General features: G+C 69.9%; 105 protein-coding genes and 1 other RNA gene (1 of these 106 cut by a window edge). 48 read left to right on the top strand and 58 right to left on the bottom strand.

The annotated features are described in order from the left end of the window. Positions 1-711: 711 nt before the first annotated feature. Positions 712-2,589: a glutamine--fructose-6-phosphate transaminase (isomerizing) gene (gene glmS / locus KBC94_RS18490; RefSeq protein ID WP_294373283.1), complete on the bottom strand. Its 1,878-nt coding sequence runs from the start codon at positions 2,587-2,589 to the stop codon at positions 712-714. A 158-nt stretch (positions 2,590-2,747) separates the two neighbouring features. Between glmS and KBC94_RS18495 the strand changes: the two genes are divergently transcribed. After that, positions 2,748-3,218, top strand: coding sequence for an Lrp/AsnC family transcriptional regulator (locus KBC94_RS18495; protein ID WP_294373285.1), 471 nt, complete (start codon positions 2,748-2,750; stop codon positions 3,216-3,218). A 156-nt stretch (positions 3,219-3,374) separates the two neighbouring features. Here KBC94_RS18495 and glmU read toward each other — a convergent pair whose 3' ends face one another. After that, a complete protein-coding gene (gene glmU / locus KBC94_RS18500) occupies positions 3,375-4,808 on the bottom strand; it encodes a bifunctional UDP-N-acetylglucosamine diphosphorylase/glucosamine-1-phosphate N-acetyltransferase GlmU (RefSeq protein WP_294373287.1) in 1,434 nt (477 codons plus the stop codon). An 85-nt stretch (positions 4,809-4,893) separates the two neighbouring features. Between glmU and KBC94_RS18505 the strand changes: the two genes are divergently transcribed. Next, complete coding sequence (locus KBC94_RS18505) at positions 4,894-5,748, top strand: DUF6279 family lipoprotein (protein WP_294373291.1); 855 nt, start codon at positions 4,894-4,896, stop codon at positions 5,746-5,748. Positions 5,749-5,760: 12 nt separating this feature from the next. Here the strand turns inward: KBC94_RS18505 and KBC94_RS18510 are convergent, their stop codons facing one another. After that, positions 5,761-6,510 (bottom strand): Crp/Fnr family transcriptional regulator, encoded by a 750-nt coding sequence (locus KBC94_RS18510; protein ID WP_294373293.1) that lies wholly within the window; start codon positions 6,508-6,510, stop codon positions 5,761-5,763. A gap of 108 nt (positions 6,511-6,618) precedes the next feature. Here KBC94_RS18510 and KBC94_RS18515 point away from each other — a divergent pair, with 108 nt between their 5' ends. Next, positions 6,619-7,026, top strand: coding sequence for a BLUF domain-containing protein (locus KBC94_RS18515; protein ID WP_294373295.1), 408 nt, complete (start codon positions 6,619-6,621; stop codon positions 7,024-7,026). A 165-nt stretch (positions 7,027-7,191) separates the two neighbouring features. Here KBC94_RS18515 and KBC94_RS18520 read toward each other — a convergent pair whose 3' ends face one another. Beyond that, positions 7,192-7,506 carry a DUF2917 domain-containing protein gene (locus KBC94_RS18520; RefSeq protein ID WP_294373297.1) on the bottom strand — a complete coding sequence of 105 codons (315 nt, stop codon included), beginning with the start codon at positions 7,504-7,506 and terminating at the stop codon, positions 7,192-7,194. 159 nt (positions 7,507-7,665) lie between these two features. Between KBC94_RS18520 and KBC94_RS18525 the strand changes: the two genes are divergently transcribed. After that, on the top strand, positions 7,666-8,649 hold the full coding sequence (locus tag KBC94_RS18525; protein WP_294373299.1) for a LysR substrate-binding domain-containing protein: 984 nt from the start codon (positions 7,666-7,668) through the stop codon (positions 8,647-8,649). A gap of 85 nt (positions 8,650-8,734) precedes the next feature. Here the strand turns inward: KBC94_RS18525 and KBC94_RS18530 are convergent, their stop codons facing one another. Further along, positions 8,735-9,352 (bottom strand): 5-formyltetrahydrofolate cyclo-ligase, encoded by a 618-nt coding sequence (locus KBC94_RS18530; protein ID WP_114801292.1) that lies wholly within the window; start codon positions 9,350-9,352, stop codon positions 8,735-8,737. Positions 9,353-9,361: 9 nt separating this feature from the next. Here KBC94_RS18530 and KBC94_RS18535 point away from each other — a divergent pair, with 9 nt between their 5' ends. The 4 genes from KBC94_RS18535 to KBC94_RS18550 all read left to right on the top strand — a co-directional run bounded on the left by KBC94_RS18535 (position 9,362) and on the right by KBC94_RS18550 (position 14,168). After that, entirely contained in the window at positions 9,362-11,359 is a 1,998-nt protein-coding gene (locus KBC94_RS18535; protein ID WP_294373303.1) for a lytic transglycosylase domain-containing protein, read from the top strand. A 23-nt stretch (positions 11,360-11,382) separates the two neighbouring features. Beyond that, entirely contained in the window at positions 11,383-11,961 is a 579-nt protein-coding gene (locus tag KBC94_RS18540) for an MgtC/SapB family protein (protein ID WP_294373305.1), read from the top strand. 176 nt (positions 11,962-12,137) lie between these two features. Beyond that, complete coding sequence (locus KBC94_RS18545) at positions 12,138-12,830, top strand: glutathione S-transferase family protein (RefSeq protein WP_294373307.1); 693 nt, start codon at positions 12,138-12,140, stop codon at positions 12,828-12,830. A gap of 87 nt (positions 12,831-12,917) precedes the next feature. Next, positions 12,918-14,168: a multifunctional CCA addition/repair protein gene (locus KBC94_RS18550; protein WP_294373308.1), complete on the top strand. Its 1,251-nt coding sequence runs from the start codon at positions 12,918-12,920 to the stop codon at positions 14,166-14,168. Here the strand turns inward: KBC94_RS18550 and KBC94_RS18555 are convergent. Next, on the bottom strand, positions 14,151-15,266 hold the full coding sequence (locus KBC94_RS18555) for a hypothetical protein (RefSeq protein WP_294373310.1): 1,116 nt from the start codon (positions 15,264-15,266) through the stop codon (positions 14,151-14,153). The two genes, KBC94_RS18550 and KBC94_RS18555, sit on opposite strands and share 18 nt — an antisense overlap. Before the next feature lie 157 nt (positions 15,267-15,423). Between KBC94_RS18555 and otsB the strand changes: the two genes are divergently transcribed. Both otsB and otsA read left to right on the top strand, forming a co-directional pair. Then, positions 15,424-16,173, top strand: coding sequence for a trehalose-phosphatase (gene otsB / locus KBC94_RS18560; RefSeq protein WP_294373312.1), 750 nt, complete (start codon positions 15,424-15,426; stop codon positions 16,171-16,173). 35 nt (positions 16,174-16,208) lie between these two features. Continuing rightward, positions 16,209-17,594, top strand: a complete 1,386-nt coding sequence (gene otsA, locus KBC94_RS18565) for an alpha,alpha-trehalose-phosphate synthase (UDP-forming) (RefSeq protein WP_294373314.1) — start codon at positions 16,209-16,211, stop codon at positions 17,592-17,594. 18 nt (positions 17,595-17,612) lie between these two features. Here otsA and KBC94_RS18570 read toward each other — a convergent pair whose 3' ends face one another. Next, positions 17,613-18,536: a LysR family transcriptional regulator gene (locus tag KBC94_RS18570; RefSeq protein WP_294373316.1), complete on the bottom strand. Its 924-nt coding sequence runs from the start codon at positions 18,534-18,536 to the stop codon at positions 17,613-17,615. A gap of 108 nt (positions 18,537-18,644) precedes the next feature. Here KBC94_RS18570 and KBC94_RS18575 point away from each other — a divergent pair, with 108 nt between their 5' ends. Further along, on the top strand, positions 18,645-19,424 hold the full coding sequence (locus KBC94_RS18575) for an SDR family oxidoreductase (RefSeq protein WP_294373318.1): 780 nt from the start codon (positions 18,645-18,647) through the stop codon (positions 19,422-19,424). Here the strand turns inward: KBC94_RS18575 and KBC94_RS18580 are convergent. Beyond that, positions 19,417-19,797 (bottom strand): hypothetical protein, encoded by a 381-nt coding sequence (locus KBC94_RS18580; RefSeq protein WP_294373320.1) that lies wholly within the window; start codon positions 19,795-19,797, stop codon positions 19,417-19,419. The two genes, KBC94_RS18575 and KBC94_RS18580, sit on opposite strands and share 8 nt — an antisense overlap. A 181-nt stretch (positions 19,798-19,978) precedes the next feature. Between KBC94_RS18580 and KBC94_RS18585 the strand changes: the two genes are divergently transcribed. Then, positions 19,979-21,439 carry a PLP-dependent aminotransferase family protein gene (locus KBC94_RS18585; RefSeq protein ID WP_294373322.1) on the top strand — a complete coding sequence of 487 codons (1,461 nt, stop codon included), beginning with the start codon at positions 19,979-19,981 and terminating at the stop codon, positions 21,437-21,439. A gap of 60 nt (positions 21,440-21,499) precedes the next feature. On the opposite strand, the gene KBC94_RS18590 is transcribed toward KBC94_RS18585, so the two are convergent. Genes KBC94_RS18590 through KBC94_RS18605 form a run of 4 tightly spaced genes read right to left on the bottom strand, consistent with a single transcriptional unit; the run spans position 21,500 to position 24,601 of the window. After that, a complete protein-coding gene (locus KBC94_RS18590; RefSeq protein WP_294373325.1) occupies positions 21,500-22,426 on the bottom strand; it encodes an ROK family protein in 927 nt (308 codons plus the stop codon). A gap of 39 nt (positions 22,427-22,465) precedes the next feature. Beyond that, positions 22,466-22,660 carry a DUF2905 domain-containing protein gene (locus tag KBC94_RS18595; protein WP_294373327.1) on the bottom strand — a complete coding sequence of 65 codons (195 nt, stop codon included), beginning with the start codon at positions 22,658-22,660 and terminating at the stop codon, positions 22,466-22,468. A 22-nt stretch (positions 22,661-22,682) separates the two neighbouring features. Next, positions 22,683-23,444 carry a histidinol-phosphatase gene (gene hisN, locus KBC94_RS18600; RefSeq protein WP_294373330.1) on the bottom strand — a complete coding sequence of 254 codons (762 nt, stop codon included), beginning with the start codon at positions 23,442-23,444 and terminating at the stop codon, positions 22,683-22,685. Positions 23,445-23,488: 44 nt separating this feature from the next. After that, positions 23,489-24,601, bottom strand: coding sequence for an SAM-dependent methyltransferase (locus KBC94_RS18605; RefSeq protein WP_294373331.1), 1,113 nt, complete (start codon positions 24,599-24,601; stop codon positions 23,489-23,491). A gap of 106 nt (positions 24,602-24,707) precedes the next feature. Here KBC94_RS18605 and KBC94_RS18610 point away from each other — a divergent pair, with 106 nt between their 5' ends. Together KBC94_RS18610 and KBC94_RS18615 are read left to right on the top strand one after the other, a co-directional pair. Continuing rightward, on the top strand, positions 24,708-25,484 hold the full coding sequence (locus tag KBC94_RS18610) for an SDR family oxidoreductase (RefSeq protein WP_294373333.1): 777 nt from the start codon (positions 24,708-24,710) through the stop codon (positions 25,482-25,484). Between the two features lie 159 nt (positions 25,485-25,643). Next, a complete protein-coding gene (locus tag KBC94_RS18615; RefSeq protein ID WP_294373335.1) occupies positions 25,644-26,030 on the top strand; it encodes a dihydroneopterin aldolase in 387 nt (128 codons plus the stop codon). A 37-nt stretch (positions 26,031-26,067) separates the two neighbouring features. On the opposite strand, the gene KBC94_RS18620 is transcribed toward KBC94_RS18615, so the two are convergent. The 3 genes from KBC94_RS18620 to KBC94_RS18630 all read right to left on the bottom strand — a co-directional run bounded on the left by KBC94_RS18620 (position 26,068) and on the right by KBC94_RS18630 (position 29,046). After that, positions 26,068-27,057 (bottom strand): tripartite tricarboxylate transporter substrate binding protein, encoded by a 990-nt coding sequence (locus tag KBC94_RS18620; RefSeq protein WP_294373337.1) that lies wholly within the window; start codon positions 27,055-27,057, stop codon positions 26,068-26,070. Between the two features lie 64 nt (positions 27,058-27,121). Beyond that, positions 27,122-27,892, bottom strand: a complete 771-nt coding sequence (locus tag KBC94_RS18625; RefSeq protein ID WP_294373339.1) for an alpha/beta hydrolase — start codon at positions 27,890-27,892, stop codon at positions 27,122-27,124. Then, complete coding sequence (locus KBC94_RS18630) at positions 27,889-29,046, bottom strand: alpha/beta fold hydrolase (RefSeq protein ID WP_294373341.1); 1,158 nt, start codon at positions 29,044-29,046, stop codon at positions 27,889-27,891. Before KBC94_RS18630 ends, KBC94_RS18625 begins: the two co-directional genes overlap by 4 nt. Before the next feature lie 111 nt (positions 29,047-29,157). Here KBC94_RS18630 and KBC94_RS18635 point away from each other — a divergent pair, with 111 nt between their 5' ends. The 11 genes from KBC94_RS18635 (at position 29,158) to mdoH (ending at position 40,645) form a co-directional block, all read left to right on the top strand. Continuing rightward, on the top strand, positions 29,158-30,090 hold the full coding sequence (locus KBC94_RS18635) for a LysR family transcriptional regulator (protein WP_294373343.1): 933 nt from the start codon (positions 29,158-29,160) through the stop codon (positions 30,088-30,090). Between the two features lie 134 nt (positions 30,091-30,224). Beyond that, a complete protein-coding gene (ttcA, locus tag KBC94_RS18640) occupies positions 30,225-31,166 on the top strand; it encodes a tRNA 2-thiocytidine(32) synthetase TtcA (protein ID WP_294373345.1) in 942 nt (313 codons plus the stop codon). Between the two features lie 102 nt (positions 31,167-31,268). Then, entirely contained in the window at positions 31,269-31,985 is a 717-nt protein-coding gene (locus tag KBC94_RS18645) for a DUF4136 domain-containing protein (RefSeq protein WP_294373347.1), read from the top strand. 62 nt (positions 31,986-32,047) lie between these two features. Further along, positions 32,048-32,695, top strand: coding sequence for a histidine phosphatase family protein (locus KBC94_RS18650; RefSeq protein WP_294373349.1), 648 nt, complete (start codon positions 32,048-32,050; stop codon positions 32,693-32,695). 42 nt (positions 32,696-32,737) lie between these two features. Next, positions 32,738-33,172, top strand: coding sequence for a hypothetical protein (locus KBC94_RS18655; protein WP_294373351.1), 435 nt, complete (start codon positions 32,738-32,740; stop codon positions 33,170-33,172). A gap of 122 nt (positions 33,173-33,294) precedes the next feature. Beyond that, positions 33,295-34,662: a tRNA (N6-isopentenyl adenosine(37)-C2)-methylthiotransferase MiaB gene (gene miaB / locus KBC94_RS18660; RefSeq protein WP_294373354.1), complete on the top strand. Its 1,368-nt coding sequence runs from the start codon at positions 33,295-33,297 to the stop codon at positions 34,660-34,662. Continuing rightward, a complete protein-coding gene (locus tag KBC94_RS18665; protein ID WP_294373357.1) occupies positions 34,662-36,089 on the top strand; it encodes an ATP-binding protein in 1,428 nt (475 codons plus the stop codon). The genes miaB and KBC94_RS18665 overlap by 1 nt, the downstream gene beginning before the upstream one ends. A 20-nt stretch (positions 36,090-36,109) precedes the next feature. After that, positions 36,110-36,781: a hypothetical protein gene (locus KBC94_RS18670; protein ID WP_294373361.1), complete on the top strand. Its 672-nt coding sequence runs from the start codon at positions 36,110-36,112 to the stop codon at positions 36,779-36,781. 41 nt (positions 36,782-36,822) lie between these two features. Next, complete coding sequence (locus tag KBC94_RS18675) at positions 36,823-38,241, top strand: sigma 54-interacting transcriptional regulator (protein WP_294373364.1); 1,419 nt, start codon at positions 36,823-36,825, stop codon at positions 38,239-38,241. Between the two features lie 181 nt (positions 38,242-38,422). Next, on the top strand, positions 38,423-38,626 hold the full coding sequence (locus tag KBC94_RS18680) for a hypothetical protein (protein ID WP_294373366.1): 204 nt from the start codon (positions 38,423-38,425) through the stop codon (positions 38,624-38,626). 9 nt (positions 38,627-38,635) lie between these two features. Further along, positions 38,636-40,645: a glucans biosynthesis glucosyltransferase MdoH gene (gene mdoH / locus KBC94_RS18685; RefSeq protein ID WP_294373369.1), complete on the top strand. Its 2,010-nt coding sequence runs from the start codon at positions 38,636-38,638 to the stop codon at positions 40,643-40,645. A gap of 178 nt (positions 40,646-40,823) precedes the next feature. Here mdoH and ffh read toward each other — a convergent pair whose 3' ends face one another. Continuing rightward, on the bottom strand, positions 40,824-42,218 hold the full coding sequence (gene ffh / locus KBC94_RS18690; RefSeq protein ID WP_294373371.1) for a signal recognition particle protein: 1,395 nt from the start codon (positions 42,216-42,218) through the stop codon (positions 40,824-40,826). Positions 42,219-42,343: 125 nt separating this feature from the next. On the opposite strand from ffh, the gene ccsA reads away from it, so the two are divergent. The 6 genes from ccsA to KBC94_RS18720 all read left to right on the top strand — a co-directional run bounded on the left by ccsA (position 42,344) and on the right by KBC94_RS18720 (position 50,492). Further along, the gene (gene ccsA, locus KBC94_RS18695) at positions 42,344-43,153 is read left to right on the top strand and encodes a cytochrome c biogenesis protein CcsA (protein ID WP_294373374.1); all 810 of its coding nucleotides are present in this window, start codon (positions 42,344-42,346) and stop codon (positions 43,151-43,153) included. Next, the gene (locus KBC94_RS18700) at positions 43,153-43,392 is read left to right on the top strand and encodes a PP0621 family protein (RefSeq protein ID WP_294373376.1); all 240 of its coding nucleotides are present in this window, start codon (positions 43,153-43,155) and stop codon (positions 43,390-43,392) included. The genes ccsA and KBC94_RS18700 overlap by 1 nt, the downstream gene beginning before the upstream one ends. Then, positions 43,389-45,086 (top strand): ATP-binding protein, encoded by a 1,698-nt coding sequence (locus KBC94_RS18705; RefSeq protein ID WP_294373379.1) that lies wholly within the window; start codon positions 43,389-43,391, stop codon positions 45,084-45,086. The genes KBC94_RS18700 and KBC94_RS18705 overlap by 4 nt, the downstream gene beginning before the upstream one ends. 4 nt (positions 45,087-45,090) lie before the next feature. Further along, entirely contained in the window at positions 45,091-46,629 is a 1,539-nt protein-coding gene (locus KBC94_RS18710; protein WP_294373381.1) for a sigma-54 dependent transcriptional regulator, read from the top strand. Beyond that, positions 46,613-47,203 carry a 1,6-anhydro-N-acetylmuramyl-L-alanine amidase AmpD gene (gene ampD / locus KBC94_RS18715; protein ID WP_294373384.1) on the top strand — a complete coding sequence of 197 codons (591 nt, stop codon included), beginning with the start codon at positions 46,613-46,615 and terminating at the stop codon, positions 47,201-47,203. The genes KBC94_RS18710 and ampD overlap by 17 nt, the downstream gene beginning before the upstream one ends. 349 nt (positions 47,204-47,552) lie before the next feature. Beyond that, complete coding sequence (locus tag KBC94_RS18720; RefSeq protein ID WP_294373388.1) at positions 47,553-50,492, top strand: ribonucleoside-diphosphate reductase subunit alpha; 2,940 nt, start codon at positions 47,553-47,555, stop codon at positions 50,490-50,492. A gap of 59 nt (positions 50,493-50,551) precedes the next feature. Here KBC94_RS18720 and KBC94_RS18725 read toward each other — a convergent pair whose 3' ends face one another. Beyond that, positions 50,552-50,803, bottom strand: a complete 252-nt coding sequence (locus KBC94_RS18725) for a hypothetical protein (protein ID WP_294373730.1) — start codon at positions 50,801-50,803, stop codon at positions 50,552-50,554. Here KBC94_RS18725 and KBC94_RS18730 point away from each other — a divergent pair. Next, positions 50,718-51,878: a ribonucleotide-diphosphate reductase subunit beta gene (locus KBC94_RS18730; protein ID WP_294373690.1), complete on the top strand. Its 1,161-nt coding sequence runs from the start codon at positions 50,718-50,720 to the stop codon at positions 51,876-51,878. The two genes, KBC94_RS18725 and KBC94_RS18730, sit on opposite strands and share 86 nt — an antisense overlap. A gap of 194 nt (positions 51,879-52,072) precedes the next feature. Continuing rightward, the gene (locus tag KBC94_RS18735; protein WP_114801318.1) at positions 52,073-52,648 is read left to right on the top strand and encodes a histone; all 576 of its coding nucleotides are present in this window, start codon (positions 52,073-52,075) and stop codon (positions 52,646-52,648) included. Between the two features lie 91 nt (positions 52,649-52,739). Here the strand turns inward: KBC94_RS18735 and KBC94_RS18740 are convergent, their stop codons facing one another. The 7 genes from KBC94_RS18740 to KBC94_RS18770 all read right to left on the bottom strand — a co-directional run bounded on the left by KBC94_RS18740 (position 52,740) and on the right by KBC94_RS18770 (position 59,354). Next, positions 52,740-53,642 (bottom strand): carbohydrate kinase family protein, encoded by a 903-nt coding sequence (locus tag KBC94_RS18740; protein ID WP_294373390.1) that lies wholly within the window; start codon positions 53,640-53,642, stop codon positions 52,740-52,742. Positions 53,643-53,710: 68 nt separating this feature from the next. Next, positions 53,711-55,144 (bottom strand): DUF3426 domain-containing protein, encoded by a 1,434-nt coding sequence (locus KBC94_RS18745; RefSeq protein WP_294373392.1) that lies wholly within the window; start codon positions 55,142-55,144, stop codon positions 53,711-53,713. Continuing rightward, entirely contained in the window at positions 55,141-56,034 is an 894-nt protein-coding gene (gene prmA, locus KBC94_RS18750) for a 50S ribosomal protein L11 methyltransferase (protein ID WP_294373396.1), read from the bottom strand. Before prmA ends, KBC94_RS18745 begins: the two co-directional genes overlap by 4 nt. Before the next feature lie 142 nt (positions 56,035-56,176). Further along, positions 56,177-57,526, bottom strand: coding sequence for an acetyl-CoA carboxylase biotin carboxylase subunit (gene accC, locus KBC94_RS18755; protein ID WP_017759071.1), 1,350 nt, complete (start codon positions 57,524-57,526; stop codon positions 56,177-56,179). Between the two features lie 126 nt (positions 57,527-57,652). Next, positions 57,653-58,120: an acetyl-CoA carboxylase biotin carboxyl carrier protein gene (gene accB / locus KBC94_RS18760; RefSeq protein WP_017759072.1), complete on the bottom strand. Its 468-nt coding sequence runs from the start codon at positions 58,118-58,120 to the stop codon at positions 57,653-57,655. A 98-nt stretch (positions 58,121-58,218) separates the two neighbouring features. Beyond that, positions 58,219-58,767 carry a TlpA disulfide reductase family protein gene (locus tag KBC94_RS18765; protein ID WP_294373400.1) on the bottom strand — a complete coding sequence of 183 codons (549 nt, stop codon included), beginning with the start codon at positions 58,765-58,767 and terminating at the stop codon, positions 58,219-58,221. Continuing rightward, positions 58,764-59,354, bottom strand: coding sequence for a hypothetical protein (locus KBC94_RS18770; RefSeq protein ID WP_017759074.1), 591 nt, complete (start codon positions 59,352-59,354; stop codon positions 58,764-58,766). Before KBC94_RS18770 ends, KBC94_RS18765 begins: the two co-directional genes overlap by 4 nt. A gap of 69 nt (positions 59,355-59,423) precedes the next feature. Here KBC94_RS18770 and mpl point away from each other — a divergent pair, with 69 nt between their 5' ends. Both mpl and KBC94_RS18780 read left to right on the top strand, forming a co-directional pair. Then, positions 59,424-60,899 carry a UDP-N-acetylmuramate:L-alanyl-gamma-D-glutamyl-meso-diaminopimelate ligase gene (gene mpl, locus KBC94_RS18775; RefSeq protein WP_294373408.1) on the top strand — a complete coding sequence of 492 codons (1,476 nt, stop codon included), beginning with the start codon at positions 59,424-59,426 and terminating at the stop codon, positions 60,897-60,899. 19 nt (positions 60,900-60,918) lie between these two features. Then, entirely contained in the window at positions 60,919-61,434 is a 516-nt protein-coding gene (locus tag KBC94_RS18780; RefSeq protein WP_294373411.1) for a cupin domain-containing protein, read from the top strand. Position 61,435: 1 nt separating this feature from the next. Here the strand turns inward: KBC94_RS18780 and KBC94_RS18785 are convergent, their stop codons facing one another. From KBC94_RS18785 to rodA, 3 genes are all read right to left on the bottom strand, one after another. Next, entirely contained in the window at positions 61,436-62,551 is a 1,116-nt protein-coding gene (locus KBC94_RS18785) for a 3-deoxy-7-phosphoheptulonate synthase (protein WP_294373413.1), read from the bottom strand. Between the two features lie 229 nt (positions 62,552-62,780). Next, the gene (tldD, locus tag KBC94_RS18790; RefSeq protein ID WP_294373415.1) at positions 62,781-64,241 is read right to left on the bottom strand and encodes a metalloprotease TldD; all 1,461 of its coding nucleotides are present in this window, start codon (positions 64,239-64,241) and stop codon (positions 62,781-62,783) included. Positions 64,242-64,435: 194 nt separating this feature from the next. Continuing rightward, positions 64,436-65,590, bottom strand: a complete 1,155-nt coding sequence (rodA, locus tag KBC94_RS18795; protein ID WP_294373420.1) for a rod shape-determining protein RodA — start codon at positions 65,588-65,590, stop codon at positions 64,436-64,438. Between the two features lie 41 nt (positions 65,591-65,631). Here rodA and KBC94_RS18800 point away from each other — a divergent pair, with 41 nt between their 5' ends. The 8 genes from KBC94_RS18800 to ruvC are packed head-to-tail and all read left to right on the top strand — an operon-like array spanning position 65,632 to position 73,184. Next, the gene (locus tag KBC94_RS18800) at positions 65,632-66,219 is read left to right on the top strand and encodes a YqiA/YcfP family alpha/beta fold hydrolase (protein ID WP_294373423.1); all 588 of its coding nucleotides are present in this window, start codon (positions 65,632-65,634) and stop codon (positions 66,217-66,219) included. A 48-nt stretch (positions 66,220-66,267) separates the two neighbouring features. Further along, a complete protein-coding gene (locus KBC94_RS18805) occupies positions 66,268-68,340 on the top strand; it encodes a ribonuclease catalytic domain-containing protein (RefSeq protein ID WP_294373428.1) in 2,073 nt (690 codons plus the stop codon). Between the two features lie 20 nt (positions 68,341-68,360). After that, positions 68,361-69,227 (top strand): energy transducer TonB, encoded by an 867-nt coding sequence (locus KBC94_RS18810; RefSeq protein ID WP_294373429.1) that lies wholly within the window; start codon positions 68,361-68,363, stop codon positions 69,225-69,227. Between the two features lie 40 nt (positions 69,228-69,267). Next, positions 69,268-70,134 carry a shikimate dehydrogenase gene (gene aroE, locus KBC94_RS18815; RefSeq protein ID WP_294373432.1) on the top strand — a complete coding sequence of 289 codons (867 nt, stop codon included), beginning with the start codon at positions 69,268-69,270 and terminating at the stop codon, positions 70,132-70,134. Further along, positions 70,134-70,877, top strand: a complete 744-nt coding sequence (mtgA, locus tag KBC94_RS18820; RefSeq protein ID WP_294373694.1) for a monofunctional biosynthetic peptidoglycan transglycosylase — start codon at positions 70,134-70,136, stop codon at positions 70,875-70,877. Before aroE ends, mtgA begins: the two co-directional genes overlap by 1 nt. A 22-nt stretch (positions 70,878-70,899) precedes the next feature. Then, entirely contained in the window at positions 70,900-71,547 is a 648-nt protein-coding gene (locus tag KBC94_RS18825) for a lysophospholipid acyltransferase family protein (protein ID WP_017761555.1), read from the top strand. A 15-nt stretch (positions 71,548-71,562) separates the two neighbouring features. After that, on the top strand, positions 71,563-72,630 hold the full coding sequence (locus KBC94_RS18830) for a phosphatidate cytidylyltransferase (protein ID WP_294373434.1): 1,068 nt from the start codon (positions 71,563-71,565) through the stop codon (positions 72,628-72,630). Between the two features lie 5 nt (positions 72,631-72,635). Further along, positions 72,636-73,184, top strand: a complete 549-nt coding sequence (gene ruvC, locus KBC94_RS18835) for a crossover junction endodeoxyribonuclease RuvC (protein ID WP_294373697.1) — start codon at positions 72,636-72,638, stop codon at positions 73,182-73,184. A 98-nt stretch (positions 73,185-73,282) separates the two neighbouring features. On the opposite strand, the gene KBC94_RS18840 is transcribed toward ruvC, so the two are convergent. Further along, on the bottom strand, positions 73,283-74,215 hold the full coding sequence (locus KBC94_RS18840) for a LysR family transcriptional regulator (RefSeq protein WP_294373436.1): 933 nt from the start codon (positions 74,213-74,215) through the stop codon (positions 73,283-73,285). A gap of 101 nt (positions 74,216-74,316) precedes the next feature. On the opposite strand from KBC94_RS18840, the gene KBC94_RS18845 reads away from it, so the two are divergent. After that, positions 74,317-75,330 (top strand): tripartite tricarboxylate transporter substrate binding protein, encoded by a 1,014-nt coding sequence (locus KBC94_RS18845; RefSeq protein WP_294373439.1) that lies wholly within the window; start codon positions 74,317-74,319, stop codon positions 75,328-75,330. Further along, complete coding sequence (locus tag KBC94_RS18850) at positions 75,327-76,388, top strand: maleylacetate reductase (protein ID WP_294373440.1); 1,062 nt, start codon at positions 75,327-75,329, stop codon at positions 76,386-76,388. Before KBC94_RS18845 ends, KBC94_RS18850 begins: the two co-directional genes overlap by 4 nt. 31 nt (positions 76,389-76,419) lie before the next feature. On the opposite strand, the gene KBC94_RS18855 is transcribed toward KBC94_RS18850, so the two are convergent. The 29 genes from KBC94_RS18855 to KBC94_RS18995 all read right to left on the bottom strand — a co-directional run bounded on the left by KBC94_RS18855 (position 76,420) and on the right by KBC94_RS18995 (position 107,938). Next, on the bottom strand, positions 76,420-76,596 hold the full coding sequence (locus KBC94_RS18855; RefSeq protein ID WP_017759907.1) for a hypothetical protein: 177 nt from the start codon (positions 76,594-76,596) through the stop codon (positions 76,420-76,422). A gap of 18 nt (positions 76,597-76,614) precedes the next feature. After that, on the bottom strand, positions 76,615-77,538 hold the full coding sequence (gene lpxC, locus KBC94_RS18860; protein ID WP_294373443.1) for a UDP-3-O-acyl-N-acetylglucosamine deacetylase: 924 nt from the start codon (positions 77,536-77,538) through the stop codon (positions 76,615-76,617). Positions 77,539-77,846: 308 nt separating this feature from the next. Next, the gene (gene ftsZ, locus KBC94_RS18865; protein ID WP_043117752.1) at positions 77,847-79,067 is read right to left on the bottom strand and encodes a cell division protein FtsZ; all 1,221 of its coding nucleotides are present in this window, start codon (positions 79,065-79,067) and stop codon (positions 77,847-77,849) included. 166 nt (positions 79,068-79,233) lie between these two features. After that, entirely contained in the window at positions 79,234-80,463 is a 1,230-nt protein-coding gene (gene ftsA / locus KBC94_RS18870) for a cell division protein FtsA (RefSeq protein WP_017759904.1), read from the bottom strand. Positions 80,464-80,519: 56 nt separating this feature from the next. Then, on the bottom strand, positions 80,520-81,320 hold the full coding sequence (locus KBC94_RS18875) for a cell division protein FtsQ/DivIB (protein ID WP_294373447.1): 801 nt from the start codon (positions 81,318-81,320) through the stop codon (positions 80,520-80,522). Between the two features lie 3 nt (positions 81,321-81,323). After that, positions 81,324-82,325 carry a D-alanine--D-alanine ligase gene (locus KBC94_RS18880; protein WP_294373450.1) on the bottom strand — a complete coding sequence of 334 codons (1,002 nt, stop codon included), beginning with the start codon at positions 82,323-82,325 and terminating at the stop codon, positions 81,324-81,326. Beyond that, complete coding sequence (gene murC / locus KBC94_RS18885; RefSeq protein ID WP_294373455.1) at positions 82,322-83,737, bottom strand: UDP-N-acetylmuramate--L-alanine ligase; 1,416 nt, start codon at positions 83,735-83,737, stop codon at positions 82,322-82,324. Before murC ends, KBC94_RS18880 begins: the two co-directional genes overlap by 4 nt. Continuing rightward, complete coding sequence (gene murG / locus KBC94_RS18890; protein ID WP_294373457.1) at positions 83,734-84,804, bottom strand: undecaprenyldiphospho-muramoylpentapeptide beta-N-acetylglucosaminyltransferase; 1,071 nt, start codon at positions 84,802-84,804, stop codon at positions 83,734-83,736. The genes murC and murG overlap by 4 nt, the downstream gene beginning before the upstream one ends. Then, entirely contained in the window at positions 84,801-86,006 is a 1,206-nt protein-coding gene (ftsW, locus tag KBC94_RS18895; RefSeq protein WP_294373700.1) for a putative lipid II flippase FtsW, read from the bottom strand. Before ftsW ends, murG begins: the two co-directional genes overlap by 4 nt. Before the next feature lie 160 nt (positions 86,007-86,166). Further along, positions 86,167-87,936: a UDP-N-acetylmuramoyl-L-alanine--D-glutamate ligase gene (gene murD, locus KBC94_RS18900; RefSeq protein ID WP_294373460.1), complete on the bottom strand. Its 1,770-nt coding sequence runs from the start codon at positions 87,934-87,936 to the stop codon at positions 86,167-86,169. A 13-nt stretch (positions 87,937-87,949) separates the two neighbouring features. Beyond that, positions 87,950-89,128 carry a phospho-N-acetylmuramoyl-pentapeptide-transferase gene (gene mraY / locus KBC94_RS18905; RefSeq protein WP_294373463.1) on the bottom strand — a complete coding sequence of 393 codons (1,179 nt, stop codon included), beginning with the start codon at positions 89,126-89,128 and terminating at the stop codon, positions 87,950-87,952. Continuing rightward, positions 89,122-90,576, bottom strand: coding sequence for a UDP-N-acetylmuramoyl-tripeptide--D-alanyl-D-alanine ligase (murF, locus tag KBC94_RS18910; RefSeq protein ID WP_294373471.1), 1,455 nt, complete (start codon positions 90,574-90,576; stop codon positions 89,122-89,124). Before murF ends, mraY begins: the two co-directional genes overlap by 7 nt. Then, complete coding sequence (locus KBC94_RS18915) at positions 90,573-92,072, bottom strand: UDP-N-acetylmuramoyl-L-alanyl-D-glutamate--2,6-diaminopimelate ligase (RefSeq protein WP_294373474.1); 1,500 nt, start codon at positions 92,070-92,072, stop codon at positions 90,573-90,575. The genes murF and KBC94_RS18915 overlap by 4 nt, the downstream gene beginning before the upstream one ends. Next, positions 92,072-93,823, bottom strand: coding sequence for a penicillin-binding protein 2 (locus KBC94_RS18920; protein WP_114801332.1), 1,752 nt, complete (start codon positions 93,821-93,823; stop codon positions 92,072-92,074). Before KBC94_RS18920 ends, KBC94_RS18915 begins: the two co-directional genes overlap by 1 nt. Continuing rightward, positions 93,820-94,164 (bottom strand): cell division protein FtsL, encoded by a 345-nt coding sequence (gene ftsL / locus KBC94_RS18925; protein WP_294373703.1) that lies wholly within the window; start codon positions 94,162-94,164, stop codon positions 93,820-93,822. Before ftsL ends, KBC94_RS18920 begins: the two co-directional genes overlap by 4 nt. Continuing rightward, positions 94,164-95,174: a 16S rRNA (cytosine(1402)-N(4))-methyltransferase RsmH gene (rsmH, locus tag KBC94_RS18930; RefSeq protein WP_294373706.1), complete on the bottom strand. Its 1,011-nt coding sequence runs from the start codon at positions 95,172-95,174 to the stop codon at positions 94,164-94,166. The genes ftsL and rsmH overlap by 1 nt, the downstream gene beginning before the upstream one ends. Before the next feature lie 5 nt (positions 95,175-95,179). Continuing rightward, complete coding sequence (gene mraZ, locus KBC94_RS18935) at positions 95,180-95,614, bottom strand: division/cell wall cluster transcriptional repressor MraZ (RefSeq protein ID WP_076510862.1); 435 nt, start codon at positions 95,612-95,614, stop codon at positions 95,180-95,182. Between the two features lie 330 nt (positions 95,615-95,944). Beyond that, on the bottom strand, positions 95,945-97,276 hold the full coding sequence (gene hslU / locus KBC94_RS18940; protein ID WP_294373478.1) for an ATP-dependent protease ATPase subunit HslU: 1,332 nt from the start codon (positions 97,274-97,276) through the stop codon (positions 95,945-95,947). A gap of 185 nt (positions 97,277-97,461) precedes the next feature. Beyond that, positions 97,462-98,007, bottom strand: coding sequence for an ATP-dependent protease subunit HslV (hslV, locus tag KBC94_RS18945; RefSeq protein WP_294373481.1), 546 nt, complete (start codon positions 98,005-98,007; stop codon positions 97,462-97,464). A 94-nt stretch (positions 98,008-98,101) separates the two neighbouring features. Next, positions 98,102-99,691, bottom strand: a complete 1,590-nt coding sequence (locus tag KBC94_RS18950; RefSeq protein ID WP_294373483.1) for a hypothetical protein — start codon at positions 99,689-99,691, stop codon at positions 98,102-98,104. 79 nt (positions 99,692-99,770) lie between these two features. Then, a complete protein-coding gene (gene dksA / locus KBC94_RS18955; RefSeq protein WP_043117155.1) occupies positions 99,771-100,388 on the bottom strand; it encodes an RNA polymerase-binding protein DksA in 618 nt (205 codons plus the stop codon). Positions 100,389-100,588: 200 nt separating this feature from the next. Beyond that, on the bottom strand, positions 100,589-101,656 hold the full coding sequence (locus KBC94_RS18960) for a GTP-binding protein (protein WP_294373487.1): 1,068 nt from the start codon (positions 101,654-101,656) through the stop codon (positions 100,589-100,591). Between the two features lie 103 nt (positions 101,657-101,759). Then, positions 101,760-102,962 (bottom strand): class I SAM-dependent methyltransferase, encoded by a 1,203-nt coding sequence (locus KBC94_RS18965; RefSeq protein ID WP_294373491.1) that lies wholly within the window; start codon positions 102,960-102,962, stop codon positions 101,760-101,762. A 60-nt stretch (positions 102,963-103,022) separates the two neighbouring features. Then, positions 103,023-103,421, bottom strand: a complete 399-nt coding sequence (locus KBC94_RS18970; RefSeq protein WP_294373494.1) for a DUF2306 domain-containing protein — start codon at positions 103,419-103,421, stop codon at positions 103,023-103,025. A gap of 32 nt (positions 103,422-103,453) precedes the next feature. Beyond that, on the bottom strand, positions 103,454-104,413 hold the full coding sequence (locus KBC94_RS18975) for a tyrosine recombinase XerC (RefSeq protein WP_294373497.1): 960 nt from the start codon (positions 104,411-104,413) through the stop codon (positions 103,454-103,456). After that, on the bottom strand, positions 104,403-104,993 hold the full coding sequence (locus tag KBC94_RS18980) for a YdcF family protein (protein WP_294373499.1): 591 nt from the start codon (positions 104,991-104,993) through the stop codon (positions 104,403-104,405). Before KBC94_RS18980 ends, KBC94_RS18975 begins: the two co-directional genes overlap by 11 nt. 32 nt (positions 104,994-105,025) lie before the next feature. After that, a complete protein-coding gene (locus KBC94_RS18985; protein ID WP_114801339.1) occupies positions 105,026-105,691 on the bottom strand; it encodes a DUF484 family protein in 666 nt (221 codons plus the stop codon). Between the two features lie 62 nt (positions 105,692-105,753). Beyond that, positions 105,754-106,632, bottom strand: coding sequence for a diaminopimelate epimerase (gene dapF / locus KBC94_RS18990; RefSeq protein WP_294373503.1), 879 nt, complete (start codon positions 106,630-106,632; stop codon positions 105,754-105,756). An 82-nt stretch (positions 106,633-106,714) separates the two neighbouring features. Next, complete coding sequence (locus KBC94_RS18995) at positions 106,715-107,938, bottom strand: amidohydrolase family protein (RefSeq protein WP_294373505.1); 1,224 nt, start codon at positions 107,936-107,938, stop codon at positions 106,715-106,717. 147 nt (positions 107,939-108,085) lie between these two features. On the opposite strand from KBC94_RS18995, the gene KBC94_RS19000 reads away from it, so the two are divergent. After that, a complete protein-coding gene (locus KBC94_RS19000) occupies positions 108,086-109,786 on the top strand; it encodes an MBL fold metallo-hydrolase (protein ID WP_294373507.1) in 1,701 nt (566 codons plus the stop codon). Further along, the gene (locus KBC94_RS19005) at positions 109,783-110,577 is read left to right on the top strand and encodes an RNA pseudouridine synthase (protein WP_294373509.1); all 795 of its coding nucleotides are present in this window, start codon (positions 109,783-109,785) and stop codon (positions 110,575-110,577) included. Before KBC94_RS19000 ends, KBC94_RS19005 begins: the two co-directional genes overlap by 4 nt. A 62-nt stretch (positions 110,578-110,639) precedes the next feature. Here the strand turns inward: KBC94_RS19005 and rnpB are convergent. Then, positions 110,640-110,958, bottom strand: an RNA gene (rnpB, locus tag KBC94_RS19010) — RNase P RNA component class A. A gap of 124 nt (positions 110,959-111,082) precedes the next feature. Here rnpB and cysK point away from each other — a divergent pair. Beyond that, on the top strand, positions 111,083-111,448 hold the 5' portion of the coding sequence (cysK, locus tag KBC94_RS19015; RefSeq protein WP_294373512.1) for a cysteine synthase A. 555 nt of this gene lie beyond the right edge of the window; the window shows 366 of its 921 coding nt (coding positions 1-366); its start codon is at positions 111,083-111,085; the stop codon falls past the right edge of the window.

The following is a 111,448-nucleotide window of genomic DNA, read 5'->3' on the forward strand; positions in this document are numbered from 1 at the left end:
TTGCGCCCTTCGAAGGTCAATCTGGCATTCTTATGGCTGTTCACTCGGAAGGTCCCTCTGGTGACTGAAGCGTGGTAACTCCAGTCTCCCAGACCCTTCCGGGTGAACAACCTATTGAGACATGACAACTAGGCGCCTGCGCTGTCCGTATAGGGATCGCGATGCGCATCGTGGTGCTCTCGCGGGGCCAGATCGGACGTAAGCGTCCCCTCACGCTACCCTGCAGTGCAGGTTGCAATACAGCAGCATGCCTGCACTTGCGAGACAGAGCACCCATCCCGATGTGGCGCGATGAGCGCATCGAGCGCACCAACGCAGGCGGCCGTCATCGTTGTCCGTTCCGATCAATGGAGAGTGGCCCCTCATGGGCCCGGCGGGAAAGTGCAAAGGTCTTGTATTGGGGCGACGCCAACACCCAAGGTTCGCCACCCCCGACGGTGCGCGTCGGGACGCGTCTCAACTCAGTCCGTGCTTATGGACGAGGCGCCACCGCTTTCGCGCCGGCTGCGTTGGGGCAGTAGCCCACGCAGTGCCCGAGCGCTTCCGGGAACGCCTGACTGAGGAGGAGCGTCCTGTCCAGAACGACCTGCAGGCGAATACGGGGAGCAGCGTGTACGGCCGCAGGAGGCGCTCGGCTGGGCCGAGGCCGTCGAAGTGTTAGCCCGAGCTATGGACGGTGCGCTCCTGATGAGAGCGTTCCGGCGTTGCCCCTCACTCCACCGTCACGCTCTTCGCCAGGTTCCGCGGCTTGTCCACATCCGTCCCCCTTGCGCAGGCCGTGTGATACGCCAGCAGCTGCAGCGGCACCACATGCAGCAGCGGTGACAGGCGACCGTAGTGCTCGGGCATGCGGATCACGTGCAGGCCTTCGCTGTTCTCGATGTGCGTGTCACCGTCGGCCAGCACGTAGAGCACGCCGCCGCGGGCGCGCACTTCCTGCAGGTTGCTCTTGAGCTTGTCCAGCAGCGCGTCGTTGGGCGCCACGGCCACCACGGGCATCTCGCTGGTGACCAGCGCCAGGGGCCCGTGCTTGAGCTCGCCGGCGGCATAGGCCTCGGCGTGGATGTAGGTCACTTCCTTGAGCTTGAGCGCGCCTTCCAGGGCAATGGGGTAGTGCAGGCCGCGGCCGAGGAAGAGCGCGTTCTCCTTGCGCGCGAAGTCCTCGGCCCAGGCCACCACCTGCGGCTCCAGTGCCAACACCGACTGCAGCGCCACGGGCAGGTGGCGCATCTCCTTGAGGTAGCGGGCTTCGTCCTCTTCGCTCAACCGGCCCTTGGACTGGGCCAGCGCCAGCGTCAGCAGGAAGAGCCCGGCCAGCTGCGTGGTGAAGGCCTTGGTCGAGGCCACCCCGATCTCCACCCCGGCGCGCGTGATGTAGGCCAGCTTGCATTCGCGCACCATGGCGCTGGTGGCCACGTTGCAGATGGTCAGGGTCTGTTCCATGCCCAGGCTGCGCGCATGGCGCAGGGCGGCCAGCGTGTCGGCCGTCTCGCCCGACTGGCTGATCGTGACCACCAGCGTGCGCGGGTTGGGCACCGAATCGCGGTAGCGGTATTCGCTGGCGATCTCCACCTGTGTCGGCACGCCGGCGATGCCCTCCAGCCAGTACTTGGCGGTGCAGCCGCTGTAGTAGCTGGTGCCGCAGGCCAGGATCAGCACCTGGTCGATCTCCTGGAACACGCGGTAGGCGCTGGCGCCGGGCTGGCCGTCCACCTCGGCGCCGTCGAAGAGCTCGGGCACGATGCCTTCGACGCCTTCCAGCGTGTCGGCGATGGCACGGGGCTGCTCGAAGATCTCCTTCTGCATGTAGTGGCGGTAGGGGCCCAGCTCGGCCGCGCCACTGTGGGCATGCACGGTGCGCACGCGGCGCTCGACGCGCTTGTGGTGGCGGTCGGCGATCCAGTACTTGCCGGGCTGAAGGTCGACCAGATCACCCTCTTCCAGGTAGACGATCTGGTCGGTCACGCCGGCCAGGGCCATGGCGTCGCTGGCCAGGAAGTTCTCGCCCTGGCCCACGCCCAGCACCAGCGGCGAGCCGGCGCGCGCGCCGACCACGCGGTGCGGCTCGTCGCGGCAGATGACGGCGATCGCATAGGCGCCATGCAGTTGGGCCACCGCGGTCTTGACGGCCTCGAACAGGTCGCCGTCGTAGGCGCTGTCGATCAGGTGGGCGATGACCTCGGTGTCGGTCTGGCTGGCGAAGACGTAGCCGCGCGTCTGCAGTTGGGTGCGCAGGCTCTCGTGGTTCTCGATGATGCCGTTGTGCACCAGCGCGATCCGCGGCGGCCGCTGGCTGTTGGGCAGCTCGCCCACGCCATGGCTGAAGTGCGGATGGGCGTTGTGCACGGCCGGCGCGCCGTGCGTGGCCCAGCGCGTGTGGGCGATGCCGGTCTGGCCCTCGATGTGCTCGGTGCTCACCTGCGTGAGCAGGTCGGCCACGCGCGAGGTGGTGCGCGCCCGCCCCAGGCCGCCGCCCGCATGCACGGCCACGCCGCAGGAGTCATAGCCGCGGTATTCCAGCCGCTGCAGGCCCTGCACCAGCAGGGGAACGATGTCGCGATGGGAGGCTGCGCCGACGATGCCGCACATGGGGAGGTCTCCAGAAAGGTGGGAGCAGCAGGCGTGCTGCCGAGGTGGGCGATGCTAGGCGAGGCAGAATGAACGTTGCTTTCGTTTTTCTTTCCTAATTGACTATTTATTCCGTTGCCTCCGATGAATGGAATAAACCCTCATTCAAGCATCAATTCATGGAATTTTCTAACCTCGATGCCATTGACCGGCGTCTGCTGGAAGCCCTCCAGCGCGATGCCTCGCGCACCAACCAGCAGCTGGCGGCCGACCTGCACCTGTCGCCTCCTACCTGTCTGCGGCGCGTGCAGCGCCTGCGCCAGTCGGGCCTGATCGCGCGCGAGGTGGCGTTACTGGACGTGGACCGCCTGGGCGCCACGCTCACGGCCATCGTGGAGATCTCGCTGGACCGGCAGGACGAGCAATCCCTGACCGCCTTCGAGGCGCGCGTTGCCCCGGACGAGGCGGTGCAGCAGTGCTACCGCGTCTCGCCCGGGCCGGACTTCGTGCTCATCGTCACCGTGCGCGACATGCCCGCCTACCAGGCGCTGGCGCAGCGACTGTTCACCAGCGATGCGAACGTGCGCAACGTGAAGGCCTTCTTCAGCGTGCGCCGGGCCAAGTTCGAGCCGCGGGTGCCGTTGGAATAGGGCACCTGCCCATTGCACCTGGACGGCGAACCCTTCTCCCCGTGCGGCAGTGGGATTGGGGGAAAGGGGATGCTTCACCCCAGCCGGGCCGCGCGCCCGCACTGCGGCCCCTCGTCCCCACCCTCTCCGGCGACGGAGAGGGAGCCGGTCATGCTGTCAGGGCTTCTTCGCGCCCTTCACGGGCCGCTTCCAGTTCGCGAAGCTCACCTGCCGCGCCCGGGCCACCGTCAACGCACCGGGCTCGGTGCTCTTGCCGATGGTCGAGCCGCCGCCGATGGTGCCGCCGGCACCGATCGTCACCGGCGCGATCAGCACGCAGTTGCTGCCCACATGCACGTCGTCGCCGATCACCGTGCGGTGCTTGTTGGCGCCGTCGTAGTTGGCCGTGATGCTGCCGGCGCCGTAGTTGACGCGCTCGCCCACCGTGGCGTCGCCCAGGTAGGCCAGGTGATTGGCCTTGGCGCCGTCGGCCAGGATCGAGTTCTTCACCTCGACGAAGTTGCCGATGTGCACCTCGCGGCCCAGTTGCGCGCCGGGGCGCAGGCGGGCATAGGGGCCGATGAGCGCGCCCGCGCCCACGACCACGCCGGCCGCTTCGCCGGCGATGTGGGTGTAGGGATGGATCACCGCACCGGCCTCGATGCGCGCATCCGAGATGACGCAGTGCGCGCCGATGCGCACGCCCTCGCCCAGGTTCACGCGGCCTTCGAAGATGCAGTTGATGTCGATCTCGACATCGGCGGCGCATTCCAGCTCGCCGCGCAGGTCGAAGCGCGCCGGGTCGGCCAGGCGCACGCCGGCACCCATCAGGCGCTCGGCCTGGCGGCGCTGCCAGTCGCGCTCCAGGGCAGCCAGTTGCGCGGGGCTGTTGATGCCGGCCACCTGCAGCGCGTCGGTGGTCTTCTGCGCCACCACGGGCAGGCCCTCGGCCACGGCCATGCCGACCACGTCGGTCAGGTAGTACTCGCCCTGGGCGTTGTCGTTGGACAGCCGCGCCAGCCAGCCGGCCAGCGCGCGGGCGGGCGCCGCCATCACGCCCGAATAGATCTCGCGCACCTGGCGCTGGGCCTCGGTCGCGTCCTTGTGCTCGACGATGGCCTGGACGCCGCCGGCCGCATCGCGCAGCACCCGGCCGTAGCCGGTGGGGTCGGGCAGGTCGATGGTGAGCAGCGCCAGACGCTCGCCGCCGCTGGCCTCGACCAGGGCGCGCAGCGTGTCCTCGGCGATCAGCGGCACGTCGCCCGACAGCACCAGCACCACGCCATCGCCGGCCAACGCGGGCACGGCCTGCTGCACGGCGTGGCCCGTGCCCAGTTGCGGCGACTGGCGCACGCAGCGCACGTCGGCACCCAGCTGCCAGGCGGGGATGGCGGCCTCGACCTCCTCCGCGCCGTGGCCGGTGACCACCACCACGCGCCGCGCGCCCAGGCCGGCGGCCGTACGCAGCACATGGGCAAGCAGCGGGCGGCCAGCCAATCGATGCAACACTTTGGGCAGGCGACTCTTCATGCGCGTGCCCTTGCCGGCCGCCATGACGACGACATCGACGGCGATCGAGGAAAGGCTGGACGTGGTGGGTGCAATGGTCATGGTCGGTGCTGCGTCGGCAGCGTGCGATGAGGCGGAAAGCGGTCCGCGCGAGGGGCCGCGAGGCGGCGGCAGCGGGCTGCGAAAAGTGGCGCGGATTATCGGCGCGCTGCTCCTGGCGGTCGTGCTCGGCGGCTGCAGCGCGGTGCGTCTGGCCTACAACAACCTGCCCGAGATCAGCTACTGGTGGCTGGACGGCTACCTGGACTTCGATGGCGCCCAGAGCCTGCAGGTGAAGGCGGCCCTGGCCGGGCTGCAGGAGTGGCACCGCCGCGAGGAGCTGCCCCGCTTCGTCGCCCTCGCCGGCCAGGCTCGCGACCTGGCGCGGGGCGACATCACGGCCGCGCAGGTCTGCGCCATGTCGGAGGCCGTACAGGCGCGCCTGCTGGCGCTGGCCGTGCGCGCCGAGCCCGAGGCCACCACGCTGGCCCAGAGCCTGTCGCCCGCCCAGCTGCAGGTGCTGGAGCGCAAGTTCACCCGCATCAATGGCGAGTTCCGCCGCGAGTGGCTGCGCCTGCTGCCGGCCGAGGTGCAGGACAAGCGCTACGACACCTTCCTGGACCGCTACGAGGACTTCTACGGCCCCTTGGACTTGCGCCAGCGTGAGCTGCTGCGGCAGGCGGTGCGCCAATCGGCCTTCAGTCCGCAGAAGCTGGACAACGTGCGACGGGCGCGACAGGCCGAAGTGATGGCGTTGCTGCGGGGACTGCAGCAGCAGCCCGGCCTGCCGGCGGCGGAGGCGCAGCAACGTGTGCATGCGCTGGTGATGCGCGTCTTCGAGCCGCCGCCGGGCGAATGGCGCACACAGCAGGACGCGCTGACGCAGGAGGGTTGCCGCAACACGGCCCAGCTGCATGCCGCGATGAGCCCCGCGCAACGCGAACGGGCGGCTCAGCGCATCGAGGGCTATCGGCAGGACCTGATCGCGCTCACCGCGCCTTGAGGCGCCGGCGAATCAGAGGAGGGGGACCGGCCGCATTGGGCGCTCGAAGTAGTCGCCCAGCGCCTCCAGCGCATGGGGCTCCAGGATCTCCAGCCAGCCGCCTTCCAGCCGGTGCAGGCCCAGGCGCTGCAGCTTGCGCAGCGTCTTGTTGGTGTGCACCAGCGACAGGCCCAGCGCATCGGCGATGTGCTGCTGCTGGAAGGGAAACTCCACCTTGTCGCCTTCCGTCATGCCCAGGTGCTGGGCACGGCGGTACAGGTGCATCAGCAGCATCGCGACCCGTTCGGCCGCCGTGCGGCGTCCGGTGGTGACGAGGTTGTCGTCCACCATCTTCTCCTCGCGCGCGGCCAGCCAGGTGATGTCGTAGCCCAGCTTGGGATGCTGCAGAAAGAAGTCCCACAGCCGGTCACGGGGAAAGGTGCAGAGCACCACGTCCGAGGCGGCCTCCACGCCGTGGGTACGGCCATCGGCGAACTCGTCCTGCAGGCCGAGCAGGTCACCCGGCAAGAGGAAGTTCAGGATCTGCCGCCGCCCATCGCCGAGCGTCTTGTAGCGGAAGGCCCAGCCCGAATAGAGCGTGTAGAGCTGGTCGCTGCGCACATGCTCGCCGATGATGCGTTCTCCCGCGGCCACACGCCGGCTGCCGGTGCGCCATTCGGCGACGGCCCGGCGCTCGGGTTCGGAGAGGGCAAGAAAGGCGGGAAGGCTGCGCAGGCGGCATTCGCTGCACGGATGGCCACAGGCCGAATGGGACACCGACATCGGGCAGATGCAAGGGTTAGGGGTGCGCCAATATAGACATTCGGCCTGTGTCTTTTGACATTCCTCCAACGCCGCCCAGCGTCGGCCGGCGCCCTAAAGTGGATGGCGATGCCTGCTGACGCCCACAGCCTCTACGAGTTCTTCTACACCAGCCAACTCGATCCCCAGACCTCCCCCACGGTGGTGGGACAGATCCTGTCGAGGGCCAGGCCCCACAACGCGCAGGCGGGCGTGAGCGGACTGCTGGTGTTCGACGGCCTGCGCTTCTTCCAGCACCTGGAAGGCCCACGCGCGATGCTCGAACCGTTGATGGGCCGCATCGTCGGCGACGCCCGGCACGAGGACGTGCGCATCCTGTATGAAGGCGTGCTCGACCAGCGGCGCTACCACCGCTTCGACATGGGCTACGCCCAGACCGACGACCTCGATGCGCTTGCCGCATTGATCAGCCTCTCCGGCCTGCCCGCCGTCGAGCGCTTTTTGCATATGCGATCAGGCTTCGACATCCAGGCCTGACGGCGCGCCGACGCGCTGCATTCAAGCCGCGCGCGCCACGTCCATCCGATCTCGGGCGGCCGCGGAGCAGACCAAGCGGGACCATCCGCGGAACCGGCTGCGCCGGGCCGCAGGATGTGCCCCCTGAAAGGGGGTGGGCGGCGCGCAAAGCGCAGAGCCTGGGGGTTAGTCTTGATCCCAGGTGTAGGTCGCGCCGAAGCCGTCCCACGGCTCCATCACGATGCGCTGGCCGGCCTCGACCACCAGCGACTCGCCGGGGCCGACGACCAGGTCTTCGCTGCCCCATTGGGCCGTGGCGTCGCGGGTGACCCACACGCGGCCCTGCCGCAGCCGCAGCACGCTGCGGCTCTGTGCCCGCAGGCTGATGGCCTGCCCCGCCTTGAGCTGCCAGGCGCCACGGCGCACGGCCGGCGGAATCGCAGCGGCGGGCGCGGCGATCAGGGCTTCGCGGGTCGTGGTGCTCAGGGTGGCGGCGGTCATGGCGGTTCTCCTCGTCGGGCAGCGTGTCGCCCATTGCGCCACGTCTGCTTCGGGAACCGATCATCTGCAGCACGGCGCGGCCGGTCCAATGAAAACGCGCTAGGCTACTGATGCCGGCGACGCATCAATCGCCGCCCGCCCCTCCTGTCCGTCCCGCCCATGCAGCACTCCCAGACCCACCTGCGCACCCGGCCCATCGGCGCCGGCTACCTGCGCGCCTTCGAGGCCGTGGCCCGACATCTGAACTTCCGCGCCGCGGCGGAGGAGATGGCGCTGACGCAGTCCGCGGTCAGCCGCCAGATCCAGTCGCTCGAAGAAGAGGTGGGCGTGCCGCTCTTCCTGCGCCACACCCGGGCGGTGGAGCTGACCAGCGCCGGCGCACAGTTGCTGCTGGCCACGCAGCAGGCGCTGCCGCGCATCGACGGCGCCGTGCGGCTCATCCGCCAGAGCGCCGGCCGCAAGAGCGTGGCGCTGACCACTTTTGCCTCTTTCGCATCGATGTGGCTGATCCCGCGGCTGGAGGCCTTCCAGCAGGAGCATCCGGACATCGACATCCGCATCGATGCCAGCGACGTGGCGGTGGACCTGGAACTGGTCGACATCGACATGGCGCTGCGCTACGGCCCCGCCGAAGCCATGCCCGCGGGCGCGGTGCGCCTCTTCGGCGAGACGCTGATGCCGGTGGCCAGCCCCTGGCTCATCAAGAGCAGCCCGGCCATCCGTGAGCCGGCGGACATCACCCGCTTCACGTTGATCGAGGCCGGTGACGCGCACCGCACACACCTCGAATGGCTGACCTGGCGCCGCTGGTTCGAGACCAATGGCCTGGCCCGCTCGCAGCCGCGGCGCTGGTTGTATTTCAACTATGCCTACCAGATGGTGCAGGCCGCGCTGTCGGGCCAGGGGGTGGTGCTGGCGCGCAGCCCCCTCATCGCCGAAAGCCTGGCCAGCGGCGACCTCGTGGAGGTGCTGCCGCGCCAGCGCATGGATTCGCCGATGGCCTACTGGCTGCTGGTGGCGCCGCGCAGCACCGCACGGCCGGAGATCCGCGCCTTCTGCGACTGGCTGCGCCAACAGGCCGCGGTCACGCGCAAGACCATCGGCGACGGGCCGGACCCGGACACGCTCACGGAGTTGGACTGAACACCGGCCGCGCAGGGTGTCTGCGCGGTCGGCGCAATCGCCCATCCAGCGAGATCGGTACCCATAAGGCACCCAGAGGCGCAGGTCAGCCGACGGGCCAGACCACGCCGTTGTCGTTGAGGATCGCGTCCAGCGGCACGTCGTGCGCCTCGGGCTCGAAGTCGTCGACGAAGCCGTTGGCAAAGCCCAGGCCCACGGTGAAGGGCCGGGGCTCCAGCGCCGCCAGCGTGCGGTCGTAGAAGCCGCCGCCGTAGCCCAGCCGGTAGCCGCCGGCGCTGTAGCCCAGGCAGGGCACGAACAGCAGCGTGGGCACGATCAGCTCGGTGTCCTTGGGCTTGGGGATGTCGTAGGCATCGTTCTCCATCGGGCAGCCGGGGTACCAGACGTGGAAAGTGAGCGTCTTGGTCTCGCGGTCCACCACCGGCAGGCCGATGCGGCGGCGCTGGGGCTCTTCCATCAGCTCGCCGTCCTCCTTCCAGCGATGCAGCGCCGGCAGGGGGTCGAACTCGCCCTTGATGGGCCAGTAGGCGCCGATCACCGTGTCGGGCCGGCCCACCAGCCAGAAGCGCATCACGCGCTGCAGCAGGTCGGCGCGCTGTAGGCGGTCGGGCATCGCCAGGCGTTGCTCGATGAGCGCCGCGCGGACCTGGGACTTGAGAAAGGCCGCCGTGCCCGCGCGTTCTTCACCGTGTGCTTTGTCCATAATCCTTCGATGCAGTTTCAAGGCATTTTGTCACCCCGCCGCGGCTGGCTCGCCGCCCTGGCCCTGGTGGCCGCCACCCTCGCACCGCCAGCCTGCGCCCAGGCCAACCGCAACGACGATGTGCTGCTGCAGATGAAGCAGGCCTTCCAGCGCGGCGACAAGGCCCGCCTCACGGCCCTGCTGCCGCAGGCCCGCGGCCATGTGCTCGAACCCTGGGCCGCGTACTGGGAGCTCAAGGCGCGCCTGGGCGACGCGAGCAGCGACGAGGTCAACGCCTTCTTTGCGCGCTACCCCGGCACCTACCAGGAAGACCGCCTGCGCAACGACTGGCTGCTGCTGATGGGCCAGCGCCGCGCCTGGGACGAGTTCGCCGCCGCGCATGCGGCCTTCCGCATGAACGACGACCGCGAGGTGCAGTGCTATGCCGTGCTGGTCGATGCGCTGCGCAGCGGTCGCGCCACCACGGCGCAGGTCGAGCAGGTGCGCCGCAACTGGCTGGCGCAGCGCGACCTGGACGACGGTTGCCTCACCGCCGCCGATCGGCTGATCGCCGCCGGCGCCATGCCGAAGTCCGACGCCTGGAAGAAGGCGCGCATCGCCATGGAGGCCAATCGCCCCAGCGCCGCCCGCGCGGCCATCAACCTCGTCGCGCCCGAGGCGCTGCCCACCTTCGACCAGGTCAACGCCAGCGCCGTCAAGTTCCTGCTCGGCGCGGCCTCGGCCGCCTCCCGTGGCCGCAAGGAGATGGTCGTGCTGGCGCTGCTGCGCATGGCCGTGGCCGATCCCGACACCGCCGCCGCGCAGCTCGACAGCAAGTGGGGCCCGATGCTCAGCCCCGAAGAGCGCAACTGGGTCTGGGGCAGCATCGGCCGCCAGGCCGCGCAGAAGCTCTCGCCGCAGGCCTTCGGCTACTTCGCCAACGTCAGCAAGAACGGCGACCTCACCGACGACATGCTCGGCTGGAAGGTGCGCGCATCGCTGCGCATGGGCCAGTGGAAGGAGGTCGACGCCGCCGTCCGCGCCATGAGCGAAGAGGCGCAGCAGGACCCGACCTGGGTCTACTGGCGCGCCCGCGCCCTCCTGGCCCAGGGTGGCGAACGCCGCCAGCAGGAGGCCCGCACGCTGCTGGAGACCATCGCCGGCACGCGCGGCTTCTACGAACTGCTGGCGCTCGAAGAACTGGGCCAGCGCGCCCAGGTGCCCACGCCGCCCGCGCCCCTCACGCCCGAGGAGCGCGCCGCCGCGCAGAACAACCCCTCGCTGCAGCGCGGCCTCTACGCCATCGCCATGGGCCTGCGCCCCGAGGGCGTGCGCGAGTGGAACTACGCCACCAACCTGCACGACCGCGGCGGCATGGACGACCGCGCGCTGCTGGCCGCCGCCGACCTGGCGTGCCAGCGCGAGGTGTGGGACCGCTGCATCAACACCAGCGAACGCACCAAGGGCACCATCGACGCGGTGCAGCGCTTTCCCATGCCCTTCCACGACACGGTTCTGCGCAAGAGCCAGGACATCGGCCTGGACCCGGCCTACGTCTACGGCCTGATCCGCCAGGAAAGCCGCTTCATCATGGATGCGCGCTCGGGCGTCGGCGCCTCGGGCCTGATGCAGGTGATGCCCGCCACCGCACGCTGGACGGCGCGCAAGATCGGCCTGCCCTATTCGCCGGACATGATCACCGACCGCGAGACCAACATCACCATCGGCACCAACTACCTCAAGCTGGCGCTGGACGACTTCGACGGCTCCATGCCGCTGGCCGCCGCCGCCTACAACGCCGGCCCGGGCCGGCCGCGCAACTGGCGCAACGGGCCGGTGCTCGACGCCGCCATCTGGGCCGAGAACATTCCCTTTGCCGAGACGCGCGACTACGTGAAGAAGGTGATCGCCAACACCACCAACTATGCGGCGCTGATCTACGGCCGGCCGCAGTCCATCAAGGAACGCCTGGGCAGCGTGGGCCCGCGCAACCCGACAGAGCCCGAACCCAACAAGGACCTGCCCTGAACCGCTGAACCACCCGAAGCGCCATGGACTGGATGGACATCGTCGCCGACACGCTGGCCACCGAGTTCTCGGACGTGCCCGATCTCGCCCAGCTGGTGCGCATCGTGGTGCGCCTGCTTCTGGCGGCGCTGCTGGGCCTGCTGCTGGGCTTCGAGCGCGAGTACGAGGGCAAGGCCGCCGGGGTGCGCACGCACATGCTGGTGGCCATCGGCTCGGCGCTGTTCGTGCTGGTGCCGCAGCAGGCCGGCATCGAGCCGGCCGACATGAGCCGCGTGATCCAGGGCCTGGTGGCTGGGGTCGGCTTCCTGTGCGCCGGCACCATCCTCAAGCGTGGCCGCAATGAGGAGCAGGTGGAAGGCCTGACCACCGCCGCCGGCCTGTGGATGACGGCCGCCATCGGCATGGCCTGCGGGCTGGGTCGCGAGGTGACGGCCATCCTGAGCGCGCTGCTCGGCTTGGCGGTGCTGCAGGCCATGCCGCGGCTGGTGATCTGGGTGAGCCGCAGGGCCGGGCCGCCGCGCGGCGCCGACCGCATGGACGAGACGCGGATGACCGCCAGCCGGGGCGTCGACACCAAGCAGGGCCGCAGCACGAGGGACTGAGCGATGCGCTGGCGCCGGATGCCGCCACGCGGCGGCAGCGAAGCCGCTGGCACGGCACGGCACGGCACGGCACGGCACGGCACGCATCAATCTCCGCCATTTTTTGCATCGATGGGCCGGGGAATCGCCCCTAGCATGCCTCTCGCCCGCTCTTTCACTCAGCCCCGGAGATCTCCATGTCCACCCTCCAGCTCTACATCGGCAACAAGAACTACTCGTCCTGGTCCATGCGCCCCTGGGTGCTGATGAAGCAGGCGGGCATCCCCTTCGAGGAGGTGATGGTGCGCTTCGACAGTTTCGAGGCCGACTCGCGCTTCAAGGCCGTGGTGGGTGCCGTCAACCCGACGGGCAAGGTGCCGGTGCTGGTGGATGGTCCGGTGGTGGTGTGGGACACGCTGGCCATCGCCGAATACCTGGCCGAGCGCTTCCCCGACAAGCAGTTGTGGCCTGCCGACGTCGCGGCCCGCGCACATGCCCGCAGCATCTGCGCCGAGATGCATGCCGGCTTCGGCGCCCTGCGCAACCACTGCGGCATGAACATCGAGGCCTCGCTGCCCGAGGTGGGCGCCCGCCTGATGCGCGAAGAGCCGGCCGTGGTCGCCGACCTGGCGCGCATCTGCCAGATGTGGGAAGGCCTGCTGCAGCGGCACGGCGGCCCCATGCTCTTCGGCGAATTCGGCATTGCCGACGCGTACTACGCGCCGGTGGCCACGCGCATCCGCACCTATGCGCTGCCCGTGCCCGCCGCCATCGATGCCTACATCGACCGCCTCTACGCGCTGCCCGGCGTGAAGGCCTGGATCGACGAGGCGCTGGCCGAACACGACTTCGTCCCGATGGACGAGCCCTACCGTACCTCGCGCGACTGAGCCACTCAGCCGCTGAGCGAAAGAGCGGCCAAGCGGGCAGGCGGCAACGCCACCGATCAGCGGTGCGCCCGCCCCTACACTGCCCCGATGCAGAAGTTTCTTGTGGGCGGCGCCATCCGCGATGCGCTGTTGGGGCGGCCCGGCAGCGACCGCGACTGGGTGGTGGTCGGCGCGACCCCGCAGCAGATGCTGGACGCCGGCTACTTGCCGGTGGGCCGCGACTTCCCGGTCTTCCTCCATCCCGACACGCGCGAGGAATACGCCCTCGCCCGCACCGAGCGAAAGAGCGGTCCGGGCTACCGCGGCTTCGTGGTCCATGCCGCGCCCGAGGTCACGCTGGATGAGGACCTGGCCCGCCGCGACCTGACCATCAACGCCATCGCCCTGCCGGCCGACCTGGCCGACACCGAGCCGCTGCGCACCGACGCCCTCGTCGACCCCTTCCACGGCCAGCGCGACCTGCAGCAGAAGGTGCTGCGCCATGTGACCGACGCCTTCCGCGAGGACCCCGTGCGCATCCTGCGCCTGGCGCGCTTCGCCGCCAAGCTGCACGACTTCAGCGTGGCGCCCGAGACCCTGGCGCTGATGCGCGGCATGGTCGAGGCGGGCGAGGCCGATGCGCTGGTGCCCGAGCGCGTGTGGCAGGAACTGGCCCGCGGCCTGATGGAGCCGAAGCCTTCGCGCATGTTCGAGGTGCTGCGCGCCTGTGGCGCCCTGCGCGTGCTGTTGCCGGAAGTGGACCGCCTGTGGGGCGTGCCGCAGCGCGCCGAGCACCATCCAGAAGTCGACACCGGCGTGCACCTGATGATGGTGCTGGACATGAGCGCCCGCCTGCAGGCGCCACTGCCCGTGCGTTTCGCCTGCCTCACGCACGACCTGGGCAAGGGCACCACGCCCGCCGACGTGCTGCCGCGCCACATCGGCCACGAACAGCGCAGCGCGCGCATCTTGGCCGGCCTGTGCGAGCGCTGGCGCGTGCCCACCGAGGTACGCGAGCTGGCCGACGTGGTGGCACGCGAGCACGGCAACATCCACCGCAGCGATGAACTGGGCCCGGCCGCCCTTCTGCGCCTGCTGGAGCGCTGCGACGCCCTGCGCCGGCCCGAGCGCTTCGCGGATGCACTCCTCGCCTGCGAATGCGACGCCCGCGGCCGCCTGGGCTTCGAGGAGCGGCCCTATGCGCCGCGCGAGCGCCTGCTGGCCGTGCTGGCCGCCGTGCAGGCCGTGGCCACCGAGCCCATCGCCCGAGAAGCCCTGGCCCGCGGCGCCAAGGGACCGCAGATCGGGCAGGCGATCCAGGCGGCGCGCGAAGCGGCGATTTCAGGGATGACGGGCTGATCCCGCGGGTGGACCGGCAACGTCGGGCATGGGGCGCAGCACAAGCTCCACGGCACTGTCCGCCACCGACACCCGCGGCGCTTCGGGATCCGCGTCCCAGCCGTTGATGCGGCGCACCTGCAGCACCCAGCGGCCGCCGCCGCGCAGATCGACGCGGGCCGTCACGGCATTGCCGTACTCACGGCAGCCCGCGCCGGCCGCTTCGTCGGCCAGCTTGAAGGGCAGGTCGCCCTTGCGCACGGGCACCGCCGACAGCAGCGTCAGGCAGGCCGCGCGGTTGACCCGGAGCTGCGATTCGCCGTCGATCCGCAGACCGACCACCGTGGCTGCGGCTTCGGCAATGAATCCGGCCCGGCCGACGAAGACGATCAGGCCGAGCAGGAGGCCCACGAAGACGGTGCTGACCAACGAGGCGCCCTTTCCCAATCCGGGCAGTGCATTGATCACGGTGAGCAGGCATGGCGCCGCCAACAGCGCGAGCCAGACTCCCCACTCTGGCACGTCGGGGTCCAGCACGCCGAGCTTCAGAAGCCCGATCAAGGCGCCAAGGGCGAGCGCACAGCCCCCCGTACCGCTCGCCAGCACACTCAGCGTAGCGCGCCACCATCTCGCCCTCCTTGCCCGAATCAGTCGAAAGAGCGCCCCAGCCACCACGGCGAGTGCGATGACCAAGCCTCCGATCCATCCCGAAGCGTCACGCGTGGTCCTCGCGACAATCCATATGGCGAATGCCAGAAACGCCACCAACTGTGTGAGCACGGCCTCCTTGAAGCCGAGACGCGGAAGTTCATACAGCGCGGTGATCCAGACCGGCGCCTGCAAAAGAATCCACAGGCTCACCAAGCCCAGCAGCACGACCAGCGCGACGGCCGCCCCGAAACCGATCGACACGCTCGCCTCCGGGCCATAGCCGATCAACATGCAGTAGCGGTGCACCACCGCAGCGCCCGCCATCACCGACAGCGCGCTCAGCGCCGCCATCGGCACTTCCTGGAGCGTGGCAAAGAGGTTGCGCGCGACCGGCCACCAGAACGACCGCGATGGCCCTTGAGTGCTGCGCTTTCGCGCAGCCATCCGCGCGGATGGCTTGATGGACATGGGGTGGCTTTCAGCAGTTCTCACAGACTCCCTCCTCCTTGACGGACTGGTATGACTGCGCCCATCGGCGCGAGCGCAGATCATCGTCCCTGCGCCCTCAGCACCGCGCGGCATTGGCCGACGCAGCCCCCGCCCTCTGGCTGCTAAGGTCCAGTCGATGCAAATGCCTTTCCTGCCAGGGCGCGACGCCGCCCTGTTCCTGGACTTCGACGGCACATTGGTCGGCATCGCGGAGACGCCCGAGGCCGTCAAGGTGCCCGACGGCCTGGTGCCGCTGCTGGCCCAGTTGCACGACGCCCTGGAGGGCGCCGTGGCCATCGTCTCCGGCCGGCCTGTCGATGTGCTCGACCGCTTCCTCGCCCCCCTGCGTCTGCCTACCGCCGGTGAGCACGGCGCGCATCGGCGCGATGCCGACGGGCACTTGATGGAGCGTGCGCCCACCGACCTGTCCGAAGTCATTGCCGCAGCCAACGCGCTGGCCAACCGCCATACCGGCCTGCTGGTCGAGCGCAAGCAGGCCGCCGTCGCGCTGCACTACCGCCTCGCACCCGAGCTCGAGCAACTCTGTCTGGACACCATGGCCGAGACGGTCGGCGACCGCCCGGAGTTCGAACTGCTGCACGGCAAATGCGTGGTGGAGATCAAGCCGGCCGGCACCAACAAGGGCACGGCCATCACGGCCTATCTGAAAGAAGCACCCTTCCTCGACCGCAAGCCCTTCTTCTTCGGCGACGACACCACCGATGAGAGCGGATTCGCCGTGGCACAGGCCCATGGCGGTCTGGGCATCAAGGTGGGGCCGGGCAGCACCCGCGCCACGGCGCGGGTCGATGGTCCGGCTGCCGTGTACGAATGGCTCAAGCAGGCGGCCGACGCGTTGGCCGGCCCAGGGACGGCGCCCCGCTGAAGCGCCGCACAACCGACGAGGAGAAGCAAAGAGACATGGCAAGACTGGTCGTGATTTCCAACCGGGTGGCAGACCCGCGCAAGGTGGCCGCAGGCGGCCTGGCAGTGGCCTTGGGCGAATCCCTGCAGCAGACGGGCGGCCTCTGGTTCGGCTGGAGCGGCACCATCGTCGAGGACGGGCCCACCGGCGAAGGCGAGCTGCACCGCCACCAGGCCGGCAAGGTGACGCTGGCCACGCTGGACCTGTGCCGCGAGGACCACGACGCCTACTACCTGGGCTACAGCAACAAGGTGCTCTGGCCCGTCTTCCACAACCGGCTGGACCTGGCGAATTTCGACGCCGGCTTCATCGGTGGCTACCGCCGCGTCAACCAGCTGTTCGCGCGCAAGCTGATGCCCCTGCTGCAGGAAGACGACATCCTGTGGGTGCACGACTACCACCTGATCCCACTGGCCGCCGAGCTGCGCGCCATGGGCTGCAAGCAGAAGATCGGCTTCTTCCTGCACATCCCGCTGCCGCCGCAGATCATCCTGGCGGCGATTCCGCAGCACGAGTGGCTGATGCGCTCGCTGTTCGCCTATGACGTGGTGGGCTTCCAGGCGCAGCAGGACGTGCAGCACTTCGAGCGCTACGTGAGCAACGAGGCGCATGGCGAGGCACTGGGCAACGACCAGTTCCGCGCCTGGGGCCAGACGGTGCGGGCGAGTGCCTTTCCCATCGGCATCGACGTGGACGAGTTCCTGGCGCTCACGCATGCCAAGGAAGCGCGCGACATGCACGAGACGGTGCGGCGCGAGTATTCGCAGCGCCGCCTGCTGCTGGGCATCGACCGGCTCGACTATTCCAAGGGCATTCCGCAGCGGGCGCGGGCCTTCCGCGAGCTGCTGGCACGCTATCCGGAGAACCACCGCAGCGCCACGCTGATCCAGATCGCCTCGCCCACGCGCGAGGACGTGGATGCCTATGGCGACATCCGCCGCGAGCTGGAGTCGCTGTGCGGCGCCATCAACGGCGACTACGGCGAGCTCGACTGGATGCCGGTGCGCTACATCCACCGCACGGTGGCCCGCAAGCGGGTCCCGGGCCTGTGCCGCGCGGCGGCCGTGGGCCTGGTGACGCCGCTGCGCGATGGCATGAACCTGGTGGCCAAGGAGTACATCGCCGCGCAGGATCCGGCCGATCCGGGGGTGCTCGTGCTCTCGCGCTTCGCGGGTGCCGCGGAGCAGCTGAAGGAAGCGTTGCTGGTCAATCCCTACGACACCCACGGCACGGCCGAGACCATCCAGCAGGCCCTGCACATGCCGCTGGAAGAGCGCCGGGCCCGCCACCAGAAGCTGCTGTCGCGCATCCGCGAGCAGGACGTGCACTGGTGGCGCCGGACCTTCCTGGACGCGCTGCGCGACGCGCCGGGCGTGGACTGACCGCGCCGCGCAGAGTGCTCAGCGGCTGCGGGCCGCGTCGTCCTCGGCCAGGGCCTGGCCGACCAGGCCGGCCAGCCAGTCCATGAAGACCTGCAACCGGCGCGGCACCTGCCGCCGGTGCGCATAGAGCAGCGTGATCGGCAGCGGTGGCGCGCGCCATTCGGGCAGCACCTCCACCAGTTCTCCGCGCGCCAGCGCCTCCCGGTGGCCCAACACGGGCGCCTGGATCAGCCCCAGGCCGGCGCGGCAGGCGGCCTCGTAGGCCAGCGTGTTGTTCACCGTGATCACCGCCGGCATCTCGAAGCTGCGCGGCTCACCGCCCTCCTCGTACTCCCACAAGGCCGGCCAGCCCGCCAGGCGCGATGAATAGCGCACCAGCTGGTGGCCCTGGCGCAGCTCGTCCAGGTTGCGCGGGTGGCCGTGCTTCGCCAGGTAGGCGGGCGAGGCCAGGTTGGCCTGCACCATCTGCCCGACCGGCCGCGCCACCAGGCCCGACTCCTGCAGCACCCCGACGCGCAGCACGCAGTCGAAGCCGTCGTGCACCAGGTCCACCCGGCGGTCGGTGCTGCCCAGATCCACTTCCAGCAAGGGATGGTCGGCCAGGAAGGCGGGCAGGTTCGGCAGCACCACGCGGGCGCCCAGTTGCAGCGGCACATCGGCACGGATGCGCCCACGCAACGATCCCGGCTGGCGGCTGAACAGTGATTGCAGGTCCTCCGCCTCCGCCAGCAGCGCCTGCGCCCGCTCCACGAAGGCCTCGCCATCGGGCGTGACCCGCACGGTGCGGGTCGTGCGCTGCAGCAGCCGGGTGCCCACCGTCGCCTCCAGCTGCTGCACGACGGCCGACACGCGGGCCCGTGTCAGGCCCAGCCGCTCGGCGGCGCGGGTGAAGCTGGCCAGCTCGGCCACCTGGACATACACACGCAAGGAATCGAGGTCCATTGGTCACTCAGAAAAGACAGTGAATTCATTTTCTACGGCTTTTTCTGGAGATTGCATCTTCTTAAAGTACCAGTCATCCCATCCACCTCTCCCCACAAGGAAGCAGCCATGACCGACACCGCCACCACTTCGACGCCCCGCATCGCCCTCATCACCGGCGGCAGCCGCGGCCTGGGCAAGAGCGCCGCCCTGCACCTCGCCCGCGACGGCGTGGACCTGCTGATCACCTACCGCAACCGCGCCGACGAGGCCGAGGCCGTGGTGCGCGAGGTGCAGGCCCTGGGCCGGCGCGCCGTGGCCCTGCCCCTGGACGTGTCGCGGGCCGACACCTTCGCCGGCTTTGCCGCCGCCGTGCGCGAGGGGCTCGCCGCCACCTGGGGCCGCACGCAATTCGACATCCTGCTCAACAACGCCGGCATGGGCATCCACGCCAGCTTCGAGGCCACCACCGAGACGCAGTTCGACGAGCTGATGGCCACGCACCTGAGGGGCCCCTTCTTCCTCACACAGGCGCTGCTGCCGCTGCTGGCCGACGGGGGCAATGTGCTGAACGTGTCCTCGGGCCTGGCGCGCTTCTCGCTGCCCGGCTATGCGGCCTACGCCACCATGAAGGGCGGCATCGAGGTGCTGACGCGCTACCTGGCCAAGGAACTGGGCCCGCGCCGCATCGCCGTGAACGTGATCGCCCCCGGCGCCATCGAGACCGACTTCGGCGGCGGCGTGGTGCGCGACAACGCGCAGATGAACGCCGCCATCGCCGCGCAGACCGCGCAGGGCCGCGTCGGCCTGCCCGACGACATCGGCGGTGCCGTGGCCGCGCTGCTGCGGCCGGGCAACCACTGGATGACGGCGCAGCGCGTCGAGGTGTCGGGCGGGATGTTCATCTGAGCGCAGTCGGCCCACTGACCCTGCCGACGCGCGCCAGTCGCGCCAGGGCCGTCCGCCAGAGCGCCTGCAAGCCGGCCGCCAGCGCGGAGGTCGGCGCCGTTGGCGTGAGCCGGGCGACCCGCGCGGGCGCATCGTCCAGCGCCAGCACCTGAACCCAGCCCTCGGCATCGACCTGATGGGCTTGGCCAGCGTCCAGATGCTGGGACACGGCCAGCATCTGCTCCGCCACCCAGCGCGGCGCCTCCACCACCCGCACATGGCCTTCGACGGCGAAGAGCAGGGTGCCGCGGCTCACCGGCAGCAGCAGGCATTCGCCAGGGGCGATGCAGGCCGGATCGGCAGCACGGGAAAGGGCGGCATGGCGGGCGGTCATGGAAGCTCCTTGAACAGGGCGTGGAAGTGGCCTCCAGCGTAGGCCTGACGCTGCCAGCAAAACAGGCACACCCGGCGCGGACATCGACCGCAACAGCGGCGCCGAAAGGCGTTCTGTTATGGTCGATTCGCCGCCCAACTGCATCTGTTCCGATGCACCCGGCCGGCGCACCATCGCAGCCATGTCCCCCCTGCCCCGCTACCGCCAGCTGGCCCAGCATTACACCCAGGCCATCCGCGCCGGCACGCTGCAGCCCGGCGAGCGCCTGCCCTCGCTGCGCGAGCTGATGAAGCTGCATGGCGTGAGCCTGTCCACCGCCTTGCAGGTCTGCCGCACCCTCGAAGGCGATGGCTTCGCCGAGGCGCGCGAGCGCTCGGGCTACTTCGTGCGCCAGCCGCGCCGCCTGGCCATGGTGCCCATGGACGAGCCCGCCGCCGACCGGCCGCCCGATCCGGCGCAGTTCGTCGGCATCCACCAGACGGTGTCGGACTTCGTCACCCGCCGCCGCTGGGGCGAGGTGCACCTGGACCTGTCCTCCGCCCGCGCCTCGCCCGAGTTCTACCCGGCCGAGGCCCTGCGCACGGCCATGATGCGCAGCCTGCGCCAGCGGCCGCAGTTGCTCACGCAGGCATCGCCCTCGCGCAGCCGCACACCTTTCCGCGAGGCGGTGGCGCGGCGGGCGCTACGCGCCGGCATGCACCTCGCGCCCGAGGACGTGCTGCCCACCAACGGCTGCATCGAGGCGCTGAACCTGGCGCTGCGCGCGGTCGCCCAGCCCGGCGACACGGTGGCCGTCGAATCGCCCACCTTCTACGGCCTGCTGCAGGCGCTCGAAAGCCTGGGCATGCGCGCACTGGAGATTCCCACCAGCCCGCAGACCGGCCTGTCGCTGGACGCGCTGGAGCTCGCCCTGCGCACCTACGAAGGCATCAAGGCCGTCGCGGTGGTGCCGCACCTGCAGAACCCGCTGGGCAGCGTCATGCCCGACACCCACAAGCAGCGGCTGGTGCAGTTGTGCCGCGCGCACGGCACCGCGCTGATCGAGGACGACACCTACACCGAGCTGCTGGACATGGACGCCGTCCCGCGTGCCGTCCAGTCCTTCGACACCGACGGCGGCGTGATCCATTGCGCCTCGCTGCACAAGGTGCTGGCGCCCGGGCTGCGGCTGGGCTGGATCCACGCCGGCCGCTGGCATGCGCGGGTGGAGATGCTCAAGTTCGCCCAGACGCGGATGAACGAGGAGCTGTCGCAATGGGCCGTGGGCGAGTTCATGGCCACGAGCGCCTACGACCGCCACCTGCGCCGCCTGCGCGAGACGCTGCGGCTGCAGCGCGAGCGCACGGCCGATGCCATCGCCGCGCACTTCCCGGCCGGCACGCGCATCAACCTGCCGCCCGGCGGGCTTCAGCTGTGGGTGGAGCTGCCGGCTGGCACGCAGGCCCAGGCGCTGTTCGATGCGGCGCTGGAAGAGCACATCCTCGTTGCGCCGGGCACGCTGTTCTCCAACAGCGCGCGCTGCGACGGATTTGTGCGCATCAACTGCGGCCTGCCCTGGTCACCGGCGCTGGCGGCAGGCTTGAAGCGGCTGGGGGAGTTGGCCGTCCAGGTGGCGAGGCCCGCGGTGCGCCGGGCGGCCTGAGCGGCCAGCCCCGACGCGCCGCTGTTCTCTTGCGCTGACGCTTCGCCGGACGTCAGCGGGTCAGTCGACCAGCGCCAGCGCGGCGTAGTCCCCGACCTTGTCGCCCAGGCCCGCTGCGACCAATTCCACACCCTCGGTGAGCGAGGGCAGGCGCCCCTCCAGTTGCGACTGCAGCCGCGGGAGCAGGAAGTCGCGGTTGTGCCAGAAGACGCTGCCACCCAGGCTGATGCGCGACAGGTCCAGCGCGGCCACCAGGTTGTAGAGCAGGCGGCCCATCACGCGGCACAGCGCGTCCACCGTGGCCAGGGCCTTTGCATCGCCCTGCTGTGCGGCACCGAAGAGTTCGGCCGCATCCACCCCGAAACGCCGGGCGATGGCGTTGCCCGCCACCAGCGACTCCACGTCGCCGCGGTTGCCGCAGCCGCACAACGCCTCGTTGTCGTCATCGCTGACGAACAGGTGGCCGGCGTGGCCCGCGTTGCCGTTCTTGCCACGCAGCGTGCGCCCGTCCACGCACAGGCCGACGCCCACGCCGGTACTCCAGGTGACGTAGGCGCAATGGTCCTGGCCCTGCAGCGCGCCCCAGCGGCGCTCGGCCTCCAGCGCGGCGACGGCGTCGTTCTCCACCCGCACGCGGCCGAAGCGGGCGGCCAGCGGCGCCTCGATGGGCGCGAAGGTCCAGTCGTTGGGCAGGCCCCGGTCCGGGCCCGCCAGGCCGCCGCAGATGTTGGGCGTGGCCAGGGCGATGGCGCCCTCGCGCAGCACGAAAGGGCCGGCCGACGACACGCCCACCTGGTCCACCGCCGACACCGGCACGCCGGCCTCGGCACAGGCCGCCTCGATGAGCTGCATCACCTGCCGGGCCACCGCCTCGTTGTCGCCGGTCTTGGCGGTGGGCGCGTTCTGCCGGGCAATCAGGTCGGTACTGCCAGCTTTGGCCAGGCTCACCGCCACCTTGGTGCCGCCGATGTCGACGCAGGCTTTCATGCGCGGGTTTCCTTGGATCGTTGAAAGAGAAGAGGAAGCTCAGAGTAAGCGCGCCACGCCGGCCGCGATCATGCTCAGCACCACGGTGCTGGCGATGGGCACTTGCCACACGCGGCCGAAGAGCTTGAATTGGAAGTCGCCCGGCAGCCGGCCGAAGCCGAGCTTGCGCAGCCAGCCCGTGAGGCCCTGCAGCAGCAGCAGGGCCAGCATGGTGACAAGCAGCCAGCGCAGCATGAGCGACGGGGTTGCGGCTCGCTCAGCCAGCCAGGGCCGCGAGGGCCTGTCGGTGCAGCTCGGGCGTGGCGGCGGCGACCACGCGGCCGTCGGAATGCAGGCCCAGCGGCTGGCCGGCCCAGTCGGTGATCACGCCGCCCGCTGCCTCCACCAGGCCGGCGGGGCCCAGGTAGTCGTAGGGCTGCAGGCCGGCCTCGACCACCAGGTCGATGGTGCCGCCGGCCAGTTGGGCATAGCTGTAGCAGTCGCCGCCGAAGCGGCGCATGGCGCACTGGCGGCTCAGGCGGTCGAAGGCCGTCCATTCGTCGGCCGAGAAGATGTCGGGCGAGGTGGTGAAGATGCGCGCCTCGGACAGCTGCGTGCATTCGCGCACGCGCACCGGTTGGCCGTTGCGCATGGCCACGCCGTCCTGACCCACCCAGCGCTCGCCGAGCACCGGCATGTCGACCAGGCCGAGCACCACGCGCCCGCCCTCCATGGCGCCGATCAGCGTGCCCCACAGGGGGGAGCCGGTGATGAAGCTGCGCGTGCCGTCGATGGGGTCGAGCACCCACACGCGGGCCGCGTCCAGGTTCTGCTGGCCATGCTCCTCGCCATAGATGCCGTCCTGCGGCAGGGCCTGTCCCAGGATGTCGCGCATGGCCTGCTCGGCCGCGCGGTCGGCCAGCGTAACCGGGCTTTCGTCGGCCTTGGTGATGATGTCCAGCGGCTGGCGGAAATGCGCCATCGACTGGGCGGCGGCGGCATCGGCCAGGGCGTGGGCGGTACGGAGCAGGTCGTTCATGGGCGGGCGGGGATGGCGCGATGCGGTCGGTGAAATCAAAGGAATCAGAGCGTGTGGCTGCGGTCGCCCTGGCGGAAGCCGATGGCGTCCCACGGCTCGCCAGCGGCGAAGGCGAGCACCTTGAACAGCTCGCCCATCTCGTGCTCGTGGATCAGGCGGGCCGCCAGGGCCCGTTCCGCCAGCGGGGCGGCCATCATGCGCTCGGCCAGGCCGCAGTCGAGCAGAAAGCGCGCCTGGCTGGTGTAGCCCAGCACTTCCAGGCCGGCGTCCTGGCCGGCCAGCGCGACGCCGGTGAAGTCGACGTGGGCGGTGATGTCCTTGTCGCCCACGGCCACGAGGGGGTTGTCGTCGGAGCGGTGGGCCTGGTGGCACATCAGCGTGCCCATGTGGCGCTGCGGGTGGTAGTACTCGACCTCGGGAAAGCCATAGTCCAGGAAGTAGGCGGCGCCGCGCTTCAGGCGCTCGGCCAGCGTGGCGATGAAGGCGCGGGCCTGGGGATGCACCTCGGTCAGGTAGTCCTGAGGGCCGTCGGGCTCGACGGGCGGGCGCAGCCCGGTCGGTCGGTCGTCCCAGCCGAAGCGGCCATCGGTCTGCACGACGACGCCGCGCTCCAGCCACTCGCCGGCGCGCCGCACCAGCAGTTGGACCGGCATGGCGTCCAGCACCTCGTTGCCGACCACCACGCCTTCGATGCCGTCGGGCAGCGCATCGACCCAGCGCACGCGGCCGGCCCAGGGCGCGAGACGCTCCTGCTGGCGCGCGCGCAGGGCGCCGGAGAGGTCGACGATGGTGTAGCGCGCGACGCGCTCGCCCAGGCTTTCCAGCAGCTGCGCGGCCAGGGCGCCGCTGCCGGCACCGAATTCCCAGACCTCGTCGGTACCCGTGTGCTCGAAGGCATCGGCCACGGCCACGGCCAGGCTCTGACCGAACAGCGAAGACAGCTCGGGCGCGGTCACGAAGTCGCTGCCCGACTGCGGCAGGTGGCCGAACTTGCGGCTGCCGTGCGCGTAATAGCCCAGCCCCGGCGCGTAGAGGGCCAGCGCCATGAAGCGGTCGAACGGCAGCCAGCCACCGTCCCGCTCGATGGCGCGCCTCACCAGCGCTGCACAGGCAGAAGAGGCGGTCGGTACACTGGGCGGGGTCGTCGGGGTGCTCACGGCACCCATTCTCCCTGCAACCTCCGGGTGGCCCGGCGCCTGGGGTCCTTGCCCTTTGGCGGCATGCCCGGCCGACCGACCGATGCCCCCCACCGATCACCCATCCATGAGTGCCCTTCCCTCCGCCAGTGAACCGCGTACCGTGCTGGTGACCGGCGCCGGCCGCCGGCTCGGCCGCGAGATCGCCCTGGCCCTGGCGGCGGGCGGCTGGCAGGTCGCGGTGCACTACCGCAGCTCGCGCGACGAAGCCCAGGCCACCGCCGCCGACTGCGCCCGGCTTTCCGGCCGCGCCGCGATCATCAGCGCCGAGCTGGAGGACGAGGCCGCCGTCCGCGCGATGGTGCCGCAGGTGGTGGCCGAGTTCGGCCGGCTCGACGCCGTGGTGCACAGCGCCTCGCGGTTCGAGCACGACGATGCCGCCAGCTTTGGCTATGCCGCCATGGAGGCCCATCTGCGCAGCAACACCGGTGCCGCCATCGTGCTGGCCCAGGCGCTGCGCCAGCATCTGGACGAACGCGACGGCCAAGGCGCCGTGGTCCATCTGCTGGACCAGAAGCTGTGGAACCCGAATCCCGACTTCCTGAGTTACACGTTGTCGAAGGCCGCGCTGGAAGCCGCCACGCCGCTGCTGGCGTTGGCCCTGGCACCGCGCGTGCGCGTGGTGGGCGTGGCCCCGGGTCTCACGCTGACCAGCCACATGCTGAGCGACGAGCGCTTCCAGCAGTTGCATCGCCTGTCGCCGCTGGGCCGCTCCTCCACGCCGCAGGACGTGGCGGCCACGGTGCGCTTCGCGCTCGAGAACAACTCGATGACCGGCACCACGCTGCTGGTCGACGGCGGCCAACATCTCATGCGCTTCGACCGCGACTTTTCATTGATGTGAAACACCCCCAGGCTCCGCGCTTCGCGCTGCGCCTCCCCCTCCAGGGGGCGCATCCAGCGGCCCGGCAAAGCCGGTTCCGCGGATGCCCACGCGTGGCCTGCTCCGCGGCCCTCTGCATCCCGCAGGCGCATCGGCCGCCGACTCTCTTCACGACATGCCATGAATGTCCAGCCTACTTCTCCCCTCCACGGCCAGCAACGCCTGACGCTCACGGGCCTGCGCTTCGATGCCAACCTGGGCATCCTCGACAGCGAGAAGACGGCGCCGCAGCCGATCCGCGTCGATGCCGAACTCAACCTGGGTCCGCAGCCGCTGGCACCGCAGGACGACGACATCTTCCATGTGCTCGACTACCGCAAGGTGCGCAAGATCATCATCGACGAGTGCACCGCGCACCATGTGAACCTGCTGGAAAGCCTGATCGGCCAGGTGGCCGGCCGGCTGATGCAGCTGCCCGGCGTGCTGGGCGTGCGGGTGAAGATCGCCAAGCTGGAAATCTTCGACGACTGCGAAGTCGCGATCCAAGTCGAGACCGGCCAGTGGTGAGCGCAGGCGAGGCCCATCGAGTCGGATTGCATCGCGCTCATTCGGGTTGGATCCCGGCACGCTTGGCGAGCGTGCCGTAGAGGCCGATGTCCCGGTGGAGGAGTCCCGCCAGCTGACGCGGCTCGCCGCCCACCGGCACCAGACCCTGCTGCGCCAGCACCTGGCGCATGCCCGGATCGTCGAGCGCCGCACGCACGTTGGCATTCACGGTCCCGATGACGGCGTCCGTGGTTCCGCGCGGCGCAAAGAGGCCGTACCACAGCGTCATCTCCAGGCCGGCCAGACCGCTCTCGGCAAAGGTGGGAACGTTCGGGAAATCAGCGCTGCGGCGCTTGGCCGCGAACGCCAGGGCCCTCAGGCGACCCACCTGCAGCTGGGGCCCGACGCTGGGCGCCGAGCCGATCAGGAACTGCACGTCTCCCGCCATCAGTGCGGTGACGGCCTCTCCTGCGCCTTTGTAGGGAATGTGGACGGCCTGCACGCCAGCGACATTGAGGAAGTTCTCGGCGGCCAGGTGAAAGGCATTGCCCACACCCGGAGAGGCATAGGCCAGCTTGGCGCCCGGCCGTTTGGCCGCCGCGATGAAGTCGGCCAGCGTCCTGGCAGGGTTGGCCGCATTGACGACGAGCAGCATGCCCTCGGCCGCACAGACCTCCACCACCGGGCGCAGGTCGCGCTCCGTATCGAAGGGAAGCTTCTTGTAGATGCTGGGATTGATGGCCAGGGAAGGACCATGCAGGAGCAAGGTATGGCCATCCGGCGGCGCCTTGGCCACGATGTCCGCGCCGATGTTGCCGTTGGCACCCGCGCGGTTCTCGACGATGAAGGTGTTTCCGGTGCGCTGGCCCAGCACATTGGCCAGCAGGCGGGCCACGATGTCGGGCGCACCGCCCGTGCCGAAGGGAACGATGATCCGCGTTACCCGGCTGTCGCGCTCCTGCGCCAGCACCGGCGGCACGCCACCCAGGCAGGCTGCGGCGGCCAGTGTGGCAAGGAAGGATTTTCTTGTGATTCCAGAGTCGGACATGGTGTCTCCAAGGTAGGGCCTGCGCTGTCTGGCCGGCCTCTTTCTGAGCCCGAGGGCTTCTGCTTCACGGTGACAGGAAGGCGTCCACCGTCTCGGTGAACGTCGCAGCCTGCTCGACATGACTCATGTGCGCGGCGTCGGCCATCAACCGCAACTCGGCATGCTGGATGCACGCGGCCAGCGCCTGCGAGACCGCCGGGCTGACCGCCATGTCCTGTTGACCTGCGATCACCAGCGTCGGCATCTCCAGCCGCCCCAGGGAGGCGATGTGGTCCAGCCCGCAGATGGCATGGACCGCCGTGGTGTATCCCGTCACGGAGGTGTCGGCGACCATGCGGCCGATCCAATCGGTGGTCGCGGGCGCACGGCCCAGGAAGTCCGGCGTGAACCACCGGTCCAGGGTCGGGCGGACCTGCTGCGCCATGCCGCCGGCCTGTGCGTCCGCCACCCGCTGCTGCCAGACGGCCCTCACCGGCGCCGGCGTCACCGCGCCGCAATGCGCGAGCACCAGTCGTCGGATGCGGGAGGGCGCCGCGAGCGCCATGGCCTGGGCCACCATGCCGCCGAACGACAGGCCTGCGAGGGAAAACTCCCGCAGCCCGAGGGGCTCGAGCGCGAGCAGGACCGCGGCCGCGTAGTCATGCAACGCCGCCCCGGGTGGCAGGGCCGCAGAGCGGCCATGGCCGGGCAGATCCGGAACGATGACGCGGAAGCGACGCGCCAGCACGGGAATCTGCAGGCGCCATGCCTCCGCGCGGGTCGCGATGGGATGCAGCAGGACGACGGCTGGCGCGGACTCGGCACCGAAGACGTCCAGGTGCAGCGGCCAGCTCATGCCGGAACTCCCAGCTGACCCGCAAGCCAGGCAACGATGGTGGGCAGGGTCTGCGGCGTCAGGCCCATGTGCCCGCCCGGAAACAGCCGCACATGCTTGGGATTGCCGTGTTCTGTCAGCAAGTGCAGATCGGCGATCGGGCACTGCTTGTCCTCGCGCCCGTTGACCAGCAGCAGCGGTGCGCTGCGGCGGTCGAGCAGTCCCTGGTCGAGCAGGGACAGGCGCTTGAAGAAGGCCAGGTATTCCTCGTCGTTGCGGGCACCCAGCATGCGGCAGCGTGTCTCCACCAGTCCCATCAGGTAGCTGTCGGGGTAGCGGGACGCGCCGATCCATTCAGGCTGGAACATGTAGTGCGCGCCACCGCCCCAGTTCACTGCGCCCCGCAGCCGGTCGGGGTAGAGCAGTGCAAGTTTGGTGGCCCAGTAGCCGCCGAACGAACGGCCCAGGCAGGCCAGGCGTTGGCCGTCGAGATCGGACTGCGTGTCGATCCAGTCGAACACCGTGGTGAACTGCCTTTCGGCGTCCTGCACACCCTTGACCGGGGACTCCCCCGTGCCCGCGTTGTCCATCGCGACCGTCGCGATGCCCAGCGCCAGCAGGGCATCGCAGGCCTGGGTCATCTGCTCCTTCCAGGCATCGACGCCGCCCCACATGACCACGACGGGAGGACGTTCGACATTCGCGGGCCTGCGCAGAAGGGCGGTGATCGAGTCCCCCTCGCCCTCCCGGCCAGCGAACGGAATGCGCACCACCTGCACCGGCAGCGTCCAGAGCCGGGCGGCTCTCAGGTAGGTTTCCCGCTCGCGTTCGGCGCAGCGCAGCTTGGCCGGATGATCCGGGCAGGGGAAGCGGCCCATGAAGTAGAGACCGCTCGCCTTCATGAACAGCTTGCAGGCCTCGTCCAGGGCGCCCGCCTGCTCGGCCTTTTCCGCGGAGGCGCTGCAGGCATCGCCTGCCTCGCGCCAATGCGCGGCCCACTGGGCGCCGTCGAGTCCCGGAAGGCGGTCGATCAGGTCGACGCCCTCGTCCGGATCCAGCGCGTTCATCGGGTGGGTGCGAGAGCGCAGCCTCGTCTTCATCCAGACACGCGCCTCGGCGAGCGTCTTGGGGCGTCCCTGGACATCGCCGTCCGGCGTCTGCTGGGCATCCTGCATGGGGTCTCCTGTTCAATCGGCGTTGTTCGCAACGGGACTGTGCCAGTGGGCGGGCATAAGCAAAAACTGTTCTTGTGGATTCAAACTATTTGCCTGACCTATAGTTTGCGGATGCGCATCAACCGGCTGGACCTCAATCTCCTCGCATGTCTGGACGCATTGCTGGCGCACCGCAACGTCAGCCGGGCGGCGAAGCAGATGCACCTGAGCCAGCCTGCGACCAGTGCCGCGCTGGCAAGGCTGCGGGACTACTTCCAGGACCCATTGCTGCTGCGGGAAGGGAGGCATTACGCGCTGACGCCGTTTGCGGAATCCCTGGTCGACCCTGTGCGGGACATCCTGTCGCGCGCCCAGGCGCTGACGCAGTTGCGGCCCGAGACGGACCCGCTGCGCATGGAGCGGAACATCACGATCGTGGCGTCGGACTATGTGTTCAGTACCGTCCTGGTGCCGCTGTTCCGGATGGCCGAGACGACCGCGCCACGGCTCACGTTCGCGGTCCGGCCGGTCTCGGGATACGACTCGCCCGAACTGGAGAACCAGCATGTCGACCTGGTGTTGCTGGGCGCCTCCGCCGTCGCCAGCCATCACCCCAGCGAGCTGCTGCTCTCGGACTCGTTCTGCTGCATCGCGTGGGCCGAGAACCCCCTGATCGGCCGGACCCTTTCGCTCAAGGCCTTCCAGAAGATGGGGCACGTCGTTCCGCTCCTCGGCGACGGCCGATTGCCGACCCTGGATCAGGTCGCTTATGAGATGCAGGGCGTCGTGCGGCGCATCGCGATGCGCGTCCCGACCTTTTCGGCCGTGGCGGATTGCGTGGTCGGGACTTCGCACATCGCCACCATTCCGAAATCCTTCGCCAAGGGCTTGTTGAAGACGCTGCCGCTGCGGCTGATGACCTGCCCGATCCACATCCCGCCCGTGCGCATCGCGATGCAGTGGCACCGGCACCAGGTGGACGACCCGGTGCTGCGCTGGGTGAGGCGCAACCTGCAGGATGTGGCGGTACAGCAGGGATTCCTCCGCCCGCACTCTCCGTCGTGAACATCGCTGGCGTGGTCGCGCAGAAATCGTCCGCGATAGTCAGCGCCCGAGGCATCCCTGCGCACCGCCGTTTCACGGCACCGAAGGCCCGCGCGGTCCATGAGGATGTGGCGTCCCGGGCAAAATCGCGCCCCATGAACGCCGTCTGGACCGAACCCGAAGCCCCTGCAGCCGCCGCCCCCAGCCACCAGGCGGCCGCGAAGATCGAGCGCGAGACGCACAAGCTCGAAAAGCGCCTGTGTCGCGAGGTCGGCCGCGCCATCACCGACTACAACATGATCGAAGAGGGCGACAAGGTCATGGTGTGCCTCTCGGGCGGCAAGGACAGCTACGGCATGCTGGACATCCTGCTCAAGCTCAAGGCCCGGGCGCCGGTCAACTTCGAGCTGATCGCCGTCAACCTCGACCAGAAGCAGCCCGGCTTTCCGGAAGACGTGCTGCCGGCCTATCTGAAGCAGGTGGGCGTGCCTTTCCACATCGAGGAGCAGGACACCTACAGCATCGTCAAGCGCGTGGTGCCCGAGGGCAAAACCACCTGCGGTCTGTGCTCGCGCCTGCGCCGGGGCATCCTCTACCGCGTGGCCGACGAGCTGGGCGCCACCAAGATCGCGCTGGGCCACCACCGCGACGACATCCTGGCGACCTTCTTCCTCAACATGTTCTTCGCCGCCAAGCTCAAGGCCATGCCGCCCAAGCTGGTGAGCGACGACGGCCGGCATGTGGTGATCCGCCCGCTGGCCTACGTGGCCGAGAAGGACCTCGTGCGCTGGGCCCAGCACCGCGGCTTCCCCATCATTCCCTGCAACCTCTGCGGCAGCCAGGAGAACCTGCAGCGCCAGGTGGTCGGCGACATGCTGCGCGACTGGGAACGCAAGCATCCCGGCAGGCTCGAGAACATGCTCCACAGCCTGCAGAACGTGGCGCCCTCGCACCTGCTGGACGGAACCCTGCACGACTTCAAGGGTCTGAAGCCGACCGGCGTGGCCAGCGAGGACGGCGACCGGGCCTTCGATCCGCCCGAACTGCCGCCCGTGCCCGCCATGCCCTCGGCGGTGCAGGTGTTCAGCCTCGGCTGACGCGCGCTTCCCGCCGACTTCCAGCCACGACGCGCCGCCGCGCGTCCAGCCGATGCGACAACGACACAGGGGCCGGCCAACGGCCCCAGGGATGACGACGACATGCAACGCGCATTGCGACTCCTCGGCCTGGCCGCCGTGACGGCGGTGGCCGCCGGCCTGACGGGCTGTGCCACCTCCTACGTGGTGGACAACAACGTCCAGAGCTATGCCAAGGCACCCATTCCGCCTGGCGCCACCTACCGCTTCGAACGCCTCCCCTCGCAGCAAGCGAACGACGCGGCCCAGACCGACCTGGAAACCCTGGCCGAGCCCTCGCTGGCCGCCGCCGGGCTCCGGCGCGACGACGCCAATCCGCGCTATGCCGTGCAGGTGAGCGCCCGCTCGCAGCTGGAACTGTCGCCCTGGGCCGATCCGTGGTTCGATGGTCCGGGCTGGGGCCCCGGCTGGGGTCCGCGCTGGGGCGTGGGCCTGGGCTATGGCCGCCCCGGCTGGTACGGCGGCGGCTGGTGGGGCCCGGGCGCCCTGCCGCCCAACCAGACCTGGTACGGCCGCGAGGTGTCGATCGTGATGCGCTCGCTGCCCGACCGGCAGGTCGTCTACGAGACCCATGCCCGCCACGACGGCCCCTACCCGGACACGCGGCGGATCCTGCCGGTGATGTTCCATGCGGCGCTGCAGGGCTTTCCCAACCCGCCGCAGGCCGTGCGCCGCGTGGATGTGACGGTCGAGACGAAGCCGCCCGCGTCCACGCAGGCCGCCCCGCAGCCCGCAACGGCCGCGCCGGCTGCCCCGACGCCGACGCCCGCGCGCCCTTGAGCGCCTCGCGGGGAGTGGGCAGGCGCCCCGCCCACCGCCGCGTTCTCGGTGACACTCGCCCGATGGACATCACCCGCCTCATCGCCGTGCGCCACGGCGAGACGCTCTGGAACGTCGACACCCGCATCCAGGGCCAGCTCGACATCCCGCTCAACGACGAAGGCCAGTGGCAGGCGCAGCAGGCGGGCCGCGCGCTGGCCGAGGAGCCCGTCGCCGCCATCTACGCCAGCGACCTGGCCCGCGCCTGGCAGACGGCCAGCGCCATCGCCGAGGCCCATCCCGACGCGCCCCCACTCATCGCCGAACCCCGGCTGCGCGAGCGCGGCTTCGGCATCTTCGAGGGTCGCACCTTCGCCGAGATCGAGGCCGAGCTGCCCGAGCAGGCGCTCAAGTGGCGCAAGCGCGTGCCCGACTTCGCCCCCGAGGGCGGCGAAAACCTGCTGGTCTTCCGGGACCGCATCGTGGCCGTCGCCGCCGAACTGGCGGCACGCCATCCCGGCGAGCTGGTGGTCCTGGTCGCCCACGGCGGCGTGATGGACGTGCTCTACCGCGCCGCCACCGGCCAGGAGCTTCAGGCGCCTCGCACCTGGGAGCTGCGCAACGCGGCCATCAACCGTCTGCTGTGGACGCCGGAGGGCTTCTCCCTGGTGGGATGGGCCGACACGGGACACCTCAACCGGGATCTGGCGCGCGACGAGACGAGCACCTGAGGCCACCTAGAATCCGCGCTCGCCAGCCTCTGGATGAACCCCATGAACCGCTGCAGCCTCCCACATTTCCTGCTTGCCGCCGCCCTGAGCTGTATGGGCACCGCGGCCCTTCTCTCGCCCCTGCCTGCGCAGGCCCAGACCCAGAACGAAGCGGCCGTCGGCGGCCGCAACTTCCCCGACGGCACATTGCGCGGTCGCCTGCGCATGCTCGACTTTCCGCAGGCCGACCTCGACGGCCGGCTGGAAGTGCTGGCCCCCGGCACCCGCATCCGCAATGCCCAGAACATGGTCGTGACCGGCAGCACGCTGCTGGGCCAGGACCTGGCGGTGAACTACCTGCGCGATCCCGCCGGGCAGGTGCAGCAGATCTGGATCCTCTCGCCCGACGAGGCTGCCACCGACCGCGCGACGGCCAGTGGCAAGCCGCTGCTCAACATCTGGCCCTTCGTCACTCGGGCCGACAACGAAGGCAGCTGAGCGCGCCGCCCCGGCGCCCAGCCCGCGGGGCACGGCCGGCCACCGCTGCGCTACGCCTCTCCATTCGATTCCAGCCTCCGGCGCCCCCCGGCAGCCCCCCCTTTGCACAGAAAGCCCCCACCATGTCCCGCAAAGTCTTCATCAAGACCTTCGGCTGCCAGATGAACGAGTACGACTCGGACAAGATGGCCGATGTCCTCGCCGCCGCCGACGGCTACGAGCCCACCCAGAACGTGGACGAGGCCGACCTGATCCTCTTCAACACCTGTTCCGTGCGCGAGAAGGCGCAGGAAAAGGTCTTCTCCGACCTCGGCCGCGTGCAGCACCTGAAGGCCAAGGGCGTGAAGATCGGCGTCGGCGGCTGCGTCGCCAGCCAGGAGGGCGAGGCCATCATTGCCCGCGCGCCCTACGTGGACGTGGTCTTCGGCCCGCAGACCCTGCACCGTCTGCCCGAGCTGCTGGCCCGCCGCGAGGCCGAGCGCCGGCCGCAGGTGGACATCTCCTTCCCCGAGATCGAGAAATTCGACCACCTGCCGCCCGCGCGCGTCGAGGGCGCCACGGCCTATGTGTCGATCATGGAAGGCTGCTCCAAGTACTGCAGCTACTGCGTGGTGCCCTACACCCGCGGCGAGGAGGTCAACCGCCCGCTCGACGATGTGCTGGTCGAGGTGGCGGGCCTGGCCGACCAGGGCGTTCGCGAGGTCACGCTGCTGGGCCAGAACGTGAACGCCTACCGCGGCAGGATGGGCGACACCGCCGAGATCGCCGACTTCGCCACGCTGATCGAATACATCGCCGAGATTCCTGGCATCGAGCGCATCCGCTACACCACGAGTCACCCCAACGAGTTCACGCCGCGGCTGATCGAGACCTACGCCAAGGTGCCGCAGCTGGTGAGCCACCTGCACCTGCCGGTGCAGCACGGCAGCGACCGCATCCTGATGGCGATGAAGCGCGGCTACACCGCCATGGAATACAAGAGCACGATCCGCAAGCTGCGCGCCATCCGGCCGCAGCTGGCGCTGTCCAGCGACTTCATCGTCGGCTTCCCGGGTGAGACCGAGGACGACTTCGCGAAGATGATGAAGCTGATCGAGGACGTGGGCTTCGACGCCAGCTTCAGCTTCATCTTCAGCCCGCGGCCCGGCACACCCGCCGCCGCGCTGCACGACGACACGCCGCACGAGGTCAAGCTCGCGCGCCTGCAGCACCTGCAGAAGACCATTGACGACAACGTCCGGCGGCTGTCCGATGCGCTGGTCGGTACCACGCAGCGGCTGCTGGTCGAAGGGCCTTCCAAGAAGAACCCGGCCGAACTGATGGGCCGCACCGACTGCTTCCGCGTCGTCAACTTCGAGGCGCCCGCGCGCCTGGTGGGCCAGATGGTGGACGTGACGATCACCCAGGCCCTCTCGCACACCCTGCGCGGCGAGGTGCTGACGCACGAGCATGACGGAGCCGGCGCCAAGCGCGCCGCGCAGGCCGCCTGATGTCGGCCGGCCGGCCACGCGCCCGCGGCTCCTTCCAGCAGTTGATGCTGGCCGCCTTTCTGGTGGTCACGGCGCTGGTGGTGGGCGTCGCGCTGCGCGCCGTCTTCCAGTACGACCAGCTCATCACGCAAAGCCGCGAGGCGGCGCGTCGGGCGCTGCTGCTCTCGGGTGCCGCCCAGTCGCTGGCCGAGCGCAGCGCGGCCATGGAACGCTCGGGCCGCCAGTCGCTGGTGCTCAACGACGCCGTGCTGCGCCGCCGCTTCGCCGACGCGCAGAAGGATGCGCAGAACGTGGTGCAGCGGCTGGTCGACAACGGGCTGCTGCCGCAATCGGCCCAGCAATGGCGCGCCCAGATGGCCACCATCGAGGACCTGATGAACGGCGCGCCCGAGACGGCCCTGGCCCGCGAGGGCTCGATGGCGCTGCAGTTCCGCGAACTGGATGCGCTCAACACCCAGCTCGCCCAGCAGGCGCAGATGCTGATCGAGGCCCAGAACAACGCCCTGGCCGACCGGCTGGAGGCCGCGCGGCGCCGGCTGACGCTGCAGGTGGTGGCGGCCAGCGGGCTGGCCGCGGCCCTGGCGCTGGCCTTCGGCATCTGGCTGGCGCGGCCCTTCAAGCGGCTGGAGCGCGCCATCGTGCGCCTGGGCGAGAACCGGCTGGACGAGCCCATCGACATCCGCGGCCCGGCCGACGTGCGGCGCGTGTCGCAGCAGCTGGACTGGCTGCGCCTGCGGCTGATGGAGCTGGACGCCGACAAGGCGCGCTTCCTGCGCCATGTGTCGCACGAGCTCAAGACGCCGCTGGCGGCGCTGCGCGAAGGCGTGTCGCTGCTGGAGGACGGCGTGACCGGCGAGCTCAACCCGGCCCAGCGCGAGGTGGCGCAGATCCTGCAACAGAACGCCGTGTCGCTCCAAAGCCAGATCGAGGCGCTGCTGCGCTTCAACGCCGCCGCCTTCGAGGCCCGCCAGCTCAAGCGCGAACGCTGCAACCTGGTCAAGCTGGTGCAGGAGCAGATCGACGCCCAGCGGCTGCAGTGGCAGTCGCACGGCCTGACCGTGCGGGTGGAGGGCGAGCCGGTGACAGTGATGGCCGATCCGGCCAAGCTGGGCACGGCGGTGGCCAACCTGCTGTCCAACGCGATCCGCTTCTCGGCCCGAGGCGGCACCATCGCGCTGGCCGTCTCCAGCACCGGCGACACCGCCAGCATCGAGATCAGCGACGCCGGTCCCGGCATCGCGCCGGACGACCGCGACCGGGTGTTCGAGCCCTTCTTCCGCGGCGAGCGCCAGCCGGAGCACACCGTGAAAGGCACAGGCATCGGCCTGTCCATCGTGCAGGAGTACATTGCAGCCCATGGTGGCCGCATTGCGCTGCTGCCCACCGGCCCCGGCGCGCGATTCCGCATCGACCTGCCGCGCGGCTGACCTCTCCCAACCCCACGCCCATGACGACCTTGTCCGTCCGCAGCCCTCTCCTTGCCGTTGCCCTGGTCCTGGCCGGGGTGCTGGCAGGCTGCGCCACCCCAGCGCCCACGCCGAGCGTGCCGGCCCCTGCGCCAGCCACCACGGCCAACCCACCCGTGCCGGCCACCCGGCCGGCCGTCCAGCCGGTGGAAGTGCAACCCGTCGCCCCAGCCACCCAGATGCAGTCGGCTGGCAACGGCATGGCAGCCAGTGGCTACGGCAGTGCCAGCAGCGAAGCGCTGTCCCGCATGCTGGCCTACGCCGACCGGGCCCGCAGCCTGCAGTCTGGCGAGGCGGCCGCGGAGATCGCCCGCATCGGCGACCCCGGCGACTCGGCCCCCCTGCAGATGCAGCTGGCCCTGGCGCTGGCGCAGACCCGCAACCCTGCCGATCTGGCGCGCGCCACGGCCCTGATGCAGCGCGTCGCCGGCAGCACGCAGGCCGAGGCCCAGCCGCTGCAGCCGCTGGCGCGGGTGCTGGCCGCCCGCTACCTGGAGCAGCGCCGCGTCGAGGACGACCGCGACCGGCAGGTGGCGCAGCTCAAGGAAGCGCAGCGGCGCATCGACCACCTCAATGACCGCATCGAGGCGCTGCGCGCCATCGAACGCAGCTTCGGCCGCCCGTCCAACGGCGCGGCGCGCCCCTCGCCCTGAACCGGCCGGCCCGGCCGCACCCACCCGATCCAGGCAAGCCCATGAGCGACACCGCCAAAGCCGCCGCCACCGGCGCCCGCATCCTGGTCGTGGACGACGATGCCGACATGCTGCGGCTGCTGTCGCTGCGCCTGGCTGCGGCGGGCTACCAGGTCACGGCCGTAACCTCGGCCGAGTCGGCGCTCACGCAACTGGAGATCGAGCATCCGCGGCTGGTGCTCAGCGACGTGCGCCTTCCCGGACGCGACGGGCTGCAGCTGTTCGACGAGATCCGCAAGCGCCATCCGACGCTGCCGGTGATCCTGCTCACGGCGCACGGCACCATTCCCGACGCGGTGGAGGCGACATCCCGCGGCGTCTTCACCTACCTCACCAAGCCCTACGACGCCCGCGAGCTGCTCGACAAGATCGGCCAGGCGATGGCCCTGGGCGCCCCCGCCGCCACGCCGGCCGCGGGCGGCGACGAAAGCTGGCGCGCCGAGATCGTCAGCCGCTCCAGCCGCATGGCCGAGGTGCTGGCCGAGGCGCGCATGGTGGCCAAGTCGGACGCCAGCGTGCTGCTGCGTGGCGACTCCGGCACCGGCAAGGAAGTGCTGGCCCGCGCCATCCACAAGGCCAGCGACCGCGCACGCAAGCCCTTCGTGGCCGTCAACTGCGGAGCGATTCCCGAGGCGCTGCTGGAATCCGAGCTGTTCGGCCACGTCAAGGGCGCCTTCACCGACGCCCACGCCAACCACAAGGGGCTGTTCCAGCAGGCCGATGGCGGCACGCTGATGCTGGACGAAATCGGCGACATGCCACCCGCCCTGCAGGTCAAGCTGCTGCGCGTGCTGCAGGAGCGCGCGGTGCGCCCGGTGGGTGCCACGCAGGCGATTGCCGTGGACGTGCGCATCATCTCCGCCACCCATCGCGACCTGGAGGCGGCCATGGCCACCGCCCAGTTCCGGGAGGACCTGTACTACCGCCTGAACGTGGTCACGCTCACGCTGCCGCCGCTGTCGGCCCGGCGCGAGGACATCCCGCTACTGGCCAACCACTTCCTGCAGAAGCTGGCCGGCAAGTACGGCAAGCGGCTGTCGGGCTTCGCGCCCGAGGCGCTCAAGGCCCTGACCACGGCCCCCTGGCCGGGCAACATCCGCCAGCTCTACAACGTGGTCGAGCAGGTGTGCGCCCTGTCGAGCTCGCCGCTGATCCCGCTGGCACTGGTGCAGCGGGCGCTGCGCGTGCCCACCGTGGAGGTGCAGACCTATGCCGAGGCCAAGCAGCGCTTCGAGCGCGATTACCTGGTCGGGCTGCTCAAGCTGACCGACGGCAACGTGGCCGATGCCGCGCGCCTGGCCGACCGCAACCGCACCGAGTTCTACCGTCTTTTGCAGAAGCACGAACTCACGCCAGGCCACTTCAAGAACGACGGCGTCGCTGGCGCTTCGGAGCCTGTCGCCGACGAGCGACAGGGCTAAGTCGTTGATTTGAAAAGGATTGGCCGCCACCCCTCGGCGAGTTGTCGGGCTGTGGCGACAGATTCGGTGCTATTACGGCCGCGACGGCTGAAAACGCCAAGAATCAATCGAGAAAATCTCCGTAACTCGCTGATTTTCAACAATTAAATCGTGTTGGCATGGGGATTGCCCCATAGCCTGCATGACCCTCCTCACCACCCCCCCTGTCATCCTGCGTCCGCAGCGTGACGCCCTGCGTCGCAAGAACGCGCAGACGGCGCGCGCCCGCTCGACGCGGAGCCAGGCCCATGCGCCGGCACTCGCCGCCAGCGCCAGCGCGGACTGCGTCTTCAAGCGCCTCCCCGCCATCGGTGAGACCCCCCTTTCGAATTTCCAGCACTGGTAAGGACTCGCCATGAAACCGAACGAGTTTTCGCACCTGAAGGTCCTGACGCCCGAGCAGTTCCAGCCGCGCCGCCCTGCCGCCCGCGAGGAACGCCATCCCAACGCCGTCACTGCGCCCCCGATCAACCGCGGTTCCATGACGCCTCGCCCCTGGCGCGGTTTCTGGAACAGCATCGGCACCGCCCTCCTGCTCAAGATGGGCGCGGGTCGTGCCACCGCGGCCGCCCAGCCTGCCGGTCCGGTCCAGCCCTGGGAGCGCGCCGCCAAGCGCCGCCGACTGACCTTCACGATGCTGGCCCTGTTCAGCACCGTGCTGGCCTCGGCCCTGTTTGCCCAGGTGCAGCCCTACTACGACAACGCCTTCCTGGAATATGGCCAGATCGCGCTGTATGGCCTGCTCTCCGGCTGGGTGGTCACCGGCTTCGTGACCGCGCTGATGGGTTTCTACGTGTCTGTGCGTGGCGACAAGTACGCCCTGTCGGCCAAGCAGGTCGCCGACCATCCGATGAATCCGGAGGCCCGCACCGCGATCATCATGCCGATCTGCAACGAGGACGTGGCCACGGTGTTCGCCGGCCTGCGCGCCACCTGCGAATCGGTGGCCAACACCGGCCATGCGAAGCAGTTTGATGTGTTCGTGCTGTCCGACAGCTACAACCCCGAGATCGCCAAGGCCGAACGTGCCGCGTGGGAAGAACTGCGCGCCGCCCTGGCCCAGTCCTTTGCCGACAGCCCGAACAAGCCGCAGGTCGAGGTGTACTACCGCCTGCGCACCCGCCGCACGCACCGCAAGGCCGGCAACGTGGCCGACTTCTGCCGCCGCTGGGGCAAGGACTACCGCTACATGGTCGTGCTCGATGCCGACAGCGTCATGAGCGGCGACTGCCTGACCAGCATGGTCAAGCTGATGGAAGCCAATCCCACCGCCGGGATCATCCAGACCGCCACGCAGGCCATCGGCCACGTGACGCTGCACGCACGCGCGCAGCAGTTCGCCAGCCGCGTGACGGGCCGCCTGTTCACCCTGGGCATGCAGTTCTGGCAGCTGGGGGAATCGCACTACTGGGGCCACAACGCCATCATCCGCGTCGCGCCCTTCATGGAGCACTGCGCGCTGGCCCCGATCAAGGGCACGGGCGGCATGTCCGGCGGCATCATGAGCCATGACTTCGTCGAGGCCGCCCTGATGCGCCGCGCCGGCTACCACGTCTGGCTGGTGTCCGACCTGGTCGGCAGCTACGAGCAGCAGCCGCCCGATCTGCTGGCCGAACTGCAGCGTGACCGCCGCTGGTGCCAGGGCAACCTGCAAAACGCCCGCCTGATGGCCGAGCCCGGCATCCACCCCGTGCACCGCGCCATGTTCGTGACCGGCACGATGGCTTATGTGTCCGCCCCGATGTGGCTGGCTTTCATGACCCTGGGCACCGCCCTGTGGCTGACCGGCTCGCGTCTGGTCCAGGACTGGGCCGTGCTGCCCATGGAGCTGGCCGGACTGTGGATCTGGACGCTGTGCCTGCTGTTCCTGCCCCGCATCCTAGGCGTGGCCGCGGTGTTCATGCGCGGTGAGCAGAAGAACTTCGGCGGTGCGTTCAGCCTGTTCAAGAGCGCCGCGCTGGAAAGCGTCATGGCCATCGTGCAGGCACCCGTGCGCATGCTGGCCCACTCGCTGTTCGTGATCGTCGCCCTGACCGGCCTCAAGCTGGAGTGGAAGTCGCCCCCGCGGGAAGCGGCCGCCGTGCCGTGGAGCGAGGCCTTCAACCGCCTGGCGCCAATGAGCGGTCTGGTGGCTGTGCTGGCCTGCGGCGTGGCGCTGATCGACGCCAGCGCGCTGGTGTGGCTCATGCCCGTCGGCCTGCCGCTGCTGCTGGCCATTCCCATGGCCGTGCTGACCAGCCGCATCGATGTCGGTGGCGTGATGCGCGAGCGTCACTACCTGCTGATTCCCGAGGAATCCCGGTCGCCCGCCGTGCTGCGCCGCGCGTGGGCCCACGCGGACCGACTGGCCCTGAAGGCAGCCTGAGTCCGGCGCCTCGCCAAAACAAAACGCCCGCGAATTTCGCGGGCGTTTTTCATTTGGGAGATCGGTAGTTTTACCGAAGGATGGATGGGTCGAAGGGCTTGCGCCGAGGATTCGACAGGCTCAGCCCGAACGGCCTCGGGTCAACCGGACCGCATGACCGGGCGACCCGCTCCTCGCGTCAGAACGGCAGCTTGGGCCCACCCGGCCCGCCCATTCCCGGCAGCCCGGGCATGCCCTTCATGCCGCCCAGGCGCTTCATCATCTTCATGAGGCCGCCGCCCTTCATCTTCTTCATCATGCCCTGCATCTGCTCGAACTCGTTGAGCAGGCGGTTGACCTCCTGGACCTGCACGCCGGCGCCCGTGGCGATGCGCTTCTTGCGGCTGGCCTTGATGAGCTCGGGCTTGCGGCGCTCGGTGGGCGTCATGCTGTGGATGATGCCTTCCTTGCGGCGAATGTCGCGCTCGGCGCGCGTCAGGTCGGCCTCGCTGGCCTTGGCGGCCAGTTGGGTGGGCAGCTTGTCCATGAAGCTGGAGAGGCCGCCCATCTGCTTCATCTGCTGCAACTGGGCCAGGAAGTCTTCCAGGTCGAAGTGGCCGCTCTTGACCTTGGTGGCGAGCTTCTTGGCCGCCTCCATGTCGACACCGGCCGAGACCTGCTCGACCAGCGCCACGATGTCGCCCATGCCCAGGATGCGCCCGGCATGGCGCTCGGCGTCGAAGACCTCCAGCCCGTCGATCTTCTCGCTGGTACCAGCGAACTTGATCGGCACGCCCGTGATCTGCCGCACCGACAGCGCCGCACCGCCGCGCGAGTCGCCGTCCATCTTGGTCAGAATGATGCCGGTCAGCGGCAGCGCGTCCTTGAAGGCCTTGGCGGTGTTGGCCGCGTCCTGGCCCTGCATGGCGTCGACGACGAACAGGGTCTCGACCGGATTCAAGGCGCCGTGCAGCGTCTTGATTTCCTCCATCAGCACTTCGTCGATGGCCAGGCGGCCGGCGGTGTCGACCAGCAGCACGTCGAAGTAGTGCCGCTTGGCGTAGTCGAGCGCGGCGCGGGCGATGTCCAGCGGCTTCTGGTCGGGCGTGCTGGGGAACCACTCGGCGCCGGCCTGCTTCGTCACCGTCTTGAGCTGCTCGATGGCCGCCGGGCGGTAGACGTCGCCCGAGACGGTCAGCACCTTCTTCTTGCGCTTCTCGATCAGGTGCTTGGCCAGCTTGGCGGTGGTGGTGGTCTTGCCGGCGCCCTGCAGGCCGGCCATGAGCACCACGGCCGGCGGCTGGGCGTTGAGGTTGATGTCCGAGACGCCCTCGCCCATGGTCGCCGCCAGTTCGCGGTTGACGATGCCCACCAGCGCCTGGCCGGGCTTGAGGGAACCCATCACCTCCTCGCCCATCGCCTTGTCCTTGACCCGGTTGACGAAGTCGCGCACCACCGGCAGCGCGACGTCGGCCTCGAGCAGCGCCATGCGCACCTCGCGCATCATGTCCTGCACGTTGGTTTCGGTGATGCGCGCCTGCCCGCTCATCTGCTTGACGAGGCGGGAGAACTTGTCGGTGAGGGCGGTGGCCATGGATGGGAGGGGAAGAAGGCTGGGGAAGGAAGCGGCCGCGCCGCGGCGGCGGCCGAGTCCGGGGCGGGCACGGCGGGGTGTCCGGCGGGCCCCGTCCGCTGGGGGCCAAAGGCTAAACTCAGCGGATGATTCTAGCGAGCCCCTCCCCACTCAGCGTGGCCCTGGGCATCGCCACGGCCGCGGCCTACGGCGTGGCCGCCGCCTTCTCCCACAAGCTCAACCGCAGCGCCACCCAGACCGTCGTCGCCATCGCGTGGCTGCTGCACGCGGCAGCGCTGGCCGCCGGCCTGCTGCCAGGCACGCCGCGCTTCGGCTTCGCACCGGCCCTGTCGATCACGGCTTGGCTGGTGATGACGGTCTATGCCGTGGAAAGCCGGCTCTTCCCGGGCCTGACGGTGCGCCGCGTGCTGGCGGGGCTGGGCGCGCTGGCGGCACTGCTGGCCGCAGCCTTTCCGGGTTCGCCGCTGCACATGAATGCCTCGCCCTGGCTGCCGCTGCATCTGGCACTGGGCATCGCCAGCTACGGGCTCTTCGGCGCAGCTGTGGTGCATGCCTGGCTCATGACGCGGGCCGAGCAGCGCATCCGCCAGGCGGCCGATCCGCATGCGGGCCTGCCGCTGCTGACGCTGGAGCGCCTGACCTTCCGCTTCGTCACGGCCGGTTTCGTGCTGCTGTCGGCCACGCTGCTGGCGGGCCTGTTGTTCAGCGAGACGCTCTACGGGCCCCAGGTGCGCGCCTGGAAGTGGGACCACAAGACGGTGTTCTCGCTGCTGGCCTGGCTGAGCTTCGCCATCCTGCTGGCCGGCCGCAGCCGCTTCGGCTGGCGGGGCCGCACGGCCAAGCGCGTGCTCTATGCGGGGGCCGTGCTGCTGCTGCTGGCCTACGTGGGCTCGCGCTTCGTGCTCGAAGTGGTGCTGCACCGGCCCGTCGCCTGATGAAATTCCTGCTCGTGACCCTCGTGGTGGCCGTGGCCATCTGGATCTGGCGGCGCAACCGCCAGGAAGAACTGGACGCCGCATCGCCGCCCCGGCCCAACGCCCGGCCGGCCGTCCGGGGGCCACAGCAGATGGTGCGCTGCGCCCATTGCGGCCTGCACCTGCCGGCCGCCGACGCCGTGTCCGGCCGCCACGGCACCTATTGCAGCGACCGGCACCGCAACGCCGCGGAGCCATGACACCGGACACGGACTTTCCGTCGTCAAACACGGACTGGTCCGCGCTGGAAACCCGCACCGAGCGCAGCCAGGCCCTGCAGCGGGTGTGGCGTGGCTTCATGACGGCCCGGCCGGCGGTGGGACTGCTGCTGCTGGCGCTGCAGGGCATTGCCTTCGCCCTGGGCCAGTCCACGCACGCGCCGACCCTGGCCATCACGGCCCTCTACGCCGCCTTCACCCTGGCCGACCGGCTGCGTACACCCGCGCGCCTGCCGCTGCGACGGCTGGGCATGACCTGGCTGCTGTGCATCGGCCTCGACGTTGCCGTGTTCGCACTGCTTCAGGCGCTGCAGACCGGCACCACGGTCAACTACACGCCCTTGCTGGCCCTTCCGGTGCTCATGGCGGCCGTGGCCGGGGGCCTGGTGGTCGGGCTGGCCACCACCTCGGCCGCCACGCTGCTGATGCTGGCCGAGGCGCTGCGCTTCCAGCTCACGGCCGGCCCCGACGGGCCGGGCCGGTTGCTCCAGGCCGCACTGACCGGCACGGGCCTGTTCGTGCTGTCGCTGCTGGCCCACCAGCTGGCGCTGCGGCTGGCCCGCGAAGAGGCCCGCGCCAGCCGCAGCCAGGATTCGGCCCAGTTGCAGGCGCAGATCAATGCCCTCGTGATCGAGGCGCTGGCCGAAGGCGTGCTGGTGGTGGACGAGGCCGGCCGCGTGCACACGGCCAACCCGGCCGCCGATGCCCTGCTGGGGGGCGGGCTGGACCGCGGCTCGCTGCCGCGCTCGCTGCTGGCCCATCCGGCGTGGCAGCCGCTGGCCAGCCTGGCGCAGCGCACCTTCGAGGACAGGGCCGACCTCGGCGCCGACCTGCCGATCGCCCAGCCTCAGGCCACGCCGCGCGAGCTGCGGGTGCGCACCCGGCTGACGGCCGTGGACGGCGCCCGCGACCGCGGCTTCTGCGTGATGTTCCTGCAGGACCTGCGACAGCTGGAAGCCCGCATCCGCACCGAGAAGATGGCTGCGATGGGCCGCATGTCGGCGGCCGTCGCGCACGAGATCCGCAATCCGCTGGCCGCCATCACGCAGGCCAGCGCCCTGCTGGAGGAGGATCTGACCGAGCCGGCACAGCAGCGCCTCAATGCCATGGTTCAGCAGAACGCACGCCGGCTCGGCCGCATCGTCGACGAGGTGCTGGACGTCGCGCGCGTGCGCCAGCAGGGCAGTGACCTGGGCCAGGGAACGGCCCTGCCCCTTGCCGCCAGCGTCTACACCATGGTCGACGAGTGGAGCCGCCAGAGCGGCCGCGCGCAGCCGGCCCTGCGCCTGGTGGAAAGTCTGCCGGCGGTGCGCTTCAACGAGGAGCACCTGCGGCGCATCCTGGTCAACCTGCTGGACAACGCCGCCCGCTATGCAGGACCGGGCGAGGAATCCATCCGCGTCCACACCTTCGCCGCGGGCGACGGCCGGCCCACCCTGGCCGTCTGGAGCGACGGCGCGCCCCTGGAGCAGGGCGTGGAACGCCACCTGTTCGAGCCCTTCTTCTCGTCCGAGAGCCGCTCCAGCGGGCTGGGCCTGTTCATCTGCCGCGAGCTGTGCGAGCGCCATGGGGCCACCATCCGCTACGAACGCCTGCGTCCCGCACCCGACGTGCCGGCCGGCAATGCCTTCCTGCTGAGCTTCGCGCCAGCGCAGGCGGGCGCTTTGCCACAATAGCTCGGTGAGCAGTTCTCCCGCATCGCCGCCGGCGCAGATCCTCGTCGTGGACGACGAGCCCGACCTGCGCACCCTCTACGAGCTGACCCTGCTGCGCGAGGGCTACCTGGTCGAAGCGGCCAGCAGCGTGGAGGAGGCGTGGCAGCACCTGCAGGCCAACCGCTTCGATGCCGTGATCACCGACATGCGGCTGCCCGACGGCCTCGGCCTGGAACTGCTGCAGCGCATCGCCCGCCACCAGCGCAGCGAGCGCTGCGTCGTGATGACCGCCTACGGCTCGGCCGAGAACGCTGTCGAGGCGCTCAAGGCGGGCGCCTTCGACTACCTGACCAAGCCGGTGGACCTGAAGCAGTTCCGCAGCGTGGTGGCCTCGGCCGTGCAGGAGCGCCCGGGCGGCACGCCGGCACGTCCCGCGTCGCCACGCGAGTCCGCGCCGATCGTGCCGGCCGAAGAAGCGCCGGCCGAGGCAGGCGTCGCGCCCGCGGCCCGCGCCGCGCTGGCGCGCCTGGTGGGCGAGTCGGACGTCATGCGCGCCGTCAAGGCCCGCATCGTGCGTGTGGCACGCGGCATGGCGCCGGTGCTGATTCACGGCGAATCGGGCACGGGCAAGGAATTGGTGGCGCGCGCCCTGCACGGCTGCAGCCAACGGGCGGGAGGCCCCTTCGTCGCCGTCAACTGTGGCGCCATTCCGGAGGCGCTGCTGGAAGCCGAGTTCTTCGGCGCACGCAAGGGCTCCTACACCGGCGCGATGCAGGACCGTGACGGCTACTTCCAGGCGGCGCGCGGGGGCACGCTCTTCCTCGACGAGATCGGCGACCTGCCGCTGGCCATGCAGTCCAAGCTGCTGCGGGCCATCCAGGAACGCTGCGTGCGCCCCATCGGCAGCACACAGGAGGAGCCCGTGGACGTGCGCATCGTCAGCGCCACACACAAGGACCTGCAGGCCGAGGTGCTGGCGGGCCGCTTCCGGCAGGACCTGTTCTACCGCCTCAACGTGATCGAGGTCCGGCTGCCGCCGCTGCGCGAGCGCCGGGAAGACCTGTCGGCCCTGTGCACCGCCCTGCTGGCGCGCATCGCCGAGGAAAGCGGCCAGCCGGTGCCGAGGATGACGATGCAGGTGCTGCTCAAGCTCGAATCGCATCCGCTGCGCGGCAACGTGCGCGAACTGGAGAACCTGCTGCATCGCGCGGTGGCACTCAGCGAGGGTGACACGCTGCAGCTGGACGTCGAGGCCGCGGACGGCAGCGGTATGCAGGACCTGTCCATGCCGCTCTTTGCCACGCCAGCGCCGGGCGCCGTGACGGCCGTTCCCGTGCCGGAGGCCGCGCCCACCCGATCGCCGGCAGTCGCGGGAGCCCCCCCCGTGCCCACTGATCTGCAGCAGTACCTCGACGACCAGGAACGCGGCATCGTCGAGCGCGCGCTGCGCGAGGCCAACTACAACCGCACCGCCGCCGCAGCGCGCCTGGGCCTGAGCCTGCGCCAGATCCGCTACCGCATCGCGCGTCTGGGCATCGCGGTGCCGCATGGCGACGATGACTGAGCCCGACACCGCCCCCTGGGACGGTGGCTGGCTGCGGGCGGCGCGGCGGCTGGACACCCCCAACTTCGGCCCCCGTCCGGCGGGAGCCTGCATCGACCTCCTGGTGGTGCACTCCATCAGCCTGCCGCCCGGCCACTATGGCGGCGAGGAGGTGCAGCAGCTCTTCACCAACCGGCTGGACTGGGACGCGCATCCCTACTTCGCGCAGATCCGGGGCCTGGAGGTCTCGGCGCACTTCTACATCCGTCGCAATGGCGAACTCTGGCAGTTCGTGAGCGTGGACGACCGGGCCTGGCACGCGGGCGTCTCGCAGTGGCGGGGTCGCGCCAACTGCAATGACGATTCGGTCGGCGTGGAACTGGAAGGCCTGGAAGGCGAGCGTTTCGAGGACGCGCAGTACGAGACGCTGGCCCAGCTCGCGCGGGCACTGTCGGCCCGCTATCCGATTGCCCACATCGCCGGCCACGAACACATCGCCCCCGGCCGCAAATACGACCCGGGGCCGGGCTTCGACTGGGCCCGCTTGGCGCGGCAGCTGGCGGGCACCGCCATCGCCTTCCCGGCCGCTCCTTAAATTTTTCAATCGGACCCCGGGGAGCGATGGCGCCAGCGCTCCGGGGCGGGCCGGATGGCCGGACGTCGCCAAGCCCCTGTTCATGCGGGTTTGCGCGCCAAATCGCCCGCCAAGCCCCATCGTTGCGGCCTCGGCCGCGCAGGCACCTACTGCTGCTTGGCTCCGGCGCGAAATCCTGGGGTTTCACCGGAAGTCAAGCTTGACCCGGCAGCCCGACCAAACACTACCGGTAGTGCATTGGCTCTCCTCCGGACACCAGATATAGTGCCCCTCCATCGACGCGGCGGCATGGATCCCTGCCCGCCCGCGCCCTGATCGACGAACACCAAGCCCCCTCAAGAGGAACCGCATGCAGACTGCCTTGAACTCCCCTGCCACCTCCGCCCAGCCCCTGCCGACGATGCCCGCCGGCCGCGACGTGACGGGCACGACGGCCCCCGCACTCGCCCACTACCAGATCATCCGCCGCAATGGCGCCGTGGTGCCCTTCGCGCCCGAGAAGATCACCGTGGCGATGATGAAGGCCTTCCTGGCGGTGCACGGGACGCAGGGCGCGGCCTCGGCCAGCGTGCGCGAGACGGTCGAGGGCCTGACGCAGGCCGTGGTCCGCGCGCTGGTGCGCTCGCGCCCGGGCGGCGGCACCTTCCACATCGAGGACGTGCAGGACCAGGTCGAGCTCGGCCTGATGCGCGGCGGCTACCAGGAAGTCGCCCGCGCCTACGTGCTCTACCGCGAGCGCCGTGCGCAAGAGCGCTCCAAGCAAGTCGAGCAGACGGCTGCGGCCGCCGCGCCGCAACTGCATGTGCTGGACGGCGGCGAGCGAGTTCCGCTGGACATGGGCGCCCTGCAATCGCTGCTGCAGTCCGCCTGCGTCGGCCTGGGCGATGGCGTGAAGGCCGAGCCCATCGTGGCCGAGACCATGCGCAACCTGTACGACGGCGTGCCGCTGGACGAGGTCTACAAGGCCTCGATCCTGGCTGCCCGCACGCTGATCGAGAAGGATCCCGACTACACCTACGCCACCGCGCGCCTGCTGCTGCACACCATCGTCAAGGAAGTGCTGGGCCGCGAAGTGGCGCACGCCGAAATGGGCGCCGCCTACGCCGACTACTTCCCGCAGTTCATCAAGAAGGGCGTCGAGAACGAGCTGCTCGACGAGAAGCTGCTGCAGTACGACCTGGCCCGCCTGGGCGCCGCGCTCAAGGCCGACCGTGACCTGAAGTTCGACTACCTCGGCCTGCAGACCCTGTACGACCGCTACTTCCTGCACGTGCGCAAGAGCCGCATCGAGCTGCCGCAGGCCTTCTTCATGCGCGTGGCCATGGGCCTGGCGCTGGGCGAGATCGACCGCGAGGCGCGCGCCATCGAGTTCTACGAGGTGCTGTCCTCGTTCGACTTCATGTCGTCCACGCCCACGCTATTCAACAGCGGCACGCTGCGCTCGCAGCTCTCGTCCTGCTACCTGACCACCGTGCCCGACGACCTGGACGGCATCTACGAGTCGATCAAGGAAAACGCGCTGCTGTCGAAGTTCGCCGGCGGCCTGGGCAACGACTGGACCCGCGTGCGCGCCCTGGGCTCGCACATCAAGGGCACCAACGGCGAATCGCAGGGCGTCGTGCCCTTCCTCAAGGTGGTCAACGACACGGCCGTGGCCGTCAACCAGGGCGGCAAGCGCAAGGGCGCGGTCTGCACGTACCTGGAGACCTGGCACCTGGACATCGAAGAGTTCCTGGAACTGCGCAAGAACACGGGTGACGACCGCCGCCGCACCCACGACATGAACACGGCCAACTGGATCCCCGACCTGTTCATGCGCCGCGTGATGGAAAAGGGCAACTGGACGCTGTTCTCGCCCTCTTCCGTGCCCGACCTGCACGACCTGTTCGGCGCCGACTTCGAAAAGGCCTACGTCGCCTACGAAGAGAAGGCCGCGCGCGGCGAGATCAAGCCCGCCAAGACGGTGCCCGCCACCGACCTGTGGCGCAAGATGCTCTCGATGCTGTTCGAGACCGGCCATCCCTGGATCACCTTCAAGGACGCCTGCAACGTGCGCTCGCCGCAGCAGCATGCCGGCGTGGTGCACTCGTCCAACCTCTGCACCGAGATCACGCTCAACACCAGCGACACCGAGACCGCCGTCTGCAACCTGGGCTCGGTCAACCTGCTTCAGCACTTGAAGGACGGTGGCGTCGACCACGAGAAGCTCAAGAAGACCATCTCGGTCGCCATGCGCATGCTCGACAACGTCATCGACATCAACTACTACGCCGTCAAGAAGGCGCGCGACTCGAACCTGCGCCACCGCCCGGTGGGCCTGGGCCTGATGGGCTTCCAGGACGCGCTGTACGAGCTGCGCATCCCCTATGCCAGCGAGCAGGCCGTCCAGTTCGCCGACAAGTCGATGGAAGCCATCTGCTACTACGCCTACTGGGCCTCCACCGAACTGGCCGCCGAACGTGGCCGCTACAGCAGCTTCAAGGGCTCGCTGTGGGACAAGGGCATCCTGCCCATCGATTCGCTCGACCTGCTGGAAAAGGCCCGCGGCGGCTATGTCGAGGTGGACCGCTCGCGCACCCTCGACTGGGACGCGCTGCGCGCCAAGATCAAGCAGGACGGCATGCGCAACTCCAACTGCGTGGCCATCGCACCGACGGCGACCATCTCCAACATCATCGGCGTGGACGCCTCGATCGAGCCCTGCTTCGGCAACCTGTCGGTCAAGTCCAACCTGTCGGGCGAATTCACCGTCATCAACCACTACCTGGTGCGCGACCTCAAGCGCCTGGGCCTGTGGGACGACGTGATGGTCATGGACCTCAAGCACTTCGACGGCTCGCTGCGTCCCATCGACCGTGTGCCGCAGGACGTGAAGGCGCTGTACGCCACGGCCTTCGAGGTCGAGCCGCAGTGGCTGGTCGAAGCCGCCGCGCGTCGCCAGAAGTGGATCGACCAGGCCCAGAGCCTGAACATCTACATGGCCGGCGCCTCGGGCAAGAAGCTGCACGACACCTACACGCTGGCCTGGACGCGCGGCCTCAAGACCACCTACTACCTGCGCACCATCAGCGCCACGCACGCCGAGAAGTCGACCGTGCAATCGAGCCGCCTCAACGCCGTGTCCTCCGGTGGCAGCTCGTCCATGGCCATGCAGCCCGCTGCTGCAGCCAGCGCGCCCAGCGCACTCGAAGCCGCAGCCGCCGCGGCGCAAGCGCAGATGAACGCGGTGCCCGCCACCGACATCAAGTTCTGCGCCATCGACGATCCGGGCTGCGAAGCCTGCCAGTGATTCCAGCGCGCGTCGCGCGTTGCTGCATGCGTTCCTGCGCAAAGCAGGAACGCATGCCTTCATGTCGGGGCATCGGACGACAGACCCGATGCCCAGGCACAACAAAATTCAGCAACGACACAGCCGAAGAACTTTTCAATCGCGTGTCGTTGCTCTGATAATTGAGCATTGGATTTTTCTATGTTGACCTGGGACGACGAAGTCAAGCCCTCCAATTCGGGCGCACTGTCGAATGCATCGGACATGGCCGCAGGCCGGTCGATGGCATCCCCTTCCTCCCCCGCTTCCTTTGCACAGCCGGCGCTGGCCACGCACAGCTTCAGCGCTCCTGCTGCTGTGCAACCCGGTGCTGCCACGACTGCCGCCGCGCGCCGCGTGAATGCCGCCGACAAGCGCATCATCAACGGCCAGACCGACGTCAACCAGCTTGTGCCCTTCAAGTACAAGTGGGCCTGGGAAAAGTACCTCGCCACCTGCGCCAATCACTGGATGCCGCAGGAGGTCAACATGAATCGCGACATCGCTCTGTGGAAGGACCCGAACGGCCTGACCGAGGACGAGCGCCGCATCGTCAAGCGCAATCTCGGCTTCTTCGTCACCGCCGATTCGCTCGCCGCCAACAACATCGTGCTGGGCACCTACCGGCACATCACCGCGCCCGAATGCCGCCAGTTCCTGCTGCGCCAGGCCTTCGAGGAAGCGATCCACACCCATGCCTACCAGTACATCGTGGAGTCGCTGGGCCTGGACGAGTCCGAGATCTTCAACGCCTACAACGAAGTCCAGTCGATCCGCGACAAGGACGAGTTCCTGATCCCGTTCATCGACGCGATCATGGACCCCGACTTCAAGACCGGCACGCCCGAGACCGACCAGACGCTGCTGAAGTCGTTGATCGTCTTCGCCTGCCTGATGGAAGGCCTGTTCTTCTACGTCGGCTTCACGCAGATCCTCGCGCTCGGACGCCAGAACAAGATGACCGGTGCCGCCGAGCAGTACCAGTACATCCTGCGCGACGAGTCGATGCACTGCAACTTCGGCATCGACCTGATCAACCAGCTCAAGCTCGAGAACCCGCATCTGTGGACGCCCGAGTTCAAGGCCGAGATCAAGGCCCTGTTCCAGAAGGCGGTCGAGCTCGAATACCGCTATGCCGAAGACACCATGCCCCGCGGCGTGCTCGGCATGAATGCCTCCATGTTCAAGGGCTACCTGCGCTACATCGCCAACCGGCGTGCCACACAGATCGGCCTGGAAGCGCTCTTCCCGAACGAAGAAAACCCGTTCCCCTGGATGAGCGAAATGATCGACCTGAAGAAAGAGCGCAATTTCTTCGAAACCCGCGTGATCGAATACCAGTCGGGTGGCGCGCTCTCATGGGACTGAGCACGCCTCTTTCCTGAAGGACGAATGGATCTGAGACCCGCCCCGGACGCCAGACGCACCCCAGAGTGCGGCGTCCGGGGCTTTCCCATTCGTGGTGGCGGGGTGTGCCCCGACGTCACGGATCGCTGGCCGCAGGCACACGGGCGGCCGGTGCAATTCGAAGGTTGATTTCCAACTTGATCAAGGAGAAAGAAATGGCAACTGCAAAGAAGGCTCCGGCCAAGAAGGTCGCTGCAAAGAAGGCCGCTCCGGCCAAGAAGGTCGCGGCGAAGAAGGCGGCTCCGGCCAAGAAGGCTGCCGCACCGGCAAAGAAGGTCGCCGCCAAGAAGGCTGCACCGGCAAAGAAGGTCGCAGCGAAGAAGGCGGCACCGGCCAAGAAGGCAGCGCCGGCGAAGAAGGTTGCGGCCAAGAAGGCGGCACCGGCCAAGAAGGTCGCGGCGAAGAAGGCTGCGCCCGCCAAGAAGGCCGCAGCGCCGGCGAAGAAGGTTGCAGCCAAGAAGGCAGCAGCACCTGCGAAGAAGGTCGCCGCCAAGAAGGCTGCACCGGCCAAGAAGGTCGCCGCCAAGAAGACGACGGCGGCCAAGACGGCTGCGGCCCCCAAGGCCCCCGCCAAGAAGGCCGCTGCCAAGAAGGCCGCCGCCAAGAAGCCTGCCCCTGCGAAAGCGCCTGCCCCTGCGGCTGCGCCCGCGCCCGCCGCTGCAGCCCCTGCAGCACAGACCACGCTGAGCCCGCAGGCCGCCTGGCCCTTCCCCACGGCCAGCAAGCCCTGAGGCTGAACGAAGCGCCGCGCCAGCGGCCTTCGACGCCCGAACCCGGCGACCGCAAGGCGCCGGGTTTTTTATTGCCGCGTCGCGAGCCCGCTCAGAGGCCCAGCGCGGCGCGGTCGACCTGGTAGTTCTGGGGGCCGCGCTGTGCGATCTTGAGCGCGCCAAGACGATTGCCCAGTTCGGCGCAACGCACCAGATCCCAGCCCTGCTCCAGACCATACAGCAGGCCGCCGCGCCAGGCGTCGCCACAGCCGGTGGGATCGACCACGGCCTCGGGCGTCACGGGCGCCACGCGCGTCGCCTCACCACCCACCCACACATCGCAGCCCTCGGCGCCCAGGGTGACCACCATGCCGCGCACGCGGCGCGAGATCTCGGCCGTGCTCCAGCCCGTGCGCTCGCTGAGCATGCGGCCTTCATAGTCGTTGACCACGACCCAGTCGGCCTGATCGATGAAGTGGGCCAGGTCCTTGCCGTCGAACATGGGCAGGCCCTGGCCCGGATCGAAGACGAAGGGAACGCCGGCAGCCTTGAACTGCGCGGCATGCTGCAGCATCGCCTCGCGGCCGTCGGGCGCGATGATGCCCAGGCGGATGTCCTCGCGTGCCTCGATGCGGTTGAGGTGGGCCTGCTGCATCGCGCCCGGGTGGAAGGCCGTGATCTGGTTGTTGTCGCGGTCGGTCATGATCATGGCCTGCGCTGTGTAGCTGTCGTCCAGCTGCAGGATGAACTCGGTGCCCACGCCCAACTCCTTCAGGCGCTGCACGTAGTCGGCGCCATCGCTGCCCACGGCCGCCATGGGCAGGGCGCGACCGCCCAGCGCATTCAGGCTGTAGGCGATGTTGCCGGCGCAGCCGCCGAAGTCCCGGCGCAGGCCGGGCACCAGGAAGGACACGTTCAGGATGTGCAGTTGGTCGGGCAGGATCTGCTCGGCGAAGCGACCCTCGAAGGTCATGATGGTGTCGAATGCGAGCGAGCCGCAGATCACGGAAGCCATGGCGGGATCAATCCTGCAGAAGCGGTGGGAGACAAGGCGAAGCCGCGGGCACGGTATGACCGTCGGCCTCAGGGATAGAAGGCGAGCACGCTGTGGCCCACCACGGAAGGCAGCGGCCGGCCGGCCGCCGCGTGCAACTCGAGCGCCAGCGCGACCTCCTCTTCGGCCCGGCCCGGCAATACGGCAGCACGCGCCATCTCGACCGGCTGGACGACGCGCCGCAGCACCGGGCGTTCGGAGCCGTCGAGCAAGGACAGTTCGATCGCCGGCATGGCCACGGCCACCGGCGCCGCATTGCGCAGCGTGAAGACCAGCCGGTAGCGGCCTTCCGCGCCGTCGCGCATCAACGTGGAGCCATCCACGCGGATGTCGTCGATGCGGCGCGGTGCCTCGATCGTGCAGGCCGTCGCCTGGCACACGGCCGTCAGCAACGGCAGCAGGGCTGGCCGGGACAGCGCCCACTGGTCGCGTTCATGCCGCATCACCTGCGCGCCCAGCACGATCAGCAGGCCCAGTGCGGCCAGCGACCACAGCCAGAAGCGGCGGCGACGCGGCGCCCCGCCTTCTTCTGGCGCGTCCGGCGTGTCCAGAAAGCTGGGGCGCAACGGGGTGAACGGCGGCGCCGCCAGGTCGTCACGGGCAGCCGGCTCATCGGCCATCGGCAGAGCGGACGACGGCGGGGTCGACTCCGCCGTCGGGGACGCTTCGACCAACGGCTGGGGCGCCTGTCCCTGCGCTTCGTCGATGTCGGCGTCTAGGGATGGGCGGTCAAGGCCCGCATCCGGCGCGGGGACGACCGGGGCCGGCGGCAGATCCGACTCCAGCGAGGGCTCGAAGGGGGCCGGGCGCGGCTGTACCGCGGCGCGACCGGGCCGCAGGAAGGCGGCGAGCGCGGTGGGCTCGGCATTCACCCATGCGCGACCGCGGCGCAGGACGCGGCCGACCTGCGCCGCGTCGGCCGCCGGGCGCCCGGGGATGGCCGAGGGCATGGAGGACGCCGACGGCGCCTGGGCATCCTGCGTCGACGCCGCCCTGTCTTCGGGCTGCGCCAGATCCAGCAGGTCGTCGCGCGCACGCATCCGGGGCTCGATGCGTTCAGCCGCCGGGGGCGCAGATGTCGCACCACCCGCAGACAGATCGAGCCAGTCGACAGAGGGCCAGGGCTGGGCGGTCGGCGAAGTGTTGGCAGACAGCGAGGGCGACGCTGCGCCGGGCACATCGTCGTCCACCGGCACACTCTCTGCGTCCCGCATCGCAGAGGCCGACTCCGCGTCGCCCAGCCCCGCCGCAGCCCCCGGCTCCGCGACAGGCCATGCGCCCCCGGAGGCGGGCGCCGCCAGCACCACCCAGCGACCGTCAGGCAACTGCTCGCGCAGGTCGGACTGCGCATCGAACACCTCGCCGCAACGGCCACAGCGCACCCATCCGTCGGACAGCCGCAACTGGTCGCGCACCACCTTGAAGGCGGTCGCGCAGGACGGACAGCGGGTGACGAGACTCATGCCGCGCGGCGGCCGGTCATCAGGATCCAGCCGTCTTCGGTGTCGGCGACCTCGAGCGCGATCCAGGGCGCATAAGCCCCCTTCAACTCGTCGGCCTGCCGCGCCAGAATGCCGGCCAGCACCAGGTGGCCGCCCGGTCGCACGTGGGCGCAGAGCAGCGGCGCCAGCACCTTGAGGGGTGTGGCCAGGATGTTGGCAAGCACGGTGTCGTATTCGCCCTGGGCCCGCTCGGGCAGGCCGGGCGAGAGCTCGACGGCATTGGCATCGGCATTGAGGCGGGTCGATTCCACGGCCGCCTCGTCGATGTCGACGGCATCGATCTCGGTGGCGCCGAACTTCGCGGCGCAGATGGCCAGGATGCCCGAGCCGCAACCGTAGTCGAGCACGCGCGAACCCAGCACGTTGGCCGGCTGGGTCGCGATCCAGCGCAGGCACATGCGCGTGGTCGGATGCGTGCCGGTGCCGAACGCCAGGCCCGGATCGAGGCGGATCACCTCCACGGCCTGCGCGGGCGGCTCATGCCAGGTCGGGACGATCCAGAAGCTCCCGGTGATCTCCACCGGCGCAAACTGCGACTGGGTCAGCCGCACCCAGTCCTGCTCGGGCACTTCGGCGATGCCCGCCAGGCTGCAGCCTTCGAAGAAGTCCTGCGCCTGAAGCAGCGCGGCGGCCTCGTCGGCCTTGGCGCGGGTGTCGAAGAGGGCCACCACGCGCGAGCGCTGCCAGCCTTCGCGCGGCGGCGGCATGCCGGGCTCGCCGAACAGGGCCTGCTCTGCCTCGGTGTGGGCATCGGCGTCCTCCACCGAGACGGAGAGGGCATCGAGCGCATCGAGCGCATCGCCCACCACCTCGACCCGGTCTTCGGGCGCCAAGAGCCGCAGTTCGAACATGAATCGCCTTTCCTCAACGGGCCGCGCGCCCATGCCACGCGGCCCCATAACGAACGCGCCGCGGACCGGAAGGCCGGGCCGCGGCGCAAGTCTTCACAAAGTATCGCCGGTGCGGGTCGCCCCGCCCAGGTCCGCGCGCCGACTAGCGCTTGTGGGCGGCCATCCACTCTTCCAGATAGTGGATGTTGGTGCCGCCGGCCATGAACTTGGCGTCCACCATCAGCTCGCGGTGCAGCGGGATGTTGGTCAGGATGCCCTCGACCACCGTCTCGTTGAGCGCCGTGCGCATGCGGGCCATGGCCTGCTCGCGCGTGTCGCCGTAGACGATCAGCTTGCCGATCATCGAGTCGTAGTTGGGCGGCACGAAGTAGTTCGTGTAGACGTGCGAATCGACGCGCACGCCGGGACCGCCCGGCGGATGCCACATGGTGATGCGGCCCGGCGACGGCGTGAACTTGTACGGATCTTCGGCGTTGATCCGGCACTCGATGGCATGGCCCTTGAGCTGGATCTGGCGCTGGGTGAAGGGCAGCTTCTCGCCGGCGGCGACCATGATCTGCGTCTTCACGATGTCGATGCCGGTCACCAGCTCCGTCACCGGATGCTCCACCTGCACGCGGGTGTTCATCTCGATGAAATAGAACTCGCCGTTCTCGTACAGGAACTCGAAGGTGCCGGCGCCGCGGTAGCCGATCTTCTTGCAGGCGGCGGCGCAGCGCTCGCCGATCTTCTCGATCAGCTTGCGTGGGATGCCGGGCGCGGGCGACTCCTCGATCACCTTCTGGTGGCGGCGCTGCATGGAGCAGTCGCGCTCGCCCAGGTAGACGGCGTTCTTGTGCTTGTCCGCGAGGATCTGGATCTCGATGTGCCGCGGGTTCTGGAGGAACTTCTCCATGTAAACCGCCGGATTGTTGAAGGCCGCGGCCGCCTCGGCCTTGGTCATCTGGATCGCATTGACCAGCGCGGCTTCGGTGTGCACCACGCGCATCCCGCGGCCACCGCCGCCGCCCGCGGCCTTGATGATCACCGGATAGCCGATGGCGCGGGCGATGCGCTTGTTGGCCGTCGCATCATCCGACAGCTCACCATCGGAGCCGGGCACGCAGGGCACGCCGGCCTTGATCATGGCCTGCTTGGCCGACACCTTGTCGCCCATGATGCGGATCGACTCGGGTGTGGGGCCGATGAACTGGAAGCCGCTCTGCTCCACCCGTTCGGCGAAGTTGGCGTTTTCCGAGAGGAAGCCGTAGCCGGGATGGATGGCCTCGGCATCCGTGACCTCGGCGGCCGAGATGATGGCCGGCATGTTGAGGTAGCTCTGCGACGACGGAGCCGGGCCGATGCACACGGCCTCTTCGGCCAGCTTGACGTACTTGGCCTCGCGGTCGGCCTCGGAATACACCATGACCGCCTTGATGCCCAGTTCGCTGCAGGCGCGCTGGATCCTCAGGGCGATCTCGCCGCGGTTCGCGACCAGGATCTTCTTAAACATTGCAGCCTCCGCGGCGCGATCGCCCGCACGCTGCGCGTGCCAGTGCGATGTGCCGGCCTTCGGCCGTCCGCGCCAGCGCGCGAGCGCCGCGGTTCGCGACCAGGATCTTCTTGAACATTCAGGCGCTCACTCGATGATGAACAGCGGCTGGCCGTATTCGACGGCTTGGCCGTTCTCGCCGAGGATCTGCTTGACGGTGCCCGACTTGTCGGCCTCGATCTCGTTGAGGATCTTCATCGCCTCGATGATGCAGAGGGTGTCGCCCTCCTTCACCTGGGAGCCGACCTCCACGAACGCGGCGGCGCCGGGACTGGAGGAGCGGTAGAACGTGCCGACCATGGGCGACTTCACCACATGGCCCGAGGGCGCCGCCTCTGCGGACGCAGCGGCCGGCGCCGCAGCTTGCGCTGCCGGGGCAGCCGCCATGACGGCAGGCGCCGCTGCCGCGGGCATGGCAGCCTGGACATACTGAACGGGGGCGGCTTCGCCCGCCTTGACGATGCGCACCTTGCCTTCGGCTTCGGTGATCTCGAGTTCGGAAATATTGGATTCAGACACCAGGTCGATCAGTGTCTTGAGTTTGCGCAGATCCATGATTCTCCAGCGCCGGCCGCGGAGGCCGTCTATCGAACTTGCTTGAAAGTCGGCGTACGTCGGCGTTTTGACGCCATCTGCCGAGAAGGTCGCGGATTCTAGCCGTGAACCACTGCGCGCTGCCAAGCCTGCAGGTCAGCCGGCTCGACCTTGCCCATTCTACGGTCGCGCACGGCACCGCCCGAATCGAGCACGAGCGTGAAGGGCAGGCCGCCGCTGTCATTGCCCAAAGCCTTGACCAGCGACAGGGCCTGCGCGCCTGCGATGCCGATCGGGAAAACCACCGGAAGCCGCGCCAGGAACCTGTCCACGGGCTCCGCGCGATCGACGGCGATGCCGACCACCTGCCAACCATTGGCCGTGTTTTCGCGGTGGAAACGGTCGAGCAGCGGCATCTCCTCGACACAGGGGGGACACCAGGTCGCCCAGAAATTGACCAGCGTCGGCTTGCCGCGCAGCGCCGCGAGGGCCAGCTCGCCACCGCCGGGCCGCGGGAGGCGCAGCGACCACAGCGCGTCCGGGACCTCCCCCGTCGCCGACACGCCGACCTGCGGCTGTTCACGATGCCGCCACAGTGCCAGGCCCGCGCCGGCGGCCACCGCGGCGGCACCGCCATACGCCAGCCACTGCCGACGGTTGGCTGTCATTGCCCCTCCTCCACCAAGCGCCGGACCGACGCCAGATCGCCCCGGGGTGTGCGCCCCTGGCTGTCGGGCCGCAAGGCACCGCGCAGGTCGTCCAGGTCATAGATCATCAGGTGCACCCCCACTTCGGTACCCAGTTCGCGGCTGCGGGCATGGACGCTGAGCGCCTCGACGCTTTCGCCGTGGAAGCCGGTCACGGTACGGGGCTCGTACTCGACACGGTGGTCGATGAGCGCGATTTCCGCCGACTTGGAGTCATCGCAGAACAGCTGGATATAGATGTCGCTCAGGCGGGTGGCGGTCCCGTGCCAGACAGACCCCCCGAGATGCGGCCTGAAGGCCGCCATGTGCTCCATCCATTCGAGCGCCAGCCGTCGCAGTGCCTGCAGTTCGGCCGGCTGGGTGTCGGCGCAGAAGATGCGGATGTAGTCGCGCACCTCCTCCTCGACCTCGTCGTTGCCGGGCAGGGCCGTGCGTTGCGGCAGGCCGAGGTCGCGCAGGGCACGGCGCTTGGCAGGGCCGTATTCGAGCCCCTCCTCCACGATGAGGCGGGCAGCGGCGGCAGCGATGTCGCGCTTGGCGGAGTCCATCGGCGCATTGTGCCGCCCCGAGGCCGGCCCCGGGGCGGACGGCCCTGCGGCCCTTCCTAGAATCCGCCGATGCATATTCACATCCTCGGCATCTGCGGCACCTTCATGGGTGGCCTGGCCGCCCTGGCCCGCGAGGCCGGCCACCGCGTCACCGGCTGTGATGCGGGCGTCTATCCGCCGATGAGCACCCAGTTGCGCGAGCTCGGCATCGAACTGCTCGAAGGCTATGGCGCGGACCAGTTGGCGCTCGCGCCCGACATGTTCGTGATCGGCAATGTCGTCTCCCGTGCGCGACTGGCCGATGGCCGTCCCAAGTTCCCGCTGATGGAAGCGATCCTGGACGCCGGCGCGCCCTACACCAGCGGCCCGCAGTGGCTGGCCGAGCATGTGCTGCAGGGCCGCCATGTGCTGGCCGTGGCCGGCACCCATGGCAAGACCACGACCACCTCGATGCTGACCTGGGTGCTGGAGCAGGCGGGCCTGCAGCCCGGATTCCTGGTGGGCGGCGTGCCGCTGGACTTCGGCGTTTCCGCGCGCCTGGGTCGCGGGGCTGCCGAAGCCCTCGCCTCGACGGGCATGGAAGAAGCGGCCGTCGCTTCCGCGGCGCAAGCAAGCCATCCAGCCCCCTTCGTCATCGAAGCCGACGAGTACGACACCGCCTTCTTCGACAAGCGCAGCAAGTTCGTCCACTACCGGCCGCGCACGGCGGTGCTGAACAACCTGGAGTTCGACCACGCCGACATCTTCGACAACCTGGCGGCCATCGAGCGGCAATTCCACCACTTGGTGCGAACCGTGCCCTCCACCGGCCGATTGGTCGTCCACGCGGGCGAACAGAGCCTGGAGCGGGTGTTGGCCCAGGGCTGCTGGAGCGAAGTCGCCCGCTTCGGCGAGGCGCCGGAAGCACCGTGGCGCGCCCGCGGCCCCGCCCATGCCTTCGACGTGCTGCGCGGCGACGAGGTGGTCGGCCGCGTCGAGTGGGCGCTGAGCGGCCAGCACAACCAGGCCAACGCGCTGGCCGCCATCGCCGCGGCCGAGCATGTGGGCGTGGCGCCGGCGCAGGCCGCCGAGGCGCTCTGCCGCTTCCGCAATGTGCGACGCCGCATGGAACTGCGCGGCGAAGTGGCGCGGCAGGGCGGCGAGCCGATCCGCGTCTACGACGACTTCGCCCACCATCCGACCGCCATCCAGACCACGCTGGATGGCCTGCGCCAGCGGCTGGACGCCGACGGGCGCCAGGGCGAGCGCATCGTGGCGATCTTCGAGCCGCGCAGCAACACCATGAAGCTCGGCACCATGGCCGCCCAGTTGCCGGGCAGCCTGCGCGACGCCGCCCTCGCCTTCTGCCACACGGCCGGCCTGGACTGGGACGTGGCCGACGCGCTCGCGCCGATGGCCGAACGCGCGGTCTGCTTCGACAACGTCGACAGCCTGGTCGAGGCCGTGGCCGCTGCTGCGCGACCGGGCGACCATCTGGTTTGCATGAGCAATGGCGGCTTCGGCGGTATCCATGGCAAGCTGATCGCCGCATTGCAGGCCGCCTGAACGCCGGAGAACCCACCACATGGCCCAAGCCACATCGCGCGCCCGGCAGCTGATCGAGACGCTGCAACTGCAGCCCCATCCCGAGGGCGGTTGGTACCGCGAGGTGTTCCGCGCACCGACCCCGGTGCAGCCCGCCGACCACCGGGGACCGCGTGCGGCACTGACCAGCATCTACTTCCTGCTGGAGGCCGGCCAGCATTCGCGCTGGCACCAGGTGCTGTCGGACGAACTCTGGGTGCATCTGGAGGGCGTGCCGCTCACCCTGTGGACCGCCGACGCCGCCTTCCGCACGGCGCCGGCCCATGTTCGCCTGGCCCCGGTGGACGTCCACGGCGGCCGCCCCCAGCACGTGGTGCCCGCCGGCCAGTGGCAGGCGGCGCAACCCGTGGCCACGCACAGCGCCGGCGACTACACGCTGGCCGCCTGCGCCGTCGCGCCGGGCTTCGACTTCGCCGACTTCACGCTGATGGATGCCCAGGGCGAGGTGGCCGCCGCCGTGCGGCACCACTGGCCCGCACTGGCTTCCTTCATCTGATTCAACCGCGACGTTTCTTCACCGCCTGCGACAGCACATCCAGCAGGCTGCGCGAATCGTCCCACCCCAGGCAGGCGTCGGTGATGCTCTTGCCGTATTCCAGCGCCGACGGCACATCCTTGCCCGGCGAGAACTTCTGCGCGCCGGCCTGGATGTGGCTTTCCACCATCACGCCGAAGACCTTGCGGCTGCCGCCGGCGATCTGCTCCGCGATGTCCCGTGCCACGTCGACCTGTTTCTGGTGCTGCTTGCTGCTGTTGGCATGGCTGCAGTCCACCATCAGCGTGGGGGGCAGCCCGGCGGCCTCGAGGTCGCGGCAGGCGGTCTCGACGCTGGCGGCGTCGTAGTTGGGTGCCTTGCCGCCACGCAGGATCACGTGGCAATCCTTGTTGCCATTGGTCTGCACGATGGCGACCTGGCCGTTCTTGTGCACCGACAGGAAGTGGTGGCCGCGCGCCGCCGCCTGGATGGCGTCGGTGGCGATGCGGATGTTGCCGTCGGTGCCGTTCTTGAAGCCGATGGGCGCCGACAGGCCAGAGGCGAGCTCGCGGTGCACCTGGCTCTCGGTGGTGCGCGCGCCGATGGCGCCCCAGGCGATCAGGTCGCCGATGTACTGGGGCGAGATCACGTCCAGGAACTCGCTGCCCGCCGGCAGGCCCAGGCGGTTGATGTCGATGAGCAACTGGCGCGCCATGCGCAGGCCCTCGTCGATGCGGTAGCTCTCGTCCAGGTACGGGTCGTTGATCAGGCCCTTCCAGCCGACGGTGGTGCGCGGCTTCTCGAAGTACACGCGCATCACGATCTCCAGCGAGTCGGCGTACTTTTCGCGCTCGACCTTCAGGCGGCGGGCGTAGTCGAGCGCCGCGGCGGGGTCATGGATGGAACACGGCCCCATCACCACCAGCAGCCGGTCGTCCTGGCCGGCCATGATGTTGTGGATGTTGCGGCGGGTGTCGGTGATCAGCTTCTCGACGGCCGTGCCGTGGATGGGGAAGAAGCGGATGAGGTGTTCCGGAGGGGGCAGCACGTTGATGTCCTTGATGCGTTCGTCGTCGGTCTGGCTTGTTTTCTCGACGGGCGCATACCAGGGATTGGCGGTGGCGTTGCTGCTGTTCATGGGAACGATCCTTCTTGTGGGTTGATGTGTGACGGAAAACGGGGGGACGAAAAAAAACCGCCGGGCTTTTGGCACCGGCGGTTTTTGAGGGTTGGGTTGTTGCGTTTACGCGCGCGCCTCTCGTCCGCCGGAGTCCGGGAACCAAAAGTAGGCAAAGTAATAAGCGCGTTGAGCGAACATGGAGCGCGACTCTAGCACGTGAAAACGGCTTGCCAAGCTGTATTTATGTTCAGGCCGTGCCGCCGACGGTGAGGCGGTCGATGCGCAGTGTGGGCTGGCCCACGCCCACCGGCACACTCTGGCCTTCCTTGCCGCAGGTGCCCACGCCGGTGTCCAGCTTCATGTCGTTGCCGATCATGCTCACGCGCGTCAGCGCGTCCGGGCCGTTGCCGACGATGGTGGCGCCCTTGACCGGGTAGAGCAGCTTGCCCTTCTCGACCCACCACGCCTCGCTGGCCGAGAACACGAACTTGCCGCTGGTGATGTCGACCTGGCCGCCGCCGAAGTTGATGGCGTACAGGCCCTTGTCGATGCTGGCGACGATCTCGTCCGGATGGCGGTCGCCGCCGAGCATGTAGGTGTTGGTCATGCGCGGCATGGGCAGGTGCGCGTAGCTTTCGCGCCGGCCGTTGCCGGTGGGCGCCACGCCCATCAGGCGGGCGTTGAGCGAATCCTGGATGTAGCCCTTGAGGATGCCGTCCTCGATCAGCACATTGCGCTGGCTGGGGTTGCCCTCGTCGTCCACGTTGAGCGAACCGCGGCGGTCGGCGATGGTGCCGTCGTCCAGCACCGTGACGCCCTTGGCCGCCACGCGCTGGCCGAGGCGGCCGCTGAAGGCGCTGGAACCCTTGCGGTTGAAGTCGCCTTCCAGGCCGTGGCCCACGGCCTCGTGCAGCAGGATGCCGGGCCAGCCGGGGCCGAGCACCACGGTCATCTCGCCGGCCGGGGCCGGGCGCGACTCGAGGTTGGTCAGGGCCGAATTGACGGCATGGTCCACGTACTCGGCGATTTGCTCATCGCCGAAATAGGCCAGACCGAAGCGGCCGCCGCCGCCGCCGGAGCCGATCTCGCGGCGGCCGTTCTGTTCGGCGATGACCGTGACCGACAGGCGCACCAGCGGCCGCACGTCGGCGGCCAGCGTGCCGTCGGCGCGCGCCACCAGCACCACGTCGTATTCGCTCGCCAGACCCGCCATGACCTGCGCGATGCGCGGGTCGCGGCTGCGGGCCAGCTTCTCGACCTTTTCGAGCAGCGCCACCTTGGCCGTGCTGTCGAGTGTGGCGATGGGATCGATGCCACCGTAGAGCTGGCGACTGGGCGCCACCTTGCGCGCGGGCGCCTTGACCCGGCCCGACTTGCCCGCCGCGGCGATGGCGCGCACGGTGCGGGCGGCATCGAGCAGCGAGGCCTCGGAGATGTCGTCGGAATAGGCAAAGGCGGTCTTCTCGCCGCTCACCGCCCGCACGCCCACGCCCTGGTCGATGGAGAAACTGCCCGTCTTGACGATGCCTTCCTCCAGGCTCCAGCCCTCGGCGCGCGTGTACTGGAAGTACAGATCCGCGTCGTCCACCTTGTGTGCGCGGATCTCGGCCAGGGCCTTGGCGAGGTGCGTCTCGTCAAGCCCGAAGGGCGTAAGCAACAGCTGCTGCGCCGTGGCCAGGCGCTCGAGGGTGGGTTCGCGGGAGATCATCGGCAGATTATTGCTCGCGCCTCCGGACGCTGCCCCCGTCCTCGCGGATCGGCAGGCCGGGGATCAGGGGCAATGCCAACGCTGCGCGCGCGGCTGCTGCAGACGGGTCGGGGCGCGTAGAGCCGGATCGGGGCGCGGGGCCGACGGCGCAAGCGCTCGCCAGATGCGACAGGCTTGGCGCGACGACCGGAAGATCAGGTCTGCATCAGGCGCCGCGAGCGCGCGATCGACATCAGGATGCCCAGCCCCAGCCCCAGCGTGACCATGGCCGTGCCGCCATAGCTGACGAAGGGCAGCGGCACGCCCACCACCGGCAGGATGCCGCTGACCATGCCCATGTTCACGAAGGCATAGGTGAAGAAGATCATCGTCACGGCGCCGGCCAGCAGCCGCGAGAACAGCGTCGGCGCCGACGAGGCGATGGCCAGCCCGCGGAAGATCAGGAAGATGAAGCCGCAGATCAGGAACAGGTTGCCGGCCAGGCCGAATTCCTCGGAATACGCGGCAAAGATGAAATCGGTGGTGCGCTCGGGAATGAACTCCAGGTGCGTCTGCGTGCCCTGCATGAAGCCCTTGCCGCCCAGGCCGCCGGAGCCGATGGCGATCATGCCCTGGATGATGTGGAAGCCCTTGCCCAGCGGGTCGCGAAAGGGATCCAGCAGCGTACACACGCGCTGGCGCTGGTACTCGTGCAGGATGCGCCAGTCCACGCCGTCGGCACACAGCTGCGGCTCGTACCAGACGATCAGCGTCACGACCACGGCGATCACGATGACCGGCGGCACGATCAGCTTCCAGGGCAGGCCGGCGAAGAAGATCACCGACAGCCCGGCCGCCAGCACCAGCAGCGAGGTGCCCAGGTCGGGCTGCTTCATGATCAGGCCCACCGGCACCGCCAGCAGCACGAAGGAGACGACGAAGTCCAGCGGCCGCAGCTGGCCCTCGCGGCGCTGGAACCACCAGGCCAGCATCATCGGCATGGCGATCTTCAGGATCTCGCTGGGCTGGATCACCACGCCCACGTTCAGCCACCGCGTGGCGCCCTTCTTGGTGACGCCGAACAGCGCAACCGCCACCAGCAGCGTGACGCCGAACGCATACAGGGGCACCGCCAGGCTCATCAGCCGCTGCGGCGGCACCTGGGCCCCCAGGAACATGATGCCCGCTGCCAGCAGCATGTTGCGGCCATGGTCCGAGAAGCGGGTGCCGCTGTCGTAGCCGGAGGAGTACATGGCGACCATGCCGATCGAGGCCAGCACCACCAGCGCGAGCACCAGCAGGACGTCGAAGCCCTGGAACACAGGCGCGATGCGGCGCAGGAGCGAGGGGCGCTGGAAGACGGCAGACATGAGGCGCGCGATTATCCGCGTGCGCCGCTACAGTGCGGCAAATGTCGACCACCCACCTGCTCTACCTGCATGGCTTTCGCTCGTCGCCCCAATCGGCCAAGGCGCGGCTGATGGCGGCGCGGATGGCGGCGCGGCATCCGGCGGTGCACTGGTGGTGCCCGCAGCTGCCGCCCTCGCCGCGCGCGGCGGCAGAACTGATCGCGCAGGGCACCGCCGACTGGCCCAGCGACAGGATGGCCGTGGTCGGCTCCTCGCTCGGCGGCTTTTATGCGACCTGGCTGGCGGCGCACACCGGCTGCCGTGCGGCGCTGGTCAACCCGGCCGTCGATCCGGCACGCGACCTCGAAAAATACATTGGCGAACAGACGGCCTGGCACGACCCCGAGGCGCACTTCTTCTTCCGCCCCGAGTACATCGACGAGCTGCGCGCCCTGCAGGCCGGCGCGCTGCCGCACCCGGAGCGCCTGATGGCCGTGATCGCCAAGGGCGACGAGGTGCTGGACTGGCGCGAGATGACGGCGCGCTACCCCGGCAGCCTGCTGCGCGTGGTCGAGGGCGGCGACCATGCGCTGTCCGATTTCGAGACGACCCACCTGGACGCCGTGATCGCCTTCCTGCAACCGGCCTGAGCCCGCCGCGGGCCCGGCGCGCCGCGGGGCGCGTGTGACAATCGCCAGATGTTTGTGTTGTTCGAAGAAGCCGGCAAGTACCTCGGCGGCCGTGTGCTGTCCGAGGCCGAAGCGTCGGCGCAGGTGGAGCTCGATAGCGGCAAGCGCGTCAAGGTCAAGGGCGCCAACATCGTGCTGCGTTTCGACAAGCCGGCGCCCGCCGAGCTGATCGCCGAAGCGCGCGCGCTGGCCGCCACGATGGACCTGGACTTGGCTTGGGAATTCGCGTCCGACGAGGAATTCGGTTTCGCCGAACTCGCGGCCGACTATTTCAGCGACAAGCCCACGCTGGCGCAGCAGGCCGCCGCCCTCTTCGCCCTGTTCGACGCGCCCCACTACTTCCGCCGCAGCGGCAAGGGGCGTTTCCGCAAGGCACCCGCCGAGATCGTGCAGCAGGCCCTGGCCGCCATCGAGAAGAAGAAAGCCATCCAGGCGCAGATCGGCGAATGGTCGGCCGAACTGGTGGCCGGCCGCTGCCCGGCGCCCATCCGCGAGCAGCTCTACCGCATCCTCTTCAAGCCCGACAAGAACGCGCCCGAATACAAGGCCGTGGTCGAGGCCGCCCGCACCGCCCAGCGCCCGCCACTGGAGCTGCTGACCACCGCCGGCGCCATCGACTCGTCCTACCAGTTCCACTGGAAGCGCTTCCTGTTCGAGAACTTCCCCAAGGGCACGGGCTTTCCGGCTTCGCTCAGCGCGCCCGCGGTGGCGGACGACCTGCTGCTGGCCGAGGGTGTGGAAGCCTTCTCCATCGACGACTCGCAGACCACCGAGATCGACGATGCGCTGTCGGTGCAAGGCCTGGGCAGCGGCACGGTGACCGTCGGCGTGCACATCGCGGCGCCCGGCCTGGCGCTGGCGCCCGGCGACGCGCTGGACCAGGTGGCGCGCGCGCGCATGTCCACCGTCTACATGCCGGGTCACAAGATCACCATGCTGCCCGACGCCGTGGTGCAGACCTACACCCTGCTCGAAGGCGCGCCGCGCCCGGCGGTGTCGCTCTATGCCCGCTTCGACGAGGCCACGCTGGCGCTGCAGGGGATCGAGACGAAGATCGAACGTGTGCCGGTGGTCGCCAACCTGCGCCACGACCAGCTCGATGCGGTGATCGACGAAACCTGGCTCGAGGCGCCCGCCCCCACCGGTGGCCCCGCCGAGGCGCAGCGCCTGCATGCGCCGCTGGCCTTCCTGTTCCGTCTGGCCAAGGCGCTGAAGGCGCAGCGCGAAGTGGTGCGCGGCAAGCCCGAGAGCTTCAACCGCCCCGACTACAACTTCCGCCTGGTCGGCCATGAGGACCGACCCGAGCCCGACGGCAGCGAGACCGTGCAGATCACGACCCGCCGCCGCGGCGCGCCGCTGGACCTGATCGTCTCCGAGGCCATGATCCTGGCCAACAGCAGCTGGGGCGGCTGGCTGGGCGAGCTGGGCGTGCCCGCGCTCTACCGCAGCCAGGCCAGCCTGGCGCCCGGCATCAAGGTGCGCATGGGCACCAAGGCCCTGCCGCATGCCGGCCTGGGCGTGAAGGCCTATGCGTGGAGCACCTCGCCGCTGCGCCGCTACACCGATCTGGTCAACCAGTGGCAGATCATCGCGGCCGCGCGCCACGGCAAGACCGCTGCGCTGGCCGCGCCCTTCAAGCCCAAGGACGCAGGCCTGCTCTCCATCCTCTCCGGCTTCGACGCGGCCTACACCACCTACAACGCCTACCAGTCCGGCATGGAGCGCTTCTGGACGCTCAAGTACCTGCAGCAGCACGGCATCCGCGAGCTGGAGGCCACGCTGGTGCGCGACGCCGGCGGCGGCGAGGCGCTGGCCCGCGCCGACACGCTGCCGCTGGTGCTGCCGGTGATCGGTGCCCAGGGCCTGCCGCGCGGCGCCCGCATCCGGCTGCGCCTGGGCGGCATCGACGAGATCGCGCTGGCCGTCAACGGCAGCGTGATCGAGCGCCTGGACGCCGAGGCCTCACCCGCCGCCGACGATGCCGAGGCCGACGAGGAAGAAGCCGCCACCGGCGCGCTGACCATCGCCGTCGATGTGAACGACGCCGAACCCGAGGCCCCCGCGCCCGCCCCCGCGGCCTGATCCTGCATCGCTTCTCCGCCATGCGCCTGGCCGACCTGACTCCGCTGCAGATGGCACTGGGTGTGTCGGTGCTGGTGCATGCGGCGGTGCTGGGCGTGCGCGTGGCCGACCCGGCCGCCTTCGACCGCGTGCTGCAGGAGTCGCCGCTGGAGATCATCCTGGTCAACGCCCGCAGTTCGCAGACCGACCTGCCGGCCAAGCCGGCGGCCCTGGCCCAGGCCACGCTTGCCGGCGGCGGCGACCTGGAGCGGGGCCGCGCCACCAGCCCGCTGCCGCCCTCGGCCTTCCGCGCCGTCGGCGATTCCGACCAGGACGCCCAGCGCCGCATCGAGGCGCTGCAGGAGCAGCAGCAGATGCTGCTGGCCCGCGTGCGCAAACAACTGGCCGCCCTGCCCGCGCCCGACCCCAGCCGCACCGGCCAGACCGCCGACAGCACGGCGCAGGAAGAGCGCCGGCGCCAGCTGCTGGACCTGCTCGCCGAGATCGAACGCCGTGTCAACGAAGAGAACGCCCGCCCCAAGCGCCGCTACATCAGCCCCTCCACGCGCGAGGTGGCCTATGCGGGCTACGTGGATGCGCTGCGCCGGCGCATCGAGGCGCGCGGCACGCTGAACTTTCCCGAGGCGCGGGGCCAGAAGCTCTATGGCCAGCTCACGCTGCTGATCACCGTCAACCACGACGGCCGCCTGCTGGCGACCGAGTTGGTGGAAAGCTCCGGCAATGCCGACCTGGACCGCCGCGCCCAGGCCATCGTGCGCAGCCTGGGCAACTTCGGCACCTTCACCGACGCCATGCGCCGCCAGGCCGACCAGATCGTGCTGCCCTCGCGCTTCCGCTTCACCCGCGACGAGACGCTGGAGACCCAGGTGTCCGCCACGCCGCAGTGAGCCGTCCCCCGCCTTTTTCCTTCGACCGCATCAGAACCCCATGGACCGCTACTGCGTGATGGGCAACCCGGTGGCGCACAGCCGCTCGCCGTGGATCCACGCCCGCTTCGCCCAACTCACCGGCCAGACGCTGGACTACGGACGCCGCGAGGTCGCACCGGGCGCCTTCGCGCAGGCCGTGGCCGACTTCCGCCGTGAGGCGCAGGAGGCCGGCGACCGGGCCGGCGGCTGCAACGTGACGGTGCCCTGCAAGTTCGACGCCGCCGCGCTGGCCGGTGATCGCCTGAGCGCGCGCGCCCGTCTGGCCGGCGCGGTCAACACCCTGCGCTTCGACGAGGACGGCCATGTGCACGGCGACAACACCGATGGCGCCGGCTTGGTGGCCGACATCGTGCGCCATGCCGGCCGCGCGCTGGCGGGCGCGCGGGTGCTGCTGATCGGCGCGGGTGGCGCGGCGGCCGGCGTGATGGGGCCGCTGATCGAGGCGGCGCCTTCGCGCCTGGTGGTGGCCAACCGCACCGCCGCCAAGGCCGAGGCGCTGGTGGCGCAGCATGCCCACCTGGCCCGCGGCACGGATTGCGAGCTTCAGGCCGCCGGCCTGGACGGCCTGGGCGATGCCCGCTTCGACATCGTCGTCAACGGCACCGCCTCCAGCCTGGCGGGTGACGGCGTGCCCGTGCCGGCCAGCGTGCTGGCCGAGGGCGCCCTGGCCGTGGACATGATGTACGGCCCCGCCGCCGCCGGCTTCATCGGCTGGGCCCAGGCCCACGGCGCCATCGGTCGAGACGGCCTGGGCATGCTGGTCGAGCAGGCGGCCGAGGCGTTCGCCGTGTGGCGCGGCGTGCGGCCCGATGCGGCGCCGGTGCTGGCCGATCTGCGCGCCCTGGTCGACGCCAAGCCCGCATGATGCGTCCGCTCGGTCGCTGGCTGGTCTGTCTGCTGCTGGCAGGCGTGGCGCTGCAGCTGTTCTTCCTGCTGCGCATCGCGCTCATGCTGGTGCTCGATCCGCAGTCCACCAGCTTCCAGCGCTCGGAGATGTGGCGGCTCGCGCGGCAGGACGGGCCGCGCGCACAGTGGAGCCAGACCTGGTTGCCCTACGAACGCATCGCCGATCCGCTCAAGCGCGCCGTCATCGCCAGCGAGGATGCCGCCTTCGTCGAACACGGCGGCGTGGAATGGGAGGCCATCGAACGTGCCCGGCAGCGCAACGCGCGCGCCGAGGAGCTGGCTGCGCGCCGGGCCGCCCGTGCCGCCGCGCAGGGTCGGCCCACCCGCCCGCCGCAGCTGCGTGGCGGCTCCACCATCAGCCAGCAGCTGGCCAAGAACCTGCTGCTGTCGGGCGAACGCACGCTGCTGCGCAAGGGCCAGGAGCTGGTGCTGACGCAGCTGCTGGAGCTCTTCCTGGGCAAGCGCCGCATCCTGGAGATCTACCTCAACAGCGTGGAATGGGGCGAAGGCGTCTTCGGTGCCGAGGCCGCGGCGCGCCACTACTTCGGCAAGGGCGCCGACCGCCTGACGGCCAGCGAGGCGGCGCGGCTGGCCGTCATGCTGCCCAGCCCCAAGTTCTACGAGAAGCGGCCCTACTCGTCCTACCTCAATGGCAGGGCTTCGACCATCGTTGCGCGCATGGGCGCGGTCGAGCTGCCCTGACCCCCGCCCGTATCATCGCCCGATGTACCTTGCCAAGCTGACGGGCGCCCTGCTGCTGGGCGTCACGCGCCTGCTCACCGGGGCCCAGGCGCGCTGGTGGGGCTGCCCGCCCAAGGCCGAGCAGCGCATCTACTTCGCCAACCACCAGAGCCACATCGACCTGGTCATGATCTGGGCCGCCCTGCCTGGCGAACTGCGCAGCATCACCCGGCCCATCGCGGCCCGCGACTACTGGGCCAATTCGCCCTTCAAGCGCTGGATCACCACCGAGGTCTTCAACGCCATCTATGTGGAGCGCGGCGGCACGCCCGCACCGGCCGAGGACGGCGCCGCGCCGCCCGACCCGATGGCGCCGCTGCAGCCGCTGATCGAGGCGCTGAAGAGCGGCGACTCGATCATCATCTTTCCCGAAGGCACGCGCGGCCATACGGGCGTGCCGCAGAAGTTCAAGTCCGGCCTCTACACGCTGGCGCAGATGTTCCCGGAGGTGGTGCTGGTGCCGGCCTGGATCGACAACGTCCAGCGCGTCATGCCCAAGGGCGAGGTGGTGCCTGTGCCCATCCTCTGCTCGGTGACCTTCGGCGCGCCCATCCGCATCGAGCCGGGCGAGGAGCGGCGGGCCTTCCTCGACCGGGCGCGCGAGGCCGTGATCGCCCTGCGCGACGTGTAGGAAGGACGGCGCCTCATGGAGAACTTCCTTCGCAACCTCGGCCCCTCGGAGCAGGTGGCCGCCCTCTTCCTGCTGGTCTTCGGCATCCTGGCCCTGGTCAGCGCCGCCCTCTTCTTCGTCGGCCTGCGCGAGCGCCGCAACCCCGTGCACGGGGAGGCCTGGGAAGAGGAGCTCGTGCACCTGCGCGCCCTGCTGCGCACCACCTGGGTGATGGTCATCGTCTTCTGGATCGGCTGGGCGCTCGGCGAGACGGTGGCCACGGTACTCTTCGGCCTGATCGCCTTCCTGGCGCTGCGCGAGTTCATCACGCTATCGCCGACGCGGCGCGGCGACCATCGCAGTCTGCTGCTGGCCTTCTTCGTGGTCCTGCCGATCCAGTTCGTGCTGGTGGGCACGGCCCGCTTCGACCTGTTCACGGTGTTCATCCCGGTCTATGCCTTCCTGGCGCTGCCCACGGCCGCCGCGCTGGCGGACGACCCGGACCACTTCCTGGAGCGCAATGCCAAGCTGCAGTGGGGCATCATGGTCTGCGTCTACGGGCTGTCGCATGTGCCGGCGCTGCTGCTGCTGCAGTTCCCCGGCTACGCCGGCAAGAACGCCTTCCTGGTGTTCTTCCTGGTCGCGACGGTGCAGACCTGCATGCTGGTGCAGCACCTGATCTATCGGCACCTGGCCGCCTCCGGCAGCGACAGCCAGGCCGGCCCACCGGCGCCGCCCGGCCGTGGCGGCCTGCTGCGCCAGATCCTGCGGCCCCGCGCCCCCATCGCGCCGCATGTCAGCCGCAGCTTCAACTGGGCCAGTTGGGGCGTAGGCATGGGCGTGGCCAGCTTCGTGGGTGCGCTGCTTTCGTTCATCACGCCCTTCCATTTCTGGCAGGCCTTCGTGGCCGCGCTGGTGGCCTGTGTCGCGGGCTCCATGGGCCACCTGGTGATGAAGGCCCTCAAGCGCGACCGCGGCGTGCCGCACTGGGGCCGCAAGGGCGTGGGCATCACCGGGGCCAACGGCCTGCTGGATCGGGTGGATGCGCTGTGCTTCGCGGCGCCGATCTTCTTCCACTCCGTCCGTTGGTACTTCAACGCATGAGGACGATGCGCGTACTCGGCATCGATCCTGGCTTGCAGACCACCGGCTTCGGCGTGGTGGATGTGGACGGCCCTTCGCTGCGCTATGTGGCCAGCGGCACCATCAGCACGCGACACCTGGGCAGCACCGACCTGCCGGCGCGGCTCAAGGTGCTGTTCGATGGCATCGGTGAGCTCAGCCAGCGCTACCAGCCGGATGCGGCGTCGGTGGAGATCGTGTTCGTCAACGTCAACCCGCAGTCCACGCTGCTGCTGGGCCAGGCCCGCGGCGCCTGCCTGACGGCCCTGGTGACCCACGGCCTGCCGGTGGCGGAGTACACGGCCACGCAGATGAAGCAGGCGGTGGCCGGCCATGGCCGTGCGGCCAAGGCGCAGGTGCAGGAGATGGTGCGCCGGCTGCTGGAGTTGCCCGGCCTGCCCGGCAGCGACGCGGCCGATGCGCTGGGGCTGGCCATCACCCATGCGCAGGTGGGCCGAGTGCGCGCCCGGCTCGGTGAGGCCACCACGCTGCAGCCGCGGGCCAGTGGGCTCTACAAGGGCGGACGCTCGCGCTGAAGGCCCGACGCATGCATCGAACAGCCCGTTGCTTGAGCTGAGGGCGGGACGGGAGCACCGAGGCAGCGGCGACACCGAGTTCGGCGTCGGACCTCGTCCTATTGCAGCGCAGTCGCCGTGTCGCTCACCCAGCTGGCAGAGCGGCCGATGCTCTCCAGCAGGTGCTCCGTGAAGGCCCGCACCTTGAGGCTGGCCTGCGGCGCCGCCCGCAGCATGTAGATGCCGCTGGCCGGCTGACGTGGCGCGCCTTCGAGCTGGAGCTCGACGATGCGGCCGGCGGCCAGGTCCTCGCCGATGGCCCAGTTGGGCATCAGCGCGATGCCCAGGCCCTGCGCCGCGCAATGCCGACGCGAGTCGCAGTCGTCGCTCTCCAGCACGAAGTGCGGCGGCTGGCTCCAGTCGAAGCCGTCCAGCTCGCGCCAGCCACGGGCGCTGGTGCTGTGCTGGCGGTCGATCAGCCTGTGATGGGCCAGGTCCTCGAAGCGTTCGGGCCGCCCGTGGCGCGCCAGGTAGGCGGGCGAGGCGCCCATGATGTAGCGCTGGCTGCCGATGCGCTGGCCCACCAGGCTGCTGTCGGGCTGCGGGCCGATGCGGATCACCAGGTCGAAGCGCTCCAGGACCGGATCGACCAGGCGCTCGGTCAACTCCAGCTCCACACGCAGCGCAGGATGGCGCTCGAACAGCGAGCCCAGGTGCGGCACCACATGGCGGCGGCCGAAGGCCGGCACGCAGCTCACGCGCAGCAGGCCCTGCACGCTGCGGTCGAGCGAGACGACCTCGCTGCGCGCGTCGGTCATGTCGCGCAGGATCTTGCGCGCCCGCTCCAGAAGCAGCACGCCCGCCTCGGTGGGCACCAGCGCGCGGGTGGAGCGGGTGAAGAGCGGCACCTTCAGGTCCTGCTCCAGCGCATCGATCTGGCGTGCCACCGACGAGGCCACCATGCCGCGTCGGCGCGCCACCGCCGAGAAGCTGCCGGCCTCGGCCACGTCGACGAAGACGGCCAGGGATTCGGCGAAGCGGATCGATTCCATCTGTGCAAACCTCGCAAAGGCGTTTGGCGGCAGCGGCGGATTCTGCAGACGCCACGCAAAGAATAGCATCCAGCCCACTTCACAAGAACCAGGAATCGACCATGTTCCAGCAAGAGACAACGCGCGGCGGCGCCTCCCGCCGCAGGCTGATCGGCCAGGGCCTTTCACTCGGCATTGGCCTCGGCCTGGGCCTTCTGGCGGCCGGCACCGCGGTGGCGCAGGCGGCCTTCCCCTCGCGCCTCGTGACCATCGTCGTGCCCTTCGCGGCCGGCGGCACGGTCGACAAGGTGGCGCGCCAGATCCAGGAGCCGCTGGCCGCCCGCCTGGGCCAGCAGGTGATCGTCGACGACCGCGGCGGTGCCGGCGGCACCATCGGCATGGCGCTGGTGGCCAAGGCACCGCCCGACGGCCACACGGTGGCGATGGTGTTCGACTCCTACGCCACCGAGCAGCACATCTATCCCCGGCTGACCTATTCCACCGAGCGCGACCTCACCGGCGTGGCCTACATCGCCCGTTCGCCCATGGTGCTGGTGGTGCCGGCCAGTTCGCCCTACCGGACGCTGCAGGACTACGTGGCAGCTGCCAAGGCCGGCAACGGCGTCTCCTATGCCTCGGTGGGGGCCGGCAGCTCCAACCACCTGTCGGCCGAGCTCTTCCTGGAGACCGCCGGCGGCAGGGGCACGCACGTGCCCTTCAAGGGCGGCGGCCCAGCCATGACCGACCTGATGGGCGGCCACGTGGATTCGATGATCGCCAGCCTGCCGCTGGTGCTGCCGCAGGTGCAGAGCGGCAAGCTGCGCGCCCTGGCCGTGACCTCGCCGCAGCGAAGCGCGGCCCTGCCCGACGTGCCGGCCGTGGCCGAGCGCTACAAGGGCTTCGAGGTCTATTCCTGGGTCGGCATGGTGGCGCCCGCCAAGGTGCCGGCGCCGGTGCTCGACCGCCTGGCGGCCGACGTGACCGCGACGCTGCGCCAGCCCGAGGTGGCCAAGCGCCTGGCCGATGGCGGCTTCGAGGTGGTGGCCGGCTCGCGCGAAGCCATGAACCAGCTCGTTCGCAGCGAGAGCGAACGCTGGGGCCGCCTGATCAAGGCCCGCAACATCGTCGCCGAATGAAGCCCTTCGTCTACGAGAGCCGGGCGCAGCGCGTGCTGTTCGGCGCCGGCACGCTGGCGCAGGTCGCGGCGGAGGTCGAGGCCCTGGGCGCGCGCAAGGCGCTGGTGCTGTGCACGCCCCCGCAGCGGGCCCAGGCGGAACAGGTGGCCGACCTGCTCGGTGAGCGGGCCGCGGGCGTGTTCGACGGCGCGGTCATGCATGTGCCCATGGCCGCCGCACGCGAGGCCCGCGCCGTGGCGCAGCGCCTGGGCGCCGATTGCGCGGTGGCGGTGGGGGGCGGCTCCACCATCGGTCTGGGCAAGGCCATCGCACTGGATTCGGGCCTGCCGATCCTGGCCGTGCCCACCACCTATGCCGGCTCGGAGATGACGCCCATCTACGGCCTGACCGACGAAGGCGTGAAGCGCACCGGCCGCGACCCGCGCGTGCTGCCGCGCACCGTGATCTACGACCCGCAGCTCAGCCTGGGCCTGCCCGTGGGCCTGTCGATGGTCAGCGGCATCAATGCCATGGCCCATGCGGCCGAGGGCCTGTATGCCGACGACGCCAACCCGGTGACGCAGCTGATGGCCGAGGAAGGCCTGGCCGCGCTGGGCCGCGCCCTGCCGGCCATCCATGCCGACAGCGGCGATCAACAGGCCCGCGCCGATGCCCTCTACGGCGCCTGGCTGTGCGGCGCCGTGTTGGGCAGCGTCGCCATGGCCCTGCACCACAAGCTGTGCCACACGCTGGGCGGCAGCTTCAACCTGCCGCATGCCGAGACACACACCATCGTGCTGCCGCATGCGCTGGCCTACAACGCGCCGGCCGCACCGGTGGCCATGGCCCGCATCGCCCGGGCCCTTGGGGCGGAGAACGCACCACGAGCGCTGCACGAACTGGCGCGGCGGCACGGCGCCCCGGTGGCACTGAAGGAGATCGGCCTGCGCGAAGAGGACCTGGACCGCGCCTGCGCGCTGGCGATGCAGAACCAGTACCCCAACCCCCGTCCGCTGGAGGCCGCCGCCCTGCGCCGGCTGCTGCAGAACGCCTACGAGGGCATGCCGCCGTCGGCGTGAGGCCGGGCGGCTGCGGCCCTGCTGCCGCCGCTCAGGCCAGCCGCTCGGCGATCAGCACGGCAAAGAAGCCGAGCGCCGCCAGGAAGGTCCACTTGAAGACGATCCAGCCCAGGCGCCGATAGCGCATCTGGCCGGTGGCCGCATAGAAGGCGAAGCACACACCCGCCACCAGCAGCAGGAGAAGGATGACCCAGCGAAAGAGCAGCATGCGAACGGGACGTGCGCCTTACCAGGCGCGGGCGATCTCGCCGAAGCCGTGCGGGGCCTGGCGCGTGTCCTCGAAGGTCACGATCTCGTAGGCATCGGAGTGGGCCAGCAGTTCGCGCAGCAGCTTGTTGTTGAGCGCATGGCCCGAGCGGAAAGCGCTGTAGGCCGCCAGCAGGGGCTTGCCGACGATGTAGAGGTCACCCATGGCGTCCAGGATCTTGTGCTTGACGAACTCGTCGTCGTAGCGAAGGCCGCCGGCATTGAGCACCTTGTGGTCGTCCATGACGATGGCGTTGTCCAGCCCGCCGCCCAGGGCCAGGCCCTTGCTGCGCATGTACTCGACTTCCTTGGTGAAGCCGAAGGTACGCGCGCGGGCGATGTCGCGGGCGTACTGGCCCACGCTCAGGTCGAACTCGTAGCGCTGGCCGGTGGCATTGACCACGCGGTGGTCGAAGTCGATCTCGAAGCTCAGTTTGAAGCCGTGGTAGGGCTCCAGCCGGGCCCACTTGAGGTTGTCGCCCTCACCCTCGCGCACCTCCACGGGCCGCAGTACGCGGATGAAGCGGCGCGGCGCCTTCTGCAGTTCGATGCCCGCGCTCTGCAGCAGGAAGACAAAGGACGATGCCGAGCCGTCGAGGATCGGCACCTCGTCGGCCGTGATGTCGATGTAGAGGTTGTCCAGCCCCAGGCCGGCGCAGGCCGACATGATGTGCTCCACCGTCTGCACCTTGGCGCCGCCGGTGGAAACCGTGGACGCCAGGCGGGTGTCGGTCACCGACTCGGCCCGCATGGGGATGTCCACCGGCTCGGGCAGATCCACCCGCCGGAACACGATGCCCGTGTCCGCCGGCGCGGGCCGCAGCGTCAGCTCCACGCGCTGTCCGCTGTGCAGGCCGACGCCCACGGCGCGGGTGATGGACTTGAGGGTTCGTTGTTGCAGCACGGCGCGGATTGTAATTTTGGCCACCCCGCGCCAACCCCACTCTTCGGCCTATGACCGTGATAGCCGTAAGGAGGCGTAAGTGCCCTGCCGCAGATGCAGACGCAACGAAGCGCCATGCGTCGCTCGACACATGGCGTCGGGTTTGCACCGCAGCCGCAGGCTGCCGGTGCCTTCAGTCGAGCACAGGACGACTGATGGTGCAGCGGGCGTAGCGAGCGGTCCGAGGTCGCATCGAGCATCGCAGCCGTACTCAGGTACGGCGAGAAGCACAGATGCGAGATCGGGCCGCGCAGTAGCCCGATGCGCCGTCAGTCAGCTTGGCGGCGGAGGAAGGCGGGGATCTCGAAATCGTCCATGCCGCCAGAAGACAGCGCATCCACCTTGGCAGCAGCCATCGTGCGGTTCGTGCGCCACACGCTGGGCACCGCCATGCCGTCGTACTTGGCCTGGCCGGCCGCGCCGGCGGCCACGCCGTTGGCCAGCGCGCCGCCCAGCGTCGGGACCTGGAAGGCCACGTTGTCGGTGCCGGTGCGGATGACCTGCAGCTCGGGCTGGCCACGGCCGGCGGCCGGGCGCGACAGGCCGGTGGCCACCACCGTGACGCGCATGTCGTCGCCCAGGCTGTCGTCGTAGGCGGCGCCGTAGATCACGTTGGCCTCGGGCGAGGCGTAGGCGCGGATGGTGTTCATCGCCAGCTTCGACTCCGACAGCTTCAGCGAGGCCTTCGAGGCCGTCACCAGCACCAGCACGCCCTTGGCGCCGGACAGGTCGATGCCTTCCAGCAGCGGGCAGGCCACGGCCTGCTCGGCGGCGATGCGGGCGCGGTCCGGGCCGTTGGCCGAGGCGGTGCCCATCATGGCCTTGCCGGGCTCGCCCATCACGGTGCGCACGTCCTCGAAGTCGACGTTCACGCCGCCGTACTCGTTGATGATTTCCGAGATACCGCCGACGGCGTTCTTCAGCACGTCGTTGGCATGCGCGAAGGCCTCGGCCTGCGTCACCTCGTCGCCCAGCACTTCGAGCAGCTTCTCGTTCAGGATGACGATCAACGAGTCGACATTCGCCTCGAGTTCGGACAGGCCCGACTCGGCGTTGTTCATGCGCTTGCCGCCTTCCCAGTCGAAGGGCTTGGTGACCACGCCGACGGTGAGGATGCCCATCTCCTTGGCCACGCGGGCGATGACGGGCGCCGCGCCGGTGCCGGTGCCGCCGCCCATGCCGGCGGTGATGAACAGCATGTGGGCGCCGTCGATGGCGGTACGGATCTCGTCCACCGCCGCCTCGGCCGCCTCGCGGCCCTTGTCGGGCTTGCCGCCGGCACCCAGGCCGTTGTTGCCCAGCTGGATCAGCTTGGGCGCGCCGCAGCGGTTGAGGGCCTGGGCGTCGGTGTTGGCGCAGACGAACTGCACCCCCTGGACGCCCCGCTCCATCATGTGGGAGACGGCATTGCCGCCGCCGCCGCCGACACCGATCACCTTGATCTGCGTGCCTTGGTTGAACTCTTCGACTTCGATCATTTCGATGGGCATCATGAACTCCTGGATCCTTGCAGTTGCTGCTTGACTGACGTTGCTGTTGTTGTCTGGGGCGTGGTGGTGGAGGAAGAGGTCGAGGCTTCCTGCGGTGGCGGCGGCCCCGTACGCCGCCATCGCTCGTTGAAATGGATGAGGTGGAGCCGAGGTGCTGCGTGGCGCATCAGAAATTCCCCACGATGAAATCCTTGAATCGGCCGAAAGCCGTCTTCACTGAACCATTTTTTTGCGCGACCTTGTAGCCGCGCATGCGTGCATGACGGGCTTCTTCGAGCAGGCCCATGACGGTGGCGGCACGCGGCTGGGCCACCATGTCCGACAGGGCGCTGGCGTACTTGGGAATGCCGCGGCGCACCGGCTTGAGGAAGATGTCCTCGCCCAGCTCGACCATGCCCGGCATGACGGCGCTGCCACCGGTGAGCACCACGCCGGACGAGAGCACTTCCTCGTAGCCCGACTCGCGCACCACCTGCTGCACGAGCTGGAAGATCTCTTCCACGCGCGGCTCGATCACGCCGGCCAGGGCCTGCTTGCTCAGCATGCGCGGGCCGCGGTCGCCCAGGCCGGGCACCTCGACCTGCGTCTCGGGGTCGGCCAGCAGCTGCTTGGCGAAGCCGTTCTCGACCTTGATGTCCTCGGCGTCCTTGGTCGGCGTGCGCAGCGCCATGGCGATGTCGCTGGTGATCAGGTCGCCGGCGATCGGGATCACGGCCGTGTGGCGGATCGCGCCGTTGGTGAAGATGGCCACGTCGGTGGTGCCGGCGCCGATGTCCACCAGGCACACGCCCAGTTCGCGCTCGTCCTCGGTCAGCACCGCCAGGCTGGACGCCAGCGGGTTCAGCATCAGCTGGTCCACCTCCAGGCCGCAGCGGCGCACGCACTTGATGATGTTCTCGGCCGCGCTCTGGGCGCCGGTGACGATGTGCACCTTGGCCTCCAGGCGCATGCCGCTCATGCCGATCGGCTCCTTCACGTCCTGGCCGTCGATCACGAATTCCTGCGGCTCCACCAGCAGCAGGCGCTGGTCGCTGGAGATGTTGATGGCGCGCGCCGTCTCCACCACGCGGGCCACGTCCGTGGTGCTGACCTCGCGGTCCTTCACGGCCACCATGCCGCTGGAGTTGATGCCGCGGATGTGGCTGCCGGTGATGCCGGTGTAGACGCGGCCGATCTTGCAGTCGGCCATCAGCTCCGCTTCCTTGAGCGCCTGCTGGATGCTCTGCACAGTGGCGTCGATGTTGACCACCACGCCGCGCTTGAGGCCGTTGGACGGTGCCACGCCCAGGCCGGCGAGCTTGAGCTCGCCGCCCGGCAGCACCTCGGCCACCACCGCCATCACCTTGGCGGTGCCGATGTCGAGTCCGACGACCAGGTCCTTGTAGTCTTTGGCCATGATGTGTGAGTGTTCCCTCGGGGCTCTCGTTCGTTCTGTCTGTCTGTACGTCGGACCTAGCGCCGCCGGGCCGCGGCGGCGGCAGGTGCATCGGCCGAGACGGTGGTGACGCCGCGGATGCGCACCGCATAGGCGTCGGCATGGCGCAGGTCGGCGCTTTCGATGGATTCGATGCTGCGGCCGTACTGGGCGGCCACATGGCGGGCGCTGAGCAGGAAGCGCCGCACGCGCGCCACCACCTCCTCGGGCGTGCCGCGGCCGATCTCCACGGTGGCGCCGGAGTCGAGCACCGCCTGCCAGCCACCGCGGGTGGACAGCCGCAGCTCGGTGAGCTTCAGGCCGCTGCCGTCGAAGGCCGGAGCCAGCTCGCGGTACATGCCCAGCACCTGGCTGGCCTGGTCATCGGGGCCTTCCAGCCGCGGCAGGTCGTCGCCGGCCTCGTCGGTGTTGGCCTCGAAGACCTCGCCGTAGGTGTTGATCATGCGGGACTCGTCCTCGGCGCCCCACAGCGCGGCCGGCACATGCTCGGTGAGCGTGGCGCGCAGCGCGTTCGGGAACTCGCGCCGCACCACGGCCTTGCGCACCCAGGGCACCGACTCGAAGGCCACGCGGGCGCGCTGCAGGTCGACCGTGAAGAAGTTGCCGGCCAGCTGCGGCGCGACGTTGGCCCGCAGGGTGATCGGGTTGTTGTGCGTCACGTCGCCGTCCACACGGATCACGCCCAGCGGCAGGAAGGGCTGGCGCAGCACCCACCAGCCGCCGGCGGCGAGCAGCATCAGCCCGCACAGCGCGTACAGGACGGTCGCCGTGAGGTTCATGAGGCGCACGTCCAGCGGGACTGCGATGCCGTCGGCCATGGGTCAGGCACCTTCCTTCGGGACGGGCCGGGTGTCCAGCGCCGCCTGGGCCAGGATGCGCAGGCACAGCTGCTCGTAGCTCAGGCCCGCGGCGCGCGCGGCCATCGGCACCAGCGAATGGCTGGTCATGCCGGGCGAGGTGTTCATCTCCAGCAGGAAGGGCTGGTGGTCGCGCGCACGCACCATGAAGTCGGCCCGGCCCCAGCCGCGGCAGCCCAGGCTGCGGTAGGCGGCGATGGCCAGCTGGCGCACCTGCGCCTCCAGCGCATCGGGCAGGCCGGCGGGGCAGTGGTACTTCACGTCGTCGGTGAAGTACTTGTTCTGGTAGTCGTAGGCGCCTTCGGGCGCGGCGATGCGGATCACCGGCAGCGCGACGGCGCCGGCGCCCGTGCCGAGCACGGCGCAGGTCAGCTCGTCGCCGTCGATGAATTCCTCGCACAGCACCTCGGGGGCGTAGCGCGCGGCCAGCTGCACGGCCTCCTGCATCTGCGAATAGCCCTGCACCTTGGTGACGCCGATGGACGAGCCTTCGTGCGGCGGCTTGACGATCAGCGGCAGGCCCAGGGTGTCGGGCACCTCGCGCACCCGCTCGCGCGCCTGGCCGTCGGCCTGCAGCAGGACATGGCGCGGCGTGGGCAGGCCCTCGGCCAGCCACACGCGCTTGGTCATGGTCTTGTCCATGGCCACGCTGGAGGCCATCACGCCCGAGCCGGTGTAGGGAATGCCCAAGAGCTCGAGCGCGCCCTGCACCGTGCCGTCCTCGCCGTGGCGGCCATGCAGCGCGATGAAGCAGCGGTCGAAGCCTTCGTGGCGCAGCTCGGCCAGTTCGCGCTCGGCGGGATCGAAGGCATGCGCATCCACGCCCAGCGAACGCAGCGCCTGCAGCACGCCGGAGCCGGACATCAGCGACACCTCGCGCTCGGCCGAGCGGCCGCCGAAGAGCACGGCGACCTTGCCCATGGCGGCCACATCGGGCAACGGGGGAAAGGCGAACTGCGGGTTCATGCAGGCTGTCCTTGTTGCTGAGCGCGCTCCACCACCTGACCCGCCACGGCACCGATGGACCCGGCACCCATGCACAGCACCACGTCGCCGTCGCGGGCGTTGTCCAGCACTGCCTGCGGCAGTGCCCGCACGTCGTCGACGAACACCGGCTCGACCTTGCCGGCGACGCGAAGCGCCCGCGCCAGGCTGCGGCCGTCGGCGGCCACGATGGGTGCCTCGCCAGCGGCATAGACCTCGGTCAGCAGCACCGCGTCGGCACCGCCGAGCACCTTGATGAAATCCTCGAAGCAGTCCCGCGTGCGGGTGAAGCGATGGGGCTGGAAGGCCAGCACCAGCCGCCGTCCCGGGAAGGCGCCGCGCGCGGCCGCGATGGTGGCGGCCATCTCCACCGGATGATGGCCGTAGTCGTCGATCAGCGTGAAGCGCCCGCCGGTCGCGGCAGCCACTTCGCCATAGCGCTGGAAGCGCCGGCCCACGCCCTTGAACTCGGCCAGTCCGCGCTGCACCGCCTCGTCGGGCAGGCCCAGCTCGACCGCGATGGCGATCACCGACAGGGCATTGCGCACGTTGTGCTCGCCCGGCAGGTTGAGCACCACCGGCAGGTCGGGCAGCACCACGCCGTTGCGGCGCTGGGCGGTGAAGTGCATCTGCGCGCCCACGGCCCGCACGTCGATGGCGCGCACCTGCGCGTCCTCGCTGAAGCCGTAGCTGGTCACGGGGCAGGTCACCTGCGGCAGGATCTGGCGGATGGCCGGGTCGTCCACGCACAGGATGGCCGTGCCGTAGAAGGGCATGCGGTGCAGGAAGTCGACGAAGGCCTTCTGCAGCCGGCCGAAGTCGTGGCCGTAGGTGTCCATGTGGTCGGCGTCGATGTTGGTGACGACCGCCATCACGGGCAGCAGGTTGAGGAAGGAGGCGTCGGACTCGTCGGCCTCGACCACGATGTACTCGCCCTGACCCAGCCGTGCATTGGCGCCGGCGCTGTTCAGGCGTCCGCCGATCACGAAGGTCGGGTCCAGCCCCGCCGTCGCCAGCACGCTGGCAGCCAGGCTGGTGGTGGTGGTCTTGCCATGGGTGCCGGCAATGGCGATGCCGCTGCGCAGGCGCATCAACTCGGCCAGCATGAGCGCCCGCGGCACCACCGGAATCTTCTTCGCGCGGGCGGCTATCACCTCGGGGTTGTCGGCCTGCACAGCGGTGGACGTGACCACGGCATCGGCACCGGTGATATTGGCGGCGTCGTGGCCCACGAAGGTGCGGATACCCAGGCCGCCCAAGCGGCGCAGCGTGGCGCTGTCGGCCAGGTCCGAGCCAGAGACGCCGTAGCCCAGGTTGAACAGCACCTCGGCGATGCCGCTCATGCCCGAGCCACCCAGGCCGACGAAATGGATGTGGCGGATCGCGTGCTTCATGGCTTGACCAGCTCCTCGCAGGCCAGGGCCACCTGGGCCACGGCATCGGTCTTGCGCATCGCGTATGCGCGCTGCGCGCGCTCGAGCAGCTCGGCACGCGTCGTTTTCTGGATCAGGTCGGACAAGAGTTCAGGTGTCAGATCGGTCTGCTGCACCAGCCAGGCGCCGCCGGCGTCCGCCAGGAAGCGGGCGTTGGTGGTCTGGTGGTCGTCGACCGCGAAGGGAAAGGGAACGAAGAGCGCGGCGGCTCCGACCGCGGCGATCTCGGTCACGGTGCTGGCGCCGGCACGCGCCACGATGAGGTCGGCCGCGGCGAAGGCCTCGGCCGTGTTGTCGATGAAGGGCACCAGCTCGGCCTCGACGCCGGCGGCGGCGTAGTTGGCGCGCAGCTCGTCGATCTGTTTCTCGCCGCTCTGGTGCAGCACGACGGGCCGCTCGGCCGGCGCGATGCGCGACAGCGCCTGCGGCACCACGGTGTTCAGTGCCTTGGCACCGAGGCTGCCGCCCACCACCAGCAGCTTGAGCGGGCCGCTGCGGCCTGCGAAGCGCTCGGCCGGCGCGGCCTGCGACAGGAAGGGCTCGCGCAGCGGGTTGCCCACCCAGGCGGCATTCGGCAGCACGTCGGGGAAGGCGCTGAAGCAGCGGTCGGCGATGCGCGCCAGGACGCGGTTGACTAGGCCGGCCACGGAGTTCTGCTCGTGCAGCACCAGCGGACGGCCACGCAGCACGCCCATCATGCCGCCCGGAAAGCTGATGTAGCCGCCCAGACCGACCACCACGTCGGGCTGGACGCGGCCCACGGCCTGGAAGCTCTGCCAGAAGGCGCGCAGCAGCCGCGCCGGCAGCAGCGCCAGCGTGAGGGGGCCCTTGCCGCGCACGCCACCGAACTGGATCGGCTCGAAGGCAAAGCCGCGCGGCGGCACCAGACGCTCTTCCATGCTGCCGGGCGCACCCAGCCAGTGCACCCGCCAGCCGCGGGCGCGCAGCTCTTCCGCCACGGCCAGGCCCGGGAAGATGTGACCACCGGTGCCGCCGGCCATGACGAGCGCGGTGCGGGCGCCGGTCATACGCGGCCTCCGCGCATCAAAACCCGGTTCTCATAATCGACGCGCAGCACCACCGCCAGCGCCACCACGTTCATCAGGATGGCCGAGCCGCCGAAGCTCATCAGCGGAAGCGTCAGGCCCTTGGTGGGCAACGCACCCAGGTTCACGCCCATGTTGATGAAGGTCTGGAAGCCCATCCACACGCCCACGCCCTGCGCGGCCAGGCCGGCGAAGACGCGGTCCAGCGCGATGGCCTGGCGGCCGATGTGCATGATGCGGCGCGTGAGCCAGAGGAAGAGCGCGATGGCCACCAGCACGCCGACGAGACCCAGCTCCTCGCCGATCACGGCCAGCAGGAAGTCGGTGTGCGCCTCAGGCAGCCAGTGCAGCTTCTCGACGCTGCCACCCAGGCCGACGCCGAAGATCTCGCCGCGGCCGATGGCGATCAGCGAATGCGAGAGCTGGTAGCCCTTGCCCAGCGCATGCTCCTCGCTGAACGGGTCGAGGTAGGCAAAGATGCGCTCGCGCCGCCACGGGCTGGCCGCCACCATGGTGGCAAAGGCCACGACCACCAGCATGGCGATCAGGAAGAACATGCGCGCGTTCACGCCACCCAGGAACAGGATGCCCATGGCGATGATGGCGATCACCATGAAGGCGCCCATGTCGGGTTCGGCCAGCAGCAGCATGCCCACCACCACGACGGCCACGCCCATGGGCAGCACGGCGCGGAAGAAGCGCTCCTTGATCTCCATCTTGCGCACCATGTAGCTGGCCGCATAGAAGACCATGGCCAGCTTGGCCAGCTCGGAGGGCTGGAAGCGCATGAAGCCCAGCGGGAGCCAGCGGCGCGCGCCGTTGACGTTGATGCCGACGTGCGGGATCAGCACCACCACCAGCAGCAGCAGTGCCACCACGAAGAGCCACGGCGCCGTGCGCTCCCAGGTACGCATGGGCACCTGGAAGGCGATCAGGCCAGCGACAAAGGCGAACACCAGCGAGATGGCGTGGCGGATCAGGTGATAGGACTCGCTGTAGCCGCCGACGCGGTTGAAGCGCGGGTTGTCGCCCATGGCGATGGAGGCCGAGAACACCATCACCAGGCCCCACATCAGCAGCGCGATGGTGACCCACACCAGCGGCTGGTCGAAGCCGGCCACACGCACCGGCGCGGCGCGGGTCTGGGCGATGTCGGCGCCACCCAGGCGCACCGGCAGGTGCATGGGCAGGGCATCCATGCCGCTCTTGGCGGCACGGCGGAACCAGCCGAAGAAGCGGCTGCCGCCCTCGTTGGGCGTGGCGGCGGGCAGGCGGGCGCTCATTCTGGAATCCTCCGTGCTGCGCACTGCGGATGCGAGCGCCTGCGGAACGGCCGGGCGGCGCTCATTCGTAGGACTCCTCGTCGGCCAGCGCCTCGACCGCCTCGCGGAACACGTCCGCCCGGTGCGCATAGTCGCGGAACATGTCCAGGCTGGCGCAGGCGGGCGACAGCAGCACAGCGTCGCCGGGCTGGGCCTGGTCGGCGCAGAGGCCGACGGCCTCGGGCAGCGTGGCGGCGGCGAGCAGCGGCACGCCGGTCTCGGCCAGGGCCTCGCCGACGGCCGGGCCGTCGCGGCCGATCAGCACCACGGCGCGCACGTACTGGCGCACCAGCGGCGCCAGCGGCGAGAAGTCCTGGCCCTTGCCGTCGCCGCCCAGGATGACGACCAGCTTGCGCTCCAGGCCCAGGCCCGACAGTGCAGCGGCAGTGGCACCGACGTTGGTGCCCTTGCTGTCGTCGAAGTATTCGACCTCGTCCACGATGGCGATGGGCTCCACGCGGTGCGGCTCGCCACGGTATTCGCGCAGGCCGTAGAGCATGGGCGCCAGCGCGCAGCCGGCGGCGCTGGCCAGCGCCAGGGCGGCCAGGGCGTTCAGCGCGTTGTGCTGGCCACGGATGCGCAGCGCATCGGCGGGCATCAGGCGCTGCAGGTGGATCTCTTCCTGCGCCGCGGCGCCGCGGCGCCGCTTGAGGGTCTCGTCGGCCTCGTGCGCGCGCACCAGCCAGGCCAGGCCGTTGACGCGCTCGATGCCGTAGTCGCCCGGACGCTGCGGCAGGTCGGCGCCGAAGGTCACATGGGCGCGCAGCTGCGGCCGCTGCAGCCGGACCTTGACTGGCGCCGGCAGCATGCCCATCACACGGACGTCGTCGCGGTTGAGCACCATGAGGCCGGTCTGGCCGAAGATGCGCGCCTTGGCGGCGGCATACGCCTCCATGCCGCCATGCCAGTCCAGGTGGTCCTGGGTGACGTTGAGCACCGCGGCGGCAGTGGGCTCGAAGCCCTGCACGCCATCGAGCTGGAAGCTGGAAAGCTCCAGCACCCACACCTGCGGCAGGGCGTCGGCATCCATGCGTTCGGACAGCGTATCCAGCAGCGAGGGGCCGATGTTGCCGGCCACGGCCACGGTCTTGCCGGCGCGCTCGACCAGCTGGCCGGTGAGCGAGGTCACCGTGGTCTTGCCGTTGGTGCCGGTGATGGCCAGCACGGCGGGGCGGTAGCCGGGCTCGGGCGCGGGGGGCGGGGCGATGGGCAGGGGGGCGGGCGCCTCGTCGGTCGGCTCCTCCTCCGCGGCGGCATCGTCGGACGCCACTGCCGAGGGCAAGACCGCGGCTTCGCCGTCGCCGAGGGGCTCAGCGGCGACGTCCGCGACGGCCTCTGCCGCGTCGGTGGAGGACGCGGGCACGGCAGCGGATGCCTCGGCATCGCCGGGCACATCGGGCGCGGCATCTTCCACGATGGCGTCTTCGCCGGGCGCTGCCTCCGGTGGCAGCCGCAGGTCGGCCAGCGCCTGCGCGAACAGGTCCAGCTCGCCGCCCACCGGCAGTCCGATGGCGCGCGCCGCGTCGATCACGGGCGCAATGGTGGCAGGCGCCAGGCCCGGCGAGCGGTAGACGGCGCGCACCGGCTGCCCCTCGACCAGCGCGGCCGTGAGCGGCCCACCGACGAAGCGCACCTGCGGCAGCTCGGCGGCCAGCGTGGCCAGTTGCGGCGGCGCCTCGCGCGTGTCGGCCACCGTGACATGCGCACCATGGCGGGCGCACCAGCGCGCCATGGCCAGGCCCGAGGCGCCCAGGCCCAGGATCAGCACATGCAGGTCGGCGAGATGCTTCATGGTCGTCCCGGCCTCAACGCAGCTTGAGCGTGGACAGGCCCACCAGGCACAGCAGCATGGTGATGATCCAGAAGCGGACCACGACCTGCGTCTCGCGCCAGCCGGACTTCTCGAAGTGATGGTGCAGCGGCGCCATCTTGAGCACGCGACGGCCTTCGCCGTACTTGCGCTTGGTGTACTTGAACCAGCTCACCTGGGCCATGACCGAGATCGCCTCGACCACGAAGATGCCGCCCATGATGAAGAACACGATCTCCTGCCGCACGATCACGGCCACGGTGCCCAGGGCACCGCCCAGCGCCAGCGCGCCCACGTCACCCATGAAGACCTGCGCCGGATGGGTGTTGAACCACAGGAAGGCCAAGCCCGCGCCCGCCATGGCCGAGCAGAACACCAGCAGTTCGCCCGCGCCGGGAATGGAGGGGAACAGCAGGTAGCGCGAGTACATCGCATTGCCCGTGACGTAGGCGAACACGCCCAGGGCCGAGCCCACCATCACCACCGGCATGATGGCCAGGCCGTCCAGGCCGTCGGTGAGGTTCACGGCATTGCTCGCCCCGACGATCACCAGGTAGGTGAGGATGACGAAGCCGATGCCGCCCAGTGGATAGCTGATCTCCTTGAAGAAGGGCACCAGCAGGTTGGTCTTGGTGGGGAAGTCCATCGCGAAGCCGGAGCGCACCCAGTTGCCGAACAGCTCCAGCACGCGCCAGTTGGAACTCTCGGAGATGGAGAACAGCAGGTAGAAGGCCGCCACCAGGCCGATGAGCGACTGCCACATGTACTTCTCGCGCGATCGCATGCCCTCCGGGTCCTTGTTGACCACCTTGCGCCAGTCGTCCACCCAGCCGATGGCGCCGAAGCCCAGCGTCACCCACAGCACGATCCAGACGAAGCGGTTGGACAGGTCGAACCACAGCAGCGTCGCGATGGCGATGGCGAACAGCACCAGCACGCCGCCCATGGTGGGCGTCCCGCTCTTGGCCAGGTGCGTTTCCATGGCATAGCCGCGCACCGGCTGGCCGATCTTGAGGGCGCTCAGCCGGCGGATCACCGCCGGGCCGGCGGCCAGGCCCACCACCAGCGCGGTGAGGGCAGCCATCAGCGCCCGAAATGTCAGGTACTGGAAGACGCGCAGAAAGCCGAGTTCGGGCGACAGCGTCTGCAGCCATTGGGCCAGGCTCATCAGCATGGGCGGGCGTCCGTGTCATGCGGCATGACCGGCTCCTTGTTGTTGTTCGAGCCGGCGGCGCTGGCCACCAGGGCCTGCACCACGCGCTCCATCTTCATGAACCGCGAACCCTTGACGAGCACGCTCGATGCGGCACCGGCCTGGTCCAGCGCCGCGGCGTTGAGGGCCTCGACGGCCTCGAAATGGCGGCCGGCCGCGCCGAACGCCGTCACGGCATGGCGGCTGGCCTCGCCCAGGGCGAACAGCGCGTCGATGCCGCGCTGGCGCGCCCAGTCGCCGACTTCGGCATGGAAACGCGGCCCCTGGTCGCCGACCTCGCCCATGTCGCCCAGCACCAGCAGGCGCGGCCCGGGCAGCTCGGCCAGCACGTCGATGGCGGCACGCACGGAATCGGGGTTGGCGTTGTAGCTGTCGTCCACCAGCGTGAGGCGGCGGCCATCGGTGCGCTGCAGCAGTTGCGCCCGCGAACGGCCGCCGACGGGCTCGAAGGCCGACAGGCCGGCGCCGATGGCCTCGGGCGTCACGCCAGCGGCCAACGCGCAGGCCGTGGCCGCGAGCGCGTTGCGCAGGTTGTGGCGGCCGGGAATGGCCAGACGCGCCTGCACGGTGCCAGCGGGCGTGCGGGCCACGAAGCGCCAGGCCTCACCATCCCAGTCGGCCTCGGCCAGCGACACGTCGGCCTCGGGCGATTCGCCGAACAGCAGGCAGCCGGCACCTGCCGGCACCAGGCCACGCCAGAGTGCCGTGTAATCGTCGCCGTGCGGAAAAACGGCCGTGCCGCCGGCCGACAGCGCCTGCAGCACGCTGCCGTTCTCGCGCGCCACCGCCTCGACCGTCGCCATGAATTCCTGGTGCTCGCGCTGCGCGTTGTTGACCAGCGCCACCGTCGGCCGCGCGATGGCGGCCAGCCGCGCGATCTCGCCCGGATGGTTCATGCCCAGCTCGACCACGGCCAGGCGATGAGCGGGCCGCAGGCGCATCAGCGTCAGCGGCAGGCCGATCTCGTTGTTGAAGTTGCCCTGCGTCGCCAGGCTGGCCTGCGGCTCGGCGGCGCGCAGGATGGACGCGACCATCTGCGTGACCGTGGTCTTGCCGTTGCTGCCCGTCACCGCCACCAGCGGCAGCGTGAAGCGGGCGCGCCAGCCGGCGGCGATGGCGCCCAGCGCGGCCAGGGTGTCGGGCACTTCCAGGCCCTGGAGGCCCAGCGGTGCCAGCCGGCCCGGCTCGGCCACGGCGGCGATGCCGCCCTGGGCCTGCACCTGCGGCAGGAAGTCGTGCGCGTCGAAGCGCTCGCCGCGCAGCGCGACGAAGAGGTCGCCCGCGGCCAGCGTGCGCGAGTCGGTGTGCACCCGCGTCACCGCGCGGCTGCCCTCACCCACCACGCGCGCACCCGGCACCCAGCCGGCGGCCTCGGACAGCGTGAACAGAGATTCCATCGAAGCGTTCATGCCGACCGGCTCCTGGCGCCAAGCGCCGCCTGCGCCTGGGCGCGGTCGGAAAAGGGAAATCGCCGGCCGGCGACTTCCTGATAATCCTCGTGGCCCTTGCCGGCCAGCAGGACCACGTCCTGAGCGGCGGCTTCATCCAGGGCCTCGGCAATCGCTGCGGCACGGTCGATCACCACCCGCGCGGCCTGCGGCACCGCCAGGCCCGCCACGATCTGGTCGACGATGGCCTGCGGCGATTCGCTGCGCGGGTTGTCGCTGGTGACGACGACGCGGTCGGCACCCCGCTCGGCGATGGCACCCATCAGCGGGCGCTTGCCGGGATCGCGGTCGCCGCCGCAGCCGAACACGCACCACAGCCGGCCGCCGCGCGACTCGGCGAAGGGGCGCAGCGCGGCCAGCGCCTTCTGCAGTGCATCGGGCGTGTGGGCATAGTCGACCACCACCAGCGGCAGGCCGGCGTCCGCTGCGACCACGTCCATGCGGCCGGGCACGCTGCCGAGGCGCGCGCAGGCGGCGGCCGCGTCGCCCAGCGGCAGGCCGAGCGCGCGCAGCGTGCCGATCACGCCAAGCAGGTTGGCGACGTTGTACTCGCCCACCAACGTGGTCGAGACCATGGCCTGGGCGCCGCCCTGCTCCACCACCTGGAAGCGCAGGCCCTGCGGACCGTGGCCGGCCTCGATGGCCGACAGCCGCGCGGGCGCGCCTGCGGCCGAGCAGGTCCACAGCTCGACCAGCGCGGTGTCCAGCAGTTCGCCCGCGAGGCGGGCGCCCCGCGGGTCATCGATGTTGACCACGGCCGCACGCAGGCCCGGCCAGCGGAACAGCTCGGCCTTGGCGGCCCAGTAGGCCGCCATGTCGCCGTGGTAGTCCAGGTGGTCCTGGGTGAAGTTGGTGAAGACGGCCACGTCGAAGTGCAGGCCGTCCAGCCGACGCTCGGCGATGCCGATGGAGGAGGCCTCCATGGCACAGGCCTTCACGCCCTGGCCGAGCAGGTCGCGCAGCGCGCGGTGCAGCGTCACCGGGTCGGGGGTGGTGAGGCCGTTGTAGTCGACGGCCGGAGGCACGCCGATGCCCAGCGTGCCGGCGACGGCGCAAGGGCCGAAGGCGCTGCCTGCCAGGGCCTGGGCCAGCCACCAGGCCGTCGATGTCTTGCCGTTGGTGCCTGTCACGGCCAGCAGCGTCATCACGTCGGCCGGCCGGCCGCACCAGGCCGCGGCGATGGGACCGGTCGCGGCCTTGAGCCCCTCGTAGGCCGCCACCGCCGGCTCGTCGGCGAAGTCGTAGGCCTCGCTGCCCTTGGCCTCGACCAGGCAGGCGGCGGCACCTTGCGCCAGCGCCGCACGCACGAAGCGCCGTCCGTCGGTGGCGGCGCCCGGCCAGGCGATGAAGCCGTCGCCCTCGCCCACGGCGCGGCTGTCCACCTGCAGCTGTCCGCGAACGCGCGCGGACAGCCAGGCGGCGGCCTCGTCGGGGGAGTGGAGACGGTGCAGCGCCATCAGAAGCTCTCGTCCACGCCCTGGGTGAGCACCAGCGGCTTGACGGCCAGGTCGGGCGCGACGTTCATCATGCGCAGCGTCTGCTGCACCACTTCGCTGAACACCGGGCCGGCCACGGTGCCGCCGTAAAAGTTGCCGTCGCTCGGCTCGTCGATCATGACGCCCACGATGATGCGCGGCTTGTCGATGGGCGCCATGCCGGTGAACCAGCCGCGGTACTTGCCCGCCGCGTAGCCCTTGCCGACCTGCTTGCGCGCGGTGCCCGACTTGCCGCCCACCGAGTAGCCCACGGTCTGCGCCAGCTGGCCGGTGCCGCCGGGGCCGGCGGCCATCTGCAGCATCTTGCGGATAGACGCCGCGGTGGAGGGCGAGAACACGCGCACGCCCGGCGGCTCCTCGTTGCTCTTGAGCATGGTCAGCGGCAGCACCTTGCCGTCGTGCGAGAAGGCGGTGTACGAATGGCACATCTGCAGCAGCGAGGCCGACAGGCCGTAGCCGTAAGCCATGGTGGCCTGCTCGACGGGCTTCCAGGTCTTCCAGGGGCGCAGGCGGCCAGGCGCCGCGCCGGGGAAGGTGATCTGCGGCTTCTGGCCGTAGCCCAGCGCGGTGTAGGTCTCCCACATCTCGCTGGGGCTCATCTTCTGGGCGATCTTCAGGGCGCCGACGTTGCTGGACTTCTGGATCACGCCCTCCACCGTCAGCACGCCGTAGTTGTGGGTGTCGCTGATGGTGAAGCCGCCGATCTGGTAGCGCCCGGGCGTGGTGTCGATGATGGTGCTGGGCTTGACGCGCCCGGCCTCCAGCGCCATGGCCACGGTGATCGGCTTCATGGTCGAGCCGGGCTCGAAGGTGTCGGTGATGGCGCGGTTGCGCAGCTGCTCGCCGGTGAGGTTGCGACGCTTGTCGGGCACGTAGCTCGGGTAGTTGGCCAGCGCGAGCACCTCGCCGGTCACCGCGTCGAGCACCACCACGCTGCCGGCCTTGGCCCGGTGCTTGGTCACGGCGTCGCGCAGCTTCTGGTAGGCGAAGAACTGCACCTTGGAGTCGATGGACAGCTGGATGTCCTTGCCGTCCAGCGGCGGCACGCGCTCGCCCACGCCCTCGACCACACGGCCCAGGCGGTCCTTGATCACCCGCTGCGAACCGGGCTTGCCGCCCAGGTCCTTGTCGAAGGCCAGCTCGATGCCTTCCTGGCCGTGGTCCTCGACGTTGGTGAAGCCCACCACGTGCGCGGCGGATTCGCCCTCGGGGTACTGACGCTTGTATTCGCGCGTCTGGTAGAGGCCCTTGACGCCCAGCGCCGCGATCTCCTTGGCGATGGGCTCGTCGACCTGGCGCTGGATCCAGACGAAGCTCTTGTCCTCGTCGGCCAGTTTCTGGTCGAGGTCCTGCGGCTTCATGCCGAGCAGTTGGGCGACGCGGCGCAGCTTGGTCCGGGTCTCGGGATCGTTGCGATCGATGTCCTCGGGAATCGCCCACACGCTGGGGGCGATCACGCTGGAGGCCAGGATCAGGCCGTTGCGGTCCAGGATGCGGCCGCGGCTGGCGGGCAGCTCGATGGTGCGGGTGAAGCGCACCTCGCCCTGCCGCTGGAAGAAGTCCTGCCCGATCACCTGCACATAGGCGGCGCGGCCGGCCAGCACCACGAAGCCGAGCGCGATGGCGGCCACGATGAACTTGCTGCGCCAGACCGGCGTCTTGCTGGCCAGCAGCGGGCTGGTCGTGTAGCGGACGGAAGGGCCGCGGCTCATCGCGTGCTCCTGGGTGCGGCGGCCGGGGTGCCGGCGGGCACGACGGGGGGCGCCGGCGGCACGGCGGGAATCACCGTTCCGTCCGCCCGCACGTACAGCGTGATGGCGGGCGTGGTGGTGCGCATCTTGAGCTTGTCCTTGACCAGCGTCTCGATGCGCAGCGGCGTGGCCTGAGCACGGCGCTCGACCTGCAGGCGCTCGTATTCGGTCTCGAGCGTGCGGGCCTCGGCCTGCGCGCGGTAGTACTGACCATAGAGCTGGCGCGACTGGTACTGGGTGTGCACCAGCAGCAGCGCCGTGCCGATCACGGCCAGCAGCAGGAGCAGGTTGAGGCGCGTGATCACGAACGTTGCCCCCATGCTCGGCGCTGCGCGTCCTCGCTGCCGCCCGAGGGGGCGCTGGCTTGCTTGGGGCGGCCCGGCACGTCGCCAAGCACCTCCGTGCGCTCGGCCACGCGCAGGATGGCGCTGCGCGCACGCGGATTGGCCGCCACTTCCTCGGCCGAGGGCTTGATGCGCTCGAGCGCACGCAGCTTCATGGGCTTGGGCGCGGCGAAGGGCGCCCGGCGGTCGTAGACCTCCTTGGAATGCTCGGCGATGAACTGCTTGACGATGCGGTCTTCCAGCGAATGGAAGCTGATCACCGCCAGCCGGCCGCCCGGCGCCAGCACCGACAGGCTGGCGCTCAGCGCCTGTTGCAGCTCTTCAAGCTCGGCGTTGATGAAAATCCGAAGAGCCTGAAATGTGCGCGTTGCAGGGTTCTGGCCCGGCTCGCGGGTTTTGACCGCGCCAGCCACGAGCTCGGCCAGCTCGGCGGTGGTTGAAATTGCGCCCCGTTCTTGTCGGCGAGCAGCAATCGCCTTTGCAATCTGAACAGCAAACCGTTCTTCGCCATAGTCACGGATCACCTCTGCAATCTGCTGTGGTTCGGCTGTGGCCAGCCAGTCGGCCACGCTCTGGCCGCGCGTGGGATCCATGCGCATGTCGAGCGGGCCGTCCAAACGAAAAGAAAAACCCCGGGCGGGGTTGTCGATCTGGGGGGAGCTGACACCGAGGTCCATCAGGACCCCGGCCACACTGCCGGGTGGCAGCTCCCCCAGGTGGGCGAAGCCCTGGTGCCGGATGGAAAAGCGCGGGTCGGCGATGGTGCCGGCCTGCGCCACCGCCTCTGGATCCTTGTCGAAGGCCACGAGGCGGGCGCCTGGCGCCAGCCGCTCCAGCAGCAGCCGCGAATGACCGCCGCGACCGAAGGTGGCGTCGACGAAGGTGCCGTCGGGCGCCGGCGCATCGCCGAGCACGGCGCGCACGCCCTCTTCGAGCAGCACGGTGGTGTGGAGGAAGGATGCGGCCATCTGGGTCACAGCTTGAGCATCCGGGCCGCCTCGGAGTTGCGGATGTTCTCCATCATCTCCGCGGCTTCCTTGGCCTGATAGGCCGCCTTGTCCCACAGCTCGAAGCGGTGGCCCACGCCGAGCAGCAGCACGTCGCGGGTGATGCCCGCGAGCTCACGCAGCTCGGGCGAGATCAGCACACGGCCGGTGCCGTCGAGTTCCACGTCGGAGGCGCTGCCCAGGTAGAAGCGCTTGAGCCATTGCTCGGAGGACGGCAGCGCCGCCAGGCTGGCGCGCGCCTCTTCCCACACCGGGCGAGGGTACAGGTTCAGGCCACCGTCGGGATTGCGGGTCACGGTGATCTGGCCACCGGCCTCCGTGCGCAGGGCGTCCAGATACCGGGCAGGCATCGACAGCCGCCCCTTGGCATCCAGATTCAGCGATGACGTGCCCTGAAACACGAACCCATAACTCCCGAAAAAGCGGCCGGCGAACTGCCGAGTAGGACGGGGCCTAACCCACGTTTTCCCACTTTCCTGCACTTTTTTGCACTGTAGCAGGAAACACCTGCCGCCAATCGACTGTTACGAGGTATTTTTTGTAATGGAATCAAGGACTTAGAGCACAACTTTCCTGCGGCTTCGGCCCTCATTTCTCTTTGCTGATGAAGCACTTAGCTATCACAGTGGAAGTTCCGCGTTAGCTGGTGTAGGCCCAGGCCTGCATCAAAAGGCAACGGCCCGGGGCGTTGCCACCCCGGGCCGTCGAACTGTCAAGAGTCTTTCGCGCGCTCAGAGAATGAAACGCGACAGGTCCTCGTCTTTGCTGAGCATGTCCAGCCGCGCATCCACATAGGCGGCATCGATGCTCACCGTCTGGCCCGAGAGCTTGGCCGCGTCGAAGCTCACCTCGTCCAGCAGCCGCTCCATCACGGTCGACAGGCGCCGCGCGCCGATGTTCTCGGTGCGCTCGTTCACTTCGAAGGCGATGGTCGCCAGCCGGGTGATGCCGTCCGGCGTAAAGGCCAGCGTGACGCCTTCGGTGGCCAGCAGCGCCTCGTACTGCTTGACCAGCGAGGCACGGGTCTGCGTAAGGATGCTTTCGAAATCCGCCACCGACAGCGACTGCAGCTCGACGCGGATCGGCAGACGGCCCTGCAGCTCCGGGATCAGATCGCTGGGCTTGGCCAGGTGGAAGGCGCCGCTGGCGATGAACAGGATATGGTCGGTGCGCACCACGCCGTACTTGGTGGTGACGGCGGTGCCTTCCACCAGCGGCAGCAGGTCGCGCTGCACGCCCTGGCGGGAGACGTCGGCACCCTGCGCCTCGCTGCGGGTGGCCACCTTGTCGATCTCGTCGATGAAGACGATGCCGTTCTGCTCGGCGTTGACCAGCGCCTGGGCACGGATCTCCTCCTCGTTCAGCAGCTTGCCGGCCTCTTCCTCGGTCAGCAGGCGCAGCGCCTCGGCGATCTTGAGCTTGCGCGTCTTGCGACGGCCCTGGCCCAGCTGACTGAACATGCCGCGCAGCTGCTCCGCCATCTCCTCCATGCCGGCGGGGCCCATGATCTCCATCGCGGGCCGCGCCTCGGCCACCTCGATCTCGATCTCCTTGTCGTCCAGCTCCTTCTCGCGCAGCTTCTTGCGGAAGGCCTGGCGAGTAGCGTTTCCGCTGTCACTCGCCACCGCGCGGCCTTCGGCATCGCGGGCGGCGGGCAGCAGGGCGTCGAGGATGCGCTCCTCGGCCGCGTCCTCGGCGCGCACCCGCACCTTGGCCACCTCGGCCTCGCGCGTGCGCTTGACCGAGACCTCGGCCAGGTCGCGGATGATCGAATCCACGTCCTTGCCCACGTAGCCCACCTCGGTGAACTTGGTGGCCTCGACCTTGATGAAGGGCGCGTCCGCCAGCCGGGCCAGCCGGCGGGCGATCTCGGTCTTGCCCACGCCGGTGGGGCCGATCATGAGGATGTTCTTGGGCGTGATCTCGGGCCGCAGCTTCTCGTCGACCTGCTGGCGACGCCAGCGGTTGCGCAGCGCGATCGCCACGGCCCGCTTGGCCTCCTTCTGGCCGACGATGTGGTTGTCCAGCTCGGACACGATTTCCTGGGGGGTCATGGCGGACATCGGGTTCCTATCCATTCAATGAAGCACGCGCCGCACACGGCACGGAAGAAGATGCGCCTTGGCGCGGTCAGACGGCCGCGGAGCAGGCCACGCCAGCGGCCGCCGCGGAACTGGCTTCGCCAGCCCGCCGGCGGCGCCCCCTCGCAGGGGGTTGGCGGAGCGCGAAGCGCGCAGCCTGGGGGTGGTCAAAGTTTTTCTATCGTGTGGTGCATGTTGGTGTAGATGCACAGCTGGCCGGCGATCTCCAGCGACTTGCGCACCACCTCTTCGGCGGACAGATCCGTGTTCTCGACCAGTGCCTTGGCTGCCGAGTGGGCATAGGCACCGCCGGAGCCGATGGCCACGATGCCCTGCTCGGGCTCCAGCACGTCGCCGTTGCCGGTGATGATGAGCGAGGTGGTGCGGTCGGCCACCGCCAGCATCGCCTCCAGGCGCCGCAGCACGCGGTCGGTGCGCCAGTCCTTGGTCAGCTCGATGGCGGCGCGGGAGAGCTGGCCCTGGTGCTTCTCCAGCTTGGCCTCGAAACGCTCGAAGAGTGTGAAAGCATCGGCCGTGGCGCCCGCGAACCCGGCGAGCACCTTGCCCTGGTAGAGCCGCCGCACCTTGCGCGCCGACCCTTTGAACACGATGTTGCCCAGCGTCACCTGGCCGTCGCCGCCGATGGCGACCTGCTCGCCCTGCGGCGTGCTGCGGCGCACGCTGACGATGGTGGTTCCATGAAATTGTTCCATCGCAGCCACCTGGGGGCGTTCCGGGGCTGCACAAGGGCAGCGCGGGATTTTTTCTGCCGGCGCAGCCCTGGCCGCCGCGTCCAGGCCCAGACCGTCAGCCCGCGCGGGGCACGACCACGGCGCAGCGATCCACCCCGGTGAGCCGCAGGAACTCGGCCAGCACCCCATGCACCGCCAGCAGCCGCAGGCCCGGCCGGGCACCCAGCCGGGCACGCAGGGCCTCGGCGGCCGCCAGATCCATGCGTACCAGCGCGGCGCAGTCGATCTCGGGGCCAGCACCGGCCCGGTCGAGCGCCTCCTCGATCCTGGACCAGGGCAGGCTGTCGGCCCCCGCGAGCTCGCCGGCCAGGAAGGCGCCCCGCGCCGCCGCCGGATCCAGCGCGGCACGGGTGCTGGACAGTCCCGCGTCGCCCATCTCCGCCACGGTGCCGCGCGGCGCCTGCCACGAGGGCGGCGTGATCTCGTAGGTGATGCAGTAGTTGAGGGCCACCAGCTCGAAGTCGTCCAGGCGATTGAGCAGGCGAAGGACGGCCAGGTGCAGGCTCCACCAGCCCGCGTCGACGCCGCGCTCACCCAGCGGGGTGGCGGCGGCCAGCACCGCCAGCAGCTCATCGGTGCCCAGGAAACCCATCTGCACCGGCGAGAGCGCCCAGTGCGTGACCAGTGTCGTGAGCGGCTGCACGGCATCTGCCTCGATCTGGCCGAGGCCGCGCCAGTCCAGGCGCCAGACGCTGCCCTTCGCCCGCGACAGGGCCTGCGTGAGCGCCAGCAGGGCCGGGCGGTCCAACCGGGCGGGCGCCTGCCAGTCGGTCTCCGTGCGTGCATCCAGGCGTTGCGCCACCTCGCCCGTGCGCGCATCCCGCGCCAGCGTCCGCAGCGACACCCAGGCCGGTGCCGGCAGGCCGAAGCGCTCCGCATAGGGGGCGGCCGCCTCGGCAAAGCGCTCCGCGTCGCCCGTGGCGCGGTAGAAGTCGAGCAGGGCGCGCCAGGTCTGGAGTTGGTCGGCAAAGGCGCTGCCGGGCACCAGGGCCTGCCGCAGCGCGCTTTCGGCGCCGGGGTCATCGCCCTGGGCGAAGCGGACGGCCGCTTCTTCGAGGGGCGTGTCGAAGGCCAGGCGCGGCGCCGCGGTGTACGCCGGCCGGTGCGTGGAGAAGGAAGGCAGCAGCACTTCGGGCGCCGCCGGCGCCATGGCCTCACGCGGCGGCTGCAGGTCGGTCGGCACGACCGGCGCGGTATCGGCATAGGCGCGCGCGTGGTGCTCGGCCAAAGAGGCATCCACCGCAGGGGTGCCGGCCGGCGCCATGTCTGCGCCATCGGGGACGGTGGCGGCGGATTCGGAGGTCCACCACTGCTGGGACATCTGCGCCTCGATCTCGTCGATCTTGCGCAGCGTGAGCGCACGCCGGTCGGTCATGCGGTCGCTGGAGGGCAGCGACGAGGAGATGTTGCCGGGATCTTCGGTGCCGCCGCGTTGACGCAGCTTGCGCAGCATGTCGAACTCGCGCCGGCGCACGAAGTCGTTGCGCTGCCGACGCTCCATGAGCTCCTTGAGCGCCTCCCGGCTGTAGCCGAAATCGGAGGCACCCGCGCCGGGCGTGCCTTCGAGCTCGGACCAGTCCTTGAGCGGGTTGCGCACGAACTTGGCGACCTTGGAGAACAGGCCTCCCGCGTCGTCCTTGGACATGCCCCGTGCTGCGAGAAAGTGGGTGAAGGCTGGCGTTGCGGGCTGCGCAGGCCGGACCCGGCCCGGCCGCCGTGCGAACTCAGTCGCCGAACATCTTCTGCTTGAGCTCGCGGCGCTGCTGCGCCTCGAGCGAGAGCGTGGCCGTCGGGCGGGCCAGCAGGCGGCCGACGCCGATGGGCTCGCCGGTCTCGTCGCAGTAGCCGTAGTCGCCAGCGTCGATGCGGGCGATGGACTGCTCGATCTTCTTGAGCAGCTTGCGCTCGCGGTCGCGGGTGCGCAGCTCCAGGGCGTGCTCTTCCTCGATGGTGGCGCGGTCGGCCGGATCGGGCACGACCACGGTGTCCTCGCGCAGGTGCTCGGTCGTCTCGCCGGCGTTGTCGAGGATGCCCTGCTTGAGCTGCTGCAGCTTGAGCTTGAAGAAGGCCAACTGCGTGTCGTTCATGTACTCGCTGTCGGGCATCGCGATGACTTCGGCATCGGTCAGCTCCTCGACCGGCTTGGTCTTCCAGTTGTTCGCGAGCTTGGGGTCCTTCTTGACGGACAGGAGGGGCGGGGGAACGAGGGCCGTGGACATGGTCGTTGAGAAACTGGCCTTGGGTGCGGTGGAGGCCACCGCCTGAGGCATGGACGGAACGGTCAATTGCGACAACCGGGCCGAAGGACGCGCCCGCGGAGGCAGCGCATCGGGGGACGGCACTGCATCGACGGCGACCGGCGTCTTGGCATCGAGGCCGGCGCTGGCCGGGGCGGTTTTCTTCACGTGGCGGGCTCCTTCACTGGCTGCGGTCTTCCCTGCCTGACGGGCAGCGCCGAGGGTGGCGGACCGCAACAGGCGCGCGATTGTATAGAGAAAGCACCCTGCAAAAAGGTGACGGCGATCGGCCTAGCGCGAACGTCCTACACCAGGCATTGATCCAGGCCCTGCTCCAGGATGTCGCGGGGCAGATCGATGCCGATGAACACCATCCGACTCTCGCGCGTCTCGCCCTCGCCCCATTCGGGGCCGAGGTCGCTGCCCATGAGCTGGTGCACGCCCTGGAAGATCACCTTGCGTTGGGTGCCATTCATGTCGAGCACGCCCTTGTAGCGCAGCATGCGCGGGCCGTAGATGTTGACGATGGCGCCCAGGAAGTCCTCCAGCCGCGCCGGGTCGAAGGGCCGCGTGGCGCGGTAGACGAAGCTCTTGACGTCGTCGTCCACATGGTGGTGGTGGCCGTGGCCATGGTCGTGCTGGTGCGAGGGATGGTCGCAGTGCTCGCCATGTTCGTGGTCATGGTCGTGATGATCATGCGCGTGATCGTGGTCGTCCGCCTTCAGGAAGTCAGGGTCGATGTCGAGCTTGGCGTTGAGGTTGAAGCCGCGCAGATCGAGCACCTTGGCGATGGCCACCTCGCCGAAATGCGCCTTTTCGATGGGCGCGCGCGGGTTCATGTGCTTGAGGCGGTGGATCAGCGCGTCGGTGTCCTCGGCGCTCACCAGGTCGGTCTTGGACAGGAAGATCTGGTCGGCGAAGCCCACCTGACGGCGCGCCTCCTGGCGGTCGTTGAGCTGCTGCGCGGCGTGCTTGGCATCGACCAGGGTGACGATGGAGTCGAGCAGGTAGCTCTCGGCGATCTCGTCGTCCATGAAGAAGGTCTGGGCCACGGGGCCGGGGTCGGCCAGGCCGGTGGTCTCGATGATCACGCGGTCGAAATCGAGCAGGCCCTTGCGGCGCTTGGCGGCCAGCAGCTGCAGCGCCTCCCGCAGGTCCTCGCGGATGGTGCAGCAGACGCAGCCGTTGCTCATCTGCACGATCTGCTCCTTGGACTCGGTGACCAGGATGTCGGAGTCGATGTTCTCCTCGCCGAACTCGTTCTCGATGACGGCGATCTTGTGGCCGTGCGACTCGGTGAGCACGCGCTTGAGCAGGGTGGTCTTGCCGGAGCCGAGGAAGCCGGTGAGGATGGTGGCGGGAATGAGGGCCATGGAAACGCTCCGGGAGTGTCGGGACGACGGTGGAAACGGGGAAGGGGCGAAAGTTTAGGCCGGCCGCAAAAACTCGGCCGGTCGCCGCTCTTTGCGGGTGCGGCTACTTGCGCACCACCACCAGGCCCTTGAGGTACTCGCCCTCCGGGAACTCGATGGTCATGGGATGGTCGGGCGCCGCGCCCAGGCGTTCGGCGATGTAGCCGTCCACCCCCGCGTCGATGCCGGCCGAGGCCACGATCTTGTGGAACAGGTCGGCGCCGATGCCGCCGGAGCACGAGAAGGTCAGCAGCACGCCGCCCGGCGGCAGCAGCTTGAGGGCCAGCCGGTTGATGTCCTTGTAGGCGCGGGCGGCGCGATCGGCATGCGCGACGGTGGGTGCGAACTTGGGCGGGTCGAGCACGATGGCGTCGAACTGCCGGCCCTCGTCGATGAAGCGGCGCAGGGTCTGGTTGACGTCGGCATCGAGGAACTGGGCCTTGGCCGCCTCGAAGCCGTTCAGCGCCAGGTGCGCCCGCGCCCGGTCCAGCGCCGGCTGCGAGGAGTCGACCGACACCAGCTCGGCGCCCTCCAGCGCGCCGGCCGCCGCCAGCCCATGCGCCGCAGCGACGGTGAAGCCGCCCGTGTAGCAATAGCAGTTGAGCACGCGGGCGAAGCGGCGGTGCCGCGCCAGCTCCGAGAAGCGGCGGCGGCTGTCGCGCTGGTCGAGGTAGAAGCCGGTCTTGTGGCCGGTGGCCACGTCCAGGCTCAGGCGCCAGCCGTGCTCCTGGATGGTGATCTCGGTCGGGCCCTCGCCGCGCAGCCAGCCGGTGACGGGCGGCAGGCCCTCGCGTTCACGGCCGCTGGCGTCCGAGCGTTCATACAGCTTCGTCAGGCCGGTGGCGGTCAGCAGCGCGTCGGCCAGCACCGCCTTCCAGCGTTCGACGCCGGCCGACAGGAACTGCGCCACCAGCGTGTCGCCATAGCGGTCCACGATCAGCCCGGGCAGGCCGTCGGCCTCGCCATGCACCAGGCGCTGGCCGTCGCTGGCGATGTCGAACAGCCCGCGCGCCTGAACGGCCGCTCGACAGCGTGCGGCGAAGAATGCGGCGTCGATACGCTGGCCCTCGTCGAAGCTCCAGGCGCGGGCGCGGATCTTGGAGGCCGGGCTGCAGGCCGCCCAGGCCAGGAAGCGGCCCTCGTGCGATTCGATGCGCACCGTCTCGCCCGCATCGCCGCCGCCCTTGGCGATGGCGGCGTCGAAGATCCAGGTATGGCGGCGCTGGAGCGAGCGCTCCTTGCCGGGCTTGAGGCGGAGTGTTTTCATGAGCCGCCTATTGTCGCGGCGGCCCCTTGCCCACCCTTGGCACCGGCAAAGGCAACGCCTTCAACGCACCCAGATCAGATCGCCGAGATAGCGGCCGGGCAACAGCGTGAATGCGCCGGTCACCAGGCAAGCCCCAACGTAGGTCCCGACCATCGTGCCCTGGTGGGCCGCGATCTGCCCACGCAGCAAAAAGCGAAAGGCCAGAAACATGGCGGCCCAACTGACGGGAACCAGCAGATGAATCCATGTATAGCCAGCAACGTTGGGCATTGCATGGTCTCGGATGAACAGAGCGGAAAGTCCCGTCATGATCATCAGCGTGACCCATGCGTAGCCGAAGGCGCGATGAATGCGCGGCTGGGGCCGTCGCCTCCAACGCGCAAAGATGGCCACCGGCCCCAGGAAAAACGCGCCCGCTGCGCAGGCGAGATGCACGGCAATCACCGGCGTCATCTTCATGTCGAGGCCCTCCCAGGCACGATTCTTCGAACTCAATCCTCGCTGTCGCCCCGCGCATGCGCCCGGGGGTGGGCAGCATCATAGATTTTTGCCAAGTGCTGGAAATCCAGCCGCGTGTAGATCTGGGTGGTGGAAATGCTCGCGTGACCCAGCAGCTCCTGCACGGCGCGCAGATCGCCACTGGATTGCAGCAGGTGACTGGCGAAGGAATGGCGCAGCATGTGCGGATGCACCGGCGCGGCCACGCCGGCCTGGATGCCGCGGGCGCGCAGCATCTGCCAGACGGCCTGCGGGCCGAAGCGGCCACCGCGCAGGCCGACAAAGAGCGCGGGCGAGTCGACCGGCCGCAGCCCGCGCTGCGCCAGCCAGGCGTCCACGGCCTGCACGGCCGGGCCGCCCATCGGCACGCTGCGCCGCTTGCCGCCCTTGCCGAGCACATGCACCTCGGCCGAGGGCAGGTCGAGCCAGCCGCGCGCTTCGGCGGAAGGATCGCGGTCCAGGCCGGTGAGCTCGCTCACGCGCAGGCCGCAGCCGTAGAGCAGTTCGACGATGGCGCGGTCGCGCGCCTCGGTCCAGGCATCGGCCTCGGGCTGCTGGTGCTCGGCCAGGCGCACAGCATCGTCCACGCCCAGCGCCTTCGGCAGCGGCCGCGGCGCCTTGGGCGCATGCACGTCCTGCACCGGGTTGCCCGGCACCAGGCCCTCGCGGCCCAGCCAGCGGTAGAAGCTGCGCCAGCACGACAGCACCAGCGCGATGCCGCGCGGCGCCCGTCCGGCGCCATGCAGCTGGGCCATCCAGCGGCGGATGTGGGCGGTGGCCACTCGCTGAAGCGGCAGGCCGGCATCGGCCGCGCGCTGCAGCAGCTCGGCCAGGTGCAGCGCATACAGCTCGACCGTGCGCTCGGCCAGCCGGCGCTCCACCCGCACATGGGCGAGGTAGCGATCGACCAGGGCACGGTCGGCGTCCGCAGCGGACGAAGGATCAGTAGTCACCACGGAGGGCATTGTTGACGACCGCCGCCACCTCGCGCAGCGATGCGCGCGCGGCGCGGTCCCAGCGCCGGCAGGGCGCGAGGGCGGCGGCGTACTGCACGTCGAAGGCGGACTCGAAGCCGCTGCCGCGCGCCAGTTGGCGGGTACGCCAGAGGTGCGAGGGCTCGGTGACGACGATCACGCGCCGCACGCCCGCCGCTTCGAGCAGGGGCCGCGACAGCCGCAGGTTTTCGCGTGTCGACTGCGAGGCGGACTCGCGCAGCACCGGGCCGGTGTAGCCCGCCGCGCGGGCCAGGCCCTCCATCGCCTCGGCCTCGATGCGGCCGTCTTCATGGTCCACGCCGCCGCTCATCACCAGCAGCTTCACGCGCCCCGCTTGCGCGAGCGCCACCGCGGCATCGACACGCGACGCGAGGCAGGGGTTGGGCGCGCCGTCGAGGAAGGCCCGGTTGCCCAGCACCAGCGCGGCATCGGCGTCCTGCGCGGGCGGGTTCGCCAGCACGTGCGCGCCGTGGCGCGTCACCATGACGTGGATCGCCCCGCCCGACACCAGGCCCAGGACGGCAAGGACGAGCCCCACCCGACGCCAGCCTCCACCGCGCGCCGGATACCTCAAGCGCGCAGGCGCGACAGCGCGGCCGACGCCAACTGGGCGATGCGCTCCAGGAAGTCGGTGCCCATTTCCGCGTTGTAGCGCTGCGGATCGGGCGAGGCCAGCACCAGCAGGCCGAAGGCGGGCGCGTCGGCCGCGGTGCGCAGCGGGATCAGCGCCAGCGACTGGGCCTGCTGCGGCTCGTTGAGCCAGGCCGTGGCCTCGAAGCCGGCGTTCAGGCCGATGTAGGGCGTGGTCAGCGAGGTGGCCAGGGCCTTCACGTCGTCGCTCACGCCCTGGGTGTAGCCCTCTGCGGCGTAGGCCGGGTCGAGGTCCCAGAGCTTGATGGCCGTCTGCGGCACCATGAACTGCTGGTGCAGGCCCTTGATGATTTCCCAGGGCAGGCCGCGCAGGTCGCGCCAGGTGAGCAGCGAGAGCGTCCAGCGCTGCAGCCGGTCGGCCGTGACCACGTTCTCGGTGCCGTGGCGCACCATGTCCATGATGCGGTGCTCCAGCGCCTTGATCTTCTCGCGCAGCATTTCGGCCTGGCGTTCCTGCAGGCTCACGGCGCGCTGGCCGTGCGGGCTGGTCAGCTGCACCTCGGCCAGCAGCTGGGCGTGGCGCTCGAAGAAGTCGGGCGTGTTGGCCAGGTAGTTGGCGATGTCGTCTTCGGTGATGGGGTTCATGGCGGCAGGCGGTCGGTGGATGCGGGCCGTCGGCGCCGCACCAAAAAAAGAAGAGAAAAGCGTCAGAGTTCGTCGGGCACGTCGATCTCGCCCGCGAAGACGGTGACGGCCGGACCGGTCATCAGCACCGGGTCGGCCTCGCCACCCGCCCATTCGATGGTGAGGATGCCGCCGCGGGTCTCGACGTCGACGCGGCGGTCCAGCCGCCCGAGGCGGATGCCGGCCACCACCGCCGCGCAGGCGCCGGTGCCGCAGGCCAGCGTCTCGCCGGCGCCGCGCTCGAACACGCGCAGGCGCACGTGCGTGCGGTCCACCACCTGCAGGAAGCCAGCGTTGACCCGCTGCGGAAAGCGCGGATGGTGCTCGATGCGCGGGCCCTGCTCGGCCACCGGCGCGGTCTCGACGTCGTCGACCAATTGCACGGCATGCGGGTTGCCCATGGAAAGCACGGCCACTGGCACGATGGGCCCGTCCGCCTCGGTGGAGAGCGCCAGGTGCCAGGTGTGCCAGGTGCCGTCGGGTTGCGGATCGAGGCCCGCGGTGTCGAAGGGCACGCGGGCCGGCTCGAAGACCGGCGGGCCCATGTCGACGGTGACGCGGCCGTCGGCCGTCATGCGTGGGGCGATCACGCCCGACAGCGTCTGCACCCGCACCACGTCCTTGTCGGTCAGGCCACGCTCGCGCACGAAGCGCATGAAGCAGCGCGCACCGTTGCCGCATTGCTCGACTTCGCCGCCATCGGCGTTGTGGATCACGTACTGGAAGTCCACGCCCGCGGCGGGCGAGGGCCGCACGCTCAGGATCTGGTCGGCGCCGACGCCGAAATGGCGGTCGGCCAGGAATCGGTACTGGCCGGGCGTCAGGCCGAGGGGGCCGGCGGTCTCGTCGAGCACGACGAAGTCGTTGCCCGCGCCCTGCATCTTGGTGAAGCGGATTCGCATCGGCGGATTATCGGCGGCGGCCCGAGGCGGACGCGGCCCCCGCAGCGCGCAGGGACATCGACAGCGACGCCAGCGAGCGGCCTCAGCCTTCGGGAAGTCCGGCCAGCACTTCGCCCCCACGCGCGACGATCTGCCCACCCGCCACCACCAGCCGGCGCCGCGGCTGGGCCACGACCGCCTCGGCCGCCGTCTCGGCCTCGACGAGCACCAGGTCGGCCCGGCAGCCAGGTGCCAACCCGTAGGCCGCGAAGCCGCAGGCCCGCGCGCCGGCCGCGGTGACGCAATCCAGCGCCTCATCGATCTCGTCGTCGCGGCGCAGGTTGTAGCGCAGCCCGATCTGCATGGCGCGCGCCAGCATGTCGGGGCGGCCATAGGGCGTCCAGGTGTCGCGAATGCCATCGTTGCCGCCCGCCACAGTCACGCCCGCGGCGCGGGCCGCCAACAGCGGCGGCACGGACCGCGAGGGCGGCGCGCTGGTGATGAGGGCCACGTCCAGCTCGGCCAGCCGCGCCAGCAGGGCATGCACTTCGGCCGCGGGCAGATCGCCCAGGCAGAACGCATGGCTCACCGCGACGCGGCCCTGCATGCCGAGGGCAGCGATGCGCTCCAGGATCAGCCCTAGCGAGAAGGCGCCCATGGCGCCGGGCTCGTGCAGGTGGATGTCCAGCGGCTTGCCATGGCGGTCGGCCAGGCCGAAGAGCACATCGAGGGAACGCACCGGGTCGCCGTCTATGGCGCAGGGATCCAGCCCGCCCAGCACGTCGACCCCCTCGGCCATCGCCGCATCCAGCAGGTCGGCCGTACCGGGTCGCCCGAGCAGACCGGACTGCGGGAAGGCCACGGTCTGGATCTGCAGCCAGGGCGCGAGCGCCGCGGCGGTGCGCTGCACGCCGGCCAGGTGGCGCAGGCCGGCCTGGGTATCGATGTCCACGTGGCTGCGCAGCCGCGTGGTGCCGGTCGCCAGGAAGGCGCGCGCCAGCCGCATCGACTGTGTGGCGGCGTCGTGGCCGCTGGCGGCGCGGAATTCGCGCTCGTTGTCGATGCGGTCGATCAGCCGGTGGCCCACCGCGTTGCGGTACCAGGGCAGGCCCCACAGCGTCTTGTCGAGGTGGGTGTGCGACTCCACCAGGCCCGGCAGCAGCAGGGCGCCGCCGCCCTCCTCTTCCGGCGTGCCGGCGGGTGGGGCGAGTTCAGGGCCGATCGCAGCGATCCGTCCCGCCTGCACCAGCACATCGACCGCAGCGCCCCCCATCGGCCGCACGCGGCGCAACAACCAGGGCGCGTCCGTGGCGCGGGTCAGATCCATCCGGCTCTCCTCGGCGCCCGTCGGCCGGGGCCGGCGGCAGCCGGGCATGCCGCCCGGCTTCGGGGCAAAGCGGCCATCATGCCATCGCGCCGACAAGGCCGCGACGACGGGCATGCGCGCATCGACCGCGCTGCTGATAATGCGGCGATGCCCCGGCTCTCCCAGCAACTCCATCCCCCACGCGAACCGGCCCCTGCACGGGCGGCCGCCACCGTGCTGCTGTTGCGCGATACCGAGCTGGGCATGGAGGTGCTGATGACCCGGCGCTCCGCCACGGCCAGCTTCGCCCCTGGCGCCTACGTCTTCCCCGGCGGGCGCGTGGACGAGGAGGACACCGACACCCGCCGCATCGCTCTGCGCCGCCGCACCCAGCCCCGGGTACAGCTCACCCACGCCATCGCCGCGGTGCGCGAGGCCTTCGAGGAACTGGGCGTGCTGCTGGCCGAGCATGCCGATGGCCGCCCCGTGAGCGCCGCCGAGGTCGCCGCCATGGACCGCAGCACGCCGCCGGCCGTGCCCTTCGCGCAGCAGTGCGCGCAGCGCGGCCTGCGGCTGGCCACCGACCGCGTGTTCGCCTTCGCGCACTGGATCACCGACCGCGATCTGCCCAAGCGCTTCGACGTGCTCTTCCTGGTGGCCCGCATGCCGCCCGGCCAGACGCCGCAGGCCGACGAGTCCGAGCAATTCGAGCCCAGCTGGGTTCGCCCGGCCGACGCACTGGAGCGCCATGCCGCCGGCCGCTTCGACATCATCTTTCCCACCATCCGCACGCTGCAGCGGCTGGCCACCTTTCCCAACGTGCATGCCGTGCTCGAAGCCTGTGCGAGCGAGCGCCCCCTGTGGAGCAGCTGCCCGCGCGCCGGCCTGCTCAAGGGCGAGGAGGCGCGCTACATGGAGCACGAGTCGCCCTACGGCGAGCTGGCCCTGGTCTGCCCCGACGGCCAGATCGGCCATGCGCTCGACTGGCAGCACGAGGCGCCCGTGCCGCTGCTGCACAACGTGCAGCGCCTCACGGCGCCCAACGGCAGCGTGATGACCGGCCCCGGCACCAACAGCTACATCGTGGGCGACCGGGACAGCGGCTACATCGTGATCGACCCGGGCCCGAACGACTTCGACCACATCGGCCGGCTCTGGCGCGCCACCCAGGGCGACATCCGCGCCATCGTCTGCACCCACTCGCACGCGGACCATTCGCCTGGCGCGCTGCCGCTGCAGGCGCTGTGCGAGAAGCGCCCGCCCATCCTCGGCCTGCCCTCGGCGCCCACCGCCCGGCCCACCGCGCGCTTCACGCCCGACCGCGCCCTGGCGGACGGCGAGAGCCTCAAGCTCGAAGGCGGCCCGGCCGACGACGGCAGCGGCCAGCGCGTCGCACACACGCTGCGCGTCCTGCACACGCCCGGGCATGCGGCCAACCACCTCTGCGTGGTGCTGGAGGAGGACGGCCTGCTCTTCTCGGGCGACCACATCCTCAACGGCAGCACCACCGTCATCGATCCGCCGGACGGCAACATGAGCGACTACCTCGAGTCGCTGGACCGGCTGGACGAGGCCTGCGCGGCCTTCCACGTCGAGCACATCCTGCCGGCCCACGGCTATGTGCTGGGCGCGGCCCGCACCGCCATCGCCCGGCTCAAGGCCCACCGGCTGCAGCGCGAGGCGAAGATCGCCGCCGCCATGCGCAAGAAGCCCAGCGGCACGCCGCAGGACTGGCTGGAGATGGCCTATGCCGACACGCCGCGCCACCTGTGGCCGGTGGCCGCACGCTCGCTGGAGGCGCACATCGAGCGCATCCTGGTGCGGGCCTCCGAGCCGGCGCCGCAGCCCTCCAGCTTCGCACCCGAATGAACAACCCGCCCGATCGCCCACCGCGCGTGCGCGCCGCGCGCCGGCCGGACGATGCGCCGCCACGCAGGGACGCAGCCCGCGGCGCGGCCCCTTCCGCCCCCCCGGCCCCCGAAGACGGCGAGCGCTTGGCCAAGCGCGTGGCGGCCCTGCGCGGCTGCTCGCGGCGCGATGCCGAGATGCTGATCGCCCAGGGCGCCGTGCGCGTGGATGGCCAGCCGGCCGCGGCGCCGCAGCAGCGCGTCGCGCCGGGCCAGCAGGTGGAGGTCGACGAACGCGCGCAGCCGCGCCCCCTGCCTCCCGCCACTTTGCTGTGGCACAAGCCCGCGGGCGTGCCGGCCGATGTCCAGGAATGGGCCGTCGACCAGCGCGTCGATGCCCATCCGCAGGCGCCCACGGCGCCGGGCCTGTTCATGCAGCAGCACTGCGCCGCCGCGCTGGGCGATGCGGCCAGCGGCCTGGTCGTGCACACGCAGGTGCGCGGCGTCTGGCGCCGGCTGGTGGACGAGGCGGGGTTGGTGGAGCACGAGTTCCTGGCCGAGGTGCAGGGCGAGCCGCAGCCGGCTCAACTGGCGGCACTGCGCCCCGCCGCCGCCAGCCTCGCGCGCCAGGGTGGCGGCACGACCGGGCTGCGGCTGGTGATCGGCGGCGCCGACGCCCACCGCGTCGCCGAGTTGTGCGACCGCGCGGGACTGCGGCTGGTCGGCCTGCGCCGGCTGCGCATCGGCCGCGTGCCGCTGGCCGGACTGGCGCCCGGACAGTGGCGCCTGCTGCGGGCCAGCGAGCGCTTCTAGCGCGCCCCACGGCCGCCACAAAGACGAAACGCCAGCAAGCTGGCGTTTCGAGGGGATGTAAGTTGTGAAGCGCGCCGATACGCCGGATTCTGTGCACCGCGGTTGCCCGCGGTGTGACCGCCATCTGTCTGGGCCGCCGGTCACCCGGACGGCTCGATGCTACCTACCCGTGAACTCAGCGGGCCGCCTCGACGTTCACCTACTTGGTATTGCTGCGCGCAGAGATTGCCCGTTTCACCCGAACTGAATCGGCTCGTCTCTGTTGCTCTGATCCTCACCTCGCGATGGGGAGCCGTTAGCTCCTGCGCTGCCCTGTGCAGTCCGGACGTTCCTCCAGTGCCGCCTTTCGGCGATTGCACCAGCGGCGGTCTGGCGTGCTTCACGGGCGTGATTATCCGTGATCGCCGCGGCGGCAAAGCCGCCGACAGGAGCCTGCCACCGAATCTCGCCACAATGGCCCGTTCCATTCCTGTCCGCCCGAACCTTCCAAGGAGATGACGACGCCATGAAAGCCAGCAGCATCCTCGACACCATCGGCCGCACACCGCACGTGCGCATCAACAAGCTCTTCGGCAACGCCACGCAGCAGGTGTGGATCAAGTCCGAGCGAGGCAACCCCGGCGGCTCCATCAAAGACCGCATCGCCCTGGCCATGATTGAGGACGCCGAGAAGTCCGGCGCGCTCAAGCCGGGCGCCACCATCATCGAGCCCACCTCGGGCAACACCGGCGTCGGCCTGGCCATGGTGGCGGCGGTCAAGGGCTACAAGCTGGTGCTGGTGATGCCCGAGAGCATGTCCATCGAGCGCCGCCGCCTGATGCTGGCCTACGGCGCCAGCTTCGACCTGACGCCCAAGGAAAAGGGCATGAAG

The organism is Pseudacidovorax sp. (genome assembly GCF_017991995.1).
GTDB lineage: Bacteria > Pseudomonadota > Gammaproteobacteria > Burkholderiales > Burkholderiaceae_C > Xenophilus.

Coding starts and splice junctions, on each gene's coding strand:
- KBC94_RS18840 (WP_294373436.1), bottom strand. CDS start 74,215: ATGGAATCGATCCGCTTCGCCGAATCCCTGGCCGTCTTCGTCGACGTG.
- KBC94_RS18495 (WP_294373285.1), top strand. CDS start 2,748: ATGGAATTTTCTAACCTCGATGCCATTGACCGGCGTCTGCTGGAAGCC.
- mtgA (WP_294373694.1), top strand. CDS start 70,134: ATGCGTCCGCTCGGTCGCTGGCTGGTCTGTCTGCTGCTGGCAGGCGTG.
- KBC94_RS18705 (WP_294373379.1), top strand. CDS start 43,389: ATGACACCGGACACGGACTTTCCGTCGTCAAACACGGACTGGTCCGCG.
- KBC94_RS18780 (WP_294373411.1), top strand. CDS start 60,919: ATGGCCCAAGCCACATCGCGCGCCCGGCAGCTGATCGAGACGCTGCAA.
- KBC94_RS18720 (WP_294373388.1), top strand. CDS start 47,553: ATGCAGACTGCCTTGAACTCCCCTGCCACCTCCGCCCAGCCCCTGCCG.
- KBC94_RS18665 (WP_294373357.1), top strand. CDS start 34,662: ATGTCGGCCGGCCGGCCACGCGCCCGCGGCTCCTTCCAGCAGTTGATG.
- KBC94_RS18880 (WP_294373450.1), bottom strand. CDS start 82,325: ATGAACCCGCAGTTCGCCTTTCCCCCGTTGCCCGATGTGGCCGCCATG.
- KBC94_RS18675 (WP_294373364.1), top strand. CDS start 36,823: ATGAGCGACACCGCCAAAGCCGCCGCCACCGGCGCCCGCATCCTGGTC.
- KBC94_RS18645 (WP_294373347.1), top strand. CDS start 31,269: ATGCAACGCGCATTGCGACTCCTCGGCCTGGCCGCCGTGACGGCGGTG.
- KBC94_RS18510 (WP_294373293.1), bottom strand. CDS start 6,510: ATGTCGGTGTCCCATTCGGCCTGTGGCCATCCGTGCAGCGAATGCCGC.
- ttcA (WP_294373345.1), top strand. CDS start 30,225: ATGAACGCCGTCTGGACCGAACCCGAAGCCCCTGCAGCCGCCGCCCCC.
- KBC94_RS18965 (WP_294373491.1), bottom strand. CDS start 102,962: ATGAAAACACTCCGCCTCAAGCCCGGCAAGGAGCGCTCGCTCCAGCGC.
- murC (WP_294373455.1), bottom strand. CDS start 83,737: ATGAAGCACGCGATCCGCCACATCCATTTCGTCGGCCTGGGTGGCTCG.
- mpl (WP_294373408.1), top strand. CDS start 59,424: ATGCATATTCACATCCTCGGCATCTGCGGCACCTTCATGGGTGGCCTG.
- KBC94_RS18805 (WP_294373428.1), top strand. CDS start 66,268: ATGTTTGTGTTGTTCGAAGAAGCCGGCAAGTACCTCGGCGGCCGTGTG.
- hslU (WP_294373478.1), bottom strand. CDS start 97,276: ATGTCCGCCATGACCCCCCAGGAAATCGTGTCCGAGCTGGACAACCAC.
- KBC94_RS18555 (WP_294373310.1), bottom strand. CDS start 15,266: ATGTCCATCAAGCCATCCGCGCGGATGGCTGCGCGAAAGCGCAGCACT.
- KBC94_RS18525 (WP_294373299.1), top strand. CDS start 7,666: ATGCAGCACTCCCAGACCCACCTGCGCACCCGGCCCATCGGCGCCGGC.
- KBC94_RS18630 (WP_294373341.1), bottom strand. CDS start 29,046: ATGCAGGATGCCCAGCAGACGCCGGACGGCGATGTCCAGGGACGCCCC.
- KBC94_RS18540 (WP_294373305.1), top strand. CDS start 11,383: ATGGACTGGATGGACATCGTCGCCGACACGCTGGCCACCGAGTTCTCG.
- KBC94_RS18585 (WP_294373322.1), top strand. CDS start 19,979: ATGTCCCCCCTGCCCCGCTACCGCCAGCTGGCCCAGCATTACACCCAG.
- KBC94_RS18580 (WP_294373320.1), bottom strand. CDS start 19,797: ATGACCGCCCGCCATGCCGCCCTTTCCCGTGCTGCCGATCCGGCCTGC.
- murF (WP_294373471.1), bottom strand. CDS start 90,576: ATGAACGCTTCGATGGAATCTCTGTTCACGCTGTCCGAGGCCGCCGGC.
- KBC94_RS18740 (WP_294373390.1), bottom strand. CDS start 53,642: ATGGCTTCCGTGATCTGCGGCTCGCTCGCATTCGACACCATCATGACC.
- KBC94_RS18875 (WP_294373447.1), bottom strand. CDS start 81,320: ATGGCCGACGGCATCGCAGTCCCGCTGGACGTGCGCCTCATGAACCTC.
- KBC94_RS19000 (WP_294373507.1), top strand. CDS start 108,086: ATGCCCCGGCTCTCCCAGCAACTCCATCCCCCACGCGAACCGGCCCCT.
- glmS (WP_294373283.1), bottom strand. CDS start 2,589: ATGTGCGGCATCGTCGGCGCAGCCTCCCATCGCGACATCGTTCCCCTG.
- otsB (WP_294373312.1), top strand. CDS start 15,424: ATGCAAATGCCTTTCCTGCCAGGGCGCGACGCCGCCCTGTTCCTGGAC.
- KBC94_RS18550 (WP_294373308.1), top strand. CDS start 12,918: ATGCAGAAGTTTCTTGTGGGCGGCGCCATCCGCGATGCGCTGTTGGGG.
- murG (WP_294373457.1), bottom strand. CDS start 84,804: ATGACCGGCGCCCGCACCGCGCTCGTCATGGCCGGCGGCACCGGTGGT.
- KBC94_RS18625 (WP_294373339.1), bottom strand. CDS start 27,892: ATGAGCTGGCCGCTGCACCTGGACGTCTTCGGTGCCGAGTCCGCGCCA.
- KBC94_RS18920 (WP_114801332.1), bottom strand. CDS start 93,823: ATGAGCCGCGGCCCTTCCGTCCGCTACACGACCAGCCCGCTGCTGGCC.
- KBC94_RS18535 (WP_294373303.1), top strand. CDS start 9,362: ATGCAGTTTCAAGGCATTTTGTCACCCCGCCGCGGCTGGCTCGCCGCC.
- KBC94_RS18810 (WP_294373429.1), top strand. CDS start 68,361: ATGCGCCTGGCCGACCTGACTCCGCTGCAGATGGCACTGGGTGTGTCG.
- KBC94_RS18670 (WP_294373361.1), top strand. CDS start 36,110: ATGACGACCTTGTCCGTCCGCAGCCCTCTCCTTGCCGTTGCCCTGGTC.
- dapF (WP_294373503.1), bottom strand. CDS start 106,632: ATGCGAATCCGCTTCACCAAGATGCAGGGCGCGGGCAACGACTTCGTC.
- KBC94_RS18745 (WP_294373392.1), bottom strand. CDS start 55,144: ATGAGTCTCGTCACCCGCTGTCCGTCCTGCGCGACCGCCTTCAAGGTG.
- miaB (WP_294373354.1), top strand. CDS start 33,295: ATGTCCCGCAAAGTCTTCATCAAGACCTTCGGCTGCCAGATGAACGAG.
- ftsZ (WP_043117752.1), bottom strand. CDS start 79,067: ATGCCCATCGAAATGATCGAAGTCGAAGAGTTCAACCAAGGCACGCAG.
- KBC94_RS18570 (WP_294373316.1), bottom strand. CDS start 18,536: ATGGACCTCGATTCCTTGCGTGTGTATGTCCAGGTGGCCGAGCTGGCC.
- KBC94_RS18650 (WP_294373349.1), top strand. CDS start 32,048: ATGGACATCACCCGCCTCATCGCCGTGCGCCACGGCGAGACGCTCTGG.
- KBC94_RS18995 (WP_294373505.1), bottom strand. CDS start 107,938: ATGGATCTGACCCGCGCCACGGACGCGCCCTGGTTGTTGCGCCGCGTG.
- ampD (WP_294373384.1), top strand. CDS start 46,613: ATGGCGACGATGACTGAGCCCGACACCGCCCCCTGGGACGGTGGCTGG.
- KBC94_RS18515 (WP_294373295.1), top strand. CDS start 6,619: ATGCCTGCTGACGCCCACAGCCTCTACGAGTTCTTCTACACCAGCCAA.
- KBC94_RS18610 (WP_294373333.1), top strand. CDS start 24,708: ATGAGTGCCCTTCCCTCCGCCAGTGAACCGCGTACCGTGCTGGTGACC.
- KBC94_RS18770 (WP_017759074.1), bottom strand. CDS start 59,354: ATGGACTCCGCCAAGCGCGACATCGCTGCCGCCGCTGCCCGCCTCATC.
- KBC94_RS18985 (WP_114801339.1), bottom strand. CDS start 105,691: ATGAACCCCATCACCGAAGACGACATCGCCAACTACCTGGCCAACACG.
- accB (WP_017759072.1), bottom strand. CDS start 58,120: ATGGATCTGCGCAAACTCAAGACACTGATCGACCTGGTGTCTGAATCC.
- KBC94_RS18855 (WP_017759907.1), bottom strand. CDS start 76,596: ATGCTGCTCTTTCGCTGGGTCATCCTTCTCCTGCTGCTGGTGGCGGGT.
- KBC94_RS18825 (WP_017761555.1), top strand. CDS start 70,900: ATGTACCTTGCCAAGCTGACGGGCGCCCTGCTGCTGGGCGTCACGCGC.
- KBC94_RS18800 (WP_294373423.1), top strand. CDS start 65,632: ATGTCGACCACCCACCTGCTCTACCTGCATGGCTTTCGCTCGTCGCCC.
- KBC94_RS18655 (WP_294373351.1), top strand. CDS start 32,738: ATGAACCGCTGCAGCCTCCCACATTTCCTGCTTGCCGCCGCCCTGAGC.
- tldD (WP_294373415.1), bottom strand. CDS start 64,241: ATGATCTCCCGCGAACCCACCCTCGAGCGCCTGGCCACGGCGCAGCAG.
- KBC94_RS18960 (WP_294373487.1), bottom strand. CDS start 101,656: ATGGCCCTCATTCCCGCCACCATCCTCACCGGCTTCCTCGGCTCCGGC.
- KBC94_RS18545 (WP_294373307.1), top strand. CDS start 12,138: ATGTCCACCCTCCAGCTCTACATCGGCAACAAGAACTACTCGTCCTGG.
- prmA (WP_294373396.1), bottom strand. CDS start 56,034: ATGTTCGAACTGCGGCTCTTGGCGCCCGAAGACCGGGTCGAGGTGGTG.
- KBC94_RS18595 (WP_294373327.1), bottom strand. CDS start 22,660: ATGCTGCGCTGGCTGCTTGTCACCATGCTGGCCCTGCTGCTGCTGCAG.
- ccsA (WP_294373374.1), top strand. CDS start 42,344: ATGATTCTAGCGAGCCCCTCCCCACTCAGCGTGGCCCTGGGCATCGCC.
- KBC94_RS18785 (WP_294373413.1), bottom strand. CDS start 62,551: ATGAACAGCAGCAACGCCACCGCCAATCCCTGGTATGCGCCCGTCGAG.
- KBC94_RS18575 (WP_294373318.1), top strand. CDS start 18,645: ATGACCGACACCGCCACCACTTCGACGCCCCGCATCGCCCTCATCACC.
- otsA (WP_294373314.1), top strand. CDS start 16,209: ATGGCAAGACTGGTCGTGATTTCCAACCGGGTGGCAGACCCGCGCAAG.
- KBC94_RS18620 (WP_294373337.1), bottom strand. CDS start 27,057: ATGTCCGACTCTGGAATCACAAGAAAATCCTTCCTTGCCACACTGGCC.
- murD (WP_294373460.1), bottom strand. CDS start 87,936: ATGAAGCATCTCGCCGACCTGCATGTGCTGATCCTGGGCCTGGGCGCC.
- KBC94_RS18700 (WP_294373376.1), top strand. CDS start 43,153: ATGAAATTCCTGCTCGTGACCCTCGTGGTGGCCGTGGCCATCTGGATC.
- KBC94_RS19005 (WP_294373509.1), top strand. CDS start 109,783: ATGAACAACCCGCCCGATCGCCCACCGCGCGTGCGCGCCGCGCGCCGG.
- accC (WP_017759071.1), bottom strand. CDS start 57,526: ATGTTTAAGAAGATCCTGGTCGCGAACCGCGGCGAGATCGCCCTGAGG.
- KBC94_RS18615 (WP_294373335.1), top strand. CDS start 25,644: ATGAATGTCCAGCCTACTTCTCCCCTCCACGGCCAGCAACGCCTGACG.
- KBC94_RS18635 (WP_294373343.1), top strand. CDS start 29,158: ATGCGCATCAACCGGCTGGACCTCAATCTCCTCGCATGTCTGGACGCA.
- KBC94_RS18520 (WP_294373297.1), bottom strand. CDS start 7,506: ATGACCGCCGCCACCCTGAGCACCACGACCCGCGAAGCCCTGATCGCC.
- KBC94_RS18850 (WP_294373440.1), top strand. CDS start 75,327: ATGAAGCCCTTCGTCTACGAGAGCCGGGCGCAGCGCGTGCTGTTCGGC.
- KBC94_RS18735 (WP_114801318.1), top strand. CDS start 52,073: ATGGCAACTGCAAAGAAGGCTCCGGCCAAGAAGGTCGCTGCAAAGAAG.
- KBC94_RS18915 (WP_294373474.1), bottom strand. CDS start 92,072: ATGGCGCTGCACCGTCTCCACTCCCCCGACGAGGCCGCCGCCTGGCTG.
- mraY (WP_294373463.1), bottom strand. CDS start 89,128: ATGCTGATGAGCCTGGCCCAATGGCTGCAGACGCTGTCGCCCGAACTC.
- KBC94_RS18765 (WP_294373400.1), bottom strand. CDS start 58,767: ATGACAGCCAACCGTCGGCAGTGGCTGGCGTATGGCGGTGCCGCCGCG.
- KBC94_RS18970 (WP_294373494.1), bottom strand. CDS start 103,421: ATGAAGATGACGCCGGTGATTGCCGTGCATCTCGCCTGCGCAGCGGGC.
- KBC94_RS18530 (WP_114801292.1), bottom strand. CDS start 9,352: ATGGACAAAGCACACGGTGAAGAACGCGCGGGCACGGCGGCCTTTCTC.
- KBC94_RS18950 (WP_294373483.1), bottom strand. CDS start 99,691: ATGTCCAAGGACGACGCGGGAGGCCTGTTCTCCAAGGTCGCCAAGTTC.
- KBC94_RS18845 (WP_294373439.1), top strand. CDS start 74,317: ATGTTCCAGCAAGAGACAACGCGCGGCGGCGCCTCCCGCCGCAGGCTG.
- KBC94_RS18590 (WP_294373325.1), bottom strand. CDS start 22,426: ATGAAAGCCTGCGTCGACATCGGCGGCACCAAGGTGGCGGTGAGCCTG.
- KBC94_RS18680 (WP_294373366.1), top strand. CDS start 38,423: ATGACCCTCCTCACCACCCCCCCTGTCATCCTGCGTCCGCAGCGTGAC.
- aroE (WP_294373432.1), top strand. CDS start 69,268: ATGGACCGCTACTGCGTGATGGGCAACCCGGTGGCGCACAGCCGCTCG.
- rsmH (WP_294373706.1), bottom strand. CDS start 95,174: ATGGCCGCATCCTTCCTCCACACCACCGTGCTGCTCGAAGAGGGCGTG.
- ruvC (WP_294373697.1), top strand. CDS start 72,636: ATGCGCGTACTCGGCATCGATCCTGGCTTGCAGACCACCGGCTTCGGC.
- ftsW (WP_294373700.1), bottom strand. CDS start 86,006: ATGCACCTGCCGGTGCGCCTGGGTGGCGCCGACATCGCCCAGACCCGC.
- ffh (WP_294373371.1), bottom strand. CDS start 42,218: ATGGCCACCGCCCTCACCGACAAGTTCTCCCGCCTCGTCAAGCAGATG.
- rodA (WP_294373420.1), bottom strand. CDS start 65,590: ATGTCTGCCGTCTTCCAGCGCCCCTCGCTCCTGCGCCGCATCGCGCCT.
- hisN (WP_294373330.1), bottom strand. CDS start 23,444: ATGAACGACCTGCTCCGTACCGCCCACGCCCTGGCCGATGCCGCCGCC.
- KBC94_RS18830 (WP_294373434.1), top strand. CDS start 71,563: ATGGAGAACTTCCTTCGCAACCTCGGCCCCTCGGAGCAGGTGGCCGCC.
- glmU (WP_294373287.1), bottom strand. CDS start 4,808: ATGACCATTGCACCCACCACGTCCAGCCTTTCCTCGATCGCCGTCGAT.
- mdoH (WP_294373369.1), top strand. CDS start 38,636: ATGAAACCGAACGAGTTTTCGCACCTGAAGGTCCTGACGCCCGAGCAG.
- hslV (WP_294373481.1), bottom strand. CDS start 98,007: ATGGAACAATTTCATGGAACCACCATCGTCAGCGTGCGCCGCAGCACG.
- ftsA (WP_017759904.1), bottom strand. CDS start 80,463: ATGGCCAAAGACTACAAGGACCTGGTCGTCGGACTCGACATCGGCACC.